Consider the following 95,912-nt stretch of genomic DNA (forward strand, 5'->3'; position numbering starts at 1 on the left):
AATTTCTTTGAAAGGAGGGCAACCAATGCCGCAGCAGAGTCATTCAATGCTAAAATCAAAGCATTTAGAGCACAGTTCAGAGGAGTAAGAGATAGAGCTTTTTTCTTATATAGACTTGCTAAATTATATGCTTAAATATAGAATCCCTCAGATTGTTACGTTGACCCTGTTTTTCATGATATAATAGGTTGGTATTTAAAAAACAAAGGGGATAACTTACTGAAAAACAGAAAGCTACCCCTTTGATTGTCGGAATGAGGCGACTCGAACGCCCGACCCCTACGTCCCGAACGTAGTGCGCTACCAACTGCGCTACATTCCGATTGCTTAAGAAGTGGTGTCACCAGGAATCGAACCGGGGACACAAGGATTTTCAGTCCTTTGCTCTACCAACTGAGCTATGACACCTTTCTTGTTTGCGGGTGCAAAGATAAGTATATTTTTTAATACCGCAATAACTTTGGAAGAAATTTTCGCCAATTTCTGATATGGAGAATAATAGTTGTATTTTTTAGATAATATATATCCCGTATCAACTACCTGAATAGCCGATACGGGATTACTTTTTATATACAGAGATATACCTTTACCTTTTACTTAGGTATCTCCTTTTTGGTATTTCCGGTTTCCGGAGATGTATTATTAGGGGTTGCACTTCCGCTTGAAACCTTAGAACTTCCTGACGGAGTAGCACCAGAAGTTGTCGCATTGGAAGTTGCTGTACTGACACTACCGGCAGCTACATTCGCAGTTTGAGGCTGTACTTCCCAATGGAACGGTTCGAAATTGGAATTCGGGTCTACCCAAGACGGTTTCTTTGCTGCATAGATGATGAATGGAGCAACAACGACAATGATAGCACCGATAATCAGTACGGAGAACCATACAGTGTTGCTACCTGTAGAAATCTGGCTGGGCGGGATAAAGCTAAGGATAAAGGCAAGCAATGATCCGCAGAAACCGAGTCCGCCGACGAACCACATCAAACCGTTGCCACTCTTACCGATACGGAACGGGCGGTTCAGTTTTTTCATCTTATAACGAAGTGCGATTGCTCCGGAGAACATCAGCAGATACATGATAAGATAAAGAATCACTGTCAGCTGAGACAGGATCTGGTAGAAACTCTGTACAGAAGGCATTACCACAAACAACAGACTTAATACAGTTACTGCTATACCCTGCACGAACAGAATGTTTTTCTGTACACCCAGTTTGTTTGTTTTCTGGAAGAACGGAGGCATATAACCGGCTTTACCTACGGCAAAGATACCTTTTGACGGACCGGCAACCCATGTCAATACACCTGCCAATACACCGAAGGCAAGGGCGATGGCAATGATCGGTGATAACCAGGAAGCATGGATATACTTGAAGTAGTTGTCAAAACCGACAAGTAAACTCTGAGTCAGGTTAATATCATTTGCGGGGATGATAACACCAAGTGCGAAAGTACCTAGCACAAAGATAAGAACGGTGATAAGCGCACCGATAAATACTGCTTTCGGGTAGTTCTTGGATGGATTATCTACATCTTTCACGTGGATACCGCCCATTTCCATACCGGCATAGAACAAGAAGATACTGGCGGCTAGAACGACATTGTCGAAATTGGTAAAGTCGGGGAAGAAGCTGCTGTCGAAATTCATGTTAGAGTGTCCGCCTGTTGCGAGATAAATGATACCTAGGATAATCAACAATCCGGCCGGAATAATCGTACCGACCAAACCGCCGATTTTAGCCACTTTACCAACCCAGCTCATACCTTTCAGGGAAATGAATGTTGCCAGCCAATAGATGATAAGTACGACGACGAGCGTGTAATACTTGTTGTTTGCCAGTGACATATCATGTACGTCATTCATTCCGATGAAGGCGATGGATACGGCACCGAATGTTAGTACTGTGGGATACCAGATTGTACTTTCAATCCATTGTACCCAAATGGCGAGGAATCCCAGTTTCTTGCCGTAGGCTTCGCCTACCCACCGGAACACACCGCCTTGTTTATCCTGGAACATGGCCGCCAATTCTGCTGCGACGAGCGATGTAGGAATAAGAAAGACAATAGCTGCAAAAAGATAGTAAAAGGCCGAACTCATTCCGTATACGGCCTCGGCCGGTAGTCCACGCAATGATACTACTGCCGTAACGTTCATGATAGCGAGGGTAAACACCCCCAGCTTCACTGCATTTTTAATATTTGCCATAAGTTAAGGTTTTAAGTGAAAAATATTTTAAAGTCAGTGTTATAACAACATTTTGTACGAGATGTTCCCGCAATCTCTTTCAAAGTTCGTTAATTAACATCGTAAGATAAATAGATTGTAATAGAAAAAGGTTACTATCGCGCAATAGTAACCCTTCACTTTTTATCGGGAAAGTCTTTTAATCGACGATCGTGATATGATTCTGACCGAATACATTCAGTCCTAGTTTGTTCATAATGTACTGGATAGCCAACTGTGCTTTTACAGAGTTACCCGATCCATCCAAAGGAGGAGCGAATGCTGCGATACCGAACTGTCCGGGCAACACACCCATCACACCACCTCCTACACCTGTCTTGGCAGGAATACCGGAAGTATACATCCAGTCGCCGGTATGTTCGTAGAAACCTACCGCGGCAATCATGGCTGTGATTTTGGGAGACAAGCTGGCGTCGAACACTTCTTTCTTGGTCACCGGATTCACACCGCCGTTGGCGATTGTTCCGGCAGCGATGGAAAGCTGCAATGCGGTCACTCCCAATGAACATTGACGCGTATAAAGGTCTAGAGACATATCCGGATCATCATAGATACGGTTGTAGTTCTTCAGTAGCCAAGCAATGGAACGGTTGTTGAAGTTAGTATCCGATTCGGACTTATACAATTCGTCTATCAGTTGAGGAGCACTGCCGCACAAGTCGGTTATGTTTCCTACGATGGCGTCCCATTTCTTGACAGAGTCGCCTATTGGTTTCACCATACTGCAAGCGGAGATGGCGCCGGCGTTTACCAATGGAGTAGACGGGTGGTCGTTTTCCAGCAAGATGGCGATGATAGAGTTGAAAGGCAAGCCTGTCGCGTCAGCTCCGATCTTGTCCAATATTTCCTTAGCGCCATATTGACGCAGAGCCAGGATAGCCGTATGTACTTTGGATACGGATTCTATTCCGAAGCGGTAGTCGGTATCCCCCACATGGATGGTCTGTCCGTTGAGCAGGCAGACACTGATTCCAAAGAGATCTTTGTTGACATTGGCCAAGTAAGGGATATAGTCGGCATTCTTGCCTCCCGTATTCGTCTTTACCTGATCGTATGCCTCCTGTACCACTTCTTGCAATTGAGCGAGTGTTACTTTTTTATTCATAGATCTTTTATTTTTTAGCTGTTTTACGACGGCCGCCGTGGTTGAATATTTTAGCTTCTACCGGAAGATTCTTTTCTTGTGCTATGCGGGTAGGAGTAGGATAATCCAATTTTTCCAGTTCTGTGATGGCGTTCTTGATGTCGCCCAGCAACATATCTGCCATATCGCGGCTGAATCCCTGACGGACAACGACGCGCATCACTACATAATCTTCCAGTTTGGAAGGCAATGTATAAGCCGGAACCATCCAACCGTGTTGAGACAGTTTATCCTGCAAATCATACAAAGTCCATTTAGCGTTCTTTGCATATTCTGGTTTCAGATACCAGATGAACAACGGGTTTACCACTTCGTTAGAGTAGTTGACGAACGGAGCCATCTTGGCTATTTCGTCATGGATGTATTTAGCGATCTGCAAAGAGTTGTACTGTACTTCTTTATAACCTTGGAATCCTAAACGGATGAACTGGTAGTACTGTCCCAGAATCTGAGCAGCCGGGCGAGAGAAGTTCAAACCTACTTGAGTGATGTTAGCACCCAGATAATTTACACTGAACGACATCTCTTCTGGCAGATATTCTTTGCCTTTCCAAACCACCCAACCGAGTCCCGGATATACCAGACCGAACTTATGACCGGATACACTGATGGAAAGCACCCATTTCAGGCGGAAGTCCCATTTTGTTTCCGGGTAAAGGAACGGAAGGATAAAACCACCGCTGGCAGCGTCTACGTGGATAGGAATGTCATAACCAGTCTTGGCGTTGTAAGCATCCAGTGCTTTGTCCAATGCTTCTACGTCGTCGTTCAATCCTGTCCATGTAACACCCTGGATAGGTACGATACAAATTGTATTCTCATCACACATCTTCAAGGCTTCTTCGGGATCGAGTGTGGTTTTGTCAAGTGTCAAAGGCACTTCACGCATTTCAATCTGCCACAACTGTGCAAATTTCTCCCATACAACCTGGAAACCTGTAGAAATAACAAAGTTCGGTTTATCAAATGGTTTACCTTGAGCCTGTCTTTTCTTACGCCAGCGCAACCAAGCAGCTACACCACCCAGCATACAAGCTTCTGAGGAGCCGATAGCCAGAGCACCGGTTTTCCAAGTATCTTTTTCCGGAGAATTCCATAGGTTGGCAACGATATTGATACATTTACCGTTCATCACTGCGATACGCGGATACTCAGTTTCGTCAATGTAGTTAATGTTGATGGCTTCGTTCATCAGCTTGGTAGCATATTCATCCATGTAGGTAGTCACGAAAGTAGCCAGGTTCAGGCGCGGTTGAGTCTGAGCGAATGTTTCGTCTTTTACCATCTGATAGGCGACTTCAGGAGTAGTAGGTCCATCAGGTATCTTCTCTACCGGAGAGGGTTGCAACATTCTGTCTGAACCAAATGCTTCTGTTTTAGCATCGCCTTTTCTGAAATTTAAATCTTTCATACTTAATTTGTTTTTTAAAAGGTTTAGGGCGATGGGGATTTTCCCCGTCGAATTTCCCACAACAACAGCAGGCTGTTTTGAAAGTTTTCGGCTTTTACATTATTTGGCGTTTATTAAGGGGGGGATTCGTTTTGAACTTTATGCGATGAGTATTGTTCTCATCAAACCTAAACTTTTAACGAATTTGCGTATGAAAATACAGACGGGAAGAGGAACGATTTCTCTTATCACTTTAATTGCCATCTGGTCTGTTTCGGCACTGACTTCTCTGCCGGGGCTGGCCGTTTCGCCTATATTGGGCGATCTTACGAAGATATTTCCGGAAGCTACGGATTTGGATATCCAGATGTTGACTTCGCTTCCTTCCTTGCTCATTATTCCTTTCATTCTGCTGGGTGGTAAGTTGACGGAGAAAGTCGACTTTGTCCGTATCCTGAAAATCGGACTTTGGCTCTTTGCGGTGAGCGGTATGTTGTATCTGGTTTCCAATAAGATGTGGCAATTGATTGTAGTAAGTGCCTTATTGGGTATCGGGGCTGGGCTGATTATTCCGTTGTCTACCGGTCTGGTGTCGAGGTATTTTACCGGAACTTACCGGGTAAAACAATTCGGCTTTAGTTCAGCAATCACTAATTTTACGTTGGTGATAGCGACTGCCGTCACCGGTTATCTGGCGGAAGTCAGTTGGCATTTACCTTTTCTGGTCTATTTGCTTCCGCTGATTTCTATTCTGTTGATCGGTCGTCTGAAGAAAGACCGGCCGGAAGTTGCCGCTGCTGATAGTGCAAGTTCGAAAGAAGAACGGGCGGTGATAGATACAGGCGGTAGTAAATATGGTATCCATGTGAAGCATTTGATAGAATTGATGTTCTTCTACGGAGTGACGACTTATATCGTATTGGCGGTGATATTCAATCTGCCTTTCCTGATGGAGAAGCATCATTTCTCAAGTGGAAATTCGGGCTTGATGATTTCTCTTTTCTTTCTGGCGATTATGGCTCCGGGATTCTGTCTGGATAAGATTGCGGCTACATTGAAAGAACGTACCAAAGCATACAGCTTGCTGTTCATGGCATTGGGATTGTTGCTCATCTGGATAGCTCCGCTTGAATGGCTGATTATTCCCGGATGTCTGTTTGTGGGGTTGGGCTATGGTGTCATCCAACCCATGCTTTATGATAAGACTACGCATACCGCATTGCCGGAAAAGGCCACATTGGCACTGGCATTTGTAATGATGATGAACTATCTTGCCATCTTACTTTATCCTTTTATCGTCGATTTTTTCCAATGGATATTTCATACCCAATCACAAGAGTTTCCGTTTATCTTTAATCTGCTGATTACTGTTGTCACTCTTTTCTGGGCATACCGGCGCCGTCATACCTTTTTGTTTAACGACCAATTAAAATAAAAAATGAAGAATAAGAAACTGGAAGCCAATCTTAGCATGGCTGTCTCGAAAGTTTTTAGCGGGTTAAATATGAATGCCCTGAAGTATCTTCTGCCTTTGTGGATGAGTCCGCTGACGGGAGCAACCCTTCGCTGCACGTTTGCGGCAGCAGCCTTTTGGGTAATCGGGTGGTTTATGCCTCCGGAAAAATCATCCGCCAAAGATAAATGGCTCCTTTTCCTGTTGGGGGCCTTGGGACTTTATGGCTTTATGTTTCTCTACCTGGCCGGATTGAGTAAAACAACTCCTGTTTCCAGTTCCATTTTTACCAGCCTCCAACCTATTTGGGTTTTTCTCATGATGATATTCTTTTATAAAGAAAAAGCGACCACTAAAAAAATAATAGGAATTTCTATCGGTCTGATAGGAGCATTGGTTTGTATTTTAACTCAGCAAAGTGATGATTTGGCGTCCGATGCTTTCACGGGAAATATGCTTTGTCTTCTTAGCTCTGTGGTATATGCTGTCTATCTGATTCTTAGTCAGCGTATCTTGACTGCCATCGGAGCAATAACCATGTTGCGCTATACCTTTTCCGGTGCTGCCGTATCTGCTATAATAGTAACGTTCATTACAGGATTTGATGCTCCGGTATTTTCCATGCCGTTCCATTGGGCACCTTTCCTTATCCTGATGTTCGTATTGATTTTCCCGACCATTATCAGTTATATGTTGTTGCCTGTCGGTTTGAAATATCTGAAGACAACGGTGGTTGCTATTTATGGTTATCTGATTCTGATTGTGGCAACTATTGCCTCCCTTGCTTTGGGACAAGACCGTTTTAGCTGGACGCAGACGTTTGCCATTATTTTTATCTGTATCGGAGTTTATTTGGTAGAAGTTGCCGAAAGCAAGGAGCGATAAAAGTTTCTCGGTGTGGAACACTTTGTTTCAAGGCATGGAACAAAAAAAGAGCGTCCTTCACAGAACGCTCTTGCTTATTTCATCATCATGTTTTATAGAGAGGAGTTGATTGCTTGTGCTATCGACTTGAATTCTTCATCCGACAATTTCAATTTCGGATTTGAGAACAACATATCCGATTCCTTTTGGATAGGAATTAAATGAATATGAGCGTGAGGAACTTCGAGTCCGATAACTGCTTCGCCCACTTTTTGGCATGGGAAAGCTTTTTCGATGGCACGGGCTACCTTTTTTGCAAATACGTGCATTGCGGCCAGGTCTTCATCGCTCAAATCGAAAATATAGTCTACTTCCTGTTTGGGCACTACCAATGTATGTCCCTTTACCAACGGATTGATATCGAGGAAAGCAAAAAACTTTTCGTTTTCCGCCACCTTGTAGCAGGGGATTTCGCCTGCGATGATTCTGCTGAATATTGTTGCCATAACTTTTTATTGATAAAATAAGGCAAGCCTCACACGGAGACTTGCCTTTTTGTTAAAATGATATGTTTACTACTTCCAATGCAATTTTGCCCTGTGGAACTGTAATTTCTGCAACTTCACCTACCTTCTTGCCAAGCAGTCCTTGTGCAATCGGAGTGTTAACGGAAATCTTGCCTTCCTTCAAGTTAGCTTCGCTTTCAGAAACAATGGTATAAGTCATTTTCATACCGTTTTTCACGTTCTTCAGTTCCACCTTATTTAAAATCTGTACGGAATCTGTTTTGAGTTTGGACTCATCAATGATTTTTGCATCTGCGATCACCGTTTTCAATTTGTTGATGCGCATTTCCAACATACCTTGCGCTTCTTTGGCGGCATCGTATTCTGCATTTTCCGATAAGTCTCCTTTATCTCTGGCTTCGGCTATTGCCGCAGAGATCTTCGGGCGTTCCACTGTTTCCAGCTCTTTAAGTTCCGCCATTAGTTTTTTGTAACCTTCTTCTGACATATAAGCCATGATGTTTTCCTCCTTTAATTGTTTTTATGGTCATATAAACAAAAAAGAATTCCAACATGAGTCATGTTGGAACCCTCTTTTTCATTATTTCTTTGCAAAGATAGACTTTTAAGTGATACGTGTCAAGTTAAAAAAGCTGCTATGTAACATATTTAAATGAAATATGCTAATTTATAACAACTTTAGAGTAATGACTTGACGGCAGCTTCCAAATCTTTGATATCTTCGCCGCGAAGTTTCAGTTCGTTGTTGCGATTAATCAGGAAGATGGACGGTACTTGGCGTACATTATATACAGCTACATTCGTAGAATATACTCCGTTGCCATCGCGTACGCATACCCACGGAAGGTTGGCGGCCGATGTTTTCCAATAGTGCTCGTCCGCGTCGAGAGATACCTGGTAAATTTCCAGACCTTGCGAAGCGTATGTATTATATAGTTCGCGAAGCATCAGGTTATGGGGAGCACCTGCTGGCGACTGGAACACGGAGAAGTCAAGTAATACGACTTTACCTTTCAAGTCGGTCAGCTTACGTACATTTCCTTTTACGTCACGCAACGCGATATCTATAATTCCTGTTTCTACAATTTTGTCTTGCGGAATCTCCAAAGCTTTTGCTTGCGGCTGGCGTGTATTCTTCATGCCTTTAATAACAATGTTATAAAGATTCTTGGAGCGTACGGCATTGGGGAATGTGTTGTTGAGGCTCGTCGCTACGGCTGCAAAACATTTCACGTCATCTTTATTATTCAACGGATCGAATATCAGATAATTGTTCAGCTTCTGGAACAGTGCGAAATAGGCGGCTGCCGTGTTGGGAGCTGCGAAGATATAGTTCACTTTCACGTCCTCTTTATATTTACCGAGCAATGTTGCCAGACTGTCCTCAAAGACATCGTGTCCTATCTTGTTGCCGCGCAGTGCAGCCAACAGGTCATCCGCATTTTTCTGAAGACGGATTTGTTTCAGCGTCAGTTCTTTTATCTTGTTGCTGTTTTCCGAACCTTCTACGGTATAATCGGTGGAGAAGTCCATATACGGAGCTTTGATCTGAACCGTTTCGATAGAGTCTACAGAAAAGTTGATTACTTTGTCGTCTATCCGCAGACGGTAAAATTCGGGAGACTCGGGACGAGCTTGTTTAAAGCTGAATGTACCTTCACCTTTCAATTTCACTGAATCGAGCGGAACAATACCTTCCAGACCGGAAGCTTCCAGATAAAGCATTTTGCCGTCGGCTCCTGATACATCCCCGGTTACCTGGAATTTAGGACCGGAACTACAAGCTGTAATAGTAAGTGCGGCAAGTGCTGCAAAAGTTATCTTTTTCATATAGCGTGTGTTATTTACGAGTTGCAAATATACTTCTTTTCGAGATTAGTCAAAGCATTTTGTTGTGTTCTTCTCCTAATTTTGAAAAAAAAATCGGTTTGCAACTAACTTTTTATCTCATTTCCACCTGATTACCACGATAAATGTATATCTTTGCAGGAATTTTGAAAGAAAAAGTATAGATAAAACAATTTTTATGATTAACCCAATTGTTAAGACGATCGAGTTGGCGGATGGAAGAACCATTACACTCGAAACGGGAAAGTTGGCAAAACAGGCAGACGGTTCTGTAATGCTACGCATGGGCAACACCATGTTATTAGCTACTGTTTGTGCCGCTAAAGATGCAGTTCCCGGAACAGATTTCATGCCTTTACAGGTAGAATACAAAGAAAAATTTGCGGCATTCGGCCGTTTCCCGGGTGGTTTCACCAAGCGAGAAGGTAGAGCTTCTGACTATGAGATTCTGACATGCCGTCTCGTTGACCGTGCTCTCCGTCCTTTATTCCCTGATAATTATCATGCAGAGGTATATGTGAACATCATCCTCTTCTCGGCTGATGGTGTAGATATGCCGGATGCATTGGCAGGACTTGCAGCTTCTGCAGCACTTGCCGTTTCCGATATTCCGTTCAACGGACCTATCTCTGAAGTACGTGTGGCACGTATCGACGGTCAGTTCGTTATCAACCCGACTTTTGAACAACTCGAAAAAGCAGATATGGACCTTATGGTTGCCGCTACTTATGAGAACATCATGATGGTGGAAGGCGAAATGCAGGAAGTGTCTGAGGCTGAATTGCTGGAAGCCATGAAAGTGGCTCACGAAGCCATCAAGATTCATTGCAAGGCTCAGATGGAGTTGACAGAAGCGGTAGGTAAGACGGTAAAACGTGAATATTGTCACGAAGTGAACGACGAAGAATTGCGTAAGGCAGTTCGTGAGGCTTGTTATGACAAGGCTTACGCCGTAGCAGCTTCAGGAAATAACAATAAGCACGAGCGTTTTGACGCTTTCGAAGCTATCCGTGAAGAGTTCAAGGCTCAGTTCTCTGAAGAAGAGTTGGAAGAAAAAGGACCTCTGATCGACCGTTACTATCATGATGTGGAAAAAGAAGCAATGCGCCGTTCCATCCTTGACGAAGGCAAGCGTTTGGATGGCCGTAAGACTACTGAAATCCGCCCGATCTGGTGTGAGGTTGGCCCGTTGCCCGGTCCTCACGGATCCGCTATCTTTACTCGTGGAGAGACTCAGTCATTGACTTCTGTTACGCTGGGTACTAAGATGGACGAAAAGATTATCGACGATGTTCTGGAACACGGAAAAGAACGTTTCCTGTTGCATTATAACTTCCCTCCTTTCTCTACAGGTGAAGCAAAAGCACAGCGTGGTGTAGGCCGTCGCGAAATCGGCCACGGTCACCTGGCTTGGCGTGCTTTGAAAGGACAGATTCCTGCTGACTATCCGTATGTAGTACGTGTAGTTTCCGATATCCTCGAATCTAACGGTTCTTCTTCTATGGCAACCGTATGTGCCGGTACATTGGCATTGATGGATGCAGGTGTGAAAATCAAGAAGCCGGTATCAGGTATCGCTATGGGACTGATTAAGAATCCGGGTGAAGAAAAATATGCCGTATTGTCCGATATACTCGGTGATGAGGATCATCTCGGAGATATGGACTTCAAAGTGACTGGAACAAAGGATGGTATCACTGCTACTCAGATGGATATCAAGGTAGACGGTCTGTCATACGAAATTCTGGAACGTGCTTTGAATCAGGCAAAAGAAGGTCGTATGCACATCCTGAACAAGATTACCGAAACAATTGCCGAGCCGCGTGCTGAACTGAAAGAACACGCTCCGCGTATCGAGACAATGACGATTCCTAAAGAATTTATCGGTGCAGTGATCGGTCCTGGCGGTAAGATTATTCAAGGTATGCAGGAAGAGACAGGTGCTGTGATTACTATCGAGGAAATTGATGGTATGGGACGCATCGAGGTTTCAGGAACAAATAAGAAATGTATTGATGATGCAATGCGTATGATCAAAGCGATCGTTGCTGTTCCCGAAGTAGGCGAAGTGTATAAAGGTAAAGTTCGTTCTATCATGCCTTATGGTGCGTTTGTCGAATTCTTGCCGGGCAAGGACGGTTTGCTGCACATCTCCGAAATTGATTGGAAACGTCTTGAGACTGTAGAAGAAGCCGGAATTAAGGAAGGTGATGAGATTGACGTGAAGTTGATCGATATCGATCCGAAAACCGGTAAATTCAAACTTTCTAGAAAAGTTTTGTTGCCAAGACCGGAAAAGAAGTAAAGAGCGAATAGCTTTATAATAGTAAGGATAGTCCGAAAACTTAGTTTTCGGGCTATTTTTTTTATACGATGAATAGGGAATAAGGAGAGAGAATCGGGCTAAAAAAGAGAATCGGAAAGTACCCCCATACTTCCCGATTCGAAACAGTCAAAAATCGACCTTAATCAATTTATTAACTTAACACGTTGCAAATATATGAGATTTTTTTCTTAGAAAGGACTTTTTACTAAAAAAAGTTTAGACTGCGAGGATAATATGCTTTTCCGTTTGTTGTTGCTTGAGATGTTTGTCGGCTGTTATAAAGGAGTGATTTTACTTGGTTTTTAATGTCGCTTTTCTTGTTTTTCTTATATTAATTTCGTATCTTAAGAAATTTTGTTTTTGCCTGTTTGGGTGGTCACTTTGCAAAGTGATGTTTGTCATTCTATAAAGTGCCATTTGTCTTCTTATAAGGGGACATTGGTCACCTTGTAAGGTGACGACTACCCGTGTGCATAAAAAGGAACTGTTTTGTGCGCGTCAATTCCTTATTCTCTGTGTGGAGCAACCTTACTTATATACTTGTATCGGCAATTCTCCCCGTAATGCGCCGAGTGCATTGAGGGCTAATGCTTCCAATTCATCTTCTCCGGGATATACATATACGGGAGCAATGAATGATATGCGTTCTTTCAATCGGCTGATTACATAATCGGAATGCGCGATACCGCCTGTCAGTAGAATGGCGTCCGTCTTTCCGTAGAGCACGGTAGCGGCAGCTCCTATCTCTTTGGCGATATTGTAAATCATGGCATCCAATATCAGTTTGGCGTGATGGTCGCCTGCTTCAATGGAACGTATGACGGTGGGGATGTCGGTTGTTCCCAGATGGGCAGCCAGTCCGGCACGTCCGGAAATACGTTTTTTAAGTTCGTCGTTCGTGAACCGGCCGCTGTGGCACAAGTCAATCAACTGCCCGGCAGGCAGTGTGCCGGCACGTTCGGGGGAGAAAGGCCCGGAGCCGTCCAATGCATTGTTGGCGTCTATCGCTCTTCCGTGCCGGTGGACGGCTACGGAAATCCCTCCACCTAAATGGCAGACAATCAGATCTAAATCTTCATATTTTGTGCGCTGCTCTTTAGCGAAGCGTCGGGCGATGGCCCGTTGGTTCAATGCGTGCCAGATAGTGATTTTCGGCATGAGTGGAGAGCCTGTGATACGGGCAACGTCTTCCAGCTCGTCAACAACGCCCGGATCTGCGATGAAAGCCCGGCAACCGGGAAGCAAGAGGCTGAGTTCGGAAGCTATGAGACAACCCAAATTACAAGCGTGATTGCGCATGGCATGGATGATATCGTCCAACATGACATCGTTTACCTCATACACTCCACCGGGAATCGGTTTCAACAGTCCTCCCCGTCCGATGATCGCATCAAAGTCGAAAGGTATCTTTTCGGACTCCAGCGCTTTCAGTACCAGGTTCTTGCGGAATTCAAACTGATCGATAATACGTGGAAATGCGGCTAACTCTTCTGTCGTATGTTTTATGTTGCGGATTAGCAATGGCGTTTCATTCTCATAAACGGCTATTTTGGTGGACGTGGAGCCGGGGTTGATAACTAGAATCTTCATGGATCGTGAGGCTTAAGTGTGATTTAGATGGATGAACTTGCAACTTGAGTGCCCTGCTTCCTGCATTCACAGTCTCCCGACACTTGCAGGCATGCCATAGCGATACTGTAATATTTGGACAATCCGGAGTCACTGCGCGAAGGAAGAACCACCGGGCAGATAGGTCCTTGCAACAATCCCGCCATCTCTGCTTTGGCGAAGAGGGAAACGGACTTGTAAAAAGCATTCCCCGATTCGATATTCGGGAAAATCAGTACATCTGCCTGTCCGTTGATGGGGGAGACGATTCCTTTGATATCCCCGCTTGCCTGTTCGCAGGAAGTACGCACGTCCAATGGTCCGTCAATAATTACATTGCCGAACTCGCCGGCTTCGGCAAGCTCTACGATATTCACATAATCCAATGAATGAGGGAATTTGGCACTGACCTTTTCGGTGCAGTGTATTAATGAGATGCGCGGTTGTTCGATCCCGAAATGACGGCAGGTGCAGATAGCATACCAGATCATTTCAATGCGTTGCTGCAATGTAGGACGCGGAATGACGGCTGCATCCGAGAAGAAAAGCAGCTTATCGTACGTCGGTATCTCCATGACGGCAAGATGAGTCAGGATTTTTCCTTTAGGGAGCAAGCCTTTCTCCTTGTCGAGGATGGCGTGCAACAGATTGTCCGTATTGATAATCCCTTTCATCAGGATATCGGCTCCCCCTTCGCGGACGATACGCACCGCTTCACGCGCCGCTTCGTCGGGGTCCTCTATATGAAGGGTTTTCACATATTCGGGATATTGCTTGAGTGTGGGATATTTCTCCAGAATGGCTGAATCTCCGATCATGAGAAACTCCGCAATGCCCTCTTCCAAAGCGCGGGAAATGGCGTACTCCGTATTGGGGTCGTTGGCACAGACTACGGCGATACGTTTTCTGCGGTTCAGTACTTTAAGATGGGCTGTCAGTTGAGCGAAATTTCGAATAGGTTCCATAACGTTAGATTTTTAGCAAATATCTGAAAAATCATTGAAAAAATAACGATTCCAAACCGAAAAGTTGCGCTTGTGATGTAACATTTTGCTATATTTTGTTTGTTTTGTCGGGTAGATGCGCTTAGAATCGTTTTTTCGTGTATTTTTGCATGAGCAAATCTACCGAATCATAAATAGATTATTAAGTATGGATATTCAATTTCCTCCCTTTTTGCAGAAAGACGATAAAGTGGTCATCGTATCACCTTCCAGTAAGATAGATAAGCTGTTCTTGAAAGGTGCGAAGAAACGGTTGGAGTCATGGGGCTTGAAGGTCGCTATGGGAAAACATGCCGGTGGCTCTTCCGGCCGGTTTGCCGGAACAGTCAAACAACGCTTGGATGATTTGCAGGATGCAATGGACGATCCGAAAGTAAAAGCCATCCTTTGCAGCCGGGGCGGGTATGGAGCGGTTCATCTGATTGACAAACTTGATTTTACCGCTTTCCGCGAACATCCGAAATGGCTGCTTGGTTTCAGTGATATTACCGCTCTGCATAACCTGTTCCAGAAAAACGGTTATGCTTCGTTGCATTCATTGATGGCGCGCCATCTTACGGTGGAGCCGGAGGATGATCTGTGTTCGCTTTATTTGAAGGATATATTGTCGGGCAATCTTCCTGTTTATACTTGTGAGAAGCATAAGTTGAACAGGAAGGGCAGTGCGGAAGGTATTTTGCGGGGCGGAAATATGGCGGTGGCTTATGGCTTGCGCGGTACTCCATACGATATTCCGGCAGTGGGAACAGTGCTCTTTATAGAAGATGTGGGCGAACGTCCTCATGCCATTGAGCGTATGATGTATAACTTGAAATTGGGTGGTGTGCTCGAAAAATTGTCCGGGCTCATCATCGGACAGTTTACGGAATATGAAGAAGACCGTTCGCTGGGCAAGGAACTGTATGCGGCTTTGGCGGATTTGGTGAAAGAGTATGATTATCCCGTTTGTTTTAATTTTCCGGTGGGACATGTCGCGCACAATCTGCCGCTTATCAATGGAGCCAGAGTGGAGTTCACCGTTGGAAAGAAAAATGTGGAATTAAAGTTTATATGTTAATAATCTATTCCATCCGGGTGATACTCTGATGAAAATAATTAATTTTGAGACCTTAATAGATAAGAGGATAATGAAAAAGAAATCTATGATGTTACTGACGACTGCTTTTCTGCTACTGTCTGCATTTTCGTGCGGAGGAGGCAACAAAGCGAATACAACTAATGAACAAAGCGAAAAGATAGTGGTGAATGTACCTCAGTTTGATGCGGACAGCGCTTATTTGTACGTAAAGAATCAAGTGGACTTCGGACCTCGTGTCCCCAACACAAAGGGGCATGTAGCTTGTGGAAACTATCTGGCGCAGCAATTGAAGGAGTTTGGCGCACAGGTGACCGATCAGTATGCAGATTTGATAGCTTATGACGGTACTTTGCTGAAGGCTAGAAACATCATTGGCTCCTATAAGCCGGAAAGTAAGAAAAGAATCGCTTTGTTCGCACATTGGGACACACGCCCATGGGCCGACAATGATCCTGACAAAAAGAATCATAAAACACCTATTCTCGGTGCTAATGACGGAGCAAGCGGGGTGGGAGCTTTGCTGGAGATTGCCCGTCTGGTTCATCAACAGCAACCGGAGCTTGGAATCGACATCATTTTTCTTGATGCGGAAGATTATGGAGCGCACGATCAGGATAACGAAGAGTCGTGGTGTCTGGGAGCACAGTATTGGGCGCGCAATCCTCATGTTCAAGGATACAATGCCCGTTTCGGAATTCTGCTTGATATGGTAGGAGGTAAGAATACGGTCTTTCTGAAAGAATCCTATTCCGAGAAGTTTGCGCCGGACGTTAATAAGAAGGTTTGGAAGGCTGCCCGGAAGCTGGGATACGGCAATCTGTTTATCAATGAAGATGGAGGAGGGGTGACGGACGATCATTTGTTCATTAACCGGTTGGCGCGTATCAAGACAATTGATATCATTGCTTCTGATCCGGAAGGTGGATTTACTCCTACCTGGCATACCCTCACGGATAATATGGATCACATTGATAAGAATACATTGAAAGCAGTCGGTCAGACTGTATTGGAGGTAATCTATAACGAGAAATAAAATAAATAGTATGTCAATTAATGAATTACAAGACGAAGTAATTGCAGAGTTCAGTGACTTCGATGATTGGATGGACCGCTACCAGCTACTTATTGATTTGGGAAATGAGCAGGAACCGCTGGATGAAAAATATAAAACAGAACAGAATCTGATTGAAGGTTGTCAGAGCAGGGTATGGCTTCAGGCGGACGATGTAGACGGCAAGATTGTATTTAAGGCGGAAAGTGACGCTTTGATTGTAAAAGGAATTATAGCTTTGCTGATTAAGGTATTGTCGGATCATACTCCTGATGAAATATTGAATGCCGATCTTTATTTTATAGATAAAATCGGGTTGAAGGAACATTTGTCACCTACCCGTAGCAACGGTTTGCTGTCGATGGTAAAACAAATACGGATGTATGCGTTGGCATTCAAAGCAAAAGAGGGGAAGTAGTTAAAAGTAAAACAGATGGGCAGTTCCGCTCTACCTATTAATAGGTATAATTCTTAAAATAGTTTAATTGCCGTAGGCATTATTTGTCTTTATTAGCTTTTCTTTGTTCTTTTACGCCATATAGTTAAAAGACAAAATGTATGAACTACTATTTAAAGAGACGGATACTGTTTTTAGCTTTCCTTTCATTTTGTGTCATTTTGCAAGCGCAAAGAGAAGAAAAACGAATTTCTGGTCATGTGCGCGATTCGCAGGATCTTCCGTTAGCGGGAGTTAATATTAAGGTAAAAAATACGCCTTATGGAGCTATTTCCAATGAAAAGGGAGAGTATGTGTTGAAGGGACAGTGGGAGCCCGGTGTGAGTATTGAGTTTTCCTTTATCGGTATGAAGCGGAAAGTAGTTACCTATAAAGGACAAACACGGCTGGATGTGACTTTGCTTGATGATGTGAATAATATGGATGAGGTTGTTGTCACAGCCAAAGCTAATATTAATGAGATTGATATTCGTGCCCGCTCCGGAGTGGTGCAAGAGGTGGATATGCGACGCATCAATAGTAAGCCGATGATCGATATGGGGCTGGCATTGCAAGGTTCTGTTCCCGGATTGATTATCCAAAATACCGGGGAACTGGGTTCGACCCCTGAAATCCGTATTCGTGGAAACTCTTCTTTACGTAAAGGGAATACAACGAATGAACCGTTGTATATTATGGACGGTAAGGTCATCAGTCCGGAAACTTTCTACAATCTAAACCCGATGGATATCAAGGAAATAAAGGTGCTGAAGGATGCGGCTGCCTGTGCCTTGTATGGAATCAAGGCTGCCAACGGGGTATTGGAAATCACTTCCCAGCGAGGTGTCAGCGGGCAGACAATGGTTACTTATACGTTGGACATGGGAGTCACGACGCGCGGTCGTCGCGGCGTGTCTATGATGGACTCAGCGGAGAAACTGGAACTGGAACGGTTGCTGCAGAATCCGGAGACTCCGGGATATCGTTACAGTGCTGATTACTACAATAAATACTATGCGGGCGATCCTAACTTGTCGCAACTGATTGCGTCGGGGGAACAGAAGTTGAACGAATTGAGGAATATCAATACAGATTGGTTCAAAGAGTTGATTCGTAACAATCTGTATCAGAAACATAATGTAAGCATTCGGGGCGGAAGCGAACAGACTACCTATTATATATCTGCCAATTATACCAAGCAAGGAGGACGTTTGCCGGGTAATGACAAGCAGCGTATGAGTTTGCGTATGAATCTGGATCAGAAACTGGGACATATCGGTTACGCTTTGCTGAGTGTGAACGGTGGATATGCGAAGACGAATACCCCGAACGGATCTACTTCCGATCCGACCCAGTTGGTTTATGAGTTGAATCCTTATGAAACGAAAGACGGTGGCGAACTGATTTCTTATCCGGGACGTACTTATAAGGACTTGATGAATCAGTTCAGCCAGGAGAGTGCGGCGAAAACTGCCGGGATCAGTGGTAGCCTGACCTTGAATCCCTTGCCCGGACTGGATATTGCCGCAGTGGCGGGATTGGACTTTCTGTTGGATGAAACGGAACAGTTTACCCCCTCTACTTCTTATTCGGAAATGACAAGTGGTATTCCGGAACTTAAACGGGGTATTTTCGCAAAATCAAAGAATACGACCACGAACATTTCTACTAACATTCGTGCGACTTATAATCATGTATTTGCCGGTAGGCATGACCTTACGTTGGGAGCTAATATGGACTACTACCTCACTCAGTTGGATAATGTGTCCATAACCGGTTATGGCGTGGGAACGATTAATTCGGCTGCTGCCATCAATCACTCCATTCAGGGAACCCGTCAGGCGGAAGTCGGCGCTCTGAAAGATAAAAATGCGCAGTTGGGATTGGGAGCTGTATTAGGTTATACCTTTGATAATATTTACGATTTCTATGCGACTTATAAAGCGGACGCGTCTTCTATCCTGCCTTCGGACAAGCGTTGGAATAGCGCTTGGGCAGTCGGTATCGGTTGGACTCCCAGCTATTACTCTTTCCTGGCAGACAATACTGTCCTGACCCGCTTGAATCTGAAAGCGTCTTACGGATATACAGCCAATCTGAACGGTGTTTCCGTTTCCTCTACGGTAGCTACTTTCGCCTATTCCAATAATGCATATGAGGATCAGCGTGTTCTGGAGTTGATGGGACTTTATAATAAGGACTTGAAACCGGAACAGACGAAATCCATTGATGCGGGAGTCAGTATTGAGTTGTTCAATCGGGTGACTTTGGAGACAAGCTGGTACAATCGCCGCACGGAACAAGCGTTGCTTGATGTGCCTATTCCTTCTTCCACCGGTTATACCACATTGAAGCGCAATATCGGTATATTGGAAAACCGGGGAATCGAATTCGGACTGAAAGCGAAAGTCTTGGATACAAGAGATTGGATTTTGAATTTGAGATGGAATATGGCGTATAATCGTAACAAGGTAATTGACTTGTATTATGCAGACAAGATATATGCATCTGAGGATGTATTGGTTCCGGATTATGAAGTGGGCAAGTCATACGATATGATCTATGGTCCTCAGTCTTTAGGCATTAATCCTTTGACCGGTTATCCGGTATTTCTGGTGAAAGATAATAAGGAGAAGCAGGCGAGTGAAACATTGACAGTGGATGATGTGGTAGCTTTGGGGCATTCTACACCACCGTATACCGGAAGCTTCGGCCTCTCTCTTTCTTACAAAGCCTTCGACTTGGATGTGGATTTCTATTATGTACACGGCGGCATTCATCAATTCAATTATTCGTATGTGCGTGATAAGGATAATGTGAACCGGAACGCTGTGGCAGGACAGACGGAAAGAATGTGGTTCAAAGCCGGTGATGAAGGGAAAGTATATCCTACTCCTTTTTATACTTCAGCTACTGCGGAAGAGAACCTTACTTTGTATCCCAACTCCTTGACTGTGGGAAAGAGTGATTACCTGAAACTCTCTATGATTTCTCTGCGATATCGTGTAGACCAACGTTTCTTGCGGAAAACGATACCGTTCGTGAAGTATGCTACTTTTGCTTTTCAAGGTTCCAATCTGTTTACCTGGACTTCATACAAAGAGTCCGACCCGGAAAGCGGCACACTTGCAGGAAGTATGCAGCCTATTTATACATTCAATATGAATCTGACTTTTTAAAGGATAACGATTATGATAAAGAAACTCATTTATATATGTGCCGTCATGGTGGGGAGTCTGTCAGGATTGTCTTCTTGTTCATTGGACATTCCCCCTTCCGATCAGTATTCGGATCCGGATGCTATTGTGGATATTTCAACGGCACGCTCTCTTTTGTCTTCTGTTTATAGTTTGTATCCACATTACGAATATGAACTTTCTATTTTGGGCGATGATTTTTGCCCGACTTCCATTGTGGGAAAAGATATGAGCCTGAAGAACCTTTATGCTTGGCAGGATAATTCCATAACGACTCTTGCCGAAAGTTTGTGGGGAGAGTATTATAACACGATCGCCTCCTGCAACGCTTTATTGGAACGCGTGGATAACATAACGCTGGAGAATGCTTCGGAGGAGAAGGATAAAGCGGCTATCATTAGTGAGGCGAAAGCATTAAAGGCGCTTTGCTATTTCAATCTGTTGAGACTGTTTGCTCCTGCCTATGACAAGAATCCGCAAGCGGATGGGATTGTATTGAAGGATGAACTGGGACTTGCTTTTCCGAAACGTTCTTCCATCGAAACCTGTACGACTACTATCCGTACATTACTGACAGAAGCTGCTGCGGTCGAGAATAATCCGGATAAGAACGGCTGGCTGTCTCAGACTGCGGTTTATTATCTGTTGGCTGAGTTGGAACTGTATGCCGGACAGTATGGGCAAGCCGTAACTTATGCGGAGAAGGTGCTGGAAAAAGCGACGGATGATATGTTCACGGAGAATGGTTACGAAAGACTTTGGGAAACGGCTTCCTGCAAAGAGCGTATATTCGCTTTTTATACATCGAAGAGTTTTTATGCAGGTATTCAGTTTGATGCGACGAACGGTGATTACTTTGCATTGAATCCCGCTATCACTTATGGAGACGATGATATACGTCAAGCTTATAATGTATATCCTTTCGAGATGGATGGAGAGTCCCGAAATCTGATGGGGAAATATAATAAATGGAATAAGGAATCCAAAAGTATACAGTATATCAACGTGATGCGCTATGCCGGTGCTTACTTTATTGCTGCTGAGGCTTATAGTCGGCAGACCGGGCAAGAAGGCAAGGCGATTGAAAAGATGAATGAATATCTGGAGGCTTGCCAAGCTACTCCTATGGAGGATGATTTGACAGGAACGGATCTGATAGAGGCTATTCATAAAGAAAAACAAAAGGAATTTGCCGGTGAGGGCGTGCTCTACTTCGATTTGAAGCGTTTGCACTCGGGAGGTTTGTCCCGATTGTCGCAGTGGGGAGATAGAGAAGATACCAAAATAAAGGTGGATGATTATCGCTGGTGTTTTCCCATTCCTCGTTCGGAATATAAATATAATGAGAATATAACTCAGAATGAAGGATGGCCTTTGAATAGGTAAAATTGATTCAATAAAAAAGGAAGATTATGAGATATAACTATTATTATCTGTGTTTATACGTCCTTTTCTTGTTGGGATTAGTGACAAGTTGTAGTAACGATATTGATTATACTTACAAAGGAAGTAATTATATACAGATCAGTACGGCGGATGACCCTGCCATAGCGGAAAATGATGATCGTCCTGTTACTGTAGATGTGCTTTTGGCTACTGCTGTAGAAACGGACGCTACAATTCATTTTGAATTGTCGGGCAATGAGGATGGAGTTTTGAATATGGAGAACGATGGGAGTGTGCTGATTAAGGCTGGCGAAAAAAAAGCGAGCTTTAAGATAGCTTCCAATCATAAAGGATTAATAAAAGCTCAACGGTCAATGACTTTGAAGGTAAAGGATTATACTGATCCTCGTATGCAAGCTTGGAGAGATTTAAAACTGATTGTGAAGCCAAGTGTGGAATCACCTACTTTGACTGAAGAGCAACTTGAACTTATTAAAGGGTATAAAGAAAAATATGGTTTAGACTTGAATCAGTTTATTGGAGTGCTGAAATGTAATGTGGAAATACGTTATCCGGAAGGCGATATTGGAACATTCTATGATGAAGAAACCCGTTCTTTTGAAGGTAAGAGTGTGATTACGTTAAGTGATAATGCTACTGCTGAACGACCGATATTGAAGATGATTGATAATCCGATGGGACTGACCTCATTCTTATGGGAAATATTACAAAAAGAAACAATAGAGGAGGAAAGTTGGGCTATTAATGAATGGAATCAATGTATGTTGACTGCTATTGAGTTTGATCGTGATAAAGAAGAGTTTGAGGTGACACTTGATAATTTGGAATTATTATTGGAAGAACGCTCTATTTCATTTTTGGGAACAGTGTTAAATAACTATGATGAATCGATAACTTCAGTTCCTTTTAAGTATTCTTTTACGGCATGGAACCGTTGGAAACAAAAAGCTGATAATGGTGAGAAAGTAGCTGTCCCGGATGGAGAAGGGGATAGTGGAAATCCAATATATACAGAGTACAATGTATCTGATTTAATTGAAATGGGTACTACATTAGAACCTCGTATTTACTTGGTTATATCAACTATTGATGAAGATGGATGGGAAAATGAACCTTCCGATTTTATTGAACCGAAAGGCTCTTTTAACGAGGATACATTTACTTTCCAATTTTCATGGGATCATTATAATTCAGGTGGTTACACCCAAATCTATGTAACTTATACCTTAAATAAATAACAGACTTATAATTAATTTATGCTACAACAAATTAAAACAAAAGCTATTCTAGTCTTAGCATTTCTTTTAGGAGTAATATCTGTAGATATGCTTGCGCAACAATCCGTTTCAGAGAAGAAGATCGGTTTACCTCCCAACACCGTTGAAGGTGTATTACCGAATGGTTTGCATTATCTGATTCTCCCGAACGGGACACCGGCTCATACGACGGAGTTTCGTCTGGTGATGCGGCTCGGCTCAGCACAGGAGACGGATAAGCAAAAGGGAGCTGCCCATTTTTTGGAACACATGTCTTTTGCCGGTAGCAAACACTTTCCCGGACGCGGCATGGTGGACTATTTGGAAAGTCTAGGAATGAAGTTTGGGCGGGATATCAATGCTGTAACCGGCTATGACCGTACTATTTTCATGCTGACAGTGCCGATGGATAAGACTGATTCTGCCGTAAGTGATAAAGTTCTGTTGATACTGAAAGATTGGTTGGACGGACTCTCCTTTGAGGAAGAACGGACGAAGAAAGAACGCGGAGTGATTTTGGAAGAGTTGCGCGGCTATGACATAGGAGATGACTTTTATAGCTTGAAGATCGGTCAAAACCGTTTTACCGACCGTATGCCGTTGGGCAGTTCGGAGGATATCCGTAGCATTGACCGTAAAACACTGATTGAGTTTTATCAGCAATGGTACTCTCCACAAATGGCCACTGTTGTGGTGGTAGGGGATGTAGATCCGGTTTCCATAGAGAAGAAGATCAAAGAAATGTTCGCTTCCATTCCCCGTAAGAAGGTGAAAGGGTATCGTGTTTATCCTCTCACTTATGAAAAAGGAATAGCTCTTCATGAGATAGGAGATGATCTCAAACGCAGTTCTGAACTGGAGTTGATTATCCCTCATCCTTGCGTAGTGGGAAATACAGTTGGAACTATCTACCATAAAGAGCTTGGCTCTTTGTTGGTACGGGCTATTACTAACCGTTTGCAAGCTCGGCAGATTCGTAGTAATGTATCCGATGCCTGGTTTCTTTCCGATAAGAATCATTTTGTGTTTACTTTCTCCGGAACGGATAAATCCGGTCTTTTGCAGCAAGTATCCGATTTGTCTAACGAGCTGGAATGTATCTTGAAGAACGGCTTTACGCCGGAAGAGCTGGATGATGCTATCAAAGAACTTTCCAGAACATTGAAGGTGGACTGTTCCGCACAGCTGTCCGGCAAGTGGTGTGATGATTTTGTAGATTACGTTATATCCGGTGACCGCTATATACAATCGGAGAAGGAGATGCGCCAATTGCTTGAAAAGATCCGGTCGACTGACAGTGCTACTTTGCAGAAACTATTGCAGGAATGGCTTTCCTACAAAGAGCAGGCTTTGCTGGTTGCCTATCGCAATAATACGGGTAAACAGAACTCTATTCAGAAAGAAGACATACTACGTGCATGGGAAAAAGGAATCCGGAGTCCGTTGAAAGAGTTTGTCTACGTACCCAAAGAGGTGAAGGAAGAGACGATAACGGCACCTGTATGTCTGACCAAAAGCCACATGTTTGATGCTTCTGATATTGTCAGTGAGAAGAAATATCCGGAGATGAATTTGACGGAAGTCTTTTTGAAGAACGGGCTGCGCTTTCTGCTCCGTCCTACGGATGATGAGAATCAGTCTCTCTTTGTGACCGCTTTCGGTAGGGGAGGCGTTGGAGATTTGTCGGATGAGGATTATCCGCTTTACGAAGGAACAGGTGGCTATATGGAAATGGGAGGAATAGCATGTGTGCCTTATGATACCCTGTCTTCTTATATGCAACAAGAAGAAATATCCATGAACCTTGCCATCAGTAACTTCTGGCATGATATAATGGGAATGGCACCTGCCGACAAAGCGCAAGAATTGTTTAACCTGATGTATGAGAAGATTTATCGTCCGGAACTTTGTTACAAAGACTTCGATGAAATCCGGCAGGACGAGATAGAACGTTTGGGAAAGGAAACGGTACTTGAGCAGATGATGAAACGTGCTTCAGACCGTGCGTTGACGAATCGTCTGGATTCGCTGATGGGGAATATAGTTTCTCGCCCGGCGTTGACAAAGAAAGATTTAGAGTCGCTTAATCTGGATAAGATTGCTGCCTATTACCGTTCTTTATATGCCAATCCCTCGCAAACGGTGTTCGTTGTGACCGGTAAGTTTGATACGGACAGCATTAAGAAGTTGCTGACCGGTACTTTTGCCCGTATGGAAAAAGTAGAGACGGGATTGTCCTTTTCTGACAAACCATTCAAGTTGCCCGGAAAAACGTATGTCGAAGCATTCCCGAATGAAAATGATACGCAGACTATATTCGATTATGTATTCTGTGGCAATTACCAACCCTCTTTGAGGAATAGTCTTACACTGAAGCTGATGCGTGATATTTTGCAGAACCGTGTGTTGAGTATATTGCGCGAACGGGAAAATATCGTTTATTCTCCGTATGCTTCTTTGTTTTATAATGGACTGCCGCAGCAGGTGTTTTATTTTGATTTGTCCGCTTCCGTTGATTGGGGCAATACGAAAAAAGTGGAAGGATTGATAAAAGAAATCATTCATGAACTCCGTACTCATAAAGTGTCGGAAGAGGAACTGGATGCAATGAAAAAATCGTTCTTGCTGACAAAACAAAAAGTCCTTTCAAACGAGGCGTCTGCGGAATGGCGTACCAATCTGGTGAATTTGCTGAAGAACGGAGAGACGATAGACGACTTTGAACAGTACGAAAAATGCCTGTCTTCTATTTCCACTACGGATATTCGGAAAGCATTCAAGGAATTGGTGAACCCTGACAAGTTTGTATTATTATATATTGGAAAACATCAGAAATACAATGAATAAACTATTTTCTAAAAAAGTATGTGTGTTGTTACTCCTATGTTTGGTAGGAGTGACAGCCTTTGCCCAAAAAGGCTATAAGAAAGCGTATACCTTGTTTGATGCGAACGGCAAGGAGATTGGATATGACGAACTGGTTGCTGCGTTGGCGCAGCCGGACGTCGTGTTTATCGGTGAGATTCATAATTGCTGCATTACTCATTGGCTGGAGTACGAGCTTGCCCGTTCTTTGTATGCCATTCATAAGGATAAACTGATGATGGGGGCGGAAATGCTGGAGGCCGACAATCAACTGATTCTGGATGAATATATGAATCGGCAGATCTCTTATGACCGTTTTGAAGCGGAAGCGCGTTTGTGGGACAATTATAGTACGGATTATGCTCCGTTTGTGTTCTTTGCTAAGGAGAACCGTATCCCGTTCATTGCGACCAATGTTCCCCGTCGCTATGCAAACGTGGTGAAAGACAGGGGATTGCAGTATTTGGACTCATTGTCCGATGAGGCTAAACGCTATTTGCCGCCTCTTCCGGTATCGTTCACATATAAAGAAGAGGAACAGGGAGCCTTCGCATTGATGCACATGATGGGGAAAAGCAAGGGGAATGCGGAATATCTGGCACAGGCGCAGGCCATCAAAGACGCTACGATGGGATGGTTTATTGCCCGTAATATGAAAAGCAAGTTCCTTCATTTCAATGGAAACTACCATTCGGACTTTCAAGGCGGAATCATTCCGTATCTGCTTCAATATCGTCCGGGAACGACGATAAAGACCGTTTGTTCGGTGCGCCAGGAGAGTATCGGACAATTGGATGAAGAGAATAAAGGAAGGGCGGATTTCTATATTTGTGTTCCGGAAGATATGACCTCTACTTATTAGAGGTCATGCGCTGCATATATAGGATGGTTGCTATGAATATGAGACAGACTCCTGCAAGAACGTAAATATATAAATTGCCGTTTATCAGGTCGTCCATATTCTCAGCTTCCGGAAACTTGATACTGAGATATACCGACAACGAATTATTCAGTATATGCATAAGTATGCAGGGGATTAAGCTGCCGGTTTTGTAGAATGTCCATGCCAGCAGGATGCCGATTAAGAATGCCGGAAGTATCTGGGCTGGATTGATATGAAAGACACCGAATAGGAATGCTGCAATGAGAATTGCTTTTGCCGGACTGTATTGCTGTAACAATGCTTTGGTGATTGCTCCGCGAAACAATAACTCTTCGAGTACAGGACCTATGATGGATATGGCGAGAATACCTCCCCATCCGGATTGGAGAATATCGAAAGACTGTTCCATGATATTAGGGATCCAATCCAGCAGACCCATCAATGCAGATACAGCAAATCCGGCCGTGAGAATGGCCAATGCGCTACATGACAGATAGCCTGCTGATACGGGAGACCACGTTGTTTTTTGCATACTGATATAACCGGCTTTCCATAAATAGATACCCATCATCACTTGTCCCGCCAATTGTGCCGGAATCATAATCGCTTGCGTCAGTATACCTTTATCCAGATTCCCGGTAGTGACCAATAAATAGATGGTATAGGGAATCATTACCAGAATAGGGGCAGCGATCTGCGCGATGACAAGGTCTATTAATATTAATTTGATAGCCGTTTTCATACCATTTTATGCTTTATCGGGTTGTGAAGAAACTGCATATAAACATGGCCAGCATTGATATTGCTATTACCACCAGGGAGATACTCATGAATGTCTTTTGCATACGAATCTGCTTTTAAAGTTATTACTCAGTTATATGTTATTTAGTTCGGTCGTTATTTTGACCGCTCTGCTTGTTTGCCAAGAAGGATTGTTTCCGTCTCTTCGGCGTCTTTATGCAATTGCACTATCAGCTCGTCAATGTCGGCGAATTTCAGTTCGGGGCGTGTCCGTTTGACAAACGTAAGCCGGATAAACTTGTCATATATGTTAGAATGGAAGTGAAGGATATTCACCTCGATTGTACGGTTAGGACCGTTGTCAATAGTCGGGCGGACACCGATGTTCAGCATTCCCATATAGGTTTGTCCGTCGAATGTGACCCATACGGCATAAACTCCGTCTGCGGGAATCAGTTTATCCGGATCGTCTACACTTAAATTGGCGGTAGGAAAACCTATTTTCCGGCCTACTTGATAACCGCCTACTACTGTTCCGTCCAGAAAGTATTCGTATCCCAGACAAAGAGCGGCCTGTTCCACCTCTCCTTCATGCAGAAGTTTGCGGATCAGGGAGGAGCTGATCGGGGTATTCTGATGTTCTCCTGTCTTTATATTATTGGTATAGGCGTGAGCACGAATCACTTCTATGCCTATTTCCTTACCGTAACGTACGTAATCCTCGAAACCTTCACTGCGGTTGTGACCGAAACGGTGATCGTAACCGATGACTAAGCATTTTACCTGATAGCGTTCTTTCAGCACTTGAGCCATAAACTCGCGGGCTGTCAGCCGGGAAATCTCAGGAGTAAAGTTAAGCATGAGACAATAATCTACTCCGATGTCATCCAGCAGTCTTATTTTCTCTTCCGGAGTAGTCAGTAACTCAGGACGATAATCGGCGTTCATCACCTTGCGGGGATGTACCGGAAAAGTCACTAATGCAGAACGTAAACCTTTGGCGGCCGCTATCTCTTTCACTTGTCGGATCAGATAGCGATGTCCCGTATGCACTCCATCGAAGAAGCCGATGGTAGCTATGGAGGGTTCCGGGCGAAGAGTCGATATGTCACGTATAATCTGCATCTCTACGAATTTACTTGTTCTTAAAAAGGTGGCTCCAGTCTTCTCCGGCTTTGGGGGTATAAGTCGAGATTCCGAGTTCTCGGGCTGCTTTGCAATTCATCTCAGAATCGTCAATGAAAAACGTTTCCTGCGGTTCGATACCTGCATCTTCGATGACTGCTTTAAAAATTTCGGGCTCCGGCTTTACCAGGTGCATCTCGTATGAGAGGTATGCTTTTTCAAAATAGTCCTCTGCTTTGAACGTACGGTATGGGAACGCATTCTCGCAAGCCCATTTCCAATGAATCTCATTCGTATTGCTAAGCAGGTAGACTACATATTTTTCACGCAATTTCAAAAGTAAGTCAAGCTTGTATGTGGGGATGTCTATCAGGAAACTGTTCCAAGCCTCGTCGATTTGTTTGTCGCTGACTGCTTTACCGATCATTTCCCGCATCCCGTTCCTAAACTCTGCGGAAGTAATCAAGCCTTTTTCCTGTTGCATGAAGATACCGTTCAACTGTTGGATATTCAAACGTTCTTCTACATCCGTGAACCCTAATTTCTTAAAGTTCTCCATACATCGTTGGCGGTCGAGATTGATAAGTACACCGCCCAAATCAATAAGAAGGTTTTTGATCCCTTTATTTTTCATTTCTTTCTTTTTTGTGAATCATACGTTGAACAAGGCGAATAAGTTCTCCAACCCATAACACCATGGACGAAACGCCTATAATAAGAAGCCACGTCTGCCAATCAAGCGGTTCTGTGCGGAATACAGCTCCACCGAACTGTACGATCAGGAACTGTCCGACTAGGATGGCCAATACAATTAACTCCATCCCATACGATTTGGAAAGGCCTTTGAATGCCGAATCGGTAGTACCGAATACACGGGCATTGAACAGGTTCCAGAATTGCAGCATGACAAAGAAGGTAAAGAAAACGGTGAGATTGTGTATATCCATACCTTGTGTGCTGTGGTCGAAATAGTAGATCATTCCGAGCAGTATGATAAGGAAGACAGAACCTACACCTATTATATTAGACCGCATCGCTTTACTGATAATAAAGTCAGTGCTGCGGCGGGGCTTTTCAAGCATAACGGTTTCACTTGGTGGAATAGAAGCCAAAGCTAGAGCGGCAAAAGTGTCCATGATCAGATTTACCCATAACATCTGTGTTACGGTCAACGGCAGTTCCGTGCCTATCACCGAACCGAGCAGGACAATCAATAGCGCGACAAAATTGATAGTCAACTGGAATACGATGAAACGCTGGATGTTCTTATACAGTGAACGTCCCCACATCACGGCAGTTCCGATACTGTTGAATGAATCATCGAGAAGGGTAATGTCGCTGGCCTCTTTGGCAACGGAAGTGCCTGTACCCATTGATAAACCTACTTGGGCATGATTCAAAGCCGGGGCGTCGTTGGTTCCGTCACCGGTTACGGCTACTACCGCCCCTTTCTGTTGGAGCAATTGCACCAGACGTTGTTTATCCGTAGGACGGGCACGGGACATGATTTTAAGATCCATCACACGGTCCAATGCTTCCTCATCACTCAACTCGGAGAAAGCAACTCCGGTGATGCGATTCCGCTCCGTATCCGTTTCCGGATTCCAAAGACCGATCTGACGTGCGATTTCCGTAGCGGTTCCCGGAGTATCACCGGTCACAATTTTGATTCCTATACCTGCCGACTGACATTTGGCAACTGCGGTCGGCACATCCGGACGAATCGGGTCGGAGATGGCTACGATACCTAAGAAGTTTAGGTCGTTGGCCGATACCAATGCCGTGCAATCGTCCGGTTCATTCTCTCCTACAATCTTGAAGGCGAATCCCAATGTGCGCATGGCCATGTTCTGGTAGTTCAGCAGTTGTGCTTCAACTGTCGGACGATATTCGGTAGCGTCTACCTGCTGTCCGTCCAACATGACTTTTTTGCACTTTCCGAGCACTATCTCAGGAGCACCTTTTATATAGAGAATTTTCTTTCCCAGCAAGGCCGACTCTACAAGCGTTGCCATAAACTTCCGTTCTGTGGAGAAAGTCAGCTGATCGAGGATCTGTGCGTTTTCGCGGAGTTTCAGATAATTCCTTCCTTGACTATTGAGCCATAGCAATAGTGCTACTTCGGTGGGATTTCCCACACCTTTCGGCTTTTCACCGGTGTCGGTCTCTTCAAGAAAAGCAGTAGAATTGGCGCTGATACCTTCGGTGATAAGTTTGCTGATATCGTCGTCGGATAATTCGCTGCCGTTCTTTAAACCATAGAAGTTGGGCTCGTGCACTTGCATCAGGTTTTGCGTCAGTGTACCCGTCTTGTCCGTACATATCACGGTGATAGCTCCCATTGTTTCGCAAGCGTGCATCTTTCGTACGAGGTTGTTGGTGGCAAGCATACGGCGCATATTCAGTGCCAGACTGAGTGTGACACTCATTGGTAGCCCTTCGGGAACGGCTACTACTATTAAGGTGACAGCCATCATGAAATATTTGAGAGTCCGTTCAAAAACCGGTAACCATTCATGCCAGCCGTTCAATGCTCCGAAGTCGAAGTAGAACAATACGTCTTTGACAAAGAAAATAAGGAAAGCGAGACCGGCAACGGTAAAACCAATCTTTCCGATCAGGTTGGCGAGTCTGGTCAGCTGTATGTTTAACGGAGTCGGTTCGAGGCTCTCTTCGGTACTTTGACGGGCCACCTTTCCAATCTCAGTCGCATCACCTACTTGGAGAACGCGCATCGTGCCGTGACCGTCAACTACGGTAGTGCCTCGCATTACCAGGTTGGAGGCGTATGTCGCTTCTTCATCGAAGTCCTCTTTTACGGTTGTTTTGTTGATAACAGGTTCTCCCGTCAGATTCGATTCATTTACTTGCAGAGAAATGGCTTCAAGCAGCTCTCCATCGGCAGGAATCTCTTCGCCGGTTTCCAGAATAACGATATCGCCGACTACGATATCTTTGCGCGGAATTTCCTGTACACGACCGTTTCGGATGACTTTAACTAAAGTCTCTTCATTGACCGCATTCAGTAAGTCGAATTTCTTGTTCGCATCATATTCGAAGAAAAAACCAATTCCGGTGGCGAGCAAGATAGCGGCTATAATTCCGATCGTTTCGGCATATTCATTCTCGATGATAGAAATTATTAACGAAAATACGGCTGCTACCAACAGTACGCGTACAACGGGGTCTTCAAATTTCTCTAAATATAGCCTCCACAGAGAGGGACGCTTGGGGGGTGTCAGCAGGTTGGCGCCATTCTTTTCCCTGCTTTGCAGGACCTCATTATCGGTAAGTCCTATGTGATAAATGTCATTTTTATTTGTACTCATGCAGATACATGCGTTTAGTTTGAGTTACAAAAGTACAATATAAAATTGTGATTGACTGTTTAATTAAAACTTTTTATGAAGTTGTGAATTGTTTGATATTTGAATAACAGATTGAACAAATAGATTGCTTTGTGTGTTTTATCATGTAGAACCATTTAAAAATACGAACGTTATGAAAAAGTACATTTGCACGGTCTGTGAATATATTTACGACCCCGAACAAGGAGATCCGGAAAGCGGAATTGAACCAGGAACAGCCTTTGAAGACATTCCAGATGATTGGACTTGTCCGTTATGTGGAGTCGGCAAAGAAGATTTTGAACCGTACGAAGGATAAAACCAAGAGAGAGAATTATTAAGAGGAGAATGGCCGGGTGTATAGATATATGCCCGGTCTTTTTTGTTTTTCTGGAGGAGAGCTGTTCCGTTGCCTCCGCTGCGTATTTAAATACAAAAGGGAAGGAGTATTCCCCCTTCCCCTGCCTATTGAAAACTAATCAATCCCTTGTATTTATAACTTATACCCTAAAACTCTCGATTTCCCATTTACCTTTACTTCGATTTCCAATTCGTTTTCATTGAATTTCTTATTTTTAAAACGAGCGTTGAACTTGTCTTTGTTATTTTTGTCTTTGAAAGGATAGATAACAGTGATATAACGCACCGGCTTATCATCTTTTTTCTCTATATTAAACGCTATTGCAGGACGTTCGCTACGTTGGCGATAGCCTGTTGAATACCAGCCTTCCTCTTTAACAACTTTCATTTTGTCAGTGCTGAAGCATTGTAGTTTTACATTGCTTTCATTTTCTAAAGCTGTCGTAAGAGACATCTTTTGGGAGTCCAAAGCTGTTTCTCCTTCACAGAACTGATAATGCAAATTAACTGTGCCTTTGGCTTTTCCTATTGCCTCATCTACAATGACAAAGAATGAATTGTCGACAAAGAATACAGAACGACGATGCTTCAAATCTTTATAACCCGGATTTTCTGTTACCAGAATTTGTGTATTTCCTTCCGGCTGCCATAATTTGGTTACTGATTCGGTGACCTCTATGGTCCGGTTATCCAGTGTCAACGTGTTATGTACGGCAGTTGCTCTGAACCAGTTTCGCAATCTCATCACTTCCTCATCGCCCGCAAAAACATAAGAGCCGGAGTCCGGGAACAGGTTCTTCCCGTTGAACCAGAGTTCGAATGTTCCGTTGTCCGGTTGGCAGTGCCATTCTCCTTTCGGACCGGCTTTCACTACCATTTGGATAGCATCCTGTCCCCATGAATTACGGAATATAAAGAAACCCGAGGTTGTGAATCCTTTAGACAGATAATCAGGACGTTTCCCTTCTTTGCCTTCTGTTGCAAAATAACGGATGGCTTGATTGTCCGGGAATAAAGCAGACCACTTTTTGTAATAGTTGATAGTCGGCTGCTTTCCGGTTAAGATAGCATCACTGAAACAGGGATTGCTGTAATCGGGGAAACAGATGTTGGCGTAGAACATAATCATGCGCTCAATGGTGTCTATATAGCTTTGTGGAAATTCATTTCGGAAGCCGTTGACTGTTCCCATATTCAGTGCATAATAAAAGATATTAATGGTAGCCAGGTGGTAATGAGGATCCAGTTCATATTGTCCGCCGTCCGGATATACCTGTATCTGGATTTCATGGTTCAATACATCTATTCCGCTTTTTCTCCATTGGGCGGCATCTTTGAATTCGGGGAAGAAAGTGCCTGCATACAACATTCGTTGCGCTTCGAAAAGTAGATGATTGCCCTGTTTGGAGTAATTTTTAGAGAGAAATAAGGCATGTCTGTGGTAGTTCCACAAAAATTCGGTCAGGAATTCCGGAGTAAACGATTGGGCGGGCAGAAACAACAGGAATTGAATTAATTGTGCCTGTAACCTGTCGCTCACCTCTAGCGGACGCCATGCAAAACGATTGTTCTCGGCTTCGTCCTGGAGTGTACTGTTGTCCAGAATCTCATATTCTTCTTTGGGAATCTCCAGAAGTGGATTTTTTTTAATCCAGTCCATATATTGGAATGCCCATTCCTTGGCATACTTTTCATCTTTACTTGCCCTGTAAGCATACCCCATCGGGATAAACCATTTATGCCTGTGAAGCATCCAACGTACCTCATTATCCTTTATCGGCCAGTATTTCCAGTTGATATCTTTCCCGTAAAAGGTCGGCTCGTAACCTTCCTGTCCATAAAAGATGTGCTGCATTGCATCATCGGCCCTTTTTTTATCCTGCGGGCTTAGACGGATGTTTTCCAAGTTAATGTCGGGATGGTGGATGTTCTTGCGTTCCCGATAGTAACTGAGCAATGCTTGGGCTGCTTCTTCCTGTTTCTGTGCCTGATAGAGTGCTTTCACTTGTTCCAGTCCGGGGTAATTCAGATTGAGCAATGAAAATATTTTTTCGTTAACACTTGTCTGGGCATTAACTTCTATTGTGTAGCCTGTCAGTAACCATGCACACAGTAAAAATAAGGTTATTTTTTTCATTTCAATAGCGTTTATAGGTCAGCGTATTTGATTTTCTTCACGTCCATGTATCTTTTCAGGGCTTCAAGATAATAATAATCGGCATAATTCAGCGGGGCGTCTATTTCGAAACCGTTGGGGATAGAGCCTGTCGAATGCATCAATATAAAATTTTGATTGTCACCTATCGGGGCGAGGTAAGTATCGCTTGACAAGTTTTTCAGTATTGTTTCTGCATAGTCGAAATATTTGCTGTTCTGTGTAAGGGTGCTTAGCTCGATGAATGCCGATGCCGTGACTGCTGCTGCTGACGCATCACGGGGCGTTTCCGGGCTTTGTATGGCGTCATAATCCCATAATGGAATCAAATCCTCGGTTTTTACCCGGCTGATAATCATGTTGGCTACATTCTCGGCATGAGTCAGGAATAGGGAGTCTTTGGTTTCTCTGAAACAAGATGTATAACCATAGACTGCCCATGCTTGTCCGCGTGCCCAGGAAGATTCATCGTGTTTGCCTTGGTGGGTACGTTTGTAGTCTACGGTTCCGTCGTTGTTATAGCTTACTACGTGATAGCAAGTATAATCAGGGCGGAAGTGGTTTCTCATGGTCGTTTTGGCATGTTTGATTGCAACCTCGTTATAGCGGTAGTTGGAAGTTAAGTTATAGGCGTTGAATAATAAATCCAGGTTCATTATATTGTCAATAATCACAGGATAGTTCCATTCTCCGAAGTCCCACGAACGAATACAACCGATAGTGTCGTTGAAACGTCCGCATAGGTTATCGGCGGTTTCTTTGATAACCTCTTTTATCGTATCATTGGGGGATAATCTCAATGCGTTTCCATAGCTGCAATTCACCATGAAACCGACGTCATGTGTATCTTTTATGTAGCGTACCGGATTGAGTTGATTGGTATAATAGATAGCGAGATTCTTTAAAGAGTCTTTTCGGGTCAGTTCGTACGCATACCATAATGAACCGGGGAAGAAACCGCTGGTCCAGTCGGATACAGGGCAGAGTAGGATTTGTCCTGCCAGTTCAGGGGTAGATTCCGACTCTATCGAATCCTTGAATACGGAAGGGTCGCGTTCCAGTTGTCGGCTTATGAACATAGTGTCGCAGACCTGATGGATACTTCGGGGAAACTTGCCTGTACCTTTTAACTTTTCCCCGGTAATCTTTAATTGGGCGGAGGCTGTATCCAAACTCTTTTTTAACCATTCGTAGTTTTCCTTTTGAGGAGTCTGGCACGATGCCAGCAGAAGGGCCGTGAAGAACAAAAATAGATTGTACTTTTTCATGTTATAAATTTATCGTTTTACTTGATTTTTTTCTGTTTGTAAAAATAGTGAATGTTAACCGTATGCATGTGATAAGGTTGTTCAATAGAGTTTAGATTGTAAATAGAGAGCATTAATTTTGTCTCTTATTATGTTGAATTTATCCAATAGAGCTGAAATCGGTACTGAAATCGCTACTTGGGGGGGTGGGTACTCTTATTTTTAGTATAATGGGAATACTGTTGAATGGCTGCTTCCCTTATAACCAAATCTTTTTCGGGTGCAATTACAACTTGTCTGACACCCGGGTGTCGTACAAATCTTTATTGCAATAAAAATAAGTCTTTATTATAGAGGAATAAATAAATGGCTTTATGAAAGATAATATTCTTTATCCGGTCGTCAAATCAATGAATTTTATAGCCTGAACGAATGTTCTTTTCTGCCCGGAACGGCTCTTATTGGGCTGTTGCGGCTTGTGGCTATATAAAATCTCAATCAAATTGTATAAAAACAACATTGCTCTAAAGCTAATGTCAATCGATTTAGACGATATGGAGACGCCCTCTTATTAAGAGTCCTTAACTTTGTTCCGATAGAAATTCCACATCAGAAATGAGATAAAAAGCAATGAATAGAATTAGTAAATTGTTAACTAAGTCAAGTTTGATTATGAAAATCAGAACAATGAATTATGGTACTTGCAGGACATTACTATTCGCGGGACTCTGTTTATCCAATGTATGTTTAAGTGCAGCGGAAGATATGAATCCGGATAGGAACTCCAATGCAGTGGAACGGTCCAACATTGTGTCTCAAGCGAGATTCAAAGTTTCGGGCGTGGTAAAGGACTCTAAAGGTGAGCCGATTATTGGTGCGACGGTTACTGTGAAAAATGCCGCAGGCGGAGTTTTGACCGATATAGACGGTCGCTTTGAAATTGAACTTTCTGACAAGAATGCGGTGCTCGTTATTTCTTATCTCGGATTTAACTCGGCAGAAGTGAAAGTGGCAGGACGTAAATCTGTGAATGTCGAAATGCAGGAAGATGTCCAGACCCTGTCGGAAGTTGTGGTGGTGGGTTATGGTAGTCAGAAGAAAGAAACTCTGACGGGAGCTATTTCGGGAATTAAAGGAGACGCTTTGCTGAAGTCACCGAATGCGAGTATATCCAACTCATTGGCAGGTTCTATTCCTGGCATTTCTTCCGTTCAGACAAGCGGCGAACCGGGAGCGGATGACGCGAAGATTTTTGTCCGTGGTGTCGGTTCTCTCACAGAAGCCGGTGCTACACCTCTTATATTAGTAGATGGTGTGGAACGCAGTTTCTTTCAGATGGACCCGAACGAAATCGAATCTATCTCTGTATTGAAAGATGCTTCGGCAACAGCCGTATTCGGTGTGCGGGGTGCCAATGGCGTTATCTTGGTGACAACCAAACGCGGTACGGAAGGCAAGGCGAAGGTGTCCGTCACCTCTTCAGTGGGTGTGCAGTCGCCGACACGCATCGTGGATGTTGCGGATAGTTATACGCATGCGGTGATGAAAAATATGCTCGACCGCAACAATGGCGTTTCTGAAAAAGAGTTGATATTTCAGCCCTATGATTTGGACCGGTTCCGTTTGGGGGATGAACCGATTATGTATCCGAATGTCAATTGGTATGATTATCTGACCAAGAAGCTTTCCATACAAACACAGCATAACTTGAATATTTCCGGCGGAACGAAAGATGTGAAGTACTTTGTGTCATTAGGTTTCCTTTATCAGGATGGTTTCTTCAAGAATTTCAAAGAATTGGATTATAACAGTAACTATAAATATTCTCGTTATAACTATCGTGCCAATCTGGATATGAATCTGTCCAAATCGACAGTTCTGAAACTGAATATAGGTGGAATTGTCGGTGTTAAGAATGCACCGAATAATCATGAAGACTTTTGGTGGAGTCTGATGGCGACCTCTGCTCCGTTTTCTTCCCCGGGATTGGTGGATGGAAAGAAAGTCGTGACCGATCCTGCCCGGTTTCCCGGGCTGATGAATGGGTATGAAATGTTTCAGAATTTCTACGGCACCGGTTATTCAAGGCAGGTGAGCAATACCATGAATTTTGATATGGTGTTAACACAGAATTTGGATTTTGTGACAAAAGGCTTGACGTTGGAAGCCAAAGGTTCTTACAATACCACTTATTCTTACACAAAGGACGTCTCCACTCAAACAGTAAGCTATATTCCTTTTTATTATTCGTCAGTGAAAGACCCAGGACTGAAAATTGAAGATCCCAATTTTAATAAAGAAATTGTTTATAAAACGAGCGGTAGAGACGGAGAACTTCTTTATAAGCAAGGGGATACTAGTCGCTCGAGAGACTGGTATTTTGAGGCTAGTCTGCGTTATCAACGTAAGTTCGGCAATCACAACGTAGGCGCTCTTGCTCTTTATAATCAAAGCAAGAAGTATTATCCGGAGGATTATGAGTCAATTCCTACCGCATATGTCGGTCTGGTCGGTCGTCTGACATACGATTACTGCTCCCGTTATCTAGCCGAGTTTAATATCGGTTATAACGGTTCTGAAAATTTTGCGCCGGACAAGCGTTTCGGTACCTTTCCGGCAGGTTCCATCGGCTACGTTCTCACGGAAGAACCTTTTTGGAAAAAGAATAACTATCTGACTTATATGAAACTGCGTGCCTCTGTCGGTTTGGTGGGTAATGACAATATGCGGAATAATCGTTTCTTGTATTTAGACTCTTATGTGGTAGATAAATTGGATAGGGATAAAGATTATAAAGACTATTTGGATGGTTATAATTTCGGTTTGTATAATACGGTGATTGCGAATGGAGCGGAAGAAAAGCGTCTGGCCAATAGATTTGTGACATGGGAAACTGCTTTGAAGCAGAACTATGGAGTCGATATGAATTTTTTCAGTGATAAACTGCGTCTGACCTTCGATTATTTTATAGAAAAGCGTAAGGATATTCTTATCAACCGCCGTACTATTCCGATTTATACATCACTGAATGAATCTCTTTTGCCGGTGGTTAATATGGGTAAGGTAGACAATAAAGGATATGAAGTCAGCTTGAAATGGAATGACAAGGTGAAAGACTTCAGTTATTGGTTGGACGCCAACATGTCTTATGCCAAGAATAAGATTGTTTATCAGGATGAGGTGGAGCCGAACGAACCTTACATGTGGCGTACCGGACAGTCAGTAGATGCTATCTTCGGCTATGTGACGGAACGTTTCTATACGGAAGATGATTTTGACTCGAGTGGAAAACTGTTGCCGGAATTACCGCAACCGGGAGAAACGGTGCGTCCGGGAGACTTGAAATACAAAGATTTGAATGGAGACCATGTGATTAATTCGGATGATGTCTGCAAAATCGGCAATCCTAAGCGTCCGCTTTACACATTCGGTTTTAATTATGGCATTGAATATAAAGGTTTCTTTGCTTCCATGAACTGGACTGCTGCCAAAGAGGCTAATGTGGAGCTGGCATATTCGTTTCAGACTCCGTTTGACAAGCGCCAAGTGCTTTATCAGTTTATAGCAGACGGTACTTGGACACCGGAAACGGCAAACACTGCCAAATATCCGCGTTTGTCGTCCAACAACAGTAATAAGCAAACATCGACTACTTGGGTGCAGGACGCCTCATATATCAAACTGAAGAATGCGACTATAGGCTATAACATTACGAACAAGAAGATATTAAACGCTATCGGCGCTTCTTTGATTTCGATCAAGCTGACTGGGTATAACTTGTTGACATTTGACAAATTGGACTTCATGGATCCGGAAGGCGAACCGAACCGGAAACAGTCTTATCCGATTATGAAGATTTATAATTTAGGAATCAATGTAACCTTTTAATTGAATATCAAGATGAACAAAAGTATAAAAGCCCTTTTATGGGTGTTATTGGTCGGGATGATAACCGGTTGTGAAGATTTCAAGCTTGGTAATGCTTTTTTGGAAAAAGCGCCGGGTGATGATGTTGATATCGATGTTGTCTTTTCGAACAAGAAGTATGCCGACCAGGTTTTGAACCAGGTGTATAGGTCATTGCCGGATTATTTGCCTATGGAATCCCGCGGCTACCGTGGCAATTGGGGGAATACGGATGGAGTGACAGATATTTGTTACAATCGCGAAAGTGCTTATGTATCAGGTAGCCTTAAAGCGTCTTACGAAATCGGTTTTCCTTATTATCCCAATAGTACTACACAGAATATTGGTAATCCGCTGTATGGCATCCGGAAAGCGTATATTTATTTGGAGAATGTAGACCGTGTGCCGGATATGACCGGAGATGAAAAGAAACAGCGCAAAGCAGAAATGAAGGTCATTATCGCTTACCACTATTCACAGATGCTGAGGCATTATGGGGGATTGCCATGGATAGACCATGCCTACAATCCTGACGACTCTTTCCAGTTCCCTCGTCTGACTCTGGAAGAGACAGTTAGTAAAATTGTCACTTTGCTGGATGAGGCTGCTGCTGATTTGCCGTGGTATGCAAGCGATGCTGAGTACGGACATCTGACGGCTGCCGCCGCCAAAGCATTGAAACTGCGTGTATGTCTTTTTGTAGCAAGTCCTTTGTTCAATAATGATGCGCCTTATATGGACGGAGAAGCGGCTGCTCAAAAATTAACATGGTTTGGAGATTACCGCCAGGAACGTTGGAGAGATGCTTTAAACGCTGGTCTTGAATTTTTAAGACTTAATGAGCAAAATGACAATTATCATGAGATTGTGAAAACAGGTGACGATGCCCGGCAGAATTATGTTGACGGCTATTGGAAACGTGGCAGCAAAGAAATCATTATGGCGTCTCATCGCTATCCTATATATGATATGAGCATGAAATCTTTAGACCGCGGACATAATGACTGGTATATATCCACGCGTTCGAGTTATGCGGATATGTTTGAGTGGAAAGACGGTACTCCGTTCAGTTGGGACAATCCGAATCATGAGGCTCACCCTTTTTTTGATGAGAACATGAAGCCAACCCGTGACCCGCGTCTGTATGAAACGTTGATAATCAATCAGGATAAATTCCAGAAACAGAATGGTGGGGCGCAATGTTATCAAGGCGGACTGCAAAGCAAGGAAAACTCAAAATATAATAAATCATCCATATACGGTTACAGTATCCGCAAGTTTGTGAGGGATAAGGGAGAGGAAGTAAAGAACCAGCCTTACCAATGCCCGTTGGTGCGTATGCCCGAAGTCTATTTGAGTATTGCGGAAGCAATGAACCAGTTGGGGATTGCCAAGCAGAAAGATGAATTCGGACGGGATGCTTACGATTATATTAATTTAGTCCGCAACCGTGTCGGAATGCCCGATGTCCGTGAGGTGGAAGGACAAGAACTGGTAGATATCCTATTGCACGAACGTGTGGTTGAATTTGGTGCGGAAGAGATGCGCTACTTCGACTTGATTCGTTGGAAACGTGCCGATTTGCTTTCTACTCCGGTGGAGACGCTGAATATCGTGAAGAATGCAGATGGTAGCTTTACGTATGAAAGGTCGACGACCGAACAGAAATATGATTGGAAAGACCATTGGTATCTGATTGCATTCTCGCAGGATGAGATAAACAAGAAGTATGGATTGATTCAAAATCCCGGATGGTAATGGGGAGATAGGTTAACTCTTAAACATAGAAGATAAGAAAAATGAATAATAAATTATTATATATTGTCGGTATGGCATTTCTGCTGTCTACCACAGCGAATGGGCAGCAACATGCAGCGGATAGTCTTGGGAACAACGGACTTGATGCGGAGATGATAGACTTGGGATATATCAAGAAAAACCGGTCGAATCTGACACAGGCGGTTTCTACCGTTTCTTCCGAAGTCTTTGAGAACAAGACAGCTACGATTTTGCAGAATTCTTTATACGGATTGTTCCCGGGGCTGTATGCGAAACAAGACGTTGGCTGGCATGCTGAAGCGGCACTGAACGTACGCGGACGGGGCGGTTTAGGCGACGGAACTCCTTTGATTATTGTCGACGGTTTCCCCCGTTCGTTGAATGCGATTACGCTGGAAGAGGTGGAAACGATGTCTGTGCTGAAAGATGGTGCGGCGACGGCATTGTATGGCGCACGTGGTGCCAACGGAGTCATTTTGCTCACTACGAAAAGAGGTGCTTACAACTCTTTTGATGTCGATATTAATTATAAGCATGGTTTTACTCTCCCCGTCAACAAGCCGGAGATGGCGGATGCCTATACTTATGCCCGGGCAATGAACGAGGCGTTGTATTACGACGGACTGGCTCCCATGTATTCCGAGAGTGACCTGAATGCGTTCAGAAACCAAACTTCTCCGGATATTTTCCCGAATGTGAACTGGGTGGATGAAGGAACACGGAGCATGGGCGAAAACAATCAGTTGAACCTGCTGGTGCGTGGCGGGGGAAGCAAGTTGCGCTATATGGGACTTTTTGATTATAAAAACGATTTTGGCTTGTTGAATGAGAAGTATACTGAGTATACCGACCGTTATAAGTCGCAGATTCGTAGCTATGATATGCGTTTGCGAATGAATATCGACGTAGATCTCACTTCCAGTACACAAATGCAGTTTGGCATTGTAGGGGTGCTGAATGAATCAAAACGGCCGGACGAGACAATCGGTACTATTTTTGAGAATCTGTACAAGGTGCCGTCGGCAGCGTTTCCAATCAAGACTTCCAATGATTTATGGGGAAGCAATTTGCTTCACAAGATGAATCCGTTGGCTGTAATCGCCGATCAGGGATATTATCAGACTAACTGGAGAAAATTGGAAGCGAATATGCGAATCACCCAGGATTTGTCCATGCTCTTGAAAGGTTTGAAGGCGGAAGCTGCCATCGCTTACGACAATACGGCTACTTTTTGGCAGGAAGGTTCCAAGACCTATTCGTATGAAGTGATTTCATATTCGGACGAGACGGGTAAAGTGGGAACTGTCTATAATGATAATCCTCAATATGTAGTGAACATAGGCAGTGGTTCCAATAAAGTATTGGAACAAACGATCCGCAGCAATTGGGAAGTGAAATTGGGATATGACCGTGCATGGAATAATCACCAGTTAAGCGTATCCGCTCTTTACCGTCAGGAGATGGAAGAGTCGTTGGGAGTCAATTCTTCATGGTACCGTCATTCTTTGATGGGAATGGCAAGTTATAATTTCCGGAACAAGTATATGGTAGATGTGGTAGCCAATCGTTATGGTACCAGTGTACTGCTGAAAGGAGACAAGTTCCGCTTTTATCCGGCGGTGTCGGCTGCCTGGGTGTTGTCCAACGAAGATTTTCTGAAAGACCGGTCGTTCGTAGATCTGCTTAAGCTGCGTCTCTCTTATGGACGTTCGGCTGTCGACAATCTTGCTTACGGTTTGGGTAAACATTATTGGAGCAGCTTGCGTGAGTATTACTTCGGTGATAGTAACACTGAAGTATCCGGCTATTTGGAACGAAAAATACCCATGCGTTCATTGGAACTGGAAACGGCGGATAAATACAATATCGGACTGGATGTACAGCTGTTCAAGAAACTTAGTTTCACAGCCGATATGTACTATGACAAGCGTTCAAATATTTTAGTTTCGAACAATAAAGTATCAGGAATGATCGGTATCGACGTTCCGCAGCAGAATGTAGGTAAGGTGGAAAGCAAAGGACTCGAATTGAGCCTTGGCTGGAATGATAAAATCCGTGATTTCCGTTACTATATCAACGGTAATGTTTCTTTCATGGACAGCAAAGTGCTGGAAAACGGTGAGGGTTATCAGCCTTATGACTATCTGTATGCGAAAGGGCATAAGGTAGGACAGGCCTTTGGTCTTGAGGCTGTCGGCTACTTCCGCGATGAGGAGGATATCCGTAAGAGTCCTGTTCAGACGTTCTCTACAGTACGTCCGGGTGACGTGAAATACAAAGACCAGAACAACGATGGCCGGATTGACGCTTATGACGAAGTGGCGATTGGCAAGTCGACTACCGTGCCCGAAATGGTGTACGGCCTGAATCTGGGATTTGAATACAAGGGATTCGGAGTAGACGCGACATTTCAGGGAGTCGGCGGTATCAGCACGATGCTGACTACTCCGCATGTCTATCGTCCGCTTCGTAACAATAACAATATTTCCACCTGGTATCTGAAAGACAGAATCCGCTGGACGGAGAGTACAAAGGACATTGCCAATCTCCCCCGCCTGTCTACATTGGACAATGCGAACAACTATCGCAGCAGTACCCAATGGCTGGAAAACGGTTCGTTCTTTAAATTGCGTAACCTCAATGTCTATTATAATTTCCCACAGAAATGGTCGGAAAAGCTGCGTATGGACAAACTTCAGGTCTATGTGCGTGCACAGGATTTATTCTCTTTAGACCATATTGATTATCTGAATTGTGAAAACCTTTCATTGGGTTATTTCGACACGATGAGCATTTCTTTGGGATTGAATATAAACTTTTAAAAAGAAAGTACGATGAAAATAAAAACATATATAGCGATGATGTGTGCTTCTCTTTTAGTGGCAGGGTGTAGTCTGGATTTTGACGAAACCAATGGCGATACGAAAGAGACGGCTTATTCCTACTATGATAATTTGGAAAAACTGGTAGCTTACGTTTACAGTTTTCTACCGACAGATTTAGACCGCAACGATGGTGCGATGCTGGAGTCGGCTACGGACAATTCTATCTATAGCTGGGAGCAGAATACGATTTACGATATCGGCAATAATGTATGGAGTCCCATTAAGACGATTGATACCGGCTGGGATTATTTTGACGCTATCCGAAGCGCTAACTCTTTCCTGGAGAATTTTGATATCGAGGTACTGAATAAGTTTGAGTATAATGACGACTATGAAGAGATAAAGGCCAAAGCTACCTTATTTCCTTATGAAGTACGTTTCCTGCGGGCTTTCTACCTATTCGAACTTGCCAAGCGTTATGGGAACATTCCGTTGCTGCTCCGGACTTATGAACCGGAAGAAATCAATTTGGTGGAACCTTCTTCTTTTGATGCGGTGATTGACTTTATCGTCACGGAGTGCGACCGGATTATTGCGGATAATGGATTGCCGGTAGATCATAGAGATTACCGGGGTGATACCGGTCGTGCGACGAAGGGAGCCGTACTTGCTTTGAAATCCAGAGCGTTGCTTTATGCAGCCAGTCCGCTCCATAACCCAAGCGGAGAGCCTGCAAAATGGGAGAAGGCAGCGAAAGCCGCGGCTGCTGTGATTGCGATGAATAAATATAACTTGCCCAAAGTAGGCAGCGATCCGTTGTATATGGGTGATAACAATCTGTTCAATTCGCCCCAGTTGATTTTCGAACGCCGCGACGGAGCCAAGACAAGCACTTTTGAAGCACGCAATGAACCGATGGGCTATGAAGGCTCGAAGGGAGGAAATACGCCGACACAAAACTTGGTGGATGCTTTTGACATGAAAAACGGCACTCCGTTTAATTGGAATAATGCAGAGCATGTACGTAATATGTACGTGGATGAACTGGGCAACCCGACTCGTGATCCGCGACTTTACCTGAATGTGCTGTATAATGGTGCTACATGGCTGAAGCAAAGAGTGGAAACGAATGTCGGTGGTCTGCATACCGGTATGGACGGCGCTACAAAAACGGGTTACTATCTGCGTAAGCACATGAATGCACAAGTCAGCCTGAATCCGGTGAGTCCGCTTGGCAAGGAACATCATTTTCCTTTGTTCCGCTATGCTGAAATTCTGCTGAATTATGCCGAAGCGATGTATCATTGGGTAGGAGAGGACACGAAACCAACCGACTATCCTTATTCGGCTCGTGAAGCTTTGAACCTGGTTCGGGATTGTGCCGAAATGAAACATGTGGAAGAAACCGGTAATGCTTTCCTGGAGAAATTGCGCAATGAACGACGCATTGAGCTGGCTTTTGAGGACCATCGTTTTTGGGATATCCGCCGTTGGAAGACAGGTGAAGTCGTAAAGAATATCTATGGCGTCAGAATAACAGGAACCGATACAAACTTTACGTATTCAAAAGTATTGGTGCGACAGAATCAGTGGGATGACAAGATGTACCTGTTCCCTTTCCCACAGGAAGAGTTGTATATGAATGAGAATTTGGTACAGAATCCCGATTGGTAACCACAAGTATAATTAAGAAAATATGGATACAAAAATCTTTTCAAAAATAATGTTTGCCTTGTTGTTCTTTATGGCAACAGGGTGTAGCGACGATCAGGAAATCTTTTTCGAAGATTATGCCCGGGAAGAGGCACCGGAAGTGGTGCATCCCGACCAACGGGATAAACCCTATCCGCGTGAGGAACATGAACTTTATATTAATCCGGCACCGCTGTTGGTGCCGCGAGCCGCGAGGAAAGAGAATGAATTTTTAGAGTTCGAACTGTCGCAAGATACCTCTTTTCCCGAACAGGGTACCTACCGTTCGGGAAAGCTGAACTGGAATGTATTTAATATCCACGAAGAGATGGCGGCAGGACAGTGGTACTGGCGTTTCCGTACAGTGGATCAGGATGGAAGGACTGCAGGCTGGAGTAAGGTATACTCCTTTACAGTGACCGGTAAGGAACCGGTGTTCGTTACTCCGGACTTCTCGGTGCTCCGGCAGAACATTCCTGTGGGATATCCCCGTATTCACTGTCACTTGGCTGCTGATATCGAGACTGCGAAAGCGAAGATACAAGAACATGTGGAATATGACGACATGATTTCCAGAGCCGAACAAGCCTATAAAGAGCAAGGAATAGATGCCGCTAAAGGTTTGTATCTTCAAAGCGCTACATTGAGCGAATACATATTTGACTATCTTTATACGGCGTATTTGCTGACCGGTGAAACCAAGTATTATGATAAGATGCTGGACTATGTGCGCAGAATGTTGGGTGAAACGTTGGCTGATGACACTTGGCGCAATAATGACTTCGCCGCTGCCGAAATCGTAACTATTCTGAGTACCGTTTATGATGCATGTCAGAATGACCTGACTGCCGATGAAATGACAAAGATGGAGACGGAGATAATGAAAATCGCCACTTACTATTACAATCATTTCAGAGGACGCATGGAAAACTGGTTCTTTGATGAACACACTTGGCAGGTTACATTGCGTGGAATGGTGCAGGGAACGTTTGTGCTTTGCCAGAAAAATCCGGAAGCAATGACTATTTTGCAATACTTCTATGAACTTTGGACTTCACGTGCGCCATCCAACGGTTTCAATCGTGACGGTTCCTGGTTCAACGGTGCGGGATACTTCCAAACCAATCAGTATACCTTATATTATATGACTATGCTGTTGTCTCATCTCACAGGAGCGGACTTCCTGCAACATCCTTGGTTCCAGAATGCGGGAAGAGCCTTGGTTTATTCCTGGTTGCCGGACAGTCAGAATACTTCTTTCGGTGATTTCAACAGAGAGGACAGACCGGCCCGCTCCAGAATCGGTTTTGCCGATTTCCTGGCTCGTGAACTTAATGACCCCAATGCTATCTGGTATGTGCAGGAATGTCAACGGTCGAGTATCGCGTCGGAGAGTATGCACAATTTATATCGCAATTATGACCTGCGCCTGTATCGTATCTCTCAGGGAGATGCACCTTATAATGTAGGTGGTCATGAAGATCCGGGATTGGAGAACTTTGTATGGTATAAGGATAGTGGTGAAGGAGTGGCTTTCTCGGATATGAACGAACGCAGCAGCAATATGTCTCTTGCTTTCCGTTCCAGTCCTTATGGTTCGGGTAATCATACGCACTCGGATCAGAACAGCTTCCGACTTCTTTATAAAGGAGAATACGTATACATGAATGCTGGTTATTATCAGGTTTATAATGACGCTCATGCCATTCTGCAATATCGCAATACCCGCGGGCACAACACGGTGATGGTGAACGGTGTCGGTCAGCCTTTTACTACAAGAGCTTATGGCAATATCGAGCGTGCATTGAACGGAGATAATCTGGCCTACTTTATGGGCGATGCTTCGCAGGCATATTGCGGAACGACGGAAAATACGTATTGGATAAACAGTTTTGCCGAAGCGGGCTTGTCGCAGACACAGCAGTATGGTTTCGGCGATAATCCGTTGAACAACTATAAACGTCAGATTTTTATGCTTCGTCCCAATAAGGTGGTTATCTATGATGATTTAGGTGCTACCGAACCTGCCACCTGGCAATGGTTGCTGCATAGTCCGGTGGAATTCCACGTAGCGGGAAACAAGGTGACTACGGAGAATGAGACGGTAGGATTTACTTCCGTAGCGCAGATATTCAGTGATGAGACACCTAAGATTACGACTACCAACAAATGGTTCCCGGGCGGTGAACCGGCGAAAGCCGCTGACAAACAGTGGCATCTGACGGCGGAATTCGGCCCGGTGGCACAAAACAAGATTCTTACCATTATCCAGGTGAGTGAAAACGGTAACGTGGAAAACATTTGGCGGGTAGACGACACATTTACAGTGGGCGACTGGACAATCGAAGCTGAATTGAGTGCGGATAAACCCGCAGCCATTTCTATTGCGAATACAGTGACGGGCACGGTATTCGACAATAGTGACCGCTCTCCGGTGTTAGGCGGTGCGCCTTACCAGCGTATGCAGGAGAAATCTTCCGTGCTTTATGATAAAGTACGTGGTACGGCACAGACGCAGGAGATAGGAGACAAACCACTGCAAGTGACCCGTGCGTTGAGATAAGGTAAACTTTTTGTTTAATAGAAATTTCAGAAAGAAATGAAGAAAATAGTTTATATATTAGTAGCTTTGTTTATGACGCTTTTCGTTGCGTGTACGCAAGAGGAAAGTGTGGAAACCTTGAACGGGGACAGCCGGGTGAACTTTTCCTTGAAGTTACCGTCATCGGTAGCTTCCACGCGTGCGGCAATTACGGTTCCCGCGTCTTATAAGATGCGTTGTATCCTGGAAGCGTGGACTGCTGATGATGAACCGATGCTGAAACATCGTGAGGAACAAGCGATTGAGGGTGGTGCTACCCCCTCAATCGACTTCAAGTTGCAAGCCGGCGATTATACTTGTCTGATTTGGACAGACTTTATAGCTGCTGATGCTGCGGAAGAGCAGATTACTACGGAAGACGGATTGACTTATACACGTTATGCCGATACTTTTTATAATACGGAGAACCTGAAATCGGTAACAATTAAAGATGTCAACGGTGCCAATCTGTTTGATACAGATGCATGCGACGCTTTCTTTGCCCGGATAGACCTGGAGAAAAAGTCGGAAGCTGTCGCACAGACTGTAACGCTGACTCGTCCTTTGGCAAAGGTGGTATTTAAGGAAGATGATGCGGAACAATTCTCTTTATTAACTAAATTAAGAGCTTCGTATCAGGTACCCTCAGGCTTTAATGTGGCGACCGGTGAACCGTTGAGTTCTATGCAGCCATTGAACTTTATAAAGAAGGATATTGATAAGGATAATGCCGGACGTGTGCTGTTTACCAACTACGTGTTCACTCCTTCCACCGGAAAACAGGAAATGGAAACCATTTCGTTCCAGTTTTCATTAGGCAGTACGGTTCTGAACCGTGAAATTCCCGCAGGTGCTGTCGCGCTGACGCGGAATCAGCAACTCACTGTGAAAGGAGAATTGATAGGTGACGGAACTTTTGTGCCCGAAGAGCCCGAACCGTCTGAACTTCCACAAGTAGGTGATTTTTTCTATGCAGACGGTAGCTGGTCTTCTTCTTATAAGGCAAGCGGAAGCAATCCTTGTATCGGTGTGGTATTTGCCGTGGCAAATAATGGCGGTGCAGCTTCTGCGGATACTCCGGATAATTATCCAGAAACTAGTTTGGAAGAGATTAAAGGCTGGGTGGTGGCTGCTTACGATCTTAGAGACGATAACACAAAGAATAATCTCAAACCTCGAAAATCGGCAGATGTGGTGATTCCTGAAGGTTTGAAAGGAGATATGAATGATATTCAGGGATTTTTGAAAACAGAATTGCTCAAGCAGCAGACTTTGTCTGATTATCCTATCGCGGAAATGATTGTAAACTATCAGAATAATGAGAAGACGAAAGCGCCTGCTTCTACCAGTGGTTGGTATTGGGGTGCTGTCAAACAATATGATGCGCTTGCAAAAGCATATGCAACAGCAAGTGGTGGGCAGTTGACGGAATCTTTGGCAGTTCGTGAGTCGTTGTTGCTTTTGGAAAATGCCGGAATAGGGGAACTGTTCCCTTTAAATGGCAATGAGAGATGGCATTGGTATAGTACTGCTACAGATAAGAGGAATAAAGGTCTCTGGGCAGGATTTGTCTGTTTGGGTGTAGGGAATACAGATTATGGGAACATTGAAGATGATTGGGTAGAGGTGACAAAAAGTGGCAATGCCCGTGCTATCCTGACATTCTAAATATAATATCTAATTAAATCGATGAATTTATGAAAAATATTTTCTTTTATATACTTCTTTTTTGCAGTCTGGGACTATTGGCGGCTTGTAGCGAAGATGACGATAAGCTCCCTACAGGTATAGGTGAAAACGAAGTCCGCTTATCGGCTTTCTTTCCGAAAGAATTGTCTGAGACACGTGTGGATGCTGCCGCTCATAAATTGCGTTGTATTCTTGAAATTTACCATAGAGAGAACAACCTGCTGGCTTATCGTGAAGAGATAGCGACAGAACCAGGGACGTTGGACGAAAAACTCTCTTTCTCTTTTGAGATGAAATCGGGAACATATAATTGTTTGATTTGGGCGGATTATATCGATGCGAATGCTACTCCGAATGTAGGTGGCAATACAGAAACGACCCGTTATGCGGATAAATATTTTGATACGTCCGATTTGACTGCCGTGAGTATGAAGAATCCTTTGGAGCTTGTCAATAACGATGCTTGTGATGCTTTCTTCTATAGCGGTGAGATGCAAAAGAACGATGGCGAAGGACTTGCCATGGAAATTTCCCTGATGCGCCCATTCTCAAAAATCAGTATCCGCGAGGAAAACCAGCGTGAGTTTAATTTGCTGAAAGAACTGAAAGCAATCTTCCCCGTAGCTACTACTTTCAATGTAGCTACCGGAATGGTGGCAGGCACTCCGGTGCAACAGGAACATCATGTGACGGATTTCAAACCGGAAGTAATGGCAGAGCGCACATTACTGTCATTTTATACATTCGCTAACAGTGAAACACAGAAACTGGATGGTGTGAGCCTGACTTTCACTACCGGTATAGAAGCAATACCGGAACAGACTGTGAACATTCCTGATAATCTTATCCCTATAGTACGTAACCGTCACGTGAAAGTGAGCGCAGCTATGATGCAGGAAACTCCCGAACCGGAAATTGACTTTAATATTACTTACGATATTGATGTAGCCGATTGGGATGTTGCGGATATGACTGTAATAGCGCAGCAGGGTAAAGTGAAAGTGGGTGATTTCTTCTATAAGGATGGTACAACTTCGTCCAATTATGTGGCGGATGCTGATAATCCGTGTATCGGTGTGGTATTTGCAGTGGCGCATAGCAACGGTGCGGCGGCTTTTGATTCTCCAGAAAACTATCCCGGAACAGCCTTAGCTGATTTAGAAGCGATTAATGGTTGGGTGGTAGCGGCTTTTGATTTCAGAGACGGAACTAATGATCTTAATCTGAAACCTAGAAAATCGGCAGATGTGGTTATTCCCGAAGGATTGAAAGGAGATATGAATGATATTCAAGGTTTTTTGAAAACAAAATTATTGGAACGGCAAACATTGTCTGATTATCCTATTGCGGAAATTGTCATAAACTATCAGAATGATGAGATAACAAAAGCACCTGCCAATACCAGTGGTTGGTATTGGGGAGCTGTCAAGCAATATGATGCGCTTGCAAAAGCATACGCAACAGCAAGTGGCGGGCAGTTGACGGAATCTTTGATTGTCCGGAATTCATTGCAAGTTCTGGCAAATGCCGGGGTGGGCGAACTGTTTCCTGTGGGTGGTAATGAAAGACGTCATTGGTATAGCACTGCTACTGACAAGAAAAGTAAAGGGCTTTGGGCTGGTTTTGTCTGTTTCGGTGTAGAAACGAATGATTATGGAGGCATCGAAGACGACTGGTGGGCAGTGACAAATAGTGGCAATGCCCGTGCTATCCTGACATTCTGATTTAAAAGAAAAGTTCCTTCAACATGAGGGAACTTTTCCTTTTGATACGTTCAGTCTTTAGAATGACTGATTTCAGGAATTACTTTTTTCCTGATGCTTTTTGATATACTCGGTAGGAAGCATTCCGATATATTTCTTAAAACTATTGGTGAAATAAGAAGGAGAGCTAAAACCTATTTTATTACTGATTTCAGCAACGGTATAGCGTCCTTCAAGCAGCATCTGACATCCTTTGTTGAAGCGGATACGACGGATAAAGTTTGCCGGTGCTTCTCCGGATATGGCATTCATCTTGATATACAGGTTGGAACGGCTCATAAATAATTTGTTTGCCAAATCTTCTGTCGAGAACTTTTCATCACTGATGTTGTCTTCAATAATTTGTATTACTTTGCTCAGGAATTCATTATCCATAGCATTGGAAGTCATTTTTGCCGTATCTATATTGATTGTACTTGAGTAATATTGCCGAAAGCGTTCTCTGGCTTTCAGTATATTATTGATTTTTCCCTTGAGTAAAGAGGTGGAGAACGGCTTTCCGATATAATCGTCTGCACCGATATCAATGCCGGAGGTCTGGTCTTCGAGAGAGCTCTTGGCAGATAAGAGAATCACCGGAATGTGAGAGGTCTGTATGTTACGTTTGACTAACTTGCACAGTTGCAATCCGTCCATTTCGGGCATCATCACGTCCGAGAGCACAATATCAACCGGCTGTGTCTTCATAATGTCGAGGGCTATTTTGCCATTGGTAGCTGTTATAACCTGATATTTGGATTGCAGGATACCCTTCAAGTAGTCCAACATTTCGATGTTGTCATCCACTAGTAGAATGACAGGTTTGTTCGTATCCTCATCCATGCCGTTCTCTTGATTGTCTTCTGCCGGGATGTAAGATAGGGGTTCGTCGATATAAAGACTGGAGTCGGAACTTTTGACGGGCTGTTTTGCCAGTTCCTCGGCCGTATATGTATTTACATCTTTGGGAAGTGTAACGCTGAATATGGTGTATAGCCGTTCTTTACTATCCACGGAAATACTGCCGTGATGTTTGTCCACCAGGCATTTCACCAAGGAAAGCCCGATGCCGGTTCCCTTGTCATTCTCATTAACCTGATAAAAGCGTTCGAAAACATAGTTCAGCTTTTCCTGGGGAATACCTTTACCGCTGTCTTTTACGTTAAATCCGAAGGTATCCTCTTTCTCCCAGAGTTCCAGTTCTATTTTTCCTTTGTCCGGTGTAAATTTGAAGGCGTTGGATAACAGGTTGATTAAAATAGTTTCGATATATTTTTTGTCGATCGGAAATTGTGTGCCGATGATTCCCGAATGGAACAGGTAGTCAATGTTACGGGTTTCTGCCTGATTATAAAACAGCATGAATATCTGCCGGAACCATTCTTCGATATTACACATTTCTACCTGAATGGGCAGAGCGCCGGACTCCGCTTTTCTGAAGTTTAAGAGCTGGTCGATGATATGTAGCAGCCTACGGCTGTTTTGATAAACATATTGCAAATCGCGTTGCAGTTTTTTATCCAGCATTCTGCTTAGTTTCATCATGTCTTCCAATGGGGCGATAATCAGGCTTAGCGGAGTACGCAGCTCGTGCGACATATTCATATAGAAACGCACCTTTTCATTATTGATTTCCTGTATCTTGTTGTGTTCAAGTGTCTCAACCTGCAACTGCATCTTCATTCTGGTTCTTGCGATGAAGAAATACATAATCCAGCCGATGATACCTAAGCCGCACAGGATAAAAATACACCTGGCTATCCATGTCTGATACCACATCGGAGTGATGTGTATAAAGAATTCAGTCGGCATCTCGCACCATTTGCCATCGTTGTTACACGCTTTCAACAGGAAGGTATAATGTCCCGGCGGAAGGTTGGAATAACTGACATTACGTTCTTCGGTAGAATTCCACTCCTTGTCGAAGCCTTTGAGCTGGTAAGCGAACGCATTGCGCTGGTTGCTGAGATAGTTTGAAACGGTAAACCGGATATTGAACTGTCGTTGGTTGAAGGGGAAATCTATGCCCTGCAGTCGGCCGTATTCGCCCCGGTGTACTTGGGATATGTTGTTCTGGAGATGGGTGACCGACTGGTTCATAAGGGATATTCCTACAATATCAGGTTGGGGCATGAACGGGTTCTCCATAAACTTGAACGGGCTGAAATAAGTGATGCCGTTCAGACTTCCGAAATAGAAAGTACCATCGGAACCTTTACAGTAACCATATACGTTAAATTCATTGTGGCTCAAGCCGTCTTCCTGACGGTAATTGTGAAATTGTTCTCTGTCAATGTCGAAGCAGGACAACCCTTTGTTGGTACTCAACCACATACGCCTTGAACTATCTTCCAAAAGCCCGTATATACAATTGTTGATGAGGCCGTTTTTAACAGTGTAATGTTTATGCAGTTCTATATCCGGTCCGTATTGGTATAGCCCATTGGCAGAAGTGACCCATATATTTTTCTGACTATCTTCGTGGATGCAGTATGCTATGATATGAGCCGAAAAGTCGGAAGACAAATTATCTGTCAGATGTTGAACTTTGGGAGTTCCGGTGTATAAGAACAGTCCTTTTTCGGTAGCAATCCAAATCTTTCCGGAGGAATCACGGTATAAGGCTCTTATTAATATTCCGGATAATTCCGGGTTGCTTTCAGCCAACGGGTGTTTTCTGAACTCTTTGGTTGTTTTGTTGAAGAGCAGCAGACCGACCATTGAACCTACATGAAAGTTTTCACCGTCATCCAGTAAGGAGTAGCAGCTGTTGTCTTCAGCTTCCATTTGAGGTATTGAGAAATTCTCTATTTTTCCTGTTTTTGTGTGGATATAGCTTAGTCCGCCGGAGTGTGTACCTACATAGATATTACCGGATTTATCCAGTGAAATGGCTTTAATGTTATTGGAACGTAACCCATTCCCTTGCTTTGTGGCTCTATAATAAGAAAAAGTCTGTTTTTGACGGTTGTAGTAGTTTACACCGCCATCATTTGTTCCGATCCATAGATTCTTGGTAGATGGTTCTTCCACAATACAGCTGACGACTTTGTCATTCAGGGAATTGAAATAAGGAGAATATTCTAACGTTTTAAATGTCGGGGCAAACGGGTGGTAATAATTGATTCCATCATAGTAGGTTCCTACCCATATTCCTCCCTGATTGTCTATAAAGAGAGAACGGATAGAACTATGAGACAAGCGTTTTTCAAATATTTCGTGCTCCGGATCAAAACTGAACAATGCTTCGGTGGTACCAATCCATATTTGTCCGTCTGTATACTGTTTCAGTACCCGCACTGTATTGGCGGGAGAGAACGTATCACTTTTATCTATCTGATATTTTTTCAATATTTGCCATTTATTGTTGAAACGATAGATTTCTTTCTTTTGGGTACCTACCCAGTAGTCTTTGGTCTTAGTGTTATAGATGATACTGGCAATTGGCGTATCGAGTAGTTCAGGGAGTATTTTTTTTGTTTTCTTCGTATGGATTGAATATAGATATGCACCTTGAGAAGTACCCAATAATAGTTCGTCTTTTATTCTACAAATAGTGTTGATAGTTAGATGTTTAAGTGTTGGATCTATATGTAGTTTCTTGTCTCCTTTTTGGAAAGAAACAAGTCCGATGTTTGTTGCGAGGAATAAGATACCCTTATCGGAGGCATCCTCTATTGCTAATACTTGAAAAGGGGTATTAGGTAAGAGGTAATTGGTGAAATTATCCGTTTCCGGGTTATAACGTGATAAGCCGACCAGCGTACCGAACCACGATACACCGTCCGAATCGGTGCAAAGTGATATAATCTGGTTATTTGCAATAGAAAGGCTGTCATTGGAAGTGTGATAGTAGGTGGTGAACGTATAGCCGTCATAACGGTTCAGACCATCTGTCGTACCAATCCATATTTTGTTGTTTGCATCCTGCATCATTCCCCATACAGTGTTTTGAGACAATCCTTCATTTACGGAAAGTTTTCTGAAGTTTATGTGATCAGTGGATGCAGCCCTGATATTAGAACTAAAGAATAATATGAGTGATAAGCAAATAATTTTGTGACCGGTTAATAATAGTGTTTTCATTTTATATCCATTTGAGGTTATTAAAAATGATAGATTAAGACTGCTTTCTGGAATGATTCCTATCACGAGCAAATTTAATAAGAATTTATCAATTAGCTTTCTTGTTATTACCCGTATCTATTTTGATTTTCTCTATTTTTATGTTGTTTGTGTCTAATATTCTTGTATAGATACTCTATATCAAGTATCAGAAGGGTAGTTTTGAAAATAAAAAAGGAGAATCGGCTATAAATATATTTTAGCTGATTCTCCTTTTTTATGATTCAATTTTGCTCTATTAAGAAGCTTTCTTCTCTTTTACATCACTGCTGGCTTCTACCACATTTACCACATAGTCACCCAGTTTCTCGCATTCGGCGATAATATCCATGTAATAAACTCCCATCTGATAATCGTATTCTTTGTTGTTTACGTCCAGAATGTTCTGATTCTTCAGTTGGTTACGGTAGTTGTTAATTTCATTCTCGATGTTGAAGGACTTGTTGATATCGATGCTCTGATGTTCCGGTTTTTCTACTACCACAATCATTTGAGCAAGTGCATCGTTCGTCAGTTTCATCATGAAATGAATATGCTCATATTGTTTCTCGGTAAAATCCTGGTTGGTCTGACGTTTCCGGTTGATGGTGCGTGCCAGATTATAACAACTGTCACCAATACTTTCGATTTCCGTCACCTCCCGCAACATGGCACGTATCTGCAATTTACTTTCTGAACTTAGGCGTCCTTCAGAAACCTGATTCAGATAGTTGGCTATTTCAAGTTCCATGTTGTCACTGATATTCTCATATTTTTCTATCCGGCTAAACAGCTTGTTGAAATCGTCATCCTTTTCTGTGTGTAGCAAATCCTGCACCATGCCGAACATACGATGGGTACGCTCTGCAAAGAGATGGATTTCTTTACGTGCCTGAAGTATAGAGAGCTCTGCAGTGGAAAGCATACCTCCGGTGATGAAGCGCAATCGTGGTTCTTCGTCCTCTTCTTTCGGGTGTATGAGAGCGCATACGGTACGTTCAATCAATTTCACACCCCATATCAGGATACATACGTTACAGATGTTGAAGATAGAGTGGAAAGCCGACAATTTGTAGGAGATGGCGACTTCCGGATCGCTGCTTTGGAAGAAAGTGTCTACTACCCAGTTAACCATCTGCATGAAAGGATGGAAAATAATCAGCACCCAGATAACACCGAATACATTGAATACAAAATGTGCCAATGCTGCCCGCTTAGCCTGTGTGTTGGCTGTCAATGCGGCGAGATTGGCGGTGATGGTTGTTCCGATATTTTCACCCAATACGAGGGCAGCTCCCAATTCCAGGCTGATCCAGCCGTTGGCACACATGATTAGCGTGATTGCCATCGTAGCGGCGGAGGCCTGTACGATCATGGTCAGTATAGTACCGATGAATAAGAACAGGAGGATGGAGAAAAATCCCATATCCGTATAGTTCTGTACAAAGGCAAGCATTTCCGGATTGGCGTTCAAGTCGGGAGCATTGGCTTTCAAGTAAGAAAGTCCCATAAATAAGAAAGAGAAACCGAAAATGAATTCACCGATGGATTTGCGGTTGCTTTTGCCTGAGAAGATAAGCGGAAGGGCAATGGCCAGAAGTGGAAGGGCGAATGCGGCCATGTCAACCTTAAATCCGAAAATAGAAATAATCCAGGCGGTTACGGTAGTACCGATATTGGCGCCCATAATTACGCTGATGGATTCGGCAAGAGTGAGCAGTCCTGCATTAACGAAACTTACGACCATTACAGTCGTTGCTGAAGAGGACTGGATAAGGGCTGTGATTAGCACACCTGTTAAAACACCCGTTACCCGATTGGTAGTCATTGCCGTCAAGATACTTCGTAGCCTGTCACCCGCGACCTTTTGTAAGCCCTCGCTCATGATCTTCATTCCGTAAAGGAAGAGTCCTAATGAGCCTATGAGCTTTAAAAAATCATAAAAAGAATATTCCATCTATAATATTTTTAATGGTTATTTGTTCTCAATCTGATTATAAGTATATTTAGTCCCATAATATTCACCTTTTAACGAACTCGATGAAACAGATGTTACAAATATGTTGCAAAAATAATAATATTTCTAAAGAATTCCCTATCGGGAGCTCACTTTTGGATATTTATTACGGTTTTAATCTTAATTTTCCTTACCAGGTGGTTAGCGCCAAAGTCAATAACCGATCTGAAGGGCTTAATTTCAGAGTCTATAATAATAAGGATATAGAGTTTCTGGATGTGCGTGACCAGTCCGGTATGCGGACTTATGTCCGTTCGCTTTGCTTTGTACTGTTCAAGGCTGTCACGGAATTGTTCCCGGAAGGAAAATTGTTTGTAGAGCACCCTGTCTCAAAAGGATATTTCTGCAATTTGCGGATCGGGCGTCCTGTGGAGCTGGAAGACGTGATGCGTATCAAGCAGCGTATGCAGGAAATTATTGCTGAGGATATTTCTTATCATCGCATTGAATGCCATACAACTGAGGCTGTGCGTATTTTCAGCGAACGGGGAATGAATGATAAGGTCAGATTGCTCGAAACTTCCGGTTCTCTCTATACCTATTATTATACGTTGGGAGATACGGTCGATTATTACTATGGTAATCTGTTGCCCAGCACCGGGTATCTGAAACTGTTCGACATTGTGAAATATTACGATGGATTACTTCTTCGCATTCCGAGCCGTGAGAATCCGGAAGTCTTGGAAGATGTCGTGAAGCAGGAGAAGATGCTGGATGTCTTTAAGGAATATCTGAATTGGAGCTATATCATGGGGCTTAACAATGCGGGTGATTTCAATCTGGCATGTGAAGTAGGACACGCGACGGATTTGATAAACGTTGCGGAAGCATTGCAGGAAAAGAAGATTGCTCAGATTGCCGATACCATTTTCCATCGGGGAGAAAACGGAAACCGGGTGAAACTGGTGCTGATAGCCGGACCATCTTCTTCGGGAAAGACTACTTTCAGCAAACGCCTTTCTATTCAGCTTATGACGAACGGGTTAAAGCCATATCCTATTTCTCTCGATAATTATTTTGTAGACCGTGAAGATACGCCGTTGGATGAGAACGGAAACTATGATTATGAATCGCTTTACGCGCTCGACTTGGAACTGTTTAATCGGCAGTTGCAGGCATTGCTTCGTGGAGAGGAGGTGGAACTTCCCCGTTTTAACTTCTCACTCGGAAAGAAAGAGTATAAGGGTGATAAACTGAAAATTAAAGATAATACGATATTAATCCTGGAAGGTATTCATGCCTTAAATCCCGAACTTACTCCTCATATTCCGGCAGAACGGAAGTTCAAGATTTATGTTTCTGCGTTGACGACCATTTCGTTGGACGACCACAACTGGATTCCGACAACGGACAATCGTTTGTTACGCCGTATTATCCGTGATTTCAATTATCGGGGATATTCTGCCCGTGAGACAATCTCGCGTTGGCCTAGTGTGCGTGCGGGTGAAGACAAGTGGATCTTCCCTTATCAGGAAAATGCAGATGTAATGTTTAACTCGGCACTGCTTTTCGAGTTTGCCGTGCTTCGTCTCCATGCCGAGCCTATATTGATGGGAGTACCGCGTAATTGTCCCGAATATTGCGAGGCTTATCGGTTATTGAAGTTTATCAAATATTTCGTTCCCGTACAGGATAAGGAAATTCCGCCGACTTCTTTGCTTCGCGAATTTCTTGGGGGAAGCAGCTTTAAATATTAAGTGAGAAGAGGGTGTGTATAATGATATTAAACGCTAAAAGCCTAAACCTTTGATTTTATATTCTGTTATATAGATTATATGCAAAAATAGTAAGAGTATGATTTTTTATAATAATCTTTTGGCAAAATGGTTCTTAAGAAAAGGAAAGAAGCATTGTTTTATGTTGGGTGGTCTTTTTTTTACCCGATATAAATATTTGGAGATTTGGGAAGATATGGAAGTCAGAATCCATGCAAGGCAGTTCTGGGAATGCTTCTTGTTGACGTTGCTACCCGCTTTGGTCTTGTCGTTGTTCTTCTCATGGTGGTGGATGTTGCTTCCCTTTGCGACTTACCACATCTTTTATTGGTTGGAGAAGTCCTTCCGCTCTCACTCTGTCTTTGATTGGGAGGCATTGGAGAATTGTGGTGATACACTTTATCTTAGAAAAAGGAAGGCGTATGCCTGGATGAGGTGGTATGGAAAGAAAGTATTACCTTTATCCGATTGGGATGATTGAAGTCATTTTTACCACAGATTACACGGATTACACAGATTAGATTAATACATTGATTATCAATATTATTTTATTATCTGTGTTAATCCGTGTAATCTGTGGTGAACAATTATCGCAAAGCCTCCACTTCTTCTGGCGTTAAAGGAATCTTCTTGCCTAATCGACGGGCGCCGGTTTCGGTAATCAGATAATCTTCTTCATTGCGGATACCGCCGAAATCTTTATAAGTTTCCACTACGTCGTAGTTGATGAAATCGGTAAATTTCTTTTCCGCTTTCCACATATCGATCAATTCCGGAATAAAGTATATACCCGGTTCTACCGTATGTACAAATCCAGGTTCCAGAGGTATGGCAAGGCGTTGTGACTTACGGCCGAACTGCGTACTTTTCGGCTGACCGTTGTAGCCTACCCATATTTCTCCCAGATTTTCCATGTCGTGTACATCCAGCCCCATCATGTGGCCTAATCCATGCGGATAGAATAAGGCGTGCGCACCTTCGCGAACAGCGTCTTCCGCATTGCCTTTCATCAGTCCGAGAGCTTTCATTCCATCAACCATGACACGGGCGGACAATTCGTATACATCCATATAAGGAATGCCCGGTCGGAGTGCTTTAACCGATTCCAGATGCATGGCATTCTGTATCTCGTAGACTTCCCGTTGGCGGGGCGTGAATTTCTTGTCGGCAGGAATGGTAGATGACATATCTCCTGCATATCCCGATTCAACCTCCGCACCGGCATCTATTAAAAACAGATCACCCGGTTTTACTTTATTGCCGTGATAATGGTTATGCAAAGTTTGTCCGTTGATGGTAGCGATTGTAGCGAAAGAAAGTTCGCAGTTATTTGATTCCGCTACCCGGTTCATTTCCGCCACCACTTCATATTCATACATACCCGGACGAAGTACTTTCATGGCGGTGATATGCATATCGGCAGTCACATTGCAAGCCTTTTCTATCTCTACGATTTCTTCTGCCGATTTATAGTTCCGCTGGGCTACTACGGCGCGGATGAATGGAACGGAACCTTCCTGATGTGCAGGGGGGATACCTAGCCAATCCATCAGTTTTAGCTTATGTTCGGGACGGTAAGGAGGTAGATAATGCACTGACTTCCCTTTTTGGACACATTTATGGAGATAGCTGACTATTTCTGCGGATGGCAGTAAGTTAGCCACGCCCACCCGTTCGCATTTTTCTTGTAGTGTAGGTTGTGACCCCATCCACACGATGGCATCAATTGATAATTCATCACCGAAAATAATTTCCTTGTTTTCGTCAATATCGATTATTGCCGAAAGTCCTGCACATGACAGTCCGAAATAATAAAGGAAAGTAGAATCCTGACGATAGCGGAAGGTGTTATCTTCGTAATTTAGTCCGCACTCGTCATTTCCTAGAAATAACAAAACTCCGGAGCCTAATTTCTTTTTCAGCAGGGCTCTTCGCTGCATATACGTTTCTTTGGCAAACATATTGTTCTAATTTTAAGTTCGTGCAACAAAGATAACGATTTTTGTGTTATAGGATTAAAAATTATTCCTCTAATCTGTGTAATCTCTGGTTAAAAAGTTACTTTTGTAGCGAGAAACAGAGTAGAAAGCAAAAACGAATATGGCACAAGGTTCCCGTCAAATACAATCGCAGGCGCAACAGCAAATCCAAACGCTCTCGCCTCAGCAGATTCTAGTCGTGAAACTGTTGGAGCTTCCCGCAGTAGAGCTGGAAGACCGTATCCATGCTGAACTGCTTGAAAACCCGGCACTTGAGGAGGGCAAAGAAGAGAATGTCGCAGATGAATATTCCGATGGTGACACTTCCGGGGAGGGTATGGAGAATGATGCCAACGAATACGATTCTTTGAGTGATTATCTCACCGAAGACGATATTCCCGACTACAAACTGCAAGAGAACAACCGATCTAAAGACGAGCAGGCGGAAGATATTCCGTTCTCCGACTCTACCTCTTTTTACGAAATACTGAAGGAGCAGCTTCGTGAGCGCAATTTGACAGAACACCAGCATGAACTGGTGGAATACCTGATCGGCTCGTTGGACGATGACGGCCTGCTCCGCAAATCTTTGGAAAGTATCTGTGACGAACTGGCTATTTATGCCGGTATAGAATCTACGGAAGAGGAGCTGGAAGAAGCACTCTGCATCTTGCAGGATTTCGATCCGGCAGGTATCGGAGCACGTGACCTTCAAGAATGTCTGTTGATACAGATCCGCCGGAAGAAGGAAGAAGGGATGAATCCTGCTCCTATATTGGATATCGAAGAACGCATCATCAGAGATTGTTATGAAGAATTTACCCGGAAGCATTGGGAAAAGATTATAAAAAAGCTGGATGTTGATGAAGAAACATTCAATGAAGCTATCAGTGAGATTACAAAGTTGAATCCCCGTCCGGGAGCTTCTTTGGGAGAGGCTATCGGGAGGAACCTCCAGCAGATAGTCCCCGACTTCATCGTGGAAACGTATGATGACGGTACTATCAATGTCAGCCTTAATAACCGTAATGTTCCGGAGCTTCGTATGAGCCGTGATTTTACGGAGATGGTGGAGGAACATACCAAGAATAAGGCCAACCAGTCCAAAGAGTCCAAAGAAGCGATGATGTTTCTGAAACAGAAGATGGATGCGGCACAAGGATTTATAGATGCGGTCAAACAGCGGCAGAATACGTTGATGACTACTATGCAGGCTATCATCGACCTGCAGCGTCCTTTCTTTCTCGAAGGGGACGAATCCCTGCTGAAACCGATGATTCTAAAAGATGTGGCCGAACGTACGGGACTGGATATATCAACCATTTCCCGTGTCAGCAACAGTAAATATGCGCAGACCAATTTCGGTATTTATCCGTTGAAGTTCTTCTTCAGCGACGGATATACGACGGAAGACGGGGAAGAGATGTCTGTCCGCGAAATTCGTAAGATTTTGAAAGAATGTATCGACGGAGAAGACAAGAAGAAACCGTTGACCGATGATGAATTGGCGGACATACTGAAAGAAAAAGGCTACCCTATTGCACGTCGGACAGTGGCGAAATACCGTCAGCAGTTGAATATTCCGGTGGCAAGACTTAGAAAATAATTGATTAATAGATAATTGATAATGGATAGAGAGAAAGAGCATATCATAGCGGATAAGACAATGTTGCAGGTGGCAAGAGTCACTTCGATGGTGTTTACCCCGTTTTCTATTCCGTTTTTGTCATTTCTGGTGCTATTCCTGTTTTCTTATCTCCGTATCATGCCGATGGTATATAAGTTGATTGTATTGGGAATTGTCTATTGCTTTACTATATTGACTCCCACTATAACCATCTTTCTGTTCCGCAAGATCAATGGTTTTGCCCGTCAGGAGCTGGGCGAACGGAAGAAACGTTTTGTACCTATCCTGCTGACTATCATTTCGTATGTATTCTGCCTGCTGATGATGCGTAGGCTGAATCTGCCTTGGTACATGACCGGCATTATTCTGGCTTCTCTCGTAGTCTCCATTATTTGTATAGCAGTAAATCTGAGATGGAAACTGAGCGAGCACATGGCGGGCATAGGCGGAGTGATAGGCGGATTGGTTTCCTTTAGCGCCTTGTTCGGTTATAACCCGGTAGGGTGGCTGTGCCTGTTTATATTGATAGCCGGTGTGCTGGGTTCTGCCCGTATCATTCTGGGACATCATACGCTGGGAGAGGTCATTTCCGGTTTTACGGTCGGCCTGGTATGCGCCCTTTTGGTGCTTCATCCGGTGAGTAATATCTTATTTCGAGTATTTTTATTTTAAAACAGTATAAATCCTAAAAACTAATTATTATGAACTTTCCACAGAATTTGAAGTACACGAACGAACATGAATGGATACGCGTAGAAGGAGACATTGCATACGTAGGTATCACCGATTACGCTCAGGAGCAATTGGGCGATATTGTGTTTGTGGACATACCGACGGTCGGTGAGTCGCTGGAAGCCGGTGAGGTTTTCGGAACTATCGAAGTAGTGAAAACAATTTCCGATCTTTTCCTGCCGGTGGCAGGTGAGGTGCTGGAACAGAATGAAGCGCTGGAAGAGAACCCGGAACTGGTGAACAAAGACCCATACGGCGAGGGTTGGCTGATTAAGATGAAACCTGCTGATGTGAAGGCGGTAGAAGACTTGCTGGATGCGGAAGGGTATAAAGAAGTGATTAACGGATAAATTAAACATTAAAAATATGACTCCAATTGTAAGTATCATCATGGGCAGTACGTCCGACCTTCCAGTTATGGAAAAGGCCGCACAACTGCTGAATGATATGCATGTACCGTTCGAAATGAACGCACTTTCCGCTCACCGCACGCCTGAGGCTGTGGAAGAGTTTGCTAAGAATGCCCGTACTCGTGGCATTAAAGTAATTATCGCTGCTGCCGGAATGGCTGCCGCCCTTCCCGGTGTAATCGCGGCTAACACTACACTTCCTGTAATCGGAGTGCCGGTGAAAGGCTCCGTGCTCGATGGTGTGGACGCACTTTATTCCATCATTCAAATGCCTCCGGGCATTCCTGTAGCCACTGTTGCTATCAACGGAGCGATGAATGCGGCTATTCTGGCCATTCAGATGCTTGCTTTGAGTGATGAAAAGCTGGCGGAAGCATTTGCAGCTTACAAAGAAGGACTGAAAAAGAAAATCGTAAAAGCAAACGAAGAACTGAAAGAAGTCAAGTTTGAATATAAAACAAACTAATGGATCTATTCAATTATTTTCGGAGGGAAACTACCGAAGTGAATATTGGGGCCGTACCGTTGGGTGGCCCCAATTCTATTCGTATCCAGTCGATGACCAATACGTCTACGCAGGATACGCAGGCTTGTGTGGAACAGGCGAAACGTATTGTCGACGCGGGCGGTGAGTATGTCCGTCTGACGACGCAAGGTATCAAGGAAGCGGAGAACCTGAAAAATATTAATATCGGTTTGCGCAGTCAGGAATATATGGTTCCGTTGGTTGCCGATGTACACTTTAATCCGAAAGTTGCCGATGTGGCAGCCCGATATGCGGAAAAGGTACGCATCAATCCGGGGAATTATGTAGACGCTGCACGTACTTTTAAGAAGCTGGAATATACCGACGAGGAGTATGCGCAGGAAATACAAAAAATTCATGACCGCTTTGTGCCTTTTCTGAATATCTGCAAAGAGAATCATACGGCTATCCGTATCGGTGTGAATCACGGCTCTTTGTCCGACCGCATCATGTCCCGTTATGGTGATACGCCCGAAGGCATGGTAGAGTCTTGTATGGAGTTTCTTCGCATTTGTGTTGATGAGAACTTTACCGATGTGGTTATTTCCATCAAAGCGTCCAATACGGTTGTCATGGTGAAAACCGTTCGTCTGTTGGTAGCTGTGATGGAGAAAGAAGGGATGGCTTTCCCGTTGCATCTCGGGGTGACAGAAGCCGGAGACGGTGAGGACGGACGTATCAAGTCCGCTCTCGGCATTGGTGCACTGTTGGCCGACGGACTGGGGGATACTATACGGGTATCTTTGAGCGAAGCTCCCGAAGCGGAAATTCCTGTTGCCCGTAAGTTGGTGGACTATATCCTGTTGAGGCGGAATCATCCTTATATTCCCGGACTGGAAGCGCCTGGATTTAACTATTTGTCGCCCGAACGCCGTAAGACGCGGGCTGTCCGCAATATAGGAGGTGAACACGTGCCTGTGGTCATTGCCGACCGTATGGACGGGAAGACCGAAGTGAATCCGCAATTTACTCCGGACTATATTTATGCCGGACGTGCTTTGCCCGAACAACGGGAAGAAGGTGTGGACTATATTCTTGATGCGGACGTATGGACCGGAGAAGCCGGTACTTGGCCTGCTTATAATCATCAGCAACTGCCGTTGATGGGAGGATGTAATGCAGAACTCAAATTCCTGTTTATGCCTTATATGGCACAGACGGATGAAGTGATTGCCTGTCTGAAACAACATCCCGAAGTGGTTGTCGTCTCTCAAAGCAACCATCCGAACCGTTTGGGTGAACATCGTGCGTTGGTGCATCAACTGATGACAGAGGGGCTGCAAAATCCGGTTGTTTTCTTCCAGCATTATGCGGAAGATGATGCGGAGGATTTGCAGATAAAAGCTGCGGCCGATATGGGGGCTCTGATCTTTGACGGGCTTTGCGATGGTATCTTCCTGTTCAATCAGGGCGGTTTGAGCCATGCCGTTGTCGACGCTACTGCTTTCGGAATCTTGCAGGCCGGACGTACCCGTACCTCTAAGACTGAATACATATCTTGTCCCGGTTGTGGCCGTACGCTTTACGACTTGGAGAAGACAATTGCCCGCATCAAGGCTGCTACCTCACACCTGACAGGACTGAAAATCGGTATCATGGGCTGTATCGTGAATGGTCCCGGTGAGATGGCGGATGCTGACTACGGTTATGTAGGAGCAGGACGAGGCAAAATCAGTCTTTATAAAGGCAAGGTCTGTGTAGAAAAGAATATTCCTGAAGAAGAGGCAGTAGAACGACTTTTGGAGTTTATCCGGACAGACCGGGAAGAAAACCTGCAATGATATTATATTGGACACGGATGACAGGTGATGAGGGACTGATTTCATAGAAAACCTGTCATCCGTGCCTAACTATGTACTACATATCTTCCAATGACAAACACATTGTTTCATCGCGAACCATAAAATGGATCATGCTTTCCACGTGAAGCGTATGGTTGTCGCAAAAAAGTTCCACGTATTTAGGCATCCCGCCAGTAAAAGTATAAAGTGCTAAAAGATCATCATTCGAATGTGTCGGGGCATATTCATGCATGATTTCTTTTAGGACAGAGAGACTGAAGGCTGACTGCTTGATTATGTTATCAGCTCTTCCGAAGAGTGGTTCTTTGTTGTCTTGGAAAATTTTTTGCATAAGAGAATAGATGGAACCACTGACAATCAAATTCATGTGTGAGGACTTCCGATATTGGTCCCAAATATTTTGCATATCGCTGAATATGGATTCATTTATAGTATAGAATTCCTGAAATTCATCAATAACCAGGTTGAAAGTCCGTTGTGCCGAAAGCTGCATTAGGTATTGGAATAAGTTTCGGAAACTTCGGATTTCTGTCGGAACAAAGATTTGCAGGGCTTGTGCGATAAGTGGGATGAATTCTTCGCACAAGGTTGCTTTATTTTTACGCCCTATAAATAAGTAGACAGTGGGAGTCTTTTCAACGGCTTTCATGATGAGGCTTGTCTTCCCAATTCTACGGCGACCGGTAACGACTGTCATTCTTGAACTTTCCTCAAATGCCAATTGCTGAATTTGTTTTAGCTTTTATAGTTCTTCTTCTCTATTATAAAACCTCATAATCAGTGAATTATATTAGTAACCGTGGTTACTGTAACCATGGTTACAGAGATATTTATTCTTAAGGGAACGGCAAACTTTTTCTTTCTTTTTATAAATTCTTTACCCTGGGCATATTTGTCATGGCCTTCAATCTAAAGAAACATACCTGTTTAATAACAGCCTCCCAAAGTGATATCTACCTATATAGTTCCATTAACGTGCCTATGTAGTTGCCCTTGAGTGCCAGTATAGTTCTACTAAAGTACCGCTATCTTTACTTTGTCACGGCCGTGGTGACTTCTTCCCACAGCCGTGGCGAGTTCCTACCACGGCCGTGGAAAGATATCGTCACGGCCGTGGAGAGTTAACAATACTGATGCTTTAATGGAACAATACCTGCTTGTTAAGTGAAAGATCCGGCTATATAACATTCATTTAATAGGGGGATTCATTTTAAAAAGCTGCTTTCTATGTGGATGGTATGGTTACTGCAGGCGATGATGTCCTTCGGGTGCTTATAAAATGGATCAGGCTGACAATAAAAGTTCTAATTTTTTATTGTCAGCCTATTGTCATGGCTTATTGTCATCATGTAAACCGATGATAATCATTATACTATTGGAGAAAAACTTTGGTTGACAATAAGAATCATCAAATTTATATGTAATCTTCTTCTGTCCTGTCAAAGTTTGTCCTGTAAAGGATAAGTAGCAGTTGACAACTAAAGAAAATAGTAGTTACGGTTGGAAAGAAAAGAGAGTCTTGCTTACTATATTAAGCATGTTTTTGCTATATTTGTGCAATATAAAGAGCATATTTTATGGAAAAACGAATAATAAAGGCAATTATAGCCGAGCGTCAGCAAGAAATTAGTAAGATTCAGCTGGTTGAAAGACCGATATATTTTGAGGAGCAGGCGAATTATGTTCTGGTTGGTATTCGTCGTGCGGGTAAGTCTTATCAAATGTATCAGGATATACAGAATCTTGTAAGATTGGGTAAAGTGACTTTTGAAGACTGTCTTTATATTAATTTTGAGGATGAGCGTATCTCTTCTATTGAGGCTTCGGAGCTAGGACTTCTGTTGGAGTGTTATGCTGAAATGTATGATAACCGTAAGCCTTTGATATATCTTGATGAGATTCAGAATATTGACGGATGGGAAAAATTTGCTCGTAGGCTGGCTGATTCTAAATATAGGGTTTTCATTACCGGAAGTAATGCGCGAATGCTTAGTAGGGATATTGCCACTACTTTGGGTGGACGATATATCATGCGGGAAGTATTTCCCTTTTCATTTGCAGAGTATCTCACTTTTCATCAGATTCACTTGAAGGCAAACTGGGAATTTGAACCGGAACAACGGCTGGAAGTCATTAAGCAGTTCAATACCTATTTTCATTTCGGAGGATTTGCCGAAACGTTTTCTTTGATAGATAAACGGGAATGGATTAATTCGTTATATCAAAAGATTTTACTGGGAGATATTATAGCACGCAACGAGATTCGCAATAGCGCTGCTATCCGGCTATTGGCAAAGAAGCTTGCTGAAAGTGTCATGCAGCCAACTACGCAGACACGATTATTGCATATTGTAAAATCTTCTGGTAGTGGTATCAGCCGTAATACATTGGCAGATTATCTCACTTATATGAATGATGTTTATTTGACTTTTAACATCCCCAATTTTACAGATTCAGTAGCTGAACGCATGTCTAGTTGTAAAAGGTATTTTTATGATAATGGGTTGCTCAGTAATTTTCTGATAAATGCCGAAACTAAACTATTGGAGAATATCGTTGCTGTAAATTTAATAGAGCGATATGGAAAAGAAGAAGATAGAGTGTTTTTTTATAATAAGGGTATTGAGGTGGATTTTTATATTCCTGATGAAGGAATGGCTATACAAGTATCATATAGCATTGATGATCCGATTACCCGGGAACAGGAGGTCAGGGCTTTATATAAAATGTCGGAAGTTTTTGGCTTGAAAAAGACTTTTATCATTACTTGGGATGAAGAAAGGACAATTTCAGGGAATGAGTTGGATATAGAAGTCGTGCCGGTTTGGAAATGGCTGTTGCGATATTGCTGACATTGAAAGGTGCTAAAACTGATTTTGCAACTTTGTTGCATAAATCATTTGCTACCTTTGCATCAACTAAATGATGAATGTTATGGGACATTGTAGTTGTGGCGCTCACTCATGCGCAACAGAAAAAAAGGTTGATGCAAAGGTTTCGAACTTCCATGAATATGGGAAAGTGATATTTTCTCTCCTGCTTCTGGCAGGTGGAATAATAATGAATGCTCTTGATTTAGCATTCTTCCGTGAAGGATATGTTTCTTTGATATGGTATATCGTAGCCTATCTTCCGGTAGGAATTCCGGTGATGAAAGAAGCCTGGGAAAGTATCAGGGAAAAAGACTATTTCAGTGAGTTTACTCTAATGATTATTGCTACTCTGGGGGCTTTCTATATTGGCGAATATCCGGAAGGCGTAGCCGTGATGCTATTTTATACGGTAGGAGAACTGTTTCAGGGTAAAGCGGTAGATAAGGCTAAACGTAATATCGGAGCCTTATTGGACGTAAGACCCGAAAAAGCACTGGTACTTAGGGAGGGTAATCTTGTTCTTGAAAGTCCTAAAAAGATAAAAGTCGGCGAAATCATAGAAATAAAGGCAGGTGAGCGAGTGCCACTTGATGGAACCATGCAGAATGAAGTTGCCGCCTTTAATACAGCCGCATTAACGGGCGAAAGCGTGCCTCGTAATATTCGGAAAGGGGAGGAAGTGCTTGCCGGAATGATTGTAACCGACAAGGTAATCCGACTTGAAGTGACGAGACCTTTTAACAAGAGCGCACTCGCCCGAATATTGGAACTTGTTCAGAATGCCGCCGAACGCAAAGCCCCGGCAGAATTGTTTATTCGTAAGTTTGCCCGTGTTTACACACCGATTGTTATCATACTGGCCGTATTAATTGTATTATCTCCATTGGTCTATTCACTTATCAATCCTGCATTTGTATTCACATTTAATGATTGGCTATACAGGGCTTTGGTCTTTTTGGTGATTTCATGTCCATGCGCATTGGTGGTTAGTATTCCGTTAGGCTATTTTGGTGGTATCGGAGCGGCATCCCGATTGGGTATTTTATTCAAAGGAGGTAATTATCTGGATGCTATCACTAGGATCAACACGGTGGTATTCGATAAAACAGGAACCCTGACAAAAGGAACCTTTGACGTGCAGGCCTGTAAAAGTGCAGGCGATATTTCGGAAGAAGAATTAGTGAAACTGATTGCTTCGGTAGAAAGTGATAGCACACATCCGATTGCCAAGGCTGTTGTGAATTATGCGAAAGAACGAAATATTGAACGCGTAACCGTTGCCGATACGAAAGAATATGCCGGCTTCGGATTGGAAGCAACGGTAGACGGAATTCCGGTTCTGGTTGGTAATTGCCGGTTACTGTCCAAGTTTGATATATCCTTTCCGCAAGAATTGTTGAAGATGACAGATACCATTGTAGTCTGTGCTGCTGGAAACCGTTATGCCGGTTATCTGTTGTTGGCTGATGCCTTGAAAGAAGACGCAAAGGTAGCTATTGACCGCTTAAAAGCTTTAAATATTGAAAACATACAGATATTATCCGGTGATAAACAGAGTATTGTTACTAACTTTGCGGAGAAGCTCGGCATATCGAAAGCCTATGGCGACTTGCTGCCGGAAGGGAAAGTGAAACACCTGGAAGAATTGCGTCAGGATGAGGCAAACCAGATTGCATTTGTCGGCGATGGAATGAATGACGCACCGGTGCTTGCTTTGAGTCATGTCGGTATTGCTATGGGAGGATTGGGCAGTGATGCAGCCATTGAAACAGCCGATGTCGTGATACAAACAGATCAGCCGTCGAAAGTAGCCGAAGCTATCAAAGTTGGAAAGCTGACACGAAGAATCATTTGGCAGAATGTATCACTGGCATTTGGAGTGAAATTGCTTGTGTTGATTTTGGGAGCCGGTGGAATCGCTACTCTTTGGGAGGCTGTCTTCGCAGACGTAGGCGTTGCGTTGCTTGCCATTATGAACGCCGTCAGAATACAGAAAATGATAAAGTAGGAGAAAGATGGAAGAAGATATTTATTTGGATAAGCTGGTCAGAAGAGACATTAAGCCAACTGCAATAAGGCTCTTGGTGATAAAAGAGATGATGCAGGCAGAGCGTGCAGTGTCATTGCTTGACCTCGAAACATTGCTCGACACAGTCGATAAATCGACTATATCCCGTACTATTGCTCTCTTCTTGTCTCATCACCTTATACATAGCATAGACGATGGAAGCGGCTCGTTGAAGTATGCCGTTTGCGACAACTCCTGCAATTGTGTGGTACAGGATTTACATTCGCATTTTTATTGTGAGAAATGCCATCGTACATTCTGCCTGGAAGGTACCCATATCCCGGTGATTGATTTGCCTGAAGGATTTACTTTGCATAGCATTAATTATGTCCTTAAAGGGATTTGTCAGGAATGTTCCTCCATGGGAATGACATTGGCAATGAAATAAAAAAGACCGAAACCCGGAACGATAAAAAGATCGTCAGGTTTCGGCCTTCTGCTTTCGCTAATATTGTTTGATTAGTCAATATTGGGATTCAAAGCATGCCAGTCCTTGATGGCTGGGATGATTCCCATTTCAATCACTTCGTCACGAAGTTTACATAAGTGTTCGTAGCTCTTTTCTAATTCTTCCTGTTCGGCAGGAGTTCCGGCTACTTCTTTATAAGTAACGCCGTCTTTAGTAATTGAAGTTTCCATCGCCATCATGATATGGTCGAATTTGCCATTGGAAACATACGTTCCGGCAGGCCAGCGGAATGGCTGCCCGCCCATAGCAGCAGCAATCATTTCGATAGACAGATAAGCCGGACTTTGGAAAGAAGAACGGCCGCGAAGGTCGATGATATGTTTTCCACCCTGGATGACACGTACTTTCAGTGCTTCCCATTCCGTCAACGGAAGGCGGGTAGTACCGATGAAATCGGTCAGGGGCTCTCCTTTTATTTTAGTGGTAGATGCAAATACAGCCATTTGTTCTCCATGACCGCCATACGTACGGCAATTCTGAATGTCGGAAGCGGGGATATGGAAGTATTTCACCAGTTCGTTTTGCAAGCGGGTGCTATCCAACGCAGCCAATGTAGAAACTTGTGAAGGTTTCAAACCTGAATACAACAAAGTAATCAAGCCGGTGATGTCTGCAGGATTAAAGATGACAACGATATGTTTTACGTTCGGGCAATATTGACGAACGTCTTTTCCGAATTGAGCGGCAATCTCTGCATTTCCTTTCAACAGATCTTCGCGGGTCATACCTGCCTTACGGGCTGCTCCACCGGAAGAAACAATATAAGAAGCTCCGGTCAGTGCTTCTTTGATGTCGGAAGTATAGGTAAGGTTGACACCTTCAAAACCGCAATGATACAGTTCTTCAGCTACTCCTTCCAAAGCTGGTGCGAACGGATCATAGAGACAAATATTCGGAGTGAGTTTCATCATCATGGCTGTTTGTGCCATGTTGGAGCCGATCATTCCGGCAGCTCCCACAATCGTAAGTTTCTCGTTGGTTAGAAATTCCATAATTTTATATGTTTAAAAAGGTGAATAATTTACTCTTTCTTTTTGTCGCTACAAAGTTAACATATTAGAAAGCAAATTGTTCATTGCAAATAGTTTTGCCCGATAACGAAAAGTTATAGCTGACTGATTGAGGGATCTATTCAAAATAGATTATCTTTGTATCTTATATAATATAATAGATAAGAATATGAGCATCGAATTAGGAAAGTTCAACCAGCTTGAAGTCGTGAAGGAAGTCGATTTCGGCGTATATCTCGATGGTGGGGAAGAAGGTGAGATTTTGTTGCCTACCCGCTATGTGCCCGAGGATTGTAAGATAGGAGATTTTTTGAATGTGTTTCTTTACCTGGATATGGATGAGAGGCTGATTGCTACGACACTAACCCCGTTAGTGCAGGTCGGACAGTTTGCTTGTCTGGAAGTCTCCTGGGTAAATCAATACGGAGCTTTCCTGAACTGGGGACTGATGAAAGATCTGTTTGTGCCGTTCCGTGAGCAGAAGATGAAAATGCAGGTTGGACGGAAGTATGTGGTTCATGCACATGTGGATGAAGAGAGTTACCGTATTGTAGCTTCAGCAAAAGTGGAACGTTATCTGTCGAAAGAAAAGCCGGAATATGCTCCGGGAGCAGAGGTGAATATTCTTATCTGGCAGAAGACGGATTTAGGCTTTAAGGCAATTATAGATAATAAATATAGCGGCTTACTGTATGAGAATGAAATATTCAGTTCGATAGAGACCGGAATGGAGATGAAGGCTTTTGTGAAACAGGTGCGTGAGGATGGAAAGGTGGATTTGATTCTTCAGAAACCGGGCTTTGAAAAGGTCGATGATTTTGCGAAGACATTACTTGATTATATCAAAGAGCAGGGAGGACGGATTCATCTGAACGACAAGAGTCCTGCGGAAGATATTTATGATACGTTCGGTGTGAGTAAGAAAACCTTTAAGAAAGGAGTAGGCGATTTGTATAAGAAACGTCTGATTACCTTGCATGAGGATGGCATTGCTTTGGTGGAATCCTAAATAGAATAGGGAAATCCCTATGCACGAATAGAGGGAATCATTGGGGTGGGGAGTTTTCTCACCCTATTTTTGTACTATCAGATTAGAGATATTAATAATAAAAACTGGATAAGTATGCGTAAGATTGTAATAAGTTTCTGTATCCTACTCGCTGCTCTCTCTTTAAAGGCGCAGACTGTAAGTGGAATTCGTATTGATGGCGGAGATACCCCGATTCTTGTGTATTTTGGAGGAAACCAGATGTGTCTGCCGACTACAACATGTTTTGTCGCTAACTTGAAATCAGGATATTACACCGTTGAAGTGTATGCTACGCGCTCTGCCCGTCCGGGAGAGAGAGTATGGAAAGGGAGGCGGTTATATAATGAACGTATTTATTTTGATGGGAATAGTGTGAAAGAGATTTACGTGGATGGACGTGGAGAGATTCGTCCTGGTAGTCCTGGCCGCCCCGGACAAGAGGGATATTGTCCGGATAGTCAATATGATAGAGTGATGAGTGAGCAACTTTTTAAGAGGTTTCTCAGTGAGGTGAAGAAAGAACCTTTTAAGGATGACCGCATGGAGATGATTAAGACGGCGTTGGCCGGTTCGGATTTTACTTCCGGGCAATGTCTTGAATTGACGCGACTTTATACTTTTGATGATGACCGGATGGAGATTATGAAGATGATGTATCCGCGTATTGTTGATAAAGGGGCTTTCTTTACAGTCATTGCTACGCTGACATTTTCGTCTAACAGGGATGAGATGAATAAGTTTGTGCAAAGCTACGGCAGACGTCGATAGTGATAAATGATTAAGTGTGTGGGGGGATTGAAATAATAAATGATAGGAGGTTGAATTATGAAGCGGATATTATTTTTACTTTTTGCTATCGGTTTGGGTGCCGGTATGACTGTGATGGCAGGAATGAGTACTAGCAAGATACGTAAGGAAACACGTTTTCTTACAGATAAGATGGCGTATGAACTGAATCTGACCACTCAACAATATAATGATGCGTATGAGATTAATTACGACTTTATTTATTCGGTCCGTAATATCATGGATTACGTGGCACGTGGTTATGAATGGGCGATGGATGACTATTATGAAGCGTTGGACATCCGTAATGACGATCTTCGTTGGGTATTGAGTGATGGACAATATCGCCGGTTCATGGGAGCCGATTATTTTTATCGGCCGATTTATGTGACCGGAGGAAGATGGAGTTTACGGGTTTATATCAATTATCCGAATCGCGGCTTGTTCTATTTCGGTGTGCCTTATCATTATCATACCTATTGTGGAGCGCACTATCGTCCGCATATTCATCATACCAGCTATTATCGGGGTAGATACAATAATCTTCACCATTATTCTACGCCTCATCGGGTAAGAGATCAAAGAGTGTATCACTCTTACCGCCGTTCGGATTTTGGCTCGGTTCGGATTCGTCCGAATTCTTCGGTACGTCCGCATAATGCACCGACTCGTCCGGGTAATTCTTACCGTCCGGAAACAGGTCCCGGTTCTTCAAGCTCTAATCGCAGACCAACAAGCGGAAGTTCAACTGGCTTCAGTTCCTCCAATCGTGAAAGTGGAAAAACAAGTAGTAGTTCGAGAGGAAGTTCAAGTAAACGAAACGATAGTAGTTCCTATAATAGAAATAACAGTTCTGAGAGAAATAACAGCTCTTCCAGTTCCAGGCGCGGTAGTTCCAGTCGTAGTAGCTCCAGTCGCAGTGATTCTGGTCGCAGTAGATCTACCCGGAGCAATGTCTCTAGTGGACAAACAGAAAGACGCTCTTCTTCCGGAAGTGCGAGAAGCAATAGCACTCAAAGCTCTTCCCGTTCCTCTGAAAGAAACAGCAGCGGTTCAAGAAGATAACCTATTCCTTTATTATTTATATCAATCTCATTACTCCTCAGCGGAAGGAGAACTAGACTCCGGGTTTTCACCGGCTAGACTATTCCGGGCAACGCCCGTAACTTGGATGAGGTTGTGTCAGCATTTTGACACAACCTCGTTCGTTTTCGTACACCATTCTGTTTTTCTAATGAACAATTACGATTAGCTTTTGTAACTCTTCAATATCTATTTAACGAGCGGCAAATATTCTCCATAACCTTCCTCTTGCATTTTCTCTTTCGGGATAAAACGAAGGGAGGCGCTATTGATGCAATAACGTAATCCGCCTTTCTCTTTCGGACCATCTGTAAATACGTGTCCCAAATGGGCATCTCCGGTTCTACTGCGCACTTCCGTACGTATCATGCCATGCGAAGTATCTTTCTTCTCTGTGATTAGATCTTTTTGAATCGGTTGGGAAAAACTTGGCCACCCGCAACCCGAATCGAACTTGTCGGTAGAAACAAACAAAGGCTCTCCGGTGGTAATATCAACATAAATGCCTGGGCGATGCTCATTCCAGTATTCATTGTGGAAGGCCGGTTCGGTGGCATTCTTCTGGGTTACTGCATATTGTTCCGCCGACAGTTCCTTGCGGAGGGTTGAGTCATCCGGTTTTTGATACACTTTTGTTTTCGGTGCATTGGCTTTGCGTGCCATTTCAAATAAAGCGGGATTGATATGACAGTATCCTCCCGGATTTTTATCCAGATAGTCCTGATGGTAAGTCTCTGCGGGATAGAAATTAGTCAATGGCTTTACTTCTATAGCGATAGGAGTCTTATATTGTGCAGACAATAGTTTAATAGCCTGGTTAATGACAGGAAGATCTTCTTTATTTATATAATAAATTCCGGTTCTATACTGTGTTCCCCGGTCATTACCCTGACGGTTGAGGCTGGTAGGGTCAATTGTCTTGAAATACAGATCGAGCAGCAAATTTAAATCTATCGTTTTAGGATCATAAACCACCTTTACCGTTTCCGCAGCATTGGTTTTTCCTGAACAGACCTGTTCATAACTCGGATTGGCAACATTACTGTTGGCATATCCTACTTGAGTACTTTCTACTCCTCGAATTTGTTTCAGGAAATGTTCTGTTCCCCAGAAGCATCCTCCTGCAAAATAGATTTCTGCTTGATTTTTCATTGGTTTAGCAACTCCTAAAAATGTATTACTAATCACTACGATCACTATGATGATAAAACACTTCATATCCGTTAGTTCTTTCTATAATAACGAATGAACCAACGGATATGTTTTAAGGAACTACTATACTAAACTCAAATATATTTCTTTTTATTCAATGACTTGTCCTTTGTAGAAATCCAGAATTTTAGTCCGGAACAGATAGTCGTATTTTGCTTGCAACTTATCCGAAAGAGCTTTCGTCAGATTAAGTTTGGCTTCATTATATTCTACAAAGGTAGCTTTGCCGTTATTGAATTTCTCACTCATCAAGCGGAAAGACTCCTCGGTAGCTTTCACTGCCACTTCACTGGAGTTGTACTTGCTTTCAGCAGCTAGAGCATTATACCAAGCCTGCTGAATCTCTTTGTAGAGTACTTTCTTTGCGTTATCCAATCTCAAAGATAAGTCTATTTGTTGTAAACGAGCGGTGCGTACTCGGTTTCGTGTAGAAAAACGATTAAAGATCGGAACGCTCAAATTGAATCCTACATACTTATTCAAGTTGTTCTTTATCTGACTGCCGAAGCTGTTTTCTGATCTTCCGCTCACAGTATAATAATTGCTACCCAAACCGGCGCTGAAAGAGAGTTGTGGATAAAACGCACTTTGGGCAATACGAATACTATTAAGACTACCTTGCAAACGATATTCTGCAGCCTTAATGCTTGGTTTGTAAGCAAGTGCCTGTGTATATATGTCATCCGGCGGAGTGAGAGATTCGAACTCTAGTTCTTCCTTAGGACCTTCGAGCACGAATCCTTCAGGCGTAGGTAATTCCAAAAGTTGGGTGAGGTCTAATAATGACAACTTGTATGTATTGTCTGATTGTACAGCAGTCATTTCATCCTGTGCAACACGGGCTTGTGCTTCGGCCACTTCAGAAGAGGACGCCTTACCCACTCCGTGGAGCCCTTGGATGCGCTTTAACTGGTCTTTGCTTAAATCTACCTGATTATGAGCAACCTTACTTAATTCTTGGTTGAATAAAACCTGCAAATAAGCGGAAGTGACATTGATTGCAATGTCTTCTTTGGCTTTATTCAAATCTTCTATAGCAGCTTTTAAATCCAGTTTGGCAAGTGAATATTGGTTGGGCAATTGCAAACCGGTAAATATAGGTACGTTTGTTCCCAAGCTGAAACTGGTATTGGCGCTGTTGATGTCACTATACGAGTTGTCTATCGGAGAAGCGGTACGCCCCCAACTCCAGTTTTGACTGGCACTACCACTCAAATTCGGAAGGCGTGCCCATTTAGTGGTGTTTACGCTCACTTTGCCTGCTTCGACATTATTGGCCGATTGACGGATTTCTATATTATGCTCAATGGCATAGTCGATACATTGCCGCAGCGTCCACGCTTGCGAAGGGTTGTTCTGTGCTTGGATGGAGATGATTCCGACTCCGGCAAGCAGAAAGGCTGATATGGTTTTACGAATTATTTTCATCGGATTCAATTATTTATCTTTTTTCTCTGCACCACGTATTTTGTCCTGAATGGTTACCCCTTTCTTGATTTCTATCTTGATCCCATCACTCATACCGGCAGTCACCTGTGTACGCTGGAACTTTTGTTCGGGCACTGAATCTGTCATGATGTACACAAATGTAGAGTCACCACTAAATTCAACAGTGCTTTCGGGTACTGCCAATACCTGATTGGCTCTTTGTAATACGATTTCCGCATTAGCCGAATATCCGGAACGGATCAGTACGGAATCCGGAATGGTAATTGCAGCCTTGATTTCAAATTGGTTGGCACCATTGGTTTCTACCCCTTTCGGAGAGATATATTCCAGAATGGCGTTGAAAGTCAGATTCTGCAAAGCTCCGATTGTCAGTTTGATCGGCATCTGTTCATGGATACGTCCCACTTCCGTTTCATCAATATTACCACGGAAAATCATGTCGTTCATATTGGCTAATGTGGCGATAGTGGTTCCGTCGTTGAAAGTGTTGCTCATGATAACGGAGTTTCCAGCCTTGACAGGTATATCCAGAATCAGTCCGTCGATAGTGGAACGAATCAGGGTACTGCTGAAAGAGGCACTGTTTTTGGTAATCCCTTCTTTTACGATTTCCAGATTATCTTTAGCCGTCTGTCTTTCTTCGCGAGCCTGTTTCAAAGCTACTTCACTTTTCTCATATTCTTCCCGGCTAATCAGCTGATCTTCGTACAACTTCTTTACGCGGGCAAAATCCGTTTCTGCCTGTGTTGCATTAATCTCTGCCAGGCGCACACGACTTTCCGCAGAATTCAGTTGACCGAGTTCAGGGATTACTTTTACTTTGGCGATAACTTCCCCTTTCTTCACAGCTTGTCCGGCTTCTTTGTACACTTCGTCGATAATACCCGAAATCTGCGGCTTGATTAAGATTTCGTCTCTCGGTTCCACCTTTCCGGTAGCTACTGTTGTTTTTTGGAGGTCAGTCACTTCCGGTCTAACTGTTTCGTAAGTGATTACCTTAGGTTTGGATTTCTGATAAAGGAACACAAATGTTCCGACAAGAATGATAGCAACGACTACCAATAATGCGATTTTCAGATACTTTTTCATCTTGGATATATATGTTTAATTTCTAATTCTCAACTTCTACTCCTCCCGGATCGCTTCAATCGGTTTGATAGCCATAGCCCGGTAAGCGGGTGCCAGTCCGGCTAGCATACCCAACGCAATCAGTAAGATACACGTTCCGACTGCCAGTCCGAAGGTAACTTGGAAACGGATATCACCTCCATTTGAGTTAGCTGCCATTTCTGTTAGTTGCAGCACTATGACGGCAAAGGAGATTCCGCACATTCCTGCAAGGGCGGTCAGCACTATGCTTTCAGACAGAATCTGTTGCAGGATATCTTTCGGACGTGCTCCGATTGCCCGGCGGATACCGATTTCAGTGGTACGCTCTTTTACGGTGACCATCATGATATTGGACACGCCGATAGCACCCGCCAGCAAAGTTCCCAATCCTACCATCCAGATGAGTATATGGATACCGGTAAACAAGTTATCGATCATAGAAAACATCGCTTCGGCATTCAGATACATAAGTGCCTGTTTGTCGTTGGGAGCGATATAATGCGCAGCTTTAATGATCTGTTCCATTCGGGGGTGTATGTCGGATACCTTGACTCCATGTTTCACGGTGAAACAGATCACGTCAATCTGCCCTCCCAAATTGTAAGTCTGTTGCATGGTAGTAAAAGGAAGGATGACCGCCTCCGAAGACCGTCCTTGTATGCTCATGTTTCCTTCGGAAGCAGACATTCCGATGACTTGGTAATAAATTCCATCCACACGTATGTATTTGCCACACGGATCTTCGTCCGGCTTGAAAAGACTCTCGTAGATTCTTTTCCCGATAACGCATACTTTGCGTGCTTCTTTTATATCTACATCATTGATAAACCTGCCGTATGCTATCTCCTGTGATTCGATATGGAGATAGTCCGGATACAGTCCTTTCACACTGCAATCGTATTTTTTATCTTCGTATACGGCTTTGGAGCCCCAGCGGGCTGCGGAAGGAGTAATCACTTCCGCTTCTTTGACTTGTGACCGGAGGCGGTTGATATCTGTTGCTTCCAGATCCCACCATCTTCCTTTGCGAAAACCTTTGTAAGCCTCGCCCGTTCTTTGCGCGGCAAGGAAACCGGAGTTGGTGGCAAATCCTTCAAAGTTTTTCTTCATCATCTCTTCCAATCCTTGTCCGCCTCCGATAAGGGCTACGAGCATGAAGATTCCCCAGAACACGCCGAATGCGGTCAGCAGGCTTCTTGTTTTATTTCTTGTGATGGTAATGAGGATTTCCTCACAGGTGTCCATGTCTATTTTCATAATCTTAATCTGCTCTAAGTGCTTCAATCGGACGGATGCTGACAGCCTTGCGGGCAGGGAACAATCCGGCTAACGTTCCGGCGATTATTAATGTAAGTGTAGCTTGAATAGCTATTTTTATATCGACGGTCGGATTCAGGAAGACGGTTGTTGTCCATCCGCCGGTATCCATGACTTGATTGCCGAAAGTGGCATTCATCCATTCGGTCACTCCGATGCCCGCCACCATACCTATGTAGCCGAATAAAGTAGTGATGATTACACTTTCTACAATAATCAGCCAAAGGATCGAGCCCGGTCTGGCTCCCAACGCTTTGCGGATACCGAATTCGCGTGTACGTTCTTTAACGGTGATCAGCATGATATTGGATACTCCTACAATGCCGCTTAAAAGAGTGAAAATGCCGATCACCCAAATTCCGGTACGTAGAATGGCCATACCTTTTTGTTGTTGCAGATAATTGGTGAACTGATTCCATATCCATAAGGCGCTGTTGTCGGTAGGATCGAAACGGTGGTTGGCTCCCAAAGCTTTCCGATACTCTTTTTCAAAATTATTATTCGCTTCAATCGTCTCCAGATTCTTCGTAGCGATGGTCAGATAGCTCAGCTTGTCTCCTTGATTATAGATCGTTTGCAGGGTAGAGAAAGGTATGAGGGCAGGTTTTTCACCACTATCTCCTTTGTCGTTGCAAAGTCCCACTACCCGATAGGTAACATTTCCTATATTGACAAACTGCCCGATAGGTTCGGTATGTGTCTTATGAAAAAGAATCTCAGCCGTTTTTTTATGCAGGACGATTACTTTCCGTCTTTCTTTAATATCCGTCTCATTAATGAAACGTCCTTTAAAGAGCTTTATGGTTTCTATTTCTATATGATTGGGAAAGACGCCTGCCAACCCGACACTGGCATATTCCGAGCCGAAACTGATGGTGACGGTACCTTGCCAGATGGAAGCTCCGGCCTTAATTACATAATCCGGAAAATGAGTGTCGGTGATCCGTAAGTCCTTGTTGTCCAGCTGAATTTTCCGTCCCTCTTTGAGTCCGTCGTAAGACTTGGAAGTCCATCCCGGATAGATTTTAATACTGTTCAGTGCACGTTCCGAAGAAGACTCTTCGAAAGCATGAATCAGTCCGTTGCCGGCCCCTAAGAGGACGATAAGCATGAATATTCCCCATGCCACAGCGAACCCTGTGAGGAAAGTCCTTAGCTTGTTGCGCTTAATGGTGCTGTATATTTCTTGCCAGATGTCTATCATGTCTGATTGGTTTTTATTTCATGAATCCGTTTTTACCGAAAGGAGAAGCGTCATGGGCAATGTTGTCTTCGATTCGTTCAATGATACCGTCCTTAATGTGTATTATCTTGTCGGTCTGGTTGGCAACTCCGCTTTCGTGTGTGACGACTACGATGGTCATCCCCGTCCGGTGCAAGTCTTTCAGTATTTGCATCACTTCTACGGAGGTCTTACTGTCCAATGCTCCTGTGGGCTCGTCCGCCAGAATAATCTGCGGTCGGGTGATGAGTGCGCGGGCGATGGCTACACGCTGTTTCTGTCCGCCGCTCATCTCGTTCGGCATATGATGCGCCCAATCCTTCAACCCCAGACGGTCGAGGTATTCCAAAGCAAGGGCATTGCGCTTTTTACGGCTTACTCCTTGATAGAATAAAGGAAGTGCTACATTCTCTACTGCGTCTTTGAACGATATCAGATTGAATGATTGGAAGATAAATCCGATCATGCGGTTCCGGTATTCGGAGGCTTTGGTTTCGCTTAGATTTTTGATGAGTACGTTGTTCAGATAATAATCTCCGGTATCGTAATTATCAAGAATACCTAATATGTTAAGTAAAGTCGATTTTCCTGACCCTGACGCTCCCATGATGGAAACAAATTCACCTTGCCCGATGTGGAGGTCGATACCCTTGAGCACATGAAGAGGTGCTCCGTTATTATAGGTCTTATTGATATTTGTCAGTTGTATCACAGTTTCCTTTATTTTGTTTCAGTTTTCTTATGAATTTCTTCTATTAGACGGTAGCGAGATAAGAAAAGTTGCAAAGAGGTTGAACTTTTTTTGAAAAACATTTTGTAGACTCAATCTTCTTTACGTAATTTGTGTGCAGTAAACTTAATGATTAACTAACCCTTTTAAATAAAAGTATCATGAATTCAAACATGGAGAAACCCTACGTAGTAGGTATTGACATAGGCGGAACAAATACCGTCTTTGGAATTGTAGACGCACGCGGAACTATTATAGCAAGCAGTTCTATCAAAACATCCGGTTATCCTACGGTAGAAGAATATGCAGATGAAGTGTGCAAAAATCTTCTTCCATTGATTATCGCCAATGGCGGTGTGGATAAAATCAGAGGTATCGGTGTGGGTGCTCCGAATGGTAACTACTATACGGGAACTATCGAGTTCGCTCCGAATTTGCCTTGGAAAGGTATTCTTCCGTTGGCTGCTATGTTTGAAGAAAGACTGGGCATTCCTACAGCCCTGACAAACGATGCTAATGCTGCCGCTATCGGTGAAATGACATACGGCGCCGCCCGTGGCATGAAAGACTTTATCATGATTACACTAGGTACAGGTGTAGGTAGCGGTATCGTTATCAACGGTCAGATGGTGTATGGTCATGATGGTTTTGCCGGTGAGTTGGGACATGTTATCGCTCGTCGCGATGGTCGTCTTTGTGGTTGTGGCCGTAAAGGTTGTCTGGAAACTTATTGTTCGGCTACCGGTGTAGCCCGTACTGCTCGCGAATTTTTGGCTGCCCGCACGGATGCAAGTCTGCTCCGTAATATTCCTGCAGAAAACATTACTTCAAAGGATGTATATGACGCAGCCGTTCAAGGCGATAAACTGGCACAGGAAATCTTCGAATTTACCGGAAATATTTTGGGTGAAGCTTTGGCGGACGCTATCGCATTCTCCAGTCCCGAAGCAATTGTATTGTTCGGCGGTTTGGCTAAGTCCGGTGACTATATCATGAAACCGATTCAGGAATCAATCGATAGGAATATCCTGAATATCTATAAAGGTAAGACGAAATTGCTCGTTTCCGAACTGAAGGATTCTGATGCCGCCGTACTGGGTGCCAGTGCATTGGCTTGGGAATTGAAGGATCTGAAAGAATAATATATCATTATTGTAGTAAAGGTAATGAAGCCTCGGGAGTTTATGACTCTCGGGGCTTTATGTTTCAGAGTGGAAGATCAGAGGGAGAAATGACAATAAAAAAGGGAACTTCCTGCAATGGAAGTTCCCTTTTTTATTTCGAATCGAAAAGTAACTAGGATTAGTTAGCTCTTTTTTCTTTGATTCTAGCTTTCTTACCGGTAAGAGCACGCAGGTAGTACAATTTAGCGCGACGAACTTTACCTACCTTGTTCACTTCGATGCTATCGATAGCCGGTGATTCGATTGGGAAAATTCTTTCTACGCCTATAGTTCCTGACATTTTACGTACAGTAAAACGCTTTTTGTCTCCATGACCGGCGATTTTGATAACAACACCACGGTACAACTGTACACGTTCTTTGTTACCTTCGATAATACGATATGCTACTGTTACAGTGTCTCCTGCTTTGAAGCTCGGGTGCTGTTTTCCGGTAGCAAATGCTTCTTCTGCAATTTTAATTAAATCCATTGTTGTTATTATTAAATTGTTTCATCGTTACAACGCAACATACCAAGTATCTCTTCTCTTGACAGCGATTGCGCGAAAGCGGTGCAAAGTAACGAATTATTTGTCAGATAGCCAAATGTTTTCGTATATTTGTAGCATATCTAAAAATAGCGAACATGAAACAGACTTATGTAAAGTATCTGATTGTAGCCGTGTTGGCGGGAGGTTTCCTCTTTACGTCCTGTCGCTCGGCACGGGAAACCACGGCTAACTACGAAGTGGTTGGAGTAAAAGGCAGTATGATTACGATCGATTCGGTCTGGGATGCGAATCCCGACAAAAGAGCTGCTGAGATATTGAAGCCCTATAAGGACAAAGTAGATGCGATGATGTATGAAGTCATTGGCACCAGTGAAATGATAATGGATAAAGGGAATCCGGAAAGCCTCCTTTCCAATCTTGTGGCAAGTGTGTTGCAGCAGGCGGCGGTTCGGGTATTGGGTAAACCTGCCGATATGGGATTGGTAAATATGGGAGGATTGCGCAATATTTTACCGAAGGGAGATATCACCGTTGGCGAAATCTTCGAAATCCTTCCTTTCGAGAATTCGCTTTGTGTGTTGACAATGAAGGGGACGGACATGAAACGTCTTTTTAAGGCTATCGCTTCCTTGCATGGAGAAGGAGTGAGCGGCATTCGTATGGAAATCAGTAAGGAAGGCGAACTGCTGAATGTAACCATTGGCGGACAACCGGTGAAGGATGACCAATCTTATACGGTAGCTACCATCGATTATCTGGCGGATGGAAACGGGCGGATGGACGCTCTTCTGCAAGCGGAGAAACGTGTATGTCCGGAGAACGCTACTTTGCGCGGCCTGTTTCTTGAATATGTGCGGAAGCAGACTGCCGAAGGTAAGCTGATTACCTCCAGACTGGATGGACGTATTTCTATAAAATAAAAAAGGAGAACCTAAAAATGTTGGATATGAGAAGAATTCAGATATCATTTCTGCTGTGCTTGGTAGTAAGCTTTGCCTTTTCCCTATTTGCGCAGGATACTAAAGAACTTATACTTTTGCAGACTAGCGATGTGCATAGTCGTATTGAACCGGTCAATCAGAAAGGTGACCGCAATTATAATGAAGGAGGATTTGTCCGTCGGGCTACTTTCCTTGAACAGTTCCGCAAAGAGCACGACAATGTATTGTTGTTCGATTGCGGGGATATTTCGCAGGGGACTCCCTATTATAATATGTTCCAGGGGGAAGTGGAAATTAAGTTGATGAACGAAATGGGCTATGACGCGATGACTATCGGCAATCATGAGTTTGATTTCGATGTGGATAACATGGCCCGTATTTTCAAGATGGCAAAGTTTCCGGTAGTCTGTGCCAATTATAATTTGGAAGCTACGGTATTGAAGGATATTGTAAAGCCATACGTTATTTTAGAGAAATATGGTTTGAAAATAGGTGTCTTCGGTCTGGGAGCGGAACCGGAAGGACTGATTCAGGCTAATAAATGTGAGGGAGTAGTTTATGAGGACCCGGTCGGGGTATCGAATGAAGTGGCTGCTTTGCTGAAAGAAAAAGGATGTGATGTTGTGGTATGTCTGTCGCATTTGGGAATTCAGATGGACGAACGCCTGGTGGCGAATACACGTAATATCGATGTGATTTTGGGCGGGCATTCGCACACCTTTATGAAAGGCCCGAAAACATATTTGAACATGGATGGAGAAGAAGTGGCTGTCATGCATACGGGGAAGAGTGGTGTGCGTGTAGGCCGTCTTGATTTGACTTTGGAACATAAATGAAGAAACTTTTCTCAATCTTAGCGTTTTTATTTCTTATTTCAGCCGGACCGGTAACGGGTTCGGCTCAAAATGCTGCTGCCGTTGAACCGCAGTTGGTATATAAGGCTCTTCAGGATAAGGACTGCCGCCATTGGGTAGACTCGGTAATGGATAGGCTTTCCTTCAAAGAAAAAGTCGGGCAGTTATTTATCTATACCATCGCTCCTGTGGATACCAAACGAAATCTGGAATTGCTGCGTGAAGCCGTTGATACTTATAAAGTGGGGGGACTTCTTTTTTCCGGTGGAAAACTGCAGAACCAGGTCAACTTGACGAATCGGGCGCAGCGGCAAGCCAAAGTACCTGTTATGATTACTTTCGATGGAGAATGGGGGCTGGCAATGCGTTTGCGCGGCACACCTGTTTTCCCGAGAAATATGGTGCTGGGCTGTATTCAGGACAATCGGTTGATTCATGCGTATGGGCGTGAAGTAGCCCGCCAGTGCAAACAGATTGGGGCTCAGGTTAATTTTGCTCCGGTGGCGGATGTGAATATCAATCCGAAGAATCCGGTGATTAATACCCGTTCTTTCGGAGAAAATCCGATACAGGTGGCAGATAAGGTTATCGCTTACGCATCCGGCCTGGAAGAAGGAGGAGTACTGTCTGTATGCAAGCATTTTCCCGGTCATGGAGATACGGATATTGATTCGCATAAGGCGTTACCTGTGCTTCCTTTCACTCGCGAGCGGTTGGACAGTGTAGAACTTTATCCTTTTAAAAGAGCGATCCGGGCAGGATTGGGCGGTATGATGGTCGGCCATTTGCAAGTGCCCATCATAGAACCGGTGGGCGGACTCCCATCGTCATTGTCTCGCAATGTAGTGTATGATTTGCTGACGGACGAATTGGCTTTTAGAGGGCTGATATTTACAGATGCGCTTGCCATGAAAGGGGTGTCGGGGAATGGAAGTGTCAGTTTGCAAGCATTGAAAGCGGGAAATGATATGGTGCTGGCTCCCCGTAATCTGAAAGCGGAGATATCCGCCGTATTGGAAGCCATTGAAAAAGGGGAGTTGAGCCGGGAGGATATTGAGAGTAAATGCCGTAAGGTGCTGACTTATAAATATGCACTGGGATTAAAGAAAAAGCCGTTTGTGCAAGTATCCGGTTTGGAACAGCGTATTAACACTCCTCAGACACGTGATTTAATCCGTCGGTTGAATTGGGCGGCGATTACTGTGCTGAACAATAAGAACCATATTTTACCGTTGCACGCGGACAAGGAACAGAAGATTGCATTGCTCGAAGTTGGAAAACCGGGTGAGACGAATGCGCTGGCGAGTCAGATGTCCCGTTATACTTCATTGGTCCGTTTCCGTCTTCGTGCCAATCAGACTGAACAGGAAAATCAGAAGTTGCGTGATTCGTTGGCTGCTTATAAACGGATTGTGGTAGCGGTCAGTGAACAACGATTGGGGGCTTATCAGCCTTTCTTTGCCAAGTTTGTTCCTAAAAGCCCGGCTATCTATCTGTTCTTTACACCCGGCAAAATGATGTTGCAGATTCAACGTGCGGTGTCCCGCGCATCAGCCGTGATATTGGGGCATAGCCATCATGGTGACGTGCAGCGGCAGGTGGCTGATATCTTATATGCCAAAGCCACGGCGGACGGAAGGTTGTCGGCAAGTATAGGCGGATTGTTTCCCACAGGGGCGGGAGTGACCATTACACCGAGAACGCCTTTACATTTCATCCCGGAGGAGCATGGTCTTTCGTCCATCCTTCTGAAAAAGATTGACGCCATTGCACTGGACGGCATTCAGCAGGGAGCCTATCCCGGTTGCCAGATAGTTGTTTTGAGAAACGGGCATATCATGTATGATAAAGCGTTCGGTACGTATGCGGGAAAGGGCAGTCCTCGTGTTGAATCTACGGATATTTACGATTTGGCCTCTTTATCCAAAACTACGGGAACTCTGCTGGCTATTATGAAACTTTACGATAAAGGACGTTTCAGCCTTACCGATAAGATTTCGGATTATTTACCGTTCCTGCAACGTACAGACAAGAAAGATATCACTATTCAGGAAATCCTGCTTCACCAGTCCGGTTTGCCATCTTGGATACCGTTCTATCAGGAAGTGATAGACAAGGATAGTTACGACGGACGATTATTCAGTGCGCGTAGGGATGCGAAACATCTGTTACGGATTGGTACGACTACATGGGCGAATCCGGATTTTAAGTTTAAAAAAGAATATATCTCGTCTGTCGGGACCGGGGATTATACCGTTCAAATCTGTGATAGTATATGGCTGAACCGTTCATTCAGGAAAGTGATAGAAGAGAAAATTGCGGAAACTCCATTGAGACAGAAACGCTATGTATATAGTGACATCGGATTTATTCTGTTGGGAATGCTGGTGGAACAGTTGGCGGAAATGCCGATGGAAGCCTATCTGCAACGTGAATTTTACGGACCGATGGGGTTGGAGCGCACGGGTTATTTGCCTTTACGCCGCTTTGCCAAATCGGAGATTGTGCCTTCCAATAAAGATCGTTTCTTGCGAAAAGAGACTTTGCAAGGCTTTGTTCATGATGAGGCTTCTGCTTTCTTTGGTGGATTGGGTGGGAATGCCGGACTTTTTTCCACAGCCCGTGAGGTTGCCCGTATCTATCAGATGTTATTGAATGGAGGGGAGTTGGACGGGCAGCGTTATCTGAGTAAGGAAACCTGTCAACTGTTTACTACAGAAGTTTCAAAGATAAGCCGACGCGGTTTGGGATTCGACAAACCGGATATGACTGATTCGAAGAAAGGGAACTGTGCTCCCGGTGTGCCTGCCGAAGTGTATGGTCATACTGGGTTTACCGGGACCTGTGCTTGGGTGGACCCTGTGAATGAGTTGGTCTATGTCTTTTTGAGTAACCGGGTTTATCCGGACGCGACCAACCGTAAATTGAATCAATTGCACATTCGTGAAAGGATACAGGAAGCGATTTATGATGCGATGAAGAAAAAGTAATCCCTCCTTTTCCGGCAAGCTATAAAATGGAATGCCCCTCTGCTCGTGGAAGCAGAGAGGCATTCTTTTTATTAACGTAATTCTGATAGAGTTTAGCCTTAGAATGATACACCCAGTCGGAAACCGAAGTTGTTCAGTCCGTCTACACTGTAATGCAGTACATCAGCCTTGTTGGTACCATAGCTGTAGTAGAGAGCGAAGTGTAGTCCCGGTCCGTATACCCAAGGAAATACGTTGATACCGATTTCAGGAGAAGCGTAGAAGCCCCAACTGTTTTCTCTTGCTTCGAGCATATTGAAGTTGGAACGGATTTTAGCATACTCGGCACCTAGTTTAGCGCTGACGTATGGTTGTACGGATCCACCGCGATTCCATTGGTAACGGGCAGCAGCACCGAAAGGCAATTGGAACATGGTGTGTTGCTGGTCGGTAGTTACCTCACCGGCTCCCAGTTGGAAGGTTTCACGGCCTACATATTCGTGGTTCGTATGGTAGTTTAGGAAAAGACCTAAACCGATATTAGGAGTCACGAAATAACCACCTTCAAAGTTCATACCCCAACCACTGGACTTGTCGGCAAAATGATTGCCGAGGGGAACATTAAACTGCCAGTCGATATTAGCATATCCGTTGTCTGATAGCTGTGCCTTAGCCGGCATGGCGAAGGCGATGGCAATAGCCGCCAAGGCTACTACCTTGAAGTATATATTTTTTCTTGTTTTCATAACAGTTGTAGTTGTTTATTTGTTAGTAAGATAAGGTGACTGAGTGAATGACTGATTGACAGCTTCCACTGCAAGAGTACGGTTGACAGCGCTCGAACCTGTTTCAAATCCGGTCAGATAACTGGTCCATACAACAGGGAGTTTGGCTTTTTCACCTTGGTCGGCGTTCAAGTCCACCATTTCCGTCAGGAATGAGTTGGTGCTATAACTGTAAGTCACAGCGTACGGATAGTACCATCCGCCACCCCAGTTTCCGCCCCAGTAACCGGGTCCCCAATAGCCGGGATAGCCCCACCACCATTCGGGTTGATTGTAGCTGGTGAAATAATAAGTACTTTCGATGTAGCTTACTTGGATACCAAGATCAGCATTTTCTTTGGTATCAGCGGCTGTATAGCCTCTGGCTTCCATGTTTTCCGTGTAAGCAGCCAGAATTTGTTCAGCGCCTTCTCCTTCGAGATATTCCGGTTCTTTACTGTCGTTGATTACCAGAATTTGATCTGCCAGATAGAATGTAGGAACTTTGAAGTCAGCTTTCTTGTCGTAGTTAGTGTATACCAGATAGTTGTTATCCAGCTTACCCATGTCCGGGTCTTTTTCGCAGGATGCGAGTGCAAAGACCGCCAATAAAATAGGAATTAATTTCTTCATATCTTTATAATGTTTAGGTTATATAAAAATCAGGCCCTGGTACCTTGGGGCTTTTGTTACAAACAACAACAAAGAAATAAAAAGGTTCGCACGAAGAATTATTTTGCCGGAAAATTAACATTTTTCTTTCTGTGTCTGTAATAAAGAAGAGAGTGTGTCATAATGAATAATAAAACGCGGATTAATTCATGTTAATCCGCGTTTTGAACTCTCTTTATAGTTTTGTAGAGAACCGTTTAAGATTCTGCGTCTTTGAACAGAGGTTTCAGTAATTCGGGGATTTCCACCTTCTGTATTTCCATGTCACAAACCCGTTCTCTTCCTGCAGCAGACAGGGTAAAGTACATTTGCCGCCGATCCTCGCTTCCCAAAGTTCTGACGATCAGTCCTTTTTCTTCCAGTATCCGGAGCATTTTTGATGTATGGGAAGGGCTCAAATCTGTTTGTTTCGACAGGTTTGTTGCCGTCATTCTTTCCGAAGAGCACTTGAGAGCGCACAAAATCATGGCCTCGTTCAGCGTTATCTGGTAGACTTGCTCAAAGCTAGCCTCAAAATTGGTCATAGCTCTGAATACATCGCGTATGGCACATATTGTTTTCATATTTCTCATTGCATATATTTATTATTTCGTTCCGTTAAATAAACAGATTAACGTTGGCATTGTCGGCCCGTTCCATATAAGTCGCTACACCGCCGATAGTCACTTCGTCCAGAAGTTCTTCTTGTTTCACTCCCATCACATCCATCGACATCTGGCAGGCAATAAATTCCACCCCGTTCTCCAGAGCTTGTTGGCGCAGTGATTCCAAAGAATCAATACCTTTCTTATTCATGATATACCGCATCATTTTTCCGCCTATTCCTCCCATGCTCATCTTTGAAAGTTTCAGTTTCTTCGAGCTGGAAGGCAACATCATGCCAAACATTTTTCCAAAAATATCTTTCTCGGTTTCCGGCTTATGCAGTTTCTTGATAACGTTCAATCCCCAGAAAGTGAAGAAGATTGTAACTTTCTGTCCTGTGGCTGCCGCACCGTTGGCAAGTACAAAGGTAGCTAAAGCTTTATCTAAATCATCACTGAACATGATAAAAGTTTTTCCTTTGTCCTCACAAGAAGTAACAATATTGCACGCTTTTGGTTCTCCTTTTTCTATAATAACAACAGATTTTCCTCCGGATGCCTCTTTGGAAATGAGCTGATTGCCGGTCGAGCTGCACCATGCGGCAGCATCACGCGGGAATCCCGGATCGGTAGCCGTAATCTCTACCCGCTCGCCGGAAGCCAGTCCGTCCATCGTCTTTTTCATTTTCAGTATTGGACCGGGACATTGCAGCCCGCACGCGTCCACACGGATTGTTTTTGCAGCTGCTACGGGAATTGCCGGTGCGGCTGACGGTTCGCTCGAAAGTGTCTTCTCTTGCGGTGAAGGGGATTCGTCTGTTTGGTCTTCATTCTCCTGGTGTATAACGATGGGGGCTGTGGCTGCACGGTAAGTCTTCAATCCGCCTGAAAGGTTACGTACTTTGTCAAATCCGTGTTGCGTCAATATCCGGTAAGCGAGATAACCGCGCAGGCCGACGGCGCAGAACGTATAAATCATACGGTCTTTCGGCAGTTCCGACATCCGGTCCCGGAGTTCATCCAACGGGATATTGACCGCTCCCGGTAATGATCCTAATGCAAACTCGTCCTGTGTACGGACATCCAGTAAGAATTTATTCTCCATCTCGATGTCTCTCAGCTCCCTCCAGTAGACAGGATTCGTTTTACCCGTAATCATATCTTCCGCTACATATCCGGCTATTGCTACAGGATCTTTGGCGGAGGAGAATGGAGGAGCGTATGCCTGTTCTACTTTCATCAGGTCGTATACCGTACCTTGATGTTTGATGACAAGCGCAAGCTCGTCAATTCGCTTGTCCACTCCGTCATAGCCGACAATCTGTCCTCCGTACAGCCGTCCCGTTTGTTTGTCGAACGTAATCTTTATACTCATCGGCATAGCGTCCGGGTAGTATCCGGCATGAGAAGCGGGATGAATGGTAGACGACATATAATCGATACCTTCCAAGCGTAGCCGTTTGCCGGGCAAGCCGGTGGAAGCCACCGTCATATCAAAGACTTTGGCGATGGAAGTGCCGATGGAACCTTCGTATGGAATTTTAGCTCCCAGTATATTGTCTGCAACGATGCGTCCTTGACGGTTGGCAGGGCCTGCAAGGTAGTTGAGCCAGGGCTTTCCGGTGATTGGATGGCGATATTCGATAGCGTCACCGATAGCATAAATGGCTTCGTCGGATGTCTGTAAATAGTCGTTCACGGCAATACCGCCGGCAGGGCCGATCGTTAGCTCGGCAGCCCGGGCCAGACTGGTTTCCGGCCGTACTCCGATAGATAGAATGACAATATCGGCAGAAATCGACTGTCCGTTCTTGAAAGTAACCTTCAGTCCTTTTCCTTCCCGTTCGAAAGAAGCTACGGCTTGTTCCAAATACAGGTTCACTCCTTTGTCCATCAGGTGTTGATGCACGAGCGAAGCCATCGAGAAGTCGATAGGAGCCATTACCTGATTCCCCATTTCCACAATCGAGACTTTCGCCCCTTGTGCGTGCAGGTTCTCGGCCATTTCGAGACCGATAAATCCGGCTCCTACCACTACCGCTTTTCGGGGAGAATGGCTGTTGATATATTCTTTGATACGGTCTGTATCTGTGACATTTCTTAGCGTGAAAATACCCGGAAGGTCGATTCCCGGTAATGGCGGCCGTACGGGAGAAGCTCCGGTTGATATCAGCAGTTTGTCGTAGCTCTCTTCATACGTATCCTCGCTACTCTGACGTACGGTGACTGTCTTTTTCTTCCGGTCAATAAAAATCACTTCGTTTTCCGTGCGGACATCAACACGGAAGCGTGTCGAGAATGCTTCGGGAGTCTGTACAAATAATTTTTCCCGTTCTTCAATCACTCCTCCTATATAATAAGGCAGCCCGCAATTGGCGTACGATATATGCTTTCCTTTTTCCAAAAGGATAATTTCTGCTGTCTCGTCTACTCGTCTGATTCGGGCAGCAGTGGTAGCTCCTCCTGCAACGCCTCCGATAATGATAATCTTCATAATTTTATAGTGTAAATATTTTCCTATGGAAATAACGAACTATATATAAGAAATGTTCATAGACTCATCGAAAAAAGTTATATTTGCACACCCTGTTTTTTATTCTTCCATTAAATGTAAGTAAATTGTATGAGTAAGATTCTTATTGTTGACGATGAAATCCAGATTCGTAGCCTTTTGGCACGTATGCTGGAACTTGAAGGGTACGAAGTATGTCAGGCTGGCGATTGTAAAGCTGCTGTCAAACAACTTGAAGTCCAATCGCCCGATGTGGTTCTGTGTGATGTTTTTCTTCCTGATGGGAATGGGGTGGATTTAGTGCTGAATATCAAGAAGCAGGCTCCTAATGTGGAAGTGATTCTTCTCACCGCACATGGCAATATTCCTGACGGGGTGCAGGCGATCAAGAATGGTGCATTCGATTATATAACGAAGGGAGATGATAATAATAAGATCATTCCTTTGATTAGTCGTGCTGCGGAGAAAGCAAGAATGAATGTCCGGTTGGAAAAACTGGAGAAGAAAGTCGGGCAGATGTATTCGTTCGATTCTATTTTAGGAGAATCGAAAGTGCTGAAAGAGGCTATCTCTTTGGCACAGAAGGTGTCTGTCACGGATGTTCCGGTATTACTTACCGGAGAGACCGGGACAGGAAAAGAGGTTTTTGCTCAGGCTATCCATTATAATAGTAAGCGGAGTAAACAGAATTTCGTAGCGGTCAACTGCTCCTCTTTTAGTAAGGAATTATTAGAGAGTGAGATGTTCGGGCACAAGGCGGGCTCATTTACCGGTGCTTTGAAAGATAAGAAAGGGCTTTTTGAGGAAGCTCATAACGGAACGATTTTTCTGGATGAAATAGGGGAAATGGCTTTTGAACTGCAAGCCAAGTTACTGCGTATTCTTGAAACCGGCGAGTATATAAAAATAGGTGACACAAAGCCTACCAGGGTGAATGTGCGTATCATTGCTGCAACGAACCGCAACCTGCAGGAAGAAATCAAAGAGGGATGTTTTCGTGAAGATTTGTTCTATCGTCTTTCTGTATTTCAGGTGCATCTCCCTGCACTTCGTGAGCGGGCAGGGGATATCAGTATTCTTGCAGCAGCTTTTGCCAAGAGCTTTTCCGAGAAACTTTCGTATTCCATTAGTGAGATGACTCCCGCTTTTCTGGAGGCTTTGGAGAAACAGTCTTGGAAAGGAAATATCCGCGAATTGCGAAATGTTATCGAGCGTAGCCTGATTGTCTGCGAAGGTGGGCGGTTGGATATTTGCGATTTACCTTTGGAAATTCAAAATACTCATTACGAATGTTCGGACGATAGTGCGGAGGGCTTTGAACTGGCGGCAATGGAACGAAGACATATTGCCCGTGTTTTGGAATACACTAAGGGAAATAAAACGGAAACTGCCCGTTTGCTGAAAATTGGACTTACTACGTTGTATAGAAAGATAGAAGAGTATAAAATCTGATTGAGACCTGTTCATGTCTTTAATATATCAGAAAGAGTATTTCTCCTCGTGGATTTAAAATTGAAGATCATCTGCCATCCTACACTAGTCTCACTTTATGTTGTTGAATATTAGTATATTAATAGGGTGTAGGATAGTGGTGTGGGATGGTTGCAGATGCGGTGTATCTTACCCCTTTCCCTCGCTCATCCTTACACTTTCCCTTACTTATCCTTACGCCCTGTCTTTGCCATCCTGCTTTTCACTAAGTGTTTCCTGCGTATGAAACTTTAGTTTCCCCCTCTTGAAACTCCAGTTTCCTCTGCTTGAACCTTTAGTTTCATTTGCTTGAACTTCTGGTATCCTGTGGTGAAACAACATTTTCTGTTACTTGAAACAGTCTGTTCTTGTACTCTCTTTCGGCTCTTGATGCTTGCTTTTCAGTCATAACTGCCTGTCTTCTCA

General features: G+C 43.8%; 67 protein-coding genes, 2 tRNA genes and 1 pseudogene. 38 read left to right on the forward strand and 32 right to left on the reverse strand.

What is annotated here, in order from left to right; all coding sequences use genetic code 11:
* Positions 1-135 (forward strand): transposase (locus BACFIN_RS21965; protein WP_007756710.1); only part of this gene is annotated, 135 nt, incomplete at its 5' end.
* 114 nt (positions 136-249) lie between these two features.
* Here BACFIN_RS21965 and BACFIN_RS04235 read toward each other — a convergent pair.
* The 5 genes from BACFIN_RS04235 to BACFIN_RS04215 all read right to left on the reverse strand — a co-directional run bounded on the left by BACFIN_RS04235 (position 250) and on the right by BACFIN_RS04215 (position 4,804).
* Positions 250-322: transfer RNA gene (locus tag BACFIN_RS04235), tRNA-Pro, on the reverse strand.
* Positions 323-335: 13 nt separating this feature from the next.
* Positions 336-408: transfer RNA gene (locus BACFIN_RS04230), tRNA-Phe, on the reverse strand.
* Between the two features lie 185 nt (positions 409-593).
* Positions 594-2,210, reverse strand: a complete 1,617-nt coding sequence (gene gadC, locus BACFIN_RS04225; protein WP_007756711.1) for a putative glutamine/gamma-aminobutyrate antiporter GadC — start codon at positions 2,208-2,210, stop codon at positions 594-596.
* Positions 2,211-2,388: 178 nt separating this feature from the next.
* Complete coding sequence (gene glsA, locus BACFIN_RS04220) at positions 2,389-3,354, reverse strand: glutaminase A (protein ID WP_007756712.1); 966 nt, start codon at positions 3,352-3,354, stop codon at positions 2,389-2,391.
* A gap of 7 nt (positions 3,355-3,361) precedes the next feature.
* Positions 3,362-4,804 carry a glutamate decarboxylase gene (locus tag BACFIN_RS04215; RefSeq protein ID WP_007756713.1) on the reverse strand — a complete coding sequence of 481 codons (1,443 nt, stop codon included), beginning with the start codon at positions 4,802-4,804 and terminating at the stop codon, positions 3,362-3,364.
* A 190-nt stretch (positions 4,805-4,994) separates the two neighbouring features.
* On the opposite strand from BACFIN_RS04215, the gene BACFIN_RS04210 reads away from it, so the two are divergent.
* Both BACFIN_RS04210 and BACFIN_RS04205 read left to right on the forward strand, forming a co-directional pair.
* Positions 4,995-6,218 (forward strand): MFS transporter, encoded by a 1,224-nt coding sequence (locus tag BACFIN_RS04210; RefSeq protein WP_022274778.1) that lies wholly within the window; start codon positions 4,995-4,997, stop codon positions 6,216-6,218.
* Positions 6,219-6,221: 3 nt separating this feature from the next.
* Positions 6,222-7,121 carry a DMT family transporter gene (locus tag BACFIN_RS04205; protein ID WP_007756715.1) on the forward strand — a complete coding sequence of 300 codons (900 nt, stop codon included), beginning with the start codon at positions 6,222-6,224 and terminating at the stop codon, positions 7,119-7,121.
* A 92-nt stretch (positions 7,122-7,213) separates the two neighbouring features.
* Here BACFIN_RS04205 and BACFIN_RS04200 read toward each other — a convergent pair whose 3' ends face one another.
* The 3 genes from BACFIN_RS04200 to BACFIN_RS04190 all read right to left on the reverse strand — a co-directional run bounded on the left by BACFIN_RS04200 (position 7,214) and on the right by BACFIN_RS04190 (position 9,457).
* Positions 7,214-7,606 carry an HIT family protein gene (locus BACFIN_RS04200; protein ID WP_007756718.1) on the reverse strand — a complete coding sequence of 131 codons (393 nt, stop codon included), beginning with the start codon at positions 7,604-7,606 and terminating at the stop codon, positions 7,214-7,216.
* Positions 7,607-7,658: 52 nt separating this feature from the next.
* Entirely contained in the window at positions 7,659-8,123 is a 465-nt protein-coding gene (gene greA / locus BACFIN_RS04195; protein WP_007756719.1) for a transcription elongation factor GreA, read from the reverse strand.
* 182 nt (positions 8,124-8,305) lie between these two features.
* On the reverse strand, positions 8,306-9,457 hold the full coding sequence (locus BACFIN_RS04190; RefSeq protein WP_007756720.1) for a DUF4369 domain-containing protein: 1,152 nt from the start codon (positions 9,455-9,457) through the stop codon (positions 8,306-8,308).
* Between the two features lie 196 nt (positions 9,458-9,653).
* Here BACFIN_RS04190 and pnp point away from each other — a divergent pair, with 196 nt between their 5' ends.
* Entirely contained in the window at positions 9,654-11,780 is a 2,127-nt protein-coding gene (gene pnp, locus BACFIN_RS04185) for a polyribonucleotide nucleotidyltransferase (protein ID WP_007756721.1), read from the forward strand.
* A gap of 549 nt (positions 11,781-12,329) precedes the next feature.
* On the opposite strand, the gene buk is transcribed toward pnp, so the two are convergent.
* Together buk and BACFIN_RS04175 are read right to left on the reverse strand one after the other, a co-directional pair.
* Positions 12,330-13,391 carry a butyrate kinase gene (gene buk, locus BACFIN_RS04180; protein ID WP_007756722.1) on the reverse strand — a complete coding sequence of 354 codons (1,062 nt, stop codon included), beginning with the start codon at positions 13,389-13,391 and terminating at the stop codon, positions 12,330-12,332.
* 23 nt (positions 13,392-13,414) lie between these two features.
* A complete protein-coding gene (locus BACFIN_RS04175) occupies positions 13,415-14,374 on the reverse strand; it encodes a phosphate acyltransferase (protein ID WP_007756724.1) in 960 nt (319 codons plus the stop codon).
* 187 nt (positions 14,375-14,561) lie between these two features.
* On the opposite strand from BACFIN_RS04175, the gene BACFIN_RS04170 reads away from it, so the two are divergent.
* From BACFIN_RS04170 to BACFIN_RS04135, 8 genes are all read left to right on the forward strand, one after another.
* Entirely contained in the window at positions 14,562-15,470 is a 909-nt protein-coding gene (locus BACFIN_RS04170) for a S66 peptidase family protein (protein WP_007756726.1), read from the forward strand.
* A gap of 70 nt (positions 15,471-15,540) precedes the next feature.
* A complete protein-coding gene (locus tag BACFIN_RS04165; protein ID WP_032839856.1) occupies positions 15,541-16,524 on the forward strand; it encodes a M20 family metallopeptidase in 984 nt (327 codons plus the stop codon).
* A gap of 10 nt (positions 16,525-16,534) precedes the next feature.
* Positions 16,535-16,960: a SufE family protein gene (locus tag BACFIN_RS04160; protein WP_007756730.1), complete on the forward strand. Its 426-nt coding sequence runs from the start codon at positions 16,535-16,537 to the stop codon at positions 16,958-16,960.
* A 140-nt stretch (positions 16,961-17,100) separates the two neighbouring features.
* Entirely contained in the window at positions 17,101-20,157 is a 3,057-nt protein-coding gene (locus BACFIN_RS04155; protein WP_007756737.1) for a SusC/RagA family TonB-linked outer membrane protein, read from the forward strand.
* Between the two features lie 12 nt (positions 20,158-20,169).
* Complete coding sequence (locus tag BACFIN_RS04150) at positions 20,170-21,561, forward strand: RagB/SusD family nutrient uptake outer membrane protein (protein ID WP_007756738.1); 1,392 nt, start codon at positions 20,170-20,172, stop codon at positions 21,559-21,561.
* A gap of 26 nt (positions 21,562-21,587) precedes the next feature.
* Entirely contained in the window at positions 21,588-22,820 is a 1,233-nt protein-coding gene (locus BACFIN_RS04145) for a DUF4929 family protein (protein ID WP_007756739.1), read from the forward strand.
* Between the two features lie 87 nt (positions 22,821-22,907).
* Entirely contained in the window at positions 22,908-25,685 is a 2,778-nt protein-coding gene (locus BACFIN_RS04140; RefSeq protein ID WP_232281665.1) for a M16 family metallopeptidase, read from the forward strand.
* A complete protein-coding gene (locus BACFIN_RS04135; RefSeq protein WP_007756741.1) occupies positions 25,678-26,565 on the forward strand; it encodes a ChaN family lipoprotein in 888 nt (295 codons plus the stop codon). The genes BACFIN_RS04140 and BACFIN_RS04135 overlap by 8 nt, the downstream gene beginning before the upstream one ends.
* Here the strand turns inward: BACFIN_RS04135 and BACFIN_RS04130 are convergent.
* The 4 genes from BACFIN_RS04130 to BACFIN_RS04115 form a co-directional block, all read right to left on the reverse strand.
* Positions 26,555-27,328: a CPBP family intramembrane glutamic endopeptidase gene (locus BACFIN_RS04130; protein WP_007756742.1), complete on the reverse strand. Its 774-nt coding sequence runs from the start codon at positions 27,326-27,328 to the stop codon at positions 26,555-26,557. The two genes, BACFIN_RS04135 and BACFIN_RS04130, sit on opposite strands and share 11 nt — an antisense overlap.
* Before the next feature lie 155 nt (positions 27,329-27,483).
* Positions 27,484-28,452, reverse strand: a complete 969-nt coding sequence (locus tag BACFIN_RS04125) for a bifunctional riboflavin kinase/FAD synthetase (protein ID WP_007756743.1) — start codon at positions 28,450-28,452, stop codon at positions 27,484-27,486.
* A 10-nt stretch (positions 28,453-28,462) separates the two neighbouring features.
* Complete coding sequence (locus tag BACFIN_RS04120) at positions 28,463-29,086, reverse strand: HAD family hydrolase (RefSeq protein ID WP_007756744.1); 624 nt, start codon at positions 29,084-29,086, stop codon at positions 28,463-28,465.
* Positions 29,076-31,781: a calcium-translocating P-type ATPase, PMCA-type gene (locus BACFIN_RS04115; protein ID WP_007756746.1), complete on the reverse strand. Its 2,706-nt coding sequence runs from the start codon at positions 31,779-31,781 to the stop codon at positions 29,076-29,078. The genes BACFIN_RS04120 and BACFIN_RS04115 overlap by 11 nt, the downstream gene beginning before the upstream one ends.
* A 172-nt stretch (positions 31,782-31,953) precedes the next feature.
* Between BACFIN_RS04115 and rd the strand changes: the two genes are divergently transcribed.
* A complete protein-coding gene (gene rd, locus BACFIN_RS04110) occupies positions 31,954-32,118 on the forward strand; it encodes a rubredoxin (protein ID WP_004306971.1) in 165 nt (54 codons plus the stop codon).
* Between the two features lie 174 nt (positions 32,119-32,292).
* Here rd and hepC read toward each other — a convergent pair whose 3' ends face one another.
* Both hepC and BACFIN_RS04100 read right to left on the reverse strand, forming a co-directional pair.
* Complete coding sequence (gene hepC, locus BACFIN_RS04105; protein WP_007756749.1) at positions 32,293-34,296, reverse strand: heparin-sulfate lyase HepC; 2,004 nt, start codon at positions 34,294-34,296, stop codon at positions 32,293-32,295.
* Between the two features lie 11 nt (positions 34,297-34,307).
* Positions 34,308-35,591, reverse strand: coding sequence for a DUF4995 domain-containing protein (locus tag BACFIN_RS04100; protein WP_032839858.1), 1,284 nt, complete (start codon positions 35,589-35,591; stop codon positions 34,308-34,310).
* A gap of 642 nt (positions 35,592-36,233) precedes the next feature.
* Here BACFIN_RS04100 and BACFIN_RS04095 point away from each other — a divergent pair.
* The 7 genes from BACFIN_RS04095 to BACFIN_RS04065 are packed head-to-tail and all read left to right on the forward strand — an operon-like array spanning position 36,234 to position 51,757.
* A complete protein-coding gene (locus tag BACFIN_RS04095; protein ID WP_007756753.1) occupies positions 36,234-39,449 on the forward strand; it encodes a SusC/RagA family TonB-linked outer membrane protein in 3,216 nt (1,071 codons plus the stop codon).
* Between the two features lie 12 nt (positions 39,450-39,461).
* The gene (locus BACFIN_RS04090; protein WP_007756754.1) at positions 39,462-41,225 is read left to right on the forward strand and encodes a RagB/SusD family nutrient uptake outer membrane protein; all 1,764 of its coding nucleotides are present in this window, start codon (positions 39,462-39,464) and stop codon (positions 41,223-41,225) included.
* A 41-nt stretch (positions 41,226-41,266) separates the two neighbouring features.
* A complete protein-coding gene (locus BACFIN_RS04085; protein ID WP_007756755.1) occupies positions 41,267-44,068 on the forward strand; it encodes a SusC/RagA family TonB-linked outer membrane protein in 2,802 nt (933 codons plus the stop codon).
* A gap of 12 nt (positions 44,069-44,080) precedes the next feature.
* Positions 44,081-45,745, forward strand: a complete 1,665-nt coding sequence (locus tag BACFIN_RS04080; RefSeq protein ID WP_007756756.1) for a RagB/SusD family nutrient uptake outer membrane protein — start codon at positions 44,081-44,083, stop codon at positions 45,743-45,745.
* A gap of 22 nt (positions 45,746-45,767) precedes the next feature.
* Positions 45,768-48,326, forward strand: coding sequence for a DUF4962 domain-containing protein (locus BACFIN_RS04075; protein WP_007756757.1), 2,559 nt, complete (start codon positions 45,768-45,770; stop codon positions 48,324-48,326).
* Between the two features lie 36 nt (positions 48,327-48,362).
* Positions 48,363-50,012 (forward strand): DUF6562 domain-containing protein, encoded by a 1,650-nt coding sequence (locus tag BACFIN_RS04070; RefSeq protein ID WP_007756758.1) that lies wholly within the window; start codon positions 48,363-48,365, stop codon positions 50,010-50,012.
* Between the two features lie 29 nt (positions 50,013-50,041).
* Positions 50,042-51,757, forward strand: coding sequence for a DUF6562 domain-containing protein (locus BACFIN_RS04065; protein WP_007756759.1), 1,716 nt, complete (start codon positions 50,042-50,044; stop codon positions 51,755-51,757).
* Positions 51,758-51,829: 72 nt separating this feature from the next.
* Here the strand turns inward: BACFIN_RS04065 and BACFIN_RS04060 are convergent, their stop codons facing one another.
* Both BACFIN_RS04060 and BACFIN_RS04055 read right to left on the reverse strand, forming a co-directional pair.
* On the reverse strand, positions 51,830-55,861 hold the full coding sequence (locus tag BACFIN_RS04060; RefSeq protein WP_007756764.1) for a hybrid sensor histidine kinase/response regulator transcription factor: 4,032 nt from the start codon (positions 55,859-55,861) through the stop codon (positions 51,830-51,832).
* Positions 55,862-56,138: 277 nt separating this feature from the next.
* Entirely contained in the window at positions 56,139-57,836 is a 1,698-nt protein-coding gene (locus BACFIN_RS04055) for a Na/Pi cotransporter family protein (protein WP_007756766.1), read from the reverse strand.
* An 83-nt stretch (positions 57,837-57,919) separates the two neighbouring features.
* Between BACFIN_RS04055 and BACFIN_RS04050 the strand changes: the two genes are divergently transcribed.
* Complete coding sequence (locus BACFIN_RS04050; protein ID WP_007756773.1) at positions 57,920-59,593, forward strand: nucleoside kinase; 1,674 nt, start codon at positions 57,920-57,922, stop codon at positions 59,591-59,593.
* Between the two features lie 97 nt (positions 59,594-59,690).
* On the forward strand, positions 59,691-60,092 hold the full coding sequence (locus tag BACFIN_RS04045; RefSeq protein ID WP_007756774.1) for a hypothetical protein: 402 nt from the start codon (positions 59,691-59,693) through the stop codon (positions 60,090-60,092).
* Between the two features lie 106 nt (positions 60,093-60,198).
* Here the strand turns inward: BACFIN_RS04045 and BACFIN_RS04040 are convergent, their stop codons facing one another.
* Positions 60,199-61,572, reverse strand: coding sequence for an aminopeptidase P family protein (locus tag BACFIN_RS04040; protein WP_007756775.1), 1,374 nt, complete (start codon positions 61,570-61,572; stop codon positions 60,199-60,201).
* Positions 61,573-61,711: 139 nt separating this feature from the next.
* On the opposite strand from BACFIN_RS04040, the gene rpoN reads away from it, so the two are divergent.
* Genes rpoN through BACFIN_RS04015 form a run of 5 tightly spaced genes read left to right on the forward strand, consistent with a single transcriptional unit; the run spans position 61,712 to position 66,666 of the window.
* The gene (rpoN, locus tag BACFIN_RS04035; RefSeq protein ID WP_007756776.1) at positions 61,712-63,196 is read left to right on the forward strand and encodes an RNA polymerase factor sigma-54; all 1,485 of its coding nucleotides are present in this window, start codon (positions 61,712-61,714) and stop codon (positions 63,194-63,196) included.
* Positions 63,197-63,217: 21 nt separating this feature from the next.
* Positions 63,218-63,889 carry a phosphatase PAP2 family protein gene (locus tag BACFIN_RS04030; protein ID WP_007756778.1) on the forward strand — a complete coding sequence of 224 codons (672 nt, stop codon included), beginning with the start codon at positions 63,218-63,220 and terminating at the stop codon, positions 63,887-63,889.
* A 29-nt stretch (positions 63,890-63,918) separates the two neighbouring features.
* Positions 63,919-64,299: a glycine cleavage system protein GcvH gene (gcvH, locus tag BACFIN_RS04025; protein WP_007756779.1), complete on the forward strand. Its 381-nt coding sequence runs from the start codon at positions 63,919-63,921 to the stop codon at positions 64,297-64,299.
* A gap of 16 nt (positions 64,300-64,315) precedes the next feature.
* Complete coding sequence (gene purE, locus BACFIN_RS04020) at positions 64,316-64,825, forward strand: 5-(carboxyamino)imidazole ribonucleotide mutase (protein WP_007756780.1); 510 nt, start codon at positions 64,316-64,318, stop codon at positions 64,823-64,825.
* Complete coding sequence (locus BACFIN_RS04015) at positions 64,825-66,666, forward strand: 4-hydroxy-3-methylbut-2-en-1-yl diphosphate synthase (RefSeq protein ID WP_007756781.1); 1,842 nt, start codon at positions 64,825-64,827, stop codon at positions 66,664-66,666. Before purE ends, BACFIN_RS04015 begins: the two co-directional genes overlap by 1 nt.
* 103 nt (positions 66,667-66,769) lie before the next feature.
* Here the strand turns inward: BACFIN_RS04015 and BACFIN_RS20975 are convergent.
* Positions 66,770-67,417, reverse strand: a pseudogene (locus BACFIN_RS20975) (AAA family ATPase); the annotation flags it as partial.
* Between the two features lie 847 nt (positions 67,418-68,264).
* On the opposite strand from BACFIN_RS20975, the gene BACFIN_RS04005 reads away from it, so the two are divergent.
* The 3 genes from BACFIN_RS04005 to BACFIN_RS03995 all read left to right on the forward strand — a co-directional run bounded on the left by BACFIN_RS04005 (position 68,265) and on the right by BACFIN_RS03995 (position 72,016).
* Entirely contained in the window at positions 68,265-69,539 is a 1,275-nt protein-coding gene (locus tag BACFIN_RS04005; RefSeq protein ID WP_007756784.1) for an ATP-binding protein, read from the forward strand.
* A gap of 82 nt (positions 69,540-69,621) precedes the next feature.
* A complete protein-coding gene (locus tag BACFIN_RS04000; RefSeq protein ID WP_032839870.1) occupies positions 69,622-71,568 on the forward strand; it encodes a heavy metal translocating P-type ATPase in 1,947 nt (648 codons plus the stop codon).
* Positions 71,569-71,575: 7 nt separating this feature from the next.
* Complete coding sequence (locus tag BACFIN_RS03995) at positions 71,576-72,016, forward strand: Fur family transcriptional regulator (RefSeq protein ID WP_007756788.1); 441 nt, start codon at positions 71,576-71,578, stop codon at positions 72,014-72,016.
* 71 nt (positions 72,017-72,087) lie between these two features.
* Here BACFIN_RS03995 and BACFIN_RS03990 read toward each other — a convergent pair whose 3' ends face one another.
* On the reverse strand, positions 72,088-73,089 hold the full coding sequence (locus tag BACFIN_RS03990) for a malate dehydrogenase (RefSeq protein ID WP_007756789.1): 1,002 nt from the start codon (positions 73,087-73,089) through the stop codon (positions 72,088-72,090).
* 187 nt (positions 73,090-73,276) lie between these two features.
* Here BACFIN_RS03990 and BACFIN_RS03985 point away from each other — a divergent pair, with 187 nt between their 5' ends.
* From BACFIN_RS03985 to BACFIN_RS03975, 3 genes are all read left to right on the forward strand, one after another.
* Positions 73,277-74,116 carry a CvfB family protein gene (locus BACFIN_RS03985; protein WP_007756790.1) on the forward strand — a complete coding sequence of 280 codons (840 nt, stop codon included), beginning with the start codon at positions 73,277-73,279 and terminating at the stop codon, positions 74,114-74,116.
* Positions 74,117-74,230: 114 nt separating this feature from the next.
* Complete coding sequence (locus BACFIN_RS03980; RefSeq protein ID WP_032839860.1) at positions 74,231-74,905, forward strand: DUF4476 domain-containing protein; 675 nt, start codon at positions 74,231-74,233, stop codon at positions 74,903-74,905.
* A 57-nt stretch (positions 74,906-74,962) separates the two neighbouring features.
* The gene (locus BACFIN_RS03975; RefSeq protein ID WP_007756792.1) at positions 74,963-75,988 is read left to right on the forward strand and encodes a hypothetical protein; all 1,026 of its coding nucleotides are present in this window, start codon (positions 74,963-74,965) and stop codon (positions 75,986-75,988) included.
* A gap of 207 nt (positions 75,989-76,195) precedes the next feature.
* On the opposite strand, the gene msrB is transcribed toward BACFIN_RS03975, so the two are convergent.
* The 6 genes from msrB to BACFIN_RS03945 form a co-directional block, all read right to left on the reverse strand.
* The gene (gene msrB, locus BACFIN_RS03970; RefSeq protein ID WP_007756793.1) at positions 76,196-77,224 is read right to left on the reverse strand and encodes a peptide-methionine (R)-S-oxide reductase MsrB; all 1,029 of its coding nucleotides are present in this window, start codon (positions 77,222-77,224) and stop codon (positions 76,196-76,198) included.
* Between the two features lie 84 nt (positions 77,225-77,308).
* The gene (locus tag BACFIN_RS03965; RefSeq protein ID WP_007756794.1) at positions 77,309-78,646 is read right to left on the reverse strand and encodes a TolC family protein; all 1,338 of its coding nucleotides are present in this window, start codon (positions 78,644-78,646) and stop codon (positions 77,309-77,311) included.
* Between the two features lie 9 nt (positions 78,647-78,655).
* Entirely contained in the window at positions 78,656-79,756 is a 1,101-nt protein-coding gene (locus BACFIN_RS03960; protein ID WP_007756795.1) for an efflux RND transporter periplasmic adaptor subunit, read from the reverse strand.
* Positions 79,757-79,792: 36 nt separating this feature from the next.
* Entirely contained in the window at positions 79,793-81,034 is a 1,242-nt protein-coding gene (locus BACFIN_RS03955; protein ID WP_032839861.1) for an ABC transporter permease, read from the reverse strand.
* Positions 81,035-81,038: 4 nt separating this feature from the next.
* A complete protein-coding gene (locus BACFIN_RS03950; RefSeq protein ID WP_007756798.1) occupies positions 81,039-82,298 on the reverse strand; it encodes an ABC transporter permease in 1,260 nt (419 codons plus the stop codon).
* Between the two features lie 13 nt (positions 82,299-82,311).
* On the reverse strand, positions 82,312-83,028 hold the full coding sequence (locus BACFIN_RS03945; RefSeq protein ID WP_007756800.1) for an ABC transporter ATP-binding protein: 717 nt from the start codon (positions 83,026-83,028) through the stop codon (positions 82,312-82,314).
* A 179-nt stretch (positions 83,029-83,207) separates the two neighbouring features.
* Between BACFIN_RS03945 and BACFIN_RS03940 the strand changes: the two genes are divergently transcribed.
* On the forward strand, positions 83,208-84,188 hold the full coding sequence (locus BACFIN_RS03940) for an ROK family protein (protein WP_022275422.1): 981 nt from the start codon (positions 83,208-83,210) through the stop codon (positions 84,186-84,188).
* Positions 84,189-84,348: 160 nt separating this feature from the next.
* Here the strand turns inward: BACFIN_RS03940 and rplS are convergent, their stop codons facing one another.
* The gene (gene rplS / locus BACFIN_RS03935; protein ID WP_004296199.1) at positions 84,349-84,699 is read right to left on the reverse strand and encodes a 50S ribosomal protein L19; all 351 of its coding nucleotides are present in this window, start codon (positions 84,697-84,699) and stop codon (positions 84,349-84,351) included.
* Between the two features lie 155 nt (positions 84,700-84,854).
* Between rplS and BACFIN_RS03930 the strand changes: the two genes are divergently transcribed.
* The 3 genes from BACFIN_RS03930 to BACFIN_RS03920 are packed head-to-tail and all read left to right on the forward strand — an operon-like array spanning position 84,855 to position 89,505.
* On the forward strand, positions 84,855-85,640 hold the full coding sequence (locus tag BACFIN_RS03930; protein ID WP_007756805.1) for a 5'-nucleotidase C-terminal domain-containing protein: 786 nt from the start codon (positions 84,855-84,857) through the stop codon (positions 85,638-85,640).
* 26 nt (positions 85,641-85,666) lie between these two features.
* Entirely contained in the window at positions 85,667-86,497 is an 831-nt protein-coding gene (locus BACFIN_RS03925; protein ID WP_032839871.1) for a bifunctional metallophosphatase/5'-nucleotidase, read from the forward strand.
* Positions 86,494-89,505 (forward strand): glycoside hydrolase family 3 N-terminal domain-containing protein, encoded by a 3,012-nt coding sequence (locus BACFIN_RS03920; protein ID WP_007756807.1) that lies wholly within the window; start codon positions 86,494-86,496, stop codon positions 89,503-89,505. Before BACFIN_RS03925 ends, BACFIN_RS03920 begins: the two co-directional genes overlap by 4 nt.
* Before the next feature lie 98 nt (positions 89,506-89,603).
* Here the strand turns inward: BACFIN_RS03920 and BACFIN_RS03915 are convergent, their stop codons facing one another.
* The 4 genes from BACFIN_RS03915 to BACFIN_RS03900 form a co-directional block, all read right to left on the reverse strand.
* Entirely contained in the window at positions 89,604-90,230 is a 627-nt protein-coding gene (locus BACFIN_RS03915) for an outer membrane beta-barrel protein (RefSeq protein ID WP_007756808.1), read from the reverse strand.
* Between the two features lie 15 nt (positions 90,231-90,245).
* On the reverse strand, positions 90,246-90,881 hold the full coding sequence (locus BACFIN_RS03910) for a DUF4136 domain-containing protein (protein ID WP_007756809.1): 636 nt from the start codon (positions 90,879-90,881) through the stop codon (positions 90,246-90,248).
* Between the two features lie 236 nt (positions 90,882-91,117).
* Entirely contained in the window at positions 91,118-91,483 is a 366-nt protein-coding gene (locus BACFIN_RS03905; protein ID WP_032839862.1) for a winged helix DNA-binding protein, read from the reverse strand.
* Positions 91,484-91,517: 34 nt separating this feature from the next.
* A complete protein-coding gene (locus BACFIN_RS03900) occupies positions 91,518-93,998 on the reverse strand; it encodes an FAD-dependent oxidoreductase (protein ID WP_007756819.1) in 2,481 nt (826 codons plus the stop codon).
* A 129-nt stretch (positions 93,999-94,127) separates the two neighbouring features.
* Between BACFIN_RS03900 and BACFIN_RS03895 the strand changes: the two genes are divergently transcribed.
* The gene (locus BACFIN_RS03895; RefSeq protein WP_007756821.1) at positions 94,128-95,468 is read left to right on the forward strand and encodes a sigma-54-dependent transcriptional regulator; all 1,341 of its coding nucleotides are present in this window, start codon (positions 94,128-94,130) and stop codon (positions 95,466-95,468) included.
* Positions 95,469-95,912: the final 444 nt, after the last annotated feature.

The organism is Bacteroides finegoldii DSM 17565 (genome assembly GCF_000156195.1).
Taxonomy (GTDB): domain Bacteria; phylum Bacteroidota; class Bacteroidia; order Bacteroidales; family Bacteroidaceae; genus Bacteroides; species Bacteroides finegoldii.

What these genes read in the sequence shown, in the direction of transcription:
- BACFIN_RS04040 (WP_007756775.1), bottom strand. Translation starts at nt 61,572, where the DNA reads ATGTTTGCCAAAGAAACGTATATGCAGCGAAGAGCCCTGCTGAAAAAG.
- BACFIN_RS04000 (WP_032839870.1), top strand. Translation starts at nt 69,622, where the DNA reads ATGGGACATTGTAGTTGTGGCGCTCACTCATGCGCAACAGAAAAAAAG.
- gcvH (WP_007756779.1), top strand. Translation starts at nt 63,919, where the DNA reads ATGAACTTTCCACAGAATTTGAAGTACACGAACGAACATGAATGGATA.
- gadC (WP_007756711.1), bottom strand. Translation starts at nt 2,210, where the DNA reads ATGGCAAATATTAAAAATGCAGTGAAGCTGGGGGTGTTTACCCTCGCT.
- BACFIN_RS03975 (WP_007756792.1), top strand. Translation starts at nt 74,963, where the DNA reads ATGAAGCGGATATTATTTTTACTTTTTGCTATCGGTTTGGGTGCCGGT.
- glsA (WP_007756712.1), bottom strand. Translation starts at nt 3,354, where the DNA reads ATGAATAAAAAAGTAACACTCGCTCAATTGCAAGAAGTGGTACAGGAG.
- BACFIN_RS04005 (WP_007756784.1), top strand. Translation starts at nt 68,265, where the DNA reads ATGGAAAAACGAATAATAAAGGCAATTATAGCCGAGCGTCAGCAAGAA.
- BACFIN_RS04115 (WP_007756746.1), bottom strand. Translation starts at nt 31,781, where the DNA reads ATGAGTACAAATAAAAATGACATTTATCACATAGGACTTACCGATAAT.
- BACFIN_RS04190 (WP_007756720.1), bottom strand. Translation starts at nt 9,457, where the DNA reads ATGAAAAAGATAACTTTTGCAGCACTTGCCGCACTTACTATTACAGCT.
- rd (WP_004306971.1), top strand. Translation starts at nt 31,954, where the DNA reads ATGAAAAAGTACATTTGCACGGTCTGTGAATATATTTACGACCCCGAA.
- BACFIN_RS03915 (WP_007756808.1), bottom strand. Translation starts at nt 90,230, where the DNA reads ATGAAAACAAGAAAAAATATATACTTCAAGGTAGTAGCCTTGGCGGCT.
- BACFIN_RS03940 (WP_022275422.1), top strand. Translation starts at nt 83,208, where the DNA reads ATGAATTCAAACATGGAGAAACCCTACGTAGTAGGTATTGACATAGGC.
- BACFIN_RS03950 (WP_007756798.1), bottom strand. Translation starts at nt 82,298, where the DNA reads ATGATAGACATCTGGCAAGAAATATACAGCACCATTAAGCGCAACAAG.
- buk (WP_007756722.1), bottom strand. Translation starts at nt 13,391, where the DNA reads ATGAAGATTCTAGTTATCAACCCCGGCTCCACGTCCACCAAAATAGCC.
- BACFIN_RS04120 (WP_007756744.1), bottom strand. Translation starts at nt 29,086, where the DNA reads ATGAAAAATAAAGGGATCAAAAACCTTCTTATTGATTTGGGCGGTGTA.
- BACFIN_RS04045 (WP_007756774.1), top strand. Translation starts at nt 59,691, where the DNA reads ATGATTTTTTATAATAATCTTTTGGCAAAATGGTTCTTAAGAAAAGGA.
- BACFIN_RS04200 (WP_007756718.1), bottom strand. Translation starts at nt 7,606, where the DNA reads ATGGCAACAATATTCAGCAGAATCATCGCAGGCGAAATCCCCTGCTAC.
- BACFIN_RS03990 (WP_007756789.1), bottom strand. Translation starts at nt 73,089, where the DNA reads ATGGAATTTCTAACCAACGAGAAACTTACGATTGTGGGAGCTGCCGGA.
- BACFIN_RS03955 (WP_032839861.1), bottom strand. Translation starts at nt 81,034, where the DNA reads ATGAAAATAGACATGGACACCTGTGAGGAAATCCTCATTACCATCACA.
- BACFIN_RS04085 (WP_007756755.1), top strand. Translation starts at nt 41,267, where the DNA reads ATGAATAATAAATTATTATATATTGTCGGTATGGCATTTCTGCTGTCT.
- BACFIN_RS04060 (WP_007756764.1), bottom strand. Translation starts at nt 55,861, where the DNA reads ATGAAAACACTATTATTAACCGGTCACAAAATTATTTGCTTATCACTC.
- BACFIN_RS04205 (WP_007756715.1), top strand. Translation starts at nt 6,222, where the DNA reads ATGAAGAATAAGAAACTGGAAGCCAATCTTAGCATGGCTGTCTCGAAA.
- BACFIN_RS04145 (WP_007756739.1), top strand. Translation starts at nt 21,588, where the DNA reads ATGAGATATAACTATTATTATCTGTGTTTATACGTCCTTTTCTTGTTG.
- BACFIN_RS04055 (WP_007756766.1), bottom strand. Translation starts at nt 57,836, where the DNA reads ATGGAATATTCTTTTTATGATTTTTTAAAGCTCATAGGCTCATTAGGA.
- greA (WP_007756719.1), bottom strand. Translation starts at nt 8,123, where the DNA reads ATGGCTTATATGTCAGAAGAAGGTTACAAAAAACTAATGGCGGAACTT.
- BACFIN_RS04210 (WP_022274778.1), top strand. Translation starts at nt 4,995, where the DNA reads ATGAAAATACAGACGGGAAGAGGAACGATTTCTCTTATCACTTTAATT.
- BACFIN_RS04175 (WP_007756724.1), bottom strand. Translation starts at nt 14,374, where the DNA reads ATGGAACCTATTCGAAATTTCGCTCAACTGACAGCCCATCTTAAAGTA.
- BACFIN_RS03985 (WP_007756790.1), top strand. Translation starts at nt 73,277, where the DNA reads ATGAGCATCGAATTAGGAAAGTTCAACCAGCTTGAAGTCGTGAAGGAA.
- purE (WP_007756780.1), top strand. Translation starts at nt 64,316, where the DNA reads ATGACTCCAATTGTAAGTATCATCATGGGCAGTACGTCCGACCTTCCA.
- rpoN (WP_007756776.1), top strand. Translation starts at nt 61,712, where the DNA reads ATGGCACAAGGTTCCCGTCAAATACAATCGCAGGCGCAACAGCAAATC.
- BACFIN_RS03895 (WP_007756821.1), top strand. Translation starts at nt 94,128, where the DNA reads ATGAGTAAGATTCTTATTGTTGACGATGAAATCCAGATTCGTAGCCTT.
- BACFIN_RS04215 (WP_007756713.1), bottom strand. Translation starts at nt 4,804, where the DNA reads ATGAAAGATTTAAATTTCAGAAAAGGCGATGCTAAAACAGAAGCATTT.
- BACFIN_RS03920 (WP_007756807.1), top strand. Translation starts at nt 86,494, where the DNA reads ATGAAGAAACTTTTCTCAATCTTAGCGTTTTTATTTCTTATTTCAGCC.
- BACFIN_RS04125 (WP_007756743.1), bottom strand. Translation starts at nt 28,452, where the DNA reads ATGCAGATTATACGTGACATATCGACTCTTCGCCCGGAACCCTCCATA.
- BACFIN_RS03900 (WP_007756819.1), bottom strand. Translation starts at nt 93,998, where the DNA reads ATGAAGATTATCATTATCGGAGGCGTTGCAGGAGGAGCTACCACTGCT.
- BACFIN_RS04155 (WP_007756737.1), top strand. Translation starts at nt 17,101, where the DNA reads ATGAACTACTATTTAAAGAGACGGATACTGTTTTTAGCTTTCCTTTCA.
- BACFIN_RS04160 (WP_007756730.1), top strand. Translation starts at nt 16,535, where the DNA reads ATGTCAATTAATGAATTACAAGACGAAGTAATTGCAGAGTTCAGTGAC.
- BACFIN_RS03925 (WP_032839871.1), top strand. Translation starts at nt 85,667, where the DNA reads ATGAGAAGAATTCAGATATCATTTCTGCTGTGCTTGGTAGTAAGCTTT.
- BACFIN_RS03965 (WP_007756794.1), bottom strand. Translation starts at nt 78,646, where the DNA reads ATGAAAATAATTCGTAAAACCATATCAGCCTTTCTGCTTGCCGGAGTC.
- BACFIN_RS03980 (WP_032839860.1), top strand. Translation starts at nt 74,231, where the DNA reads ATGCGTAAGATTGTAATAAGTTTCTGTATCCTACTCGCTGCTCTCTCT.
- BACFIN_RS03995 (WP_007756788.1), top strand. Translation starts at nt 71,576, where the DNA reads ATGGAAGAAGATATTTATTTGGATAAGCTGGTCAGAAGAGACATTAAG.
- BACFIN_RS04170 (WP_007756726.1), top strand. Translation starts at nt 14,562, where the DNA reads ATGGATATTCAATTTCCTCCCTTTTTGCAGAAAGACGATAAAGTGGTC.
- BACFIN_RS04075 (WP_007756757.1), top strand. Translation starts at nt 45,768, where the DNA reads ATGGATACAAAAATCTTTTCAAAAATAATGTTTGCCTTGTTGTTCTTT.
- BACFIN_RS04095 (WP_007756753.1), top strand. Translation starts at nt 36,234, where the DNA reads ATGAAAATCAGAACAATGAATTATGGTACTTGCAGGACATTACTATTC.
- pnp (WP_007756721.1), top strand. Translation starts at nt 9,654, where the DNA reads ATGATTAACCCAATTGTTAAGACGATCGAGTTGGCGGATGGAAGAACC.
- BACFIN_RS04015 (WP_007756781.1), top strand. Translation starts at nt 64,825, where the DNA reads ATGGATCTATTCAATTATTTTCGGAGGGAAACTACCGAAGTGAATATT.
- BACFIN_RS04165 (WP_032839856.1), top strand. Translation starts at nt 15,541, where the DNA reads ATGAAAAAGAAATCTATGATGTTACTGACGACTGCTTTTCTGCTACTG.
- BACFIN_RS04050 (WP_007756773.1), top strand. Translation starts at nt 57,920, where the DNA reads ATGAAACAGATGTTACAAATATGTTGCAAAAATAATAATATTTCTAAA.
- msrB (WP_007756793.1), bottom strand. Translation starts at nt 77,224, where the DNA reads ATGAAGTGTTTTATCATCATAGTGATCGTAGTGATTAGTAATACATTT.
- BACFIN_RS03905 (WP_032839862.1), bottom strand. Translation starts at nt 91,483, where the DNA reads ATGAAAACAATATGTGCCATACGCGATGTATTCAGAGCTATGACCAAT.
- BACFIN_RS04030 (WP_007756778.1), top strand. Translation starts at nt 63,218, where the DNA reads ATGGATAGAGAGAAAGAGCATATCATAGCGGATAAGACAATGTTGCAG.
- rplS (WP_004296199.1), bottom strand. Translation starts at nt 84,699, where the DNA reads ATGGATTTAATTAAAATTGCAGAAGAAGCATTTGCTACCGGAAAACAG.
- BACFIN_RS04090 (WP_007756754.1), top strand. Translation starts at nt 39,462, where the DNA reads ATGAACAAAAGTATAAAAGCCCTTTTATGGGTGTTATTGGTCGGGATG.
- BACFIN_RS04080 (WP_007756756.1), top strand. Translation starts at nt 44,081, where the DNA reads ATGAAAATAAAAACATATATAGCGATGATGTGTGCTTCTCTTTTAGTG.
- BACFIN_RS03930 (WP_007756805.1), top strand. Translation starts at nt 84,855, where the DNA reads ATGAAACAGACTTATGTAAAGTATCTGATTGTAGCCGTGTTGGCGGGA.
- BACFIN_RS03910 (WP_007756809.1), bottom strand. Translation starts at nt 90,881, where the DNA reads ATGAAGAAATTAATTCCTATTTTATTGGCGGTCTTTGCACTCGCATCC.
- BACFIN_RS04140 (WP_232281665.1), top strand. Translation starts at nt 22,908, where the DNA reads ATGCTTGCGCAACAATCCGTTTCAGAGAAGAAGATCGGTTTACCTCCC.
- BACFIN_RS04135 (WP_007756741.1), top strand. Translation starts at nt 25,678, where the DNA reads ATGAATAAACTATTTTCTAAAAAAGTATGTGTGTTGTTACTCCTATGT.
- BACFIN_RS04070 (WP_007756758.1), top strand. Translation starts at nt 48,363, where the DNA reads ATGAAGAAAATAGTTTATATATTAGTAGCTTTGTTTATGACGCTTTTC.
- BACFIN_RS04130 (WP_007756742.1), bottom strand. Translation starts at nt 27,328, where the DNA reads ATGAAAACGGCTATCAAATTAATATTAATAGACCTTGTCATCGCGCAG.
- hepC (WP_007756749.1), bottom strand. Translation starts at nt 34,296, where the DNA reads ATGAAAAAAATAACCTTATTTTTACTGTGTGCATGGTTACTGACAGGC.
- BACFIN_RS04065 (WP_007756759.1), top strand. Translation starts at nt 50,042, where the DNA reads ATGAAAAATATTTTCTTTTATATACTTCTTTTTTGCAGTCTGGGACTA.
- BACFIN_RS04150 (WP_007756738.1), top strand. Translation starts at nt 20,170, where the DNA reads ATGATAAAGAAACTCATTTATATATGTGCCGTCATGGTGGGGAGTCTG.
- BACFIN_RS03960 (WP_007756795.1), bottom strand. Translation starts at nt 79,756, where the DNA reads ATGAAAAAGTATCTGAAAATCGCATTATTGGTAGTCGTTGCTATCATT.